This window comes from Saccharothrix sp. 6-C (assembly GCF_016695385.1).
Taxonomy (GTDB): Bacteria; Actinomycetota; Actinomycetes; order Mycobacteriales; family Pseudonocardiaceae; genus Actinosynnema; species Actinosynnema texasense.
Genome location: NZ_CP064192.1, coordinates 2,344,205 through 2,459,547 on the forward strand (window position 1 = coordinate 2,344,205; position 115,343 = coordinate 2,459,547).

Consider the following 115,343-nt stretch of genomic DNA (forward strand, 5'->3'; position numbering starts at 1 on the left):
ACGCCCAGCAGTGGCAGCCACCCGTGACGGACCTGGCGCGCGAGCACGGCTGGGTGCTCAAGCACGCCTACCTGGGCGGGTGCCCGCCGGCCGACGTCGACTTCGTCGGCTACGGCGGCGCCGCCACCGAAGAAGGCAGGCGCGACTGCGCCGACTGGTCCGCGCGGGTGACCGACGTGATCGCGGCCGACTCGCCGTCGCTGGTGCTGACCTCCTTCCACGCGCGCCGGGAGTTCGTGGACGACGGCAGCGGCCGCACGCAGACCGAGCAGTACCGCGACGGGCTCGAACCGCGGTGGCGGCGCTGGACCGACGCGGGCGCACGCGTGGTCGTGCTGGGCGACCCGCCGCTGAACGGCGACGTGCGCGACCCCCAGTGCGTGGCGCTCAACCCCCGCACCCCCGCGGTGTGCGCGGTGGACCGCGCCACCGCGCAACCCCCGGACCCGCTGGCGGAAGTCGCCCGCACCAGCGGCAACACCGACGTGTCCCTGATCGACTTCACCGACTACCTGTGCGACGAGCGCCAGTGCCACGGCGTCGTCGGCGGCCTCGCCGTGTACTACGACGCCGACCACCTCAACGCCGCGTTCAGCCGCAGCCTCGCACCGGTGCTGGCGGAGGAGCTGAACCGGGGGTAGTCACCGGCCGAGCCCCCGGCGGGCACGCGCCGGAGGCGGCGGGCTGTCCTCGACGTGGAGACCGGTGTACGCGGCGAGCCAGCCCGTGGCGCGGTAGTCGCCGCGCCGGGTGAACACGGCCACCCCCGTCTCGGTCGGGTCGTCGTCCTCCGCCGGCGGATACGCGACCGACGCGGTCGTCGCGGGCGCGGTCCAGACCCGGCCACGCCAGGCGACCGCGACCACGCCCGCGCCACCCGTGACGGTGGCGTGGTCGGCGTGCGCGACGAGGGCGTGGTTGGTGGCGCGCTCGCGCAGCAGCGCGGTGTAGCCGGCGTGGTCGAGCACGCACCCCGCCGGCGAACGCCCCGGCGGCCAGTCCGGCGCGCGCAGACCCCGGGCGACCGCCGAGCGCCACAAACCCGGCACCACGTCCCGCAGGTGGGCGCGGGTGGCCATCTCCTCGCACATCCACAGCAGCCTGCCCGCCCCGCGGCCCGGCGCGAGGCCCCGCCAGCGGACCCGGTGGTCGAGATCGGCGGCCACCACCGCGATCCACGGGTGCACGGTGCCCAGCACCCCCTGCGCGGCCAGCCACGCCAGGAACCTCGGCGCCTGCTCGTACACCGGGTGCAGCGTGGCCAGCGGGATGCCGCCCGCCACGCGCCGCCTCGGCGAGTCGAACAGGTGCGGCGACCGCGCCGCCAGCAGCAGCGCCGCCCACGCCAGGTCACCCGGCGCGGTCGTCGTCTGCGAACCCAACCCCTTCACCGACGTGGTGTTGGTGATCTGCGACGTCTTGCCACCCGCCTTGATCACCGTCGCCACGGCCGGCCGCACCGGCTCCGGCACCGGGATGCCCGCCAGGTCGCGGACCGCGACCGACAGCACCAGGCTGAGCGCGTTCTCCGCCTCGTCCGCGTCGTGCGGCACCGGCAGCAGGCCGAGCGTGCGGCGCAACCGGTGGCCGGTCTGGGTCGACACCATCATCCGCGCGGTGAGCCGGCCCAGCTCGGTGATGTCGAGCCGGTCACCGGCCATCGTCAGGTGACCCTCGTCCACCAGGAACGCCACGGCCTCCTGCACGGGTTCCAGGTCGTCGTCACCCTGCGCGTGCGCCAGCGTCTCCACCCACCACGCCTGCGCGTCGTCCATCGTGCCGATCCGGCCCTGGAGCACCTCGGCCAGCACGTGGTCGGGCAGCGAGTCGCGGATCCGCGAGTACACCGAGTAGCCCGCCACCAGCCTCGTCTGCCAGTCGGCGCGCTGCGTCTCGTCGACGACGAGGTACGACCAGCCCTCCGTCTCGCCCGCGCCGATCCGCCCGGCCCGGCCGAACATCTGCAGCACCGTGGACGTGTCGATCGGTTCACCGCCGATCGACACGTCACGCACGACCACCGCCCGCGCGGGCAGGTTCACCCCGGCCGCGACGGTGGACGTGGCGACCAGGACGTCCGCCTCACGGGCGCGGAACGCCCGCTCGGCGGCGTGCTTGTGCTCGTAGTCGGCGTAGTGCAGGCGGACACCGACCTCCGCGCACACCTTGGTCAGGCCGTCCACGTCATCGGCGGCGACGGCGTGCACGGGCGCGCCCCGGTCGGCGGCGACCGCCATCGCGGTCGAGCGGACGTTGCGCTTGGAACCGCAGAACACCAGCACGCTGCCGCCCTCCGCGGTGTGCCGCCGGGTCAGGTCGAGCACCACCTGTTCGCGCAGCCGGTTGTTCGCCGTGAAGCCGGAGGCGGCCGGGATCGTCGGCAGCTGCCAGGTCACCCTGGACGGCCGCCAGGTCGTGGCCACGAGGTCCGCTTCCAGCCACTCGGCGACCTCGGCGGCGTTGGACACCGTCGCCGAGAGCCCGACGATGCGGACCGGCGAGTCGATGCCGCGGACCCGCGCCAGCAGCGCCTCCAGCAACGCGCCGCGGTTCGGGCTGCCCAGCAGGTGGATCTCGTCCACGACGAGGCAGCCGACCTCGCCGAGAGCCGCTTGCAGGGACGACGCGCGGCAGATCGCCTCGAACTTCTCGGTCGTGGCGACCCAGAGGTCCGCCGCCTTGACCGCCTCGACGTCGACCGCGTACTCGCCGGAGAGGCGTTCGACGCGGAGGCCCTCGTCGCGCCACGCCTCGAGCTCGCGGTCCAGCTCGTCGGTGAGCGAGCGCTGGGGCACGAGCCAGGCGGCCTTGCGGCCCTCGTGCAGGATCGCCTTCAGCACGGCCAGCATCCCCATCGCGGTCTTGCCGGCGCCCGTCGGCGCGGTGATCAGCAGGTGGGAGTCGCCGTCCACCAGGTGCGGCGCGGCTTGGGCCTGGGCGGGGTTGAGCACCGGGAACGGCAGGAACCTCGCCCAGTCGGCGGGGACGTGCCGGGCGACCGGGACCGGGTCGGGCACGGCGGCGGGGGTCGGTTCGTGCAGGTCCCACACCATCTCGAAGGCCAACCGGGCGGCTCGGGCGCCCTCGCCCGCCACCGCCTCGCACCGCTCCGGCACCACGCCGCCCACGTCGGACAGCCAGGCGGTGGCGGCGGTCGCGGACACCTCTTCCTGCTCCAGCCAGTGGCGGACGGCCCTGAACGGCACGCCGGCTGCTCCGAGCCGTGCCTTCAACGGCTGGAATTCGGACGAATCAGGCAAAAGGACCCGAGCGTCCACGTCGGTCGGTACCGCGGGCACGTCGAAGTCGGGGTCGACCACCTTGCGCCACCACACGGGCCGCGACTCCAACGCCGCCAACGCCGGCGGCAGCACGGGCACCGCCGCCGACCGCACCGCCGGCGCCACCTCGGAACCACTGAGGATGGACCGGATCCGAGCCGCCATCGCCACGGTGGACACCCGCCGCCCGACCCGGACCCGCCCCGCCACCCCACCATCCGCCGCGCCCCCGCCACCCTCGATCCCGCCACCCTCGATCCCGCCACCCTCGATCCCGCCGCCCTCGGCCGCACCACCACCCTCGGCCGCACCGCCACCCGCCGCGTCCTGCTCCGCACCCTCAACCGCCGGCCCGTCACCCCCGCGCCCACCCCCACCGTCACCCTGCACCCCCACCCGCCGCCGCCCGGAACCCGCCGCTCCGGACCGCCGCGCCTCCACCTCCCGCGCCCCACCCCCAACTCCTGCCTGCCCCGCCCCCTCAGACCCCGCCCCCTCAGACCCCGCCCCCTCAGACCCCGCCCCCTCAGACCCCGCCCCCACCCGCCGCGAGCGAACCTCCCGCACCCCCGCACCCGATCCCGCCCGCCGCGCACCCGTCTCCGGCGTCCCAGACCCCCGCGACTCCGATTCCTGCGACTCGGACCCCCGCGCACCCGCCTCCGGCGCTTCAGCGCCCGCCCCGTGCCGCCGCGACCCAGCCCGCCCCGACCCTGACCCCGACCTCGCCTGTCCCGACCCAGCCCGCCCCGACCCGGCCGCCGGTCGCCCCGAATCCGTCTCCCACGGCAGGTCCGGCCCGGTGCCGAACTCGTCGTTCCCCTCACCCGGCGCGGTCGCCTGATCGGGTCGCGTCGCCGGTTTCCGCGACGGTTCCCGGGGTTCGGGCGGCGCGTTCCGGGGCCGGTCGACGGCCGGTGGGCGGACGGCGCGCGAGCTGCGTGCCAGGGCTTCCAGCTGGGCGTCCTCCGCGAGGCGGCGGGACACGGCGTCCGGGCGCAGGTCGCCGAGCACCGAGCGCTGCGCGAGCTTCAACTCCCGCAGCGTGAACGACGCGGGGCACGCGGGGCACGCGACGGCGGCTTGCAGCTGCTGCCGGCCGCGATCCGGGTGGGCGCGGTACAGGCCGTGCAGCTCACCTTCGCACTTCGGGCACCGGCGGTCGACGGGCAGCGGGGACAGCTGCCAGCCCGGCTCGGCGTACCGGGCGATGGCGGGCTCCGGGCGGACGCCCCACCTGGCTTCCACGACCCCGGCGACCGACGTGTCCACCACCGGCGACCCGTGCTCCACTCGTCGCCTCCCGTCCCGGCCGCGGTCGTGTCGGCGGCTCGGCGGCGGCCGACACGTGATGCTATGCCGAGCCGTGTCCGGGCGGCGGTGGTGGGGAGGGTTCGGGGTGGTCGGCGCTCGGTCTGATCAACCGACGTACGGGAACAGTGTTTCCGGACCCTTTTCGGCCATGATCACCCGATCGTGTGCAGGACCGGGATGTGCTGTTCTTCCTCCGTCAGTGAGCCGTGGTGACCGACGAAGGTACCGAGTCCCGGCTCCGCCGTCGAGCGCACCACCGCCAGCGACCCCTTGGCCGCCACCACCAGGTCGCCGATCCGCGGCAGCACGTGGTCGTCCACCCTGGGCCCGAACCAGCCCGCCGCCACGGCCTCCGCGCGTGACGCGATCCACGCCCGCCCACCCAACCGCGACTCCCACCGGTCCCGCACGGGCTCCGCCTCCGACGTGTAGACGTGCCGCACCCGCGCCTCGCCGCCGAGCGCCCGAACACCCTCCCGCAGCACGTCGTCGGTGTCGAAGTCGACCCGGTCGTCGGCCACCACCATCCCGTGGTCGGCCGTCACGACCAGCGACCCGCCCGCCGGCAACCCGTCCGCCACCGCCGCCGCCAACCGGTCGACGAACCGCAACTGCCACCGCCACGCCTCGCTGCCCGGCCCGTACACGTGCCCGAGCGCGTCCAGGTCGGCGTGGTAGGCGTAGCAGAGCACCCGGTCGGCGGACCGCATCGCCTCCGCCACCCGCGCCACGAGGTCGCCGAACCCGAGCACGCCCTGGATCCGCCCACCCCGCAGCACGGCCCGCGTCAGTCCGCTGCCCTTCTGGTCGCGCGGCAGCACGAGCCGCACCGCCACCCCGGCGTCGGTCGCCGCCTCGAACACCGTCCGCCTCGGCTGCACCTCCTCCGGCACGAGCACGTCCCGCAGGTCGACGTGCGCGGCCGCCCCGTGCCGCGACCACCGCAACGCGTTCACCATCTCGCCGCCCTCGGCGAACGAGTACCCGACCAGCCCGTGCTCACCGGTCGGCACGCCGGTGCCCAACGCGGCCAGGCTGGTCGCCGTGGTCGACGGGAACCCGGCCGTGATCGGCGGACCCGCCAACGACGCCAGGAACGGCGCGTCCTCCTCGTGCTCCCGCAACAACCGCCACCCGAGACCGTCCACGAGCAGCACGCACACCCGCGACGGGCCGGCGAGGCCGAGCACGTCCACCATCCCCGGCACACCGAGCCCGGCGAGCAGCGACGGCACGACGTCGGCGAGCGATCCGGCCCCGTACCGGGGCACCAGCGGGTCCATGGCGCCCGACCCTAGCCCTGCTTGGACGATGGACCCATGACCACCGAACGCATCGGTCCACCCCTGCGCGCCGACGAACGCGAAACGCTGCGCGCGTTCCTCGACTACCACCGCGCCACCCTGGCGATGAAGTGCGACGGCCTGTCCACCGAGGACCTGCGCCGCCGCTCCATGCCGCCGTCCACGCTCACCCTGCTCGGCCTGGTCCGGCACATGGCCGAGGTCGAGCGGACCTGGTTCCGGCGCGTGATCGACCAGGAGGACGTCCCGCTGGTCTGGTCGGCCGACGGCGACTTCCAGGTCGCCTACGACGCGTCCACCGCGACCAGGTCCGAGGCGTTCGAGGCGTGGCAGGCGGAGGTCGGGCACTCCCGCCGCATCGAGCGCGAAGCCGAGTCGCTCGACGTCACGGGCTACCACGAGCGCTGGGGCGAGGAGGTGTCGCTGCGCCTGGTCATGCTCCACCTGATCCACGAGTACGCCCGGCACAACGGCCACGCCGACTTCCTCCGCGAAGGCATCGACGGCACGGTGGGCGCCTGAGGCGCCTGAGGCGCCTGAGGCGCCTGAGGCGCCTGATCGGTCAAGGCTCACGCGTCGGCCGCAGCACGAAGCGGCCGACGAGTTCCACCGTCGCCGCCGCCACCGCGCCCACCGCCAGGCCCATCAGCAGCCGCTGTGGCGTCACCTCCAGCAGGAACACGTCCGTCGCCAGCACCGGCACGGTCAGGATCACCGCCGCCACCGCCGCCAGACCGGCCAGCAGCGCCACCTTCCACCCCGTCAACGGCCGCGCGAGCAGCGACAACGTCCACAGCGACGCCACCAGCACCACCACCGTCGCCACCGTCTGCCCGGCCACCCGGCCGCCGTCCTGGTCGAGTGAGCGGATCGCCAGGTCGCCGCCGAACGCGGCCAGCCCGATCACCACGCCGGTCGGCACGGCCAGCCGCAGCACGCGCCCCAGGAACCCCGGCACGTAACGCCGCCGGTTCGGGCCGAGGGCGAGCACGAAACCCGGGACGCCGATGGTCAACGTCGAGATCATGGTGAGCTGGATGGGGGCCAACGGGTAGGCGATCCCGCTGACCAGCACGACCAGCGCCAACACCAGCGAGTACACGTTCTTCACCAGGAACAGGTTCGCCGCGCGCTCGATGTTGGCGATCACCCGCCGGCCCTCCGCGACGACGTCCGGCAGGTGCGCGAACCGGCTGTCCAGCAGCACCAGCTGCGCCACCGCCCTGGTCGCGGCGGCCCCGTTGCCCATCGCCACGCCGATGTCGGCGTCCTTCAACGCCATCGCGTCGTTGACGCCGTCACCGGTCATCGCGACCACGTGCCCGCGCCGCTGCAACGCGCCCACCACGGCCCGCTTCTGCTGCGGCGTGACCCTCCCGAACACGGCGGACCTCTCCAGCACGTCGGCGAGCGCGTCCGGGTCGTCGGGCAACTTGCGCGCGTCCACCGCCTCGCCCGCGTCCGCGATGCCGGGCACGCCGACGGACACCGCGACCGCGCCGACCGTGCGCGGGTTGTCGCCGGAGATCACCCGCAGCGTGACGCCCTGCTCGGCGAAGAACCGCACCGCGTCGGCGGCGTCGTCGCGGATGCGCTCGGCGAGCACGACCAGCGCGCGGGCGTGCAGGTCGGCGGGCAGCGACGTCTCCCGCGCGGGGGACCGGGCGGAGGCGAGCAGCAGCACGCGCTTGCCCCGCGCGGCGAAGTCGGCGGCGCGTTCGGCCAGCGGATCACCTTCGGGGAACACCATCTCCGGTGCGCCGAGCACCCACGTGCCGTGCCCCTCCGCGTCCACGGAGGACCACTTCCGGGTCGACGAGAACGGCACGCCGCCCGTGCGCCGCCAGGTGGTGGAGGTGAACGTGCCGGCCAACGCGGCGGAGGTCGCGTTCGCGTCGGGGGCCGTCGCCAGCAGCGCCAGCGCCTGCCGCGCGTCGTCCTCCGGGCCGTCCGCCACCAGCTGGTCGAAGACGATGTCGCCGTGCGTGAGGGTGCCCGTCTTGTCCAGGCAGACGACGTCGACCCGGGCCAGCACCTCCACCGCGGGCAGTTCCTGCACCAGCGTCTGCTTCCGGGCCAGGGTCACGGCCGCGACCATGAACGCCAGGCTGGTGAGCAGCACCAGGCCTTCGGGGACCATGCCGACCAGCGCCGCGACCGCGCCGGTCATCGCCTCCTGCCAGTCGTCGGTGTCCGGGCTGCGCAGCTGGCTCCACAGCAGCAGCGGGCCGACCACCAGCATCATCAGGGAGATCCACCGCAGCAGCTTGTTGGTGCCCGCGACCAGTTCCGACCGGACCGAGGTGAACCTCCGCGCGTCGGCGGTGAGCCGGGTCGCGTAGGCGTCGGCGCCGACCGCCGTGGCCCGGAACCGGCCCGACCCGGCCACGACGACCGACCCGGACCGCACGTCGTCGCCGACGGCCTTGTGCACCGGGTCGGACTCGCCGGTGAGCAGCGACTCGTCCACCTCCAGGCCGTCGGCGTCGGTGACCGCGCCGTCCGCCACGACCTGGTCACCGGTGCGCATGTCGACCAGGTCGTCGGCCACCACGTCGCCGACCTCGACCTCGGACGTCACACCGTCGCGCGTCACCTGGGCGTGTGGCGCGTTGAGCACGGCGAGGCGGTCGAGGGTGCGCTTGGCCCGCAGCTCCTGGATCACGCCGATCGCCGTGTTGGCCACCACGACCAGCCCGAACAGGCCGTTCTGCCACCGCCCGGTGGCCAGGATGACCAGGAACAACGCGGTCAGCAGCCCGTTGAACGGGGTGACGACGTTCGCGCGGGCGATCTGCCCGGCGCTGCGGCTGGTGCGGGAGCGGACGGCGTTGGTCCGCCCGTCCGCCACCCGCTCCGCGACCTCCGCCGAGGTCAACCCCGCCTGCCGCACGCCGGCGCCCCCGGCCATCCCGCCCTCCCCACCCCGACCACCCCCATCCTCACCCGCCGCCACCCGTCCCGCAGCCGCCCGCACCCGTCCGTGCACGCGCCGGACCTGCCGCTCGTCGCGTCGGCGTCGTCGCGGGCCACCGCCGGGCCGTCGGCGGCGACCGTCCGGGCGCCGGCCCCGGTCGGGGCCGTTCGAGTTTCGGGCCCCCGTGATCGGAGCTAGCGTCGGGACCATGCCGTCGACCGAGCGGACCGCGGACGACCTCGACCTGCTGGACGCCTACTGGCGTGCGGCCAACTACCTCTCCGTCGGGCAGATCTACCTGCTCGACAACCCGCTGCTGCGCGAACCGCTCCTCCCCGGGCACGTCAAGCCCCGCCTGCTGGGGCACTGGGGCACGACACCCGGCCTGAACCTGCTCTACGCGCACATGAACCGCGCCATCCGGCAGCGCGACCTGAACGCCCTGTACGTCACCGGTCCCGGCCACGGCGGGCCCGGCCTGGTCGCGAACGCCTACCTGGAAGGCACCTACAGCGAGGTCTACCCGGGCATCGGGGAGGACCTGGCCGGCCTGCGCGCGTTGTTCCGCCAGTTCTCCTTCCCCGGCGGCATCCCCAGCCACGTCGCGCCGGAGACCCCCGGCTCGATCCACGAAGGCGGCGAGCTCGGGTACGCCCTGCTGCACGCCTACGGCGCGGTGTTCGACAACCCCGACCTGCTGGCGCTGTGCGTGGTCGGTGACGGTGAGGCGGAGACCGGGCCCCTGGCCGCCAGCTGGCACTCGAACAAGTTCCTCGACCCCACCCGGGACGGCGTGGTGCTGCCCGTGCTGCACCTCAACGGCTACAAGATCGCCAATCCCACGGTGCTGGCGCGCATCCCGGACGACGAGCTGGCCTCCCTGCTGCGCGGCTACGGCCACACGCCGCACTTCGTCGTCGGCGACGAGCCCAAGGCGGTGCACGAGCAGCTCGCGGCCACACTGGACCGGGCACTGGACGAGATCGCCGAGATGAAGGGGTCGACCCGGCGCCCGCCGTGGCCGGTGATCGTCCTGCGCACGCCGAAGGGCTGGACCGGCCCGCGCGAAGTGGACGGCAAGCGGGTCGAGGGCACGTTCCACGCGCACCAGGTCCCGCTCGCCGCTACCCGCACCGACGCCGGGCACCGCGCGCAGCTGGAGGAGTGGTTGCGCGGCTACCGGCCCGAGGAGCTGTTCGACGACGACGGCAGGCTCGTGCCCGAGCTGCGCGCCCTCGCGCCCACCGGCGACCGGCGGATGAGCGCCAACCCGCACACCAACGGCGGCCGGGTGCTGCGCGAGCTGACGATGCCCGACTTCCGCGAGCACGCGGTCACCGTGGCGCGGCCCGCCGTCGAGAGCAGCGAGGCCACCAAGGTGCTCGGCGCGTTCCTGCGGGACGTGGTGCGCGGCAACCCGGACAACTTCCTCGTCATGGGCCCCGACGAGGTGGCGTCCAACCGGCTGTCCGCCTTGTTCGAGGTGACGGGCCGCAAGTGGCAGGCGGACACCGTGCCCGGCGACGAGCACCTCGCGCCGGACGGCCGGGTGCTGGAGGTGCTGTCGGAGCACCTGTGCCAGGGCTGGCTGGAGGGCTACCTGCTCACCGGCAGGCACGGCCTGTTCACCAGCTACGAGGCGTTCATCCACATCGTCGACTCGATGCTCAACCAGCACGCCAAGTGGCTCAAGACGACGCGGGCGATCCCGTGGCGCGCGCCGCTGGCGTCGTTGAACTACCTGCTGTCCTCGCACGTCTGGCGGCAGGACCACAACGGGTTCAGCCACCAGGACCCCGGTTTCCTCGACCACGTGGTGAACAAGAAAGCCGAGATCGTCCGCGTCTACCTGCCGCCGGACACCAACACGCTGCTGTCGGTGGCCGACCACTGCCTGCGCAGCAAGCACTACGTGAACGTGATCGTGGCGGGCAAGCAACCGGCGCTGACGTACCTGGACATGCCGGACGCGATCGCGCACTGCACGCGCGGGCTCGGCGTCTGGGACTGGGCGGGCACCGCCGAGGGCGAGCCGGACGTGGTGCTGGCGTGCGCGGGCGACATCCCGACGCTGGAGACCCTGGCCGCCGCCAAGCTGCTGCGCGAGCACCTGCCCGACCTGAAGGTGCGCGTGGTCAACGTCGTGGACCTCATGCGCCTGCAACCGGACACCGAGCACCCGCACGGCCTGCCCGACCGCGACTTCGACGCGCTGTTCACCGAGGACAAGCCGGTGATCTTCGCGTTCCACGGCTACCCGTGGCTCATCCACCGCCTCACCTACCGGCGCGCGAACCACGTCAACCTGCACGTGCGCGGGTACAAGGAGGAAGGCACCACGACCACGCCGTTCGACATGGTGATGCTCAACGACCTCGACCGGTTCCACCTGGTCATGGACGTGATCGACCGGGTGCCGTCGCTGGGAGGTGCGGCGGCGTCGTTGCGCCGGCGGATGGCGGACGCCCGGCTCGCCGCACGCCAGCACACCCGCGAGCACGGCGAGGACGACCCGGCGATCGCCGGGTGGACGTGGGCCTGACGTGCGCGTCCTGGTGGTCAACGCGGGCTCGTCCAGCCTGAAGCTGCGGCTGCTGGCGGCCGACGACGAGGTGGAGCGCAGCGCCGACGTCGAGCCGGACCCGCGGCGGCTCGGCGAGGTGCTGGAGGACTGGCCCGCGCCGGACGCCGTCGGGCACCGCGTGGTGCACGGCGGCACCCGGTTCACCGAACCCGTCGTGCTGGACGACCTGGTGCGGCAGGCGTTGGTCGACCTGACCTCGCTGGCGCCGCTGCACCAGCCGAAGTCGCTGGCGGGCCTGGACGCGGTGCACCGGCTGCTGCCGGACGTGCCCGCGGTCGCGTGCTTCGACACCGCGTTCCACACCACGATCCCCGCGGCGGCGGCCACGTACGCCGTGCCCCGGGAGTGGCGGGACCGGTACGCGATCCGCCGGTACGGCTTCCACGGCCTGTCCCACGCCTACTGCGCGCGCCGGGTGGCCGAACTCGCGTCGCCCGGCCTCCGGGTCGTCACCTGCCACCTGGGTGCGGGCGCGTCCCTGGCGGCGATCGCCGACGGCCGCAGCGTCGACACCACCATGGGTTTCACCCCGTTGGAGGGCCTGGTGATGGCGACCAGGTCCGGCACGGTCGACCCCGGCCTGGTGCTGTGGCTGGAGGAGCACGAGGAGATGACGCCGCACGAGGTCGCGACCACGCTGGAGCGGGAGTCGGGGCTCACCGCACTGGCCGGCACCGGCGACCTGCGCGAGATCGACGCGGCGGCGGCCGACGGCGACCCGGACGCCGTGCTGGCGCTGGACGTCTACACGCACCGGCTGGTCGGCGGCATCGCCTCGATGACCGCCGCGCTCGGCGGGCTGGACGTCCTCGCGTTCACCGGCGGTGTCGGCGAGAAGTCGGCCACCGTGCGCCGCCGTGCCGCCGAGCGGTTGGGGTTCCTCGGCGTCACGGTGGACCCGGAGCGCAACGAGCACGTCGACGGCGACACCGACATCACCGGGCCGGACGCGAAAGCCCGGACCTTCGTCGTCACCGCGCGCGAAGACCTGGAGATCGCGCACGGCACCCGGAGCGCGCTCGGTCGCTGACCGCACGGGGAACACAGCCGCCGACAGGTCCGAGGTGCTCGCTTCCTCGCCCGGTCGTCGAGGCCGCGCAGCACGGCGATGGCCTCCCGGAGGTGCTCGACCGCCCGCGCGTGGTCGCCGGTGCGGTGGGCGATGTGGCCCGGGTTGTTCGACGTGCACGCCTCGCCATCGGCGTGCTCGGAGCACGCGACGTGCGCCGGCTCCCGCTCCCGCCCGGCGAACCAGGTCGGGGGAGCGGGCAGCTGTCGCGCCACCGGCTCGCCGGGCACGCCCGCGTCGTCCGACGTCGCCGATGCCCACAGCCGGTGCGGTTCGACCAGCTCGGCCTCGCTCGCGCCACAGGCCGGACCTGCTCCCGCCCGCCGTCCGGGGTGTCGGACGGGTGGGGGGATCGGTGGCGTCGCCGACGGCCTGCCCGATCACGGCGGCGCCTGCCATGATGGGTGCCGAGTCCGGGAGGCCGCCGTGTCCGATCCGCGCGACGACATCGAAGTGAAGATCCCCGACGTGACGGCCGTGCCGCTGCGGGACCTCGCCGCCATCCCCGTCGAGGCGCTGTCCGAAGCGCTGCGGCCGTTGCTCAGGCGGTCCCTGGTGGGCGCGGAGGTCCAGGAGCAGGCCGACGACGACTGGCCGCCGGAGGAGTCGTCGCCCCGGCGGTGAGCTCGGCCAGGTGCTGGCGGGTGCGCTCCGCGACCGGCGCGGCGCTCGCCGCGGGCAGCGCCTCGAAGATGGCGAGCGCCTCGGTCCAGCACCGGGCCGCCTCGTCGTCGCGACCGAGCACGCGGTAGGTGATGCCCAGCTCCTTCAGCACGCTGCCCACCGCGTGGACCGCGCCGAAGTCCCGGAACGTGCGCAACGCCTCCAGGTGGCAGTCCACCGCCTCGGCCGGCCGGTCCGCCACCCGGTAGGTGACGGCGAGGTTCGCCATGGTCCGCGCGTGGCCGTGGCGGTCGGCCATCTCCTCGACGATCCGCAGGTTGCGCTGGTGGCACTCGATCGCCTCGGCCGTGCGGTTCATCTCCCGGTAGGCGATGCCGAGGTGGTCCAGCACCCGTCCTTCGATCAGCGGCCACCGGTGCTCGCGGGCCAGCGACAGGCACTCCAGGTGCAGGGCGACCGCCTGGTCGAGGTCGCGCCGCCGCCGGTGGACGACCGCCATGTCGTGCAGGGCCTTGAAGTACGAGTGCTGGTCGCCTGCCTCCACGAAGAGCGCGGCCGCCCACCGGTGGCAGGCCATCGCCCACGCCAGCCGGCCCGTGTTGCGGAAGCGCTGGCCGAGCCGGTTGAGCGAGCGGCCGAACAACTGCCGGTCACCCAGCCGCCGGGCCAGGGACATGGCCTCCCGCAGGTAGCGCGCCGAGAGGTCCGTGCGCAGCATCTGGCCGTGCCCGACGCCGAGCCCGTGCAGCAGGCGCGCCTCGCCTGCCCGGTCACCGGTCCGCCGGGCGACCTCCAACGCCAGCTCGTGGGTGGTGATCCACTCGCTCCAGAGCTTGTACAGGGAGAAGTACTCGATGAGGTCGGTCGACAGCGCGATCACGTGCGAGGCGTGGCCGGTGGCGCGGGCCAGGTCGACCAGCGGGACCAGCTTGGCGCGTTCCGCGTCGACCGCCCGGACCTCCGCGCTGCCCGCTCTCACCTCGCCGTGCTCGTCGGTGGTGGCCCGGACCGCGGCCAGGTAGTGGTCGAGCAGCCGGACGACGGCCCCGTCGCGTTCCGGGTCCCCGGCGGCCTCGTCCCGCGCGTACAGCCTGATCAGGTCGTGCATCCGCCACCGCCCGGCGGACCCGCCGGGCTGCACCAGGTGCGCCGCCCGCAACCCCCGGACGAGCCGGGCCGCGGTGGCGCGGTCGGTGTCGGCGATCGCGGCGACGGCGTCGAGGGCGACGTCCGGCCCGGGGTCGAGGGCGGTGAGGCGCAGCACCCTGGCCTGGTCGGGGTCGAGGAGCCGGTAGGACAGGTCGAACGCGGCGCGCACGGCGAGGTTGTCGTCGTAGTGCAGCTCGCGCAGCCGCCGGCGGCCGTCGGCCAGCGCTTCGGCCAGGTCGGCCATGCTCCGCTCGGGGTCGGCGACCAGCAGGGCCGCCGCCACGCGCACGGCCAACGGCAGCCCGCCGCACAGCCGGGCGACCTGGTCACCGGCCGCGAGGTCGTGGGCGCGGGTGTCGTCGGGGTCGCTCATCCGCAGCACCTCGACCAGCATCCGCACCGCGTCCGGCACGCCCAGGACGTCCAGGTCGACCAGGCGGGTGAGGTCGAGGCCCGCCAACCGGTGCCTGCTGGTGATCAGCACCCGGTGTCGCGGGTCGCCGGGCAGCAGCGGCACGACCTGGTCGGCGCCGGAGACGTTGTCCGCCACCACCAGCATCCGCTCCCGCCGGGTGAGCAGCGAGCGCCACAGCCTCACCCGGTCCGCCTCCTCCGGCGGGATGTGCTCGCTCGCCACGCCCAGCGCGCCCAGCAGCGAGGCCACCGCGGCCGACGCCGTGACCCGCTGGTCGTAGCCGCGCAGGTCGGCCATCACCACCCCGCCCGGGAACCAGCCGGCCGCGACCGCGCGCCGCGCCGCCGCGACGGCCAGCGCCGTCTTGCCCACGCCGGGCAGCCCGCCGACGGACCACACCAGCACCGGGTCCGGGGACTCCGGTTCCAGCGCGGCGGTCAGCCGGGACAGCTCGGCCTCCCGGCCGACGAACACCGCGAGCGGCGGCAACCCGGCGACCGCGGTCGGGCGGGCCTCCGGCAGGGTCGTGGTCAGCTGACCGATCTGCACGACGTCGCCGTCGAACTGCCCGGCGGCGGTGTTGCGGACCTCGGTCACGTCGTCAGGTGTACCAGCCGATCACGCGCGGTGCGACGTCTCCCGGACGCGGTGACGCCGTCACGGCCGCGGCCGAGCTCGCCGGCGGTGGCGTCGCGGATCGGCCACCGGGCCGCCACGACGTGCCACCACCGGCCTCCCCCGATGGGTGTCACTCCCCGCTGATCGCCCGTCACCCCCGGTATCGTCCGGCCCATGACCGGCGAGCCCTGGCTCTACCGGGTCCTGGTGGACCCCGGCGCCACCCGATCGGACGCGCCGTTGCTGGACCTGCCGCCCGGCACGGAACCGGCCGATGCCGCCTCGGCCGCCGTGACCGTCTTCGCCGTGGACGCCGAGGCGCCGGCGCTGGTGTTGCGCGTCGACGACGACGAGGTCGGGGTGACGACCCGGGCGCACCTGCACCGGTTGGGCGGCACGGTCCTGCGCGGGCCGGGCGACGGCGACGGCGCGACCCTGCCCGGCGAGTCGACGCGGTACGTGGTGCTGCGCTTCGCCTGTGAGACCTGCGAGACCACGGCCTACCGCGTGCACGTCGGCATGTCCGGCGCGCCGGAGTGCCCGAACGGCCACGGCCCGATGGAGGCGGAGCGGTGACGCTCGCCGGACTGGCCAAGCCGGCGACCGAGGGGTTCTCGCCGCGCTTCGTCGTGGTGAGCTACCTGCCGTCGTTCGCGGCGGCGGTGTTCCTGCTCCTGCTGGTCTGGGCGGGCGCGCCCGGTCCGCTGACGTGGTCGCACGCCTGGGAGACCGCCGCCGCGCTCGGCGTGGGCGAGGCCGTCGTCCTCGCGGTGGCGCTGACGTTGCTGGCCGTGGCGCTGATGCCGTTGCAGCTGACGGTGGTGCGACTCCTGGAGGGGTACTGGCCGTGGTGGCTCGCCCCGCTGGACCGGCTGCTGCGGGCGGTGCAGCGGTGGCGGCGGGGCAGGCTCGCGCGCCGGGCCGAGCTGCCCGGCGACGTCGAACCCACGCCCGCGCAGGTCCTCGCCGCCGGCCTCGCGGGCACGCGGCTCGAACGGCACTACCCCGCCGTGGCGCACGTGCGCGCGACGGCGCTGGGCAACGTGCTGGCCGCCGCCGAACAGCGGGCGGGCGCGAACTACGGCTGGGACGCGGTCGTCGCGTGGCCCCGCCTGTACCCCGTGCTCACCGACCAGGTGCGGGCCGTGGTGGACGCCCGGCGCGACAGCCTCGACGGCACCGCCCGGCTCGCGCTGACGGGCCTGCTCACCGCCGTCGCGTCCGCCGGCCTGCTGGCCCGCAGCGGCTGGTGGTGCCTGCTCGCCCTGGTTCCGCTCGGGGTCGGCGCGCTCTCCTACGCCGGCGCGGTGCGGGCCGCCATCGCCTACGGCGAGTCGATCACCGTGGCGTTCGACCTGGGCCGCTTCGCGCTGCTGACCGCCCTGCGCCTGCCGCTGCCGTCGACCAGGTCCGAGGAACACCGCTTGGCCGAGGGTCTGTGCCTGCAATGGCGACAGGGCGTCCCACTGCCCGACGACTACGTCCACGGCGACGAGGCGTAGCGCGGCCTTTTCGCCGATAGCTCACCCGGTCACAATTTCGGGCAACGCGAATTGCTCCGCGTACCGCCCGGTGGTTCGGGGCGGTACGCGGAGCCGGGGACGCCATTCGTTTGTGACTCAGGTGTCCGAGGGCGATGTCCTCGCCGTCAACAATTTGTGAGGAGAACTCAGAGCAGGTCGACCAGGACCTTGGAGACGTCGATGTCGTCGATGATGTCGGCGTCGTTCAGGGCGTTCACCAGCGCGCTCTTGAAGATCAGGTTGTCCTCGACGTTCACGTCGTCGATGACGTCCTTGATGGTGACCTCGACCGCGTCCAGCTCGGCGCCGTTGAGCACCTTGATGGTGTTGCCGCTGAGGACGTCACCGATGGTGATCACCGAGTCGGGCAGGTCGATCGGCACCTGCACGGTGGTGTTGATCGTGCACACGATCACGTTGACCAGGCCGGTCGGGTCGGAGTTGATGCACGACGCGTCGGGAACGGTGGTGGCCTGGGCGGCCGAGCCGCCGCCGAACACCATCGCGCCGGTCATGGCGGCCAGCGCGACACCCGAGGCAAGACGCTTCAACACGAGTTCTCCTTGGTGGGGAATCCTTCTCGATTTCGCCGGGATCGGCGACCACACAAATAAAGCAGACGACACCCACTCCGCGCATCCCTGTGAAAGGGGCATCGGACGATCAGGCGGCCGTGAATTGCTCCGATCGCCGACCGCCATCCTGCGGTACCATCGGGAACGAATGCGTATCGCTTCACCGATCGTGAGCGGCATTGCGCTGAGCGGGTGGCGGGGGCCGCCGGTGAAGCAGAGGGCTCCTAATGTTCGCGCCGGGTGACCCGGTCCGCCGGGGCGGCACCGTCCGGTTCGCCGGGTGCGCCGCGTGCCAGGTGCTCCGCCAGAGTGGTGAAACGCGCTTAAACATGCCGTTGCGGCGAAAACGCGCCGAGTCCGAGCCTTGGGATCACAGTGTTCTGCGTCACGCAGGCGGCCGGTGCGGCAATGGTCGACGGGTCGTTACCCCGATCGGCCGCGACGTCCCGGCGTCAGCGCGGCGTGGCGCCGTGCAGCACGGTGGCGACCAGGGCCTCGACCCGGTCCGCCGGCACGCCCACCGGCTCGGCCAGGCCGCGGAAGACGCAGGGGACTCGCTCGCGCGCGGGCGGGCGTCGGGCCGGACAGGTCGATGCCCGTGCCGTGCGCGACCCGCGGCGCCACCAGCCGACTGATCCGGCCGTTGCCGCAGCCGACGTCGAGCACCCGTCCACGGCGTCGTGGCGGTCGTGGTCGCGGGCTATCGTCGCGGCCATGACCGTGGTCCGCTCGCTGGTGTTGTTCCTGCTGGCCGCGTTCGCCGAGATCGGCGGCGCGTGGCTGGTGTGGCAGGGCGTGCGCGAGCACCGCGGCCTGCTCTGGATCGGCGCGGGCGTGGCGGCGCTCGGCCTGTACGGGTTCGTGGCCACGTGGCAGCCCGACGCGCACTTCGGCCGCATCCTCGCCGCGTACGGCGGGGTGTTCGTGGCCGGGTCGCTGGCCTGGGGCGTGGTGGTGGACAAGTTCCGGCCCGACCGGTGGGACTACGCCGGCGCGGCGATCTGCCTGGTCGGCGTGGCCGTGATCATGTACGAGCCGCGCCCGTGATCGTCCCGGAGGCGCTGACGGCGTCCTACCACCGCACCGACCGGGGCCGCGCGTGGCTCGCCGCGCTGCCGGTCGTGCGCGCGGACGGCACCCCCGCCGTGCTCAAGCTCCAACCCGTCACCGAGGACAACGCCGCCGCGCCGGTCGGGCTGCGCACGTGGGACGGCGACGGCGTGGTCCGGCTGCTCGCCGACGAGCCGGGCGCCATGCTGCTGGAACGGCTGGACGCGAGCCGCCCGCTGTCCTCGGTGGCCGACGACGCGGTCGTGCTGCGGATCCTCGCCGACCTGCTGGCACGCCTGGTCGCCGTCCCCGCGCCGCCGGGCGTGCGGCGGCTGGCCGACATCGCCCGCGCCCTGCTCGACCAGGCGCCGGCCGCGGCGCCCGCGCTGCGCTCGGCGGCCGACCGGGACCTGCTGCGCACGTGCGCGTCCGCCGTGGCCGAGGTGGTGGGCGAGGCGGGCGACCGGCTGCTGCACTGGGACCTGCACTACGACAACGTGCTGGCGGGCGACCGCGAGCCGTGGCCGGCGATCGACCCGGAGCCGCCGGCCGGCGACCCCGGCTTCGACCTGCTGCCCGCGCTGGACAACCGCTGGGACGCCGTGGTCGCCACCGGCGACGTGGCACGGGCCGTGACCCGCCGCTTCGACCTGCTCACCGACGTGCTGGGCCTCGACCGGGACCGCGCCACCGCGTGGACGCTGGGCCGCGTGCTGCAGAACGCGCTGTGGGACGTGGCAGACGGCGAGACCGCGCTGAACCCGGTCCAGGTCGCCATCGCCACCGCCCTGCTCGACCGGCCCTGATCAGGCCGGTGGCGGGTTGCCGCGCGGGCGCAGCCGGCCCGTCGGCAGCGGCGGGGCGGGCAGCCGGTCGCCCGGGTAGCCCTCGACCCGGCCGAAGCGCTCCGATCCCGCCTGCCACTGGTCGCGGAAGCGGGCGATCTCCTCGTGGCTGCGGCCGACGAAGTTCCACCACATCACCAGGTCCTCGCCCAGCGGCTCGCCGCCGAGCAGGACGACCCGGGCCGGGGTGTCGGCGACGTTGGCCAGGTGCAGCACCTCCGGCCCCGGACCGACGTAGCCGAGCGCGCCGCCCGCCAACGCCGTGCCGCCGAGCTCCACCGCGCCGACGTCGACCAGCACGCCGTGCTCGAACGCCGCGTCCACGTCGAGCGCCAGCCGCGCGCCGGGCTCCAGCACGAGTTCCGCGCCCAGCAACGGCGTGAACGTGCGCACCGGCGACGTCCGGCCCGCGACCGTGCCCAGGAACACCCTGGCGGACGCGCCGGTCAACGCCACCGCCTCGGGCGCGTAGTGCTGGAAGTCGCGGGGCGCGTCGCGGTGGGCGTCGGGCAGCGCGATCCACAGCTGCACGCCGTGCAGCACGGACGTCCCCGGCGTCGACACCTCGGAGTGGCAGATGCCGTGCCCGGCCGTCATCAGGTTCAGCTCGCCCGGCCGCACCACCGCGTGCACGCCGAGGCTGTCGCGGTGCTCGATCTCGCCGCTGAACAGCCAGCTCGCGGTCTGCAACCCGGTGTGCGGGTGCGGCGCGACGTCCATCCCGCCGCTGACCGACACGTCGTCCGGCCCGTAGTGGTCGGCGAAGCACCACGCGCCGATCATCGACCGCGACCGCTGCGGCAACGTGCGCCGCACGGTCATCGCCCGCGGCCCGCCCAGCGGCACGTCGCGGGGGCCGAGGACCTCGACCGCCGCGACGCCGGACGCGCTCTCGCAGATCAGCTCGGACGGGTCGGTCTCCACGTTGCTCATCGCGACCCCGTTCGGACGGCCATGCGGCCATCTTAGAGCCGCTGGTACTCCTCCCACGTCCGCTTCGGGCTCACCGCGGGCCCGTCGTCCGCGCCCCGGTCGGCCAGCCCGTTGAAGCCGAGGTAGTAGTCGCCTGCCTGGTTGCGCGCGCCGGTGGACAGGTCCGGGTCGGCCAGTGCGATCGCGTGGATGTGGTAGTCGAAGCCCTGCGCGGGCGTGCGGACCCACGCCGCGAACCCGACCTGGCGCAGCACTCGGGCCACGGTGGTGCGCGTCGTCGCGGTCATGCCCGACACCGAGATGTCCAGCGCGCCGCCGCCGTCGTGGGTGCCCGCCGAGCCCGGCACGCCGCCCGGGTTGTAGGAGCCCTGGGTGATGCCGAGCGACCGGCCGAGCAGCCGTTCCGCCTCGACCAGCATGGCCTTCGTGCGGGTGTTCATCAACGCGCTGCGGTAGGTCACCCGGCTGCCCGCCGACACCACGCGGGTCACCGTGTAGGTCGTCTCGCCGAGCAGCCGCAACGAGGTGGGTCCGGGCATCCCGGACGCGTCGAGGCCGGTGTAGCCGAGCGAGCGCTGGTAGGCCGCGTAGGCGTCGATCGTCCGGGTGCCGAAGTGCCCGTCCACGTACGTCGAGGCCAGGTGCCCCTCCGCGGCGAGCGCCCGTTCCACCAGCCGCACGCTGTCGCCGCTGCCCGGCGTGATCGCCGAGTCGGCCCGGCGCGGGTCGATCTGCGCGGCCTTGAGCACGGCCTCCATGTCGACCACGGGCAGCGCGACGGCCTGCGGCGCGGCGGCGGCGGGAGCCGCCAGGCCGACCAGCCCGATCAGCGCACCGACCACCGCGACTCTGACGTTGACCACGTCCACCTCCGGTCGACCTCCGACGAAGCGCAGCAAGTCAAGCGCGAGTCGGCGGTTCTTGGCAAGACACCTCCGTAGTTGGTTGGAACCTGACGAGACGTGGTCGTGCTCGTTCGACGGGTGACCGTGGAGTAGAGTCCCACTGGTTGGGGCACGAGCTGTCGGCACTCGGTCGGCGCGGTCCCCGACCCAGTCCGGCCGCATCCCAGGGCCGGGGACGGGAGCACCGGCTTGTCGCCGGACCATCCGTTCACATCATCTACCCCTACGGCCCGCAGGCACGCCGGTCCGATCCACCACGCTCCCTCGACGCGTGGCGCGGCCCTGCCGGCAGGGGAGGCGGGCTCGTCATGACGCAGACCAGACCTGGTCGATCACAGGGTGCCGCGGTCGGCTTCGCCGACGCGAGGGCCGCGGCCGACAGGGCCGAAACCGTCCAGCGCAACCAGGCCGCCCGGACCGTCGCCGACAACTCGGTCGACGCGAACGACTGCCGCGAGCTGCTGCTGATGCTCGGCCTGCCCGACCCGCCCGAGGACGGCGCCCCCGTGCGCACGCGCAACGAGCGGGCGCAGGACCAGCGTGCGGCCGAGCACCGCGTGCCCGACTACCCGTACCAGGACGCGGCCGTCGCGTCCTACCAGGCAGGAGCACGCGAATGACGCAGGGCCGGATCAAGTGGTTCAGCGGGGCCAAGGGCTTCGGTTTCATCACGCCCGAGGGCGGCGGCTCCGACCTGTTCCTGCACTACTCGGAGATCCAGGACTACGACCACCGCGGTCTCGCCGAGAACCAGGCGGTCCGGTACGAGGTCGGCGAGGGCGCCAAGGGCCCGCACGCCGTCTCCGTCCAGCTGGTCTGAGACCCGGCCTCGCCCACCTGACTCTTCCGGGTGAGTTGTCGGTCCTCGCGCATCAACGGCCGACCACGGCGGTAGCCCTTCTTGTGGAGTGTCCACGAGGGACACCCTGAGGAGGTTCGAGCGCAGATGGGCATTGGCGACAAGTTCGAAGACTTGAAGGGCAAGGCCAAGGACGCTCTCGGCCAGCACGGCGACAAGGCCGACGAGGGTCTCGACAAGGCCGGCCAGTTCGTCGACGAACGCACCGGAGGCGAGCACTCCGAGCACATCCGGAAGGGGACGGACAAGGCGAAGGAAGGCCTGGACCGTTTCCGCGAAGGCCAGTAGTGGCCCGAAGACGGACGAGGGCCGCCCTCTCGACGAGGGCGGCCCTTTCTCGTGCGCGGACGACCTCGCGACTCCCACCCCAGGGGCCTCCGGGCGTCGAATAAGTGCCGTACCCCTACGGACCACTGCCCTGGTTGTTCCCGCCCGGGCGTCGCCCCACAGTGGGACAGGGCCGCCTCACCCCTGCCGGGGCGGCTGGAGGGGGAACCACGGTGACACGACGCGTCACGGGCCGTGCTCCTGCGCAACCACCGCCGGCACGCTCGTCGTGACCCGCCGCGGCGTCAGCGCGCCACGAGCTGCCTGACCCCGCCGCAGCGCCCCGGCCGGTCCCTGCCCGGTCGGGGCGTGTCAGCCGTCCAGCTCGGCCCACACGACCTTGCCGTCGGCGGTCGGCTCGGTGCCCCACGACCGGCTCAGGGCGGCCACGATGATCAGCCCGCGCCCCCGTGCCGAGTCGACCTGCACGGGTCTCGGCTGGGGCGGGGCGGACGACTCGTCGGCCACCTCGATCCGCAGCCCGGAGTCGGTCCGCGACACGGTCAGCCCCACCGGGCCCGTCGCGTGGTCCACCGCGTTGGACACGAGTTCCGTGACCACCAGGGCGGCGTCGTCGGCGGCGTCGTCCGACAGTCCCCAGGCCACCGCCGCGTCACCCACCACCTGGCGGGCTTGCGCCGATGCGCCCGCTGAGGCGGGCAGCGTCACGGCCACCGGCGCCGCTGGCTCGTTGCGCACATCCGCTCCCCGTTGATCGGCCGTCACCGCATGGTCGCACATCCACCCGTCGCGGCACCGGGCGGTCGCGCCGACCGGCTCTTCGGCCGCGTTCGACGGCGCGCGGGTGATCGGCGCGTCGTGATGCGGTATCGGCACGGGACCTGTCCGGTGGCTAGGCTCGTGCACCATGGAGTTGCAGGTGCGCAGTGAGGTGCGGGGCGGCTGGACGGTCGTCGCGGTGTCGGGCGAACTGGACGCGGACACGGTCCCCGTGCTGTCCGACCGCCTCGAGGAGAGCACGGGCAACGTCGTGGTGGACCTGAGCGAGGTGCCGTTCATGGACACGACGGGCCTGTCCCTGATGCTCGACTGGCACCGCAGACTGGACGGCGCGGGCGGCGAGTTCCGGATGGCGTCGATGCAGCCCTCCGTGCACAAGCTGTTCCGCCTGACCGAGTTGACCGAGGTCATGCACATCCACGAGACCGTCGAGTCGGCCACGACGACCGCGTGATCCCGGAGACGTTCCGCGACTCGCCGATCCCGCGCGACCGGACCTGGCTGGCGAACCTCCCCGCCGCCATCGAGCACCACCTGGACACCTGGGACCTGCGCCCCGACGGCGACACCCGGCACGGCTCGCACGCCCTGGTCATCCCGGTGACCCGCGCGGGCGTCCCCCTCGTGCTGCGCGTGAACGCGCCGAGCGAGGACGTGACGGCGCACGTCGAGGCGCTGCGCTTCTGGCGGGGGAGGGGCACCGTGCAGCTGGTCGACGCCGACCCGACCGCCGGCGTCATGCTCCTGGAACGCCTGGACCTGCACCACAGCGCCGTGGACCTGCCGTCCGAGGAGGCCATGGCGGTGCTGGGCGCGATGGCCCGCCGCCTCGCCGTGCCGGCCCCGCCGACCGCCCGTTCGACGGCCGACCTGGCCCTCGCCCGAGCCGACAGCCTGGAACCGGACTGGCTGCGCCAATCCCGCCCCTTCGACCGCGCGTTCCTGCGCGCGGGGCAGGAGGCCGTGGCGACCCTGGTGACGACCGACTCGACGCTCGCCGTCAACGGCGACCTGCACTCGGCCCAGGTCCTGGCCGCGACGCGCGAGCCCTGGCTGACCGTGGACCCGATCCTGCTGCGCGGCGACATCGCCTACGACCTGGCGAGGGTCCTCTGGACCAGGCTGGACGACATGCCGGACGACGCCGCGATCGTCGAACACCTGCACATCGCCACCGCTGCCGCCGACCTCGCCCCCGACCACGCCCGCAACTGGACCATCTTCCGCGCCGTCGACTACTGGCTGTGGGGCTTGGCCGCCGGCCTGACCGAAGACCCCCTCCGCTGCCACCGCCTGATCACCGCCCTGACCTGACCCCACCCACCCTCACCCCACCTTCACCCTCACCCCGCCCCCACACCCACCCGCCCCGCCCCTCACTCCACCCCTGACCCCGCCCCTCACCCCGTCCCCAACGGACCCGCCACCACCCCACCGAGGCCCGATTTGACATGGGTTCGGGTGCTTTAGGCTGGTCGAAGCCGGACAGGCTTGGCGGGCGCTCTATCCGCCAGGCCTGCCCGGCTTTGGCCTGCCTGGAGCGCCCGTAAGGGCCCCATGTCAAATCGAGCCGCCCGCACCACCACACCGACCGCCGAACGTTCAACTCACCTATCCCGAACGTAGGACACGCGCGTTCTGAACGTAGGACACACCCATCCCGAACGTAGGACTCTCACGCCGCGAACGTTGGACACGCGCGGCGTGGAGGTTGGACTCTCGGGTCAGTCCTGTTCCAGGCCCAGGTAGAAGGCGATCAGGCGCAGCAGGTGCTCCGTGTCCACCGGCTTGGTCACGTAGTCCGTGGCCCCCGAGGCGAGCGACTTCTCCCGGTCGCCCTTCATCGCCTTGGCCGTCACCGCGATCACCGGCAGGTCCTCGTACCGCGACATCGCCCGGATCGCGGCCATGGTGGCGTTGCCGTCCAGCTCCGGCATCATGATGTCCATCAGCACCAGCGTCACGTCGTCGTACTGCTCCAGCGCCCGCACACCGGTGATCCCGTTGTCCGCGTAGATCACCTGCAGCCCGTGCAGCTCCAGCACGCTCGTCAACGCGAACACGTTGCGCAGGTCGTCGTCGACGATCAGCACCTTCTCGCCGTGGAACCGCATCGGCGCGGGCGGCAGCTCCGACGGCGCGACGAGCGACTGCGTGGCGTGGTCGGCGGGCGTCAGCAGCTCCGGCACGACCTCCGGCTCCACCTCGACCGCCGGCACCAGGCCCTGTTCCGCCAACGGCAGGTACAGGGTGAACGTCGACCCGATGCCCGGTTCGGACCGGACGTCCAGCCGACCGTCGAGCAGCGCCGCCAGCTCCCGGCTGATCGACAGGCCCAGCCCGGTGCCGCCGTACTTCCGCGACGTCGTGCCGTCCGCCTGCTGGAACGCCTCGAAGATCACCGACAGCTTGTCCGCCGGGATGCCGATGCCGGTGTCCTGCACGTCGAACGCGATCGAGCCCTCGACGACCCGGATCCGCAGCTTGATCTCACCGTCGTGGGTGAACTTCACCGCGTTCGACAGCAGGTTCCGCAGGATCTGCTGCAACCGGTGCTCGTCGGTGTGCAGGGTGGACGGCACGTCCGGCGCCACCACGACCTCGAACGCCAACCCCTTCTCCGCGGCCAGCGGCGAGGTGAGCGCCTCGACGTACCCGACGACGTCGGTCACGTGCACCGGGTCCGTCTGCACCTGCATGTGCCCGGCCTCGACCTTGGTGAGGTCCAGGATGTCGTCGATCAGCTGCAGCAGGTCCGTGCCGGAGGAGTGGATGGTCTTGGCGAACTCCACCTGCTTCGGGTTCAGGTTGCCGTCCAGGTTGTCCGCCAGCAGCTTCGCCAGGATCAGCAGGCTGTTCAGCGGGGTGCGCAGCTCGTGGGACATGTTCGCCATGAACTCGGACTTGTACTTCGACGCCGACGACAGCTGCCGCGCCCGCGCCTCCAGCTCGACCGATCCGGCCCGCAGCTCCTCGGTCAGCCGCTGCGACTCGACCAGCAGGCTGTCGGTCCGGGCGTTCGCGAGCATCGTGTTCAGGTTGACGCCGATGTTCTCCTTGAGCTGGTCCAACAGGTCCAGGTGCACTTCGGTGAACTCGCCGAACGACCCCAGCTCGATCACGCCGAGCGTCTCGCCCTGGAACACGATCGGCAGGATCACCAGGTTCGCCGGTGGCGCCGACCCGAGCCCGGAGCCGATCTCGATGTACCCGGGCGGCACGTCGGTGACCAGCACGGTCTTCTTCTCCACCGCGACCTGCCCGATCAACGACTCGCCGCGCGTGAACCGGGTGGGCCGGCCGCCGCGCGGCGAGTACCCGTAGGCCGCGGTGAGGTCCAGGGCGTTGGACTCGGGGTCGGCGAGGAAGAACGCGCCGTGCTGCGCCGACACCAGCGGCGTCAGCTCGCTGATCACCAGCGACGCCATGGCGTTGAGGTCCCGGTGGCCCTGCATCTGGCCGGACAGCCTGGCCAGGTTCGTCTTCAGCCAGTCCTGCTCCTGGTTGGCGCGGGTGGACGCCCTCAGGTTGCCGATCATCCGGTTGATGTTGTCCTTGAGGTCGGCGACCTCGCCGGAGGCGTCGACGGTGATCTGCCGGGTCAGGTCGCCCGCGGTCACCGCGGTCGCCACCACCGCGATCGCGCGGACCTGCCGGGTCAGGTTCCCGGCCAGCTCGTTGACGTTCTCGGTGAGCCGCTTCCAGGTGCCCGAGACGCCTTCCACCTCGGCCTGGCCGCCGAGCTTGCCCTCGGTGCCGACTTCCCGGGCCACGCGCGTGACCTCTTGGGCGAACGAGGAGAGCTGGTCGACCATCGTGTTGATGGTGGTCTTCAGCTCCAGGATCTCGCCGCGCGCGTCGACGTCGATCTTCTTCGACAGGTCGCCCAACGCCACCGCGGTCGTGACCTGGGCGATGTTGCGGACCTGCGAGGTCAGGTTGTTGGCCATGAAGTTGACGTTCTCGGTGAGGTCCTTCCAGGTGCCCGCCACGTTCGGCACGCGGGCCTGGCCGCCGAGGATGCCCTCGGTGCCGACCTCGCGCGACACGCGGGTGACCTCGTCGGCGAACGCGCGCAGCGTGTCCACCATGCCGTTGATGGTGTCCGCCAGCGCGGCGACCTCGCCCTTGGCCTCGACCGCGATCTTCTTGGACAGGTCGCCGCCCGCGACCGCCGTCGCCACCGCCGCGATGGACCTGACCTGCGTGGACAGGTTGTCGGCCATGACGTTGACGTTGTCCGTGAGGTCTTTCCACGTGCCGGCGACCCCGGGCACCCGGGCTTGGCCGCCGAGCCGGCCGTCGGTGCCGACCTCGCGTGCCACGCGTGTGACTTCGTCGGCGAAGGAGGACAGCTGGTCGACCATCGTGTTGATGGTCGACTTCAGCTCCAGGATCTCGCCGCGCGCGTCGACGGTGATCTTCTGGGACAGGTCGCCGCCGGCCACCGCCGTCGTGACCTGGGCGATCGACCGGACCTGCGCCGTCAGGTTGTTGGCCATGAAGTTGACCGAGTCGGTCAGGTCCCGCCAGGTGCCCGCGACCCCGGGCACCTGGGCCTGGCCGCCGAGCCGGCCGTCGGTGCCGACCTCGCGTGCCACGCGTGTGACTTCGTCGGCGAAGGAGGAGAGCTGGTCGACCATCGTGTTGATGGTGTCCTTCAGCTCCAGGATCTCGCCGCGCGCGTTCACCGTGATCTTCTGCGACAGGTCGCCGCGCGCCACCGCCGTCGCGACCTGGGCGATGTTGCGGACCTGGGAGGTCAGGTTGCCGGCCATGAAGTTGACCGAGTCGGTGAGGTCCCGCCAGGTCCCGGCGACCCCGGGCACCTGGGCCTGGCCGCCGAGCCGCCCGTCGCTGCCGACCTCCCGGGCCACGCGCGTGACCTCGGCGGCGAAGGAGGACAGCTGGTCGACCATCGTGTTGATCGTCGTCTTGAGCTGGAGGATCTCGCCGCGCGCGTCCACGTCGATCTTCTGGGACAGGTCGCCCTGCGCGACCGCCGTCGTCACCTGCGCGATGTTGCGGACCTGCGACGTCAGGTTGCCGGCCATGAAGTTCACCGAGTCGGTCAGGTCCCGCCAGGTCCCGGCGACGCCCGGCACCTGGGCCTGGCCGCCGAGCCGGCCGTCGGTGCCGACCTCGCGTGCCACGCGTGTGACTTCGTCGGCGAAGGAGGACAGCTGGTCCACCATCGTGTTGATGGTCGACTTCAGCTCCAGGATCTCGCCCCGCGCGTCGACGGTGATCTTCTGGGACAGGTCGCCCTGCGCCACCGCCGTGGCCACCTGGGCGATGTTGCGGACCTGCGACGTCAGGTTGTTCGCCATGAAGTTCACGTTGTCGGTGAGGTCGCGCCAGGTGCCCGCGACCCCGGGCACCTGGGCCTGGCCGCCGAGCCGGCCGTCGGTGCCGACCTCGCGCGCCACGCGCGTGACCTCGTCCGCGAACGAGGAGAGCTGGTCCACCATCGTGTTGACGGTGTCCTTCAGCTCCAGCATCTCGCCCGCCACCGTCACGGTGATCTTCTGCGACAGGTCGCCCTGCGCCACCGCCGTCGCCACCTGGGCGATGTCGCGGACCTGCTTGGTCAGGTTGTCGGACATGAAGTTGACGGAGTCGGTCAGGTCCTTCCACGTGCCGGCCACCCCCGGCACGACCGCCGTGCCGCCCAACCGGCCGTCGGTGCCGATCTCGCGCGCCACCCGCGTGACCTCCCCGGCGAACGTCCGCAGCGTGGCCGTCATCGAGTTGAAGCTCTCGACCAGCGCGGCGACCTCGCCGCGCGCGTCCACCACGATCTCCTGCGACAGGTCGCCCTCGGCGACCGCGGCGAGCACGCGGCTCAGCTCGGCGGTCGGCTTGGTCAGGTCGTCGACCAGGCCGTTCACCGAGTCGGCCGCCGTCGCCCAGCCGCCGGTCGAGGTGCTCGGGGCCAGCCGTTCGCCCAGCCTGCCCTCCTGGCCCACGGACTGGCGCACCCGCACCAGCTCGCCCACCAACCACTGGTTGCGCTCGGCGATCTCGTTGAAGACCATCGCCAGTTCCGCTGTCACCCCGTCGCGGTGCTCGACCCTCTTGGGGACCACGAGACGACGGCGGAAGTTGCCGTCCTTCATCTCACGCATCGCGGTCAGCAGTCGGGACAGGGTCACGTCCGTGTCGTCCTGGGCGGTCGTCACACGAGCCTCCGATGTCAGCGGAACTGCGCCAAGCCTGCCACTGTTGGTGGCAACTTGTCCGATAGGTTGGGTCGACCCGACACACAGGAGCCGTGATGGCCCAGGGCTACCGGCAAGGCGCCGACACGGGCCTCGACCTCGACGCGTGGCGTCGCGTGGTCGACGGCTTCCACGAGGCCGTCGTCGTGCTGGACCCGGAAGGTGTCGTCCGGCTGGCCAACCCTCCCGCATCCGTGCTGTTCCCGCAGGCCCGAACGGGTTCGACCTTGCCCGACGACGCCTTCGGGCCGCCCGGTGACGGCGTCGACGGCGCCCGTCGCGGCCGGCGGCAGGAGCTGGGCGACGGCTGGGTCGCCCTCTACCGCAGCGCCGACGACTTCCTGGACGACGCGACACGCCGGATGTCGTCGCTCACGGAACGCGCGGCCACCGTGCGCGCCGTGGTCGAGCTGGCGCCCGCCGAGCACACCGTCGTGGTGCTGCCCGGCCTGCGGGGCCGGCTCGAGTGGTGGCGGCGCACGCCCGCCGGTGACGTGGTCGTGGCCCGCACCACCCGCCAGGTCGCCGGCACCGCGCCCGGCCTCACCGCCGTGCTGGAACGGCTGGTCGACCACGCCGAGCTGACCGAGCTGGGCGAGGGCCCGTGGAACGCGTCCGGGGTCGGCGTGGCCGTGCCGCTGACCGAGGGCGGCGCGCTGATCTGCTTCGGCGGCACGTGGCACGTCGAGCTGCTCAAGCGGTTCGCGGCGCGGGCCGCCGCGGCGGTCGAGGCGAGCACCCTGTTCAGCGACCGGCAGCGCACCGTGGAGGTGCTGCGGGCGGACCTGCTGCCCACGCCCCTGCCCGACGTCCTGGGCGCACGCCTGGCCGGTGTGTTCGAGCCGGCGCACCGGCGGGCGCTGGTCGGCGGCGACTTCTACGACGTCCACCCGCGTGAGGACGGCAGCGCGGCCTTCGTGCTCGGCGACGTGGCGGGCAACGGGCTGGAGGCCGCCGTGCACAGCGGGCGGGTCCGGCAGAGCCTGCACACCCTGCTCGTGGTGGAGCAGCGGCCCGCGCAGCTGCTGTACCTGCTCAACGCCGCTCTGCGCGCGGCGGGCAGCCGGCTGTTCACCACCCTCGTCGTCGGCACGATGATGCCCGTCCAGGCCGGTGGCCTGCGGTTGACCCTGGCGGCCGGGGGCCACCCGGCGCCGCTCGTGCTGCGGGCCGACGGGCGGGTGGACGAGGTGCCCGTGCACGGCGGGATCGTCGGCGTGCTGCCGGAGGTGCGGTTCAACCAGACGACCGTCGCCCTCGCGCCGGGGGAGACGTTGCTGCTCTACAGCGACGGGTTGACCGAGGCGCGCAAGTACGACGACCGGCAGGAGCTGTTCGGCGACGCGCGGCTGAAGGCGGCGCTGGCGGACTGCGCCGGGCTGTCGGCCGACGCGGTGTCCGACCACCTGCGGCGCGTCGTGTTCGACTGGCTCGGGGAGGCGGAGCACGACGACCTGACCCTCCTGGTGCTGCAAGCGGCCCCCTGAACGCGACTCGTCGCTCACTAGGATCGGGTGTGTGGAGCCACCTCTGGACGCGGTCGCGCACGCCCACCGCCGGTTGGTCGAGGTGATCGCCGACCTGACCGACGCGCAGGTCGCGGAACCGTCGCTGCTGCCCGGCTGGACGCGCGGGCACGTGCTGGCCCACCTCGCCGACGCCGCCCGCGCCCGCGGCCGGGTGGTCGAGCACTGGTCGCGCGGCGAGCGGGTCGCGCTGTGGGAACCCGGCGAGCGGGACGCGATCATCGAGGCCACCGCGTCGCGCGACGCGGACGGGCACCGGGCCGCCACCGCCGGGATGTCCGGACGGCTGGAACGGGCGTGGGCGGGCGTCGCGGACTGGTCGGCGCCGGTCGACCCGGACGAGGACGACCCGGTCCCGCCGGTGTTCACCCGCTGGCGCGAGGTGTGGATCCACCTGCTGGACCTGGACCTCGGCGTCCGCCCGGCCGAGTGGAGCGCGGAGTTCGCCGTGCACACCGTCGGCGTGCTGCGGCCGAGGCTGCCCGCCGGCGTGTCGTTGCGGGCCACGGACGTGGCGAGGTCGTGGGGCGCGGGCACGGAGGTGGCCGGCGGGGTGCGCGACCTCGCCGCCTGGCTGGCCGGTCGGCGGCCCGACGAGCCGCCGACCTCCGCCGCGCCGCTGCCGGAGCTGGGCCCGTGGCCGTCGTACCCGGCGCGGCGCCAGGACCTGCCGGACTGACCCGGCGCTCACCGCCCCGGACGCCCGACCCACCGCGCCGAGCGGCACGACCGGCTCGGACGGACTCGGCACCGGAGCACCGGCGCATCCTCTCGTGGACACCGGGACGGCAAGGGGCCCGGCTTCCGGTGAGTGGAAGATCCCGTTGACCGGGTTCCGCGGCGCTCCCTAGCGTTCGGCCACGTTCGCCGCACGGCACCGCCGGTTCCGGCCACCCACAACCGGAGGTCCGATTGGCCACCATCGCGCCCCTCGCGGAGGCCGTCGCGCACGTCGTGCGCGACGGCGACACCGTGGCGTTCGAGGGGTTCACGCACCTGATCCCGTTCGCCGCCGGGCACGAGGTGATCCGGCAGGGCCGGCGTGAGCTGACCCTGGTCCGGATGACGCCCGACGTGCTGTACGACCAGCTCATCGGCGCGGGCTGCGCCCGCAAGCTGGTGTTCTCGTGGGGCGGCAACCCCGGTGTCGGCTCGCTGCACCGGTTCCGCGACGCCGTGCAGAACGGCTGGCCGCGCCCGCTGGAGCTGGAGGAGCACAGCCACGCGGGCATGGCCAACCGGTACGTGGCCGCCGCGTCCGGGCTGCCGTTCGCCGTGCTGCGCGGCTACACCGGCACCGACCTGCCCGGCCGGACCGCCAACATCGCCTCGGTGACCTGCCCGTTCACCGGCGAGGTGCTGACCGCCGTCGCCGCGCTGGAGCTGGACGCCGCCGTGGTGCACGCCCAACGCGCCGACCGGCACGGCAACGTGCAGCTGTGGGGCATCACGGGCGTGCAGAAGGAGGCGGTGCTCGCCGCGACCCGCTCGCTGGTCACCGTCGAGGAGGTCGTGGACGAGCTGGAGCCGCGGCCGGGCGCGGTGGTGCTGCCGTCGTGGGTGGTGGACTACGTCGCCGAGGCGCCGGGCGGTGCGCACCCGTCCTACGCGCACGACTACTCGGTGCGGGACAACGACTTCTACGTGGCGTGGGACGAGATCAGCCGGGACCGGGAGAGGTTCGCGCGGTGGTTGGGGAGCGTGGCGTGAACCACGGGGACTACAGCTCGGACGAGATGATGACGGTCGCGGCGGCACGGGCGCTGCGCGACGGCGCGGTGTGCTTCGTCGGCATCGGGTTGCCCAGCACCGCGGCGAACCTCGCCCGCCGCACGCACGCGCGGAACCTGGTCCTGGTCTACGAGTCCGGCACGATCGGCGCGAAACCGGACCGGCTGCCGCTGTCGATCGGTGACGGCGTGCTGGCCGACACGGCGGTCAGCGTGGTCGGCGTGCCGGAGATCTTCAACTACTGGCTGCAACCCGGCCGGATCGACGTCGGCTTCCTCGGCGCGGCCCAGCTCGACCGGTTCGGCAACATCAACACGACGGTGATCGGCGGCGACTACCGCAACCCCGGTGTGCGGCTGCCCGGCGCGGGCGGCGCGCCGGAGATCGCCGCGTCGTGCCGCGAGGTCGTGGTCGTGGTGCGGCAGACCGAGCGGGCGTTCGTGGAACGGGTCGACTTCGTCACCTCGTTCGGCTTCGGGTCCGGGGCGGGTGAGCGGGAGCGGCTGGGCCTGACCGGCGCCGGGCCGCAGCTGGTGATCACCGACCTCGGTGTGCTGCGGCCCGACCCGGTGACCCGCGAGCTGGTGCTGACCGAGCTGCACCCCGGCGTCGACGTGGCGACCGCGCACGAGCGCACCGGGTGGGACCTGCGGGTCGCCGCCGACCTGGGCCGGGGCGAGCCGCCGACGGACCACGAACTCGCCGTGCTCCGCGAACTCACCCGCCGACCTGCCGACCCCCGCTGACCTGCCGACCCTGCCGATCTGCCGACCCTGCCGATCTGCCGGTCCGCCGGCCGATCCCCCTCGGCGCGAAGAACAGGAGAACCCGGTGCCGACCCACCAGCCGCACACCTACCGGCCGGACGCGCCGTCACACCCGCCCGCGTCCTTCCCCGAGTACCGGTCCAACGTGCTGCGCGCGCCGCACCGGCCGTTCCAGCTGCTGCCGCAGCGGCTGGGCGAGATCACCGGGCCGCTGCTCGGCGAGGACCGCGTCGGACCGCACGACCACGACCTGACCCTCGGCCACGACGGCGAGCCGCAGGGCCAGCGCATCATCGTCGCCGGCCGGGTGCTCGACGGCGACGGCCGGCCGGTCGCGGGCACCCTGCTGGAGGTGTGGCAGGCCAACGCGGGCGGCCGGTACCGGCACGACGCCGACCGCCACCCCGCGCCGCTCGACCCGAACTTCACCGGCGTCGGCCGGGTCGTGACCGACGCCGAGGGCCGCTACTCGCTCACCACGATCCAGCCCGGCGCGTACCCGTGGCGCAACCACGACAACGCCTGGCGGCCCGCGCACATCCACTTCTCGCTGTTCGGCACCGCGTTCACCCAGCGGCTGATCACCCAGATGTACTTCCCGGGCGACCCGCTGCTCACCCGGGACCCGATCTTCAACTCGGTCCGCGACCCGAAGGCCCGCGCGGCGATGGTGGCCCGCTTCGACCTGGGCACCACAGTGCCCGAGTGGGCGCTCGGCTACCGGTGGGACATCGTGCTGCGCGGCAAGAACCCCACCCCGCTGGAAGAGGAGGACGACGATGGGTGAGCTGCAGACGACCCCGTCGCAGACGGTCGGCCCGTTCTTCTCGTTCGGCCTGGTGTGGGCCGACGGCCCGTTCGTGGTCCCCGAGGGCACGCCGGGCGCGTTCCGGATCGGCGGCACGGTGTACGACGGCGCGGGCGCGCCGGTGCCGGACGCGGTGGTCGAGACCTGGCAGGCCGACCCGGACGGCCGGTTCGACCACCCCGACGACCCGCGCGGCGCGGTGCGGTGGAAGGATTTCCGCGGCTTCGGCCGCAGTGCCACGGACCCCGCGGGGCGGTACTCGCTGCTGACCGTCAAACCGGGCCCGCTGCCCGTGACCGGCGGCGGTGCGGCGGCGGACGGCCGGCAGGCACCCCACCTCGACGTGTCGGTGTTCTGCCGGGGCATGCTGGTGCGACTGGTCACGCGGATCTACTTCCCCGACGAGGAGGCCAACGCCGACGACCCGGTGCTCACCTCGATCGACCCGGCCAGGCGGGCCACGCTCATCGCCGAGAGCGAGCCACCTGGCTACCGCTTCGACATCCACCTGCAAGGGGAGCATGAAACCGTCTTCTTCGACCTCTGAGCACGGCGGCCGGTCGTCCGGGCCGCGAGAACCGGGCACCCGCTCGCTGTGGGGCACGTTGTTCACCGACCCGGACGTGGACGACGAGACGTGCGACCGCGCGTGGCTGCGCGCGATGCTGGACTTCGAACGCGCGCTGGCGATCGTGCAGGCCAGGGCCGGCATCGTGACCGAGGAGGCCGCCCGGATGGTGGTCACGGCCATCGACGTCGGCCACTACGACCCGGTCGCCCTCGGCGAGGGCGCCCTCACGTCGGGCACGCCGGTCGTGCCGCTGGTCCGGGCGATCGGCGCGCACGTCACCGCGGAGGGCCGCGCGGCCGTGCACAACGGCGCCACCAGCCAGGACGTGCTCGACACGGCGTTGTCGCTGGTCGCCTTCCGCGCCCTCGGGCCGATCCTGGACGGGCTGCGCGGCGTGGCCGCCGAGTGCGAACGGCTCGCGCGGCGGCACCGGGACACGCTGATCGCCGGCCGCACGCTGACCCAGCACGCGCTGCCCACCACGTTCGGGCTCAAGTGCGCGGGCTGGCTGGTCGCGGTGGACGAGGCCGAGGCGGCGCTGACCCGGGTCCGCACGCGGCGGCTGGCCGTGCAGTTCGGCGGCGCCGCGGGCACGCAGGCCGCGGTGCGCTCGGGCGTCGACCTGACCGGGCAGCTGGCCGACCAGCTCGGCCTGGTCGCGCCGCTGATCCCCTGGCACACCAACCGGACCAGGGTGGCGGAGCTGGCGGGCGCGCTCGGCGAGGCGTCCGGGGTGCTGGCCAAGATCGCGCAGGACGTGGTGCTGCTCGCGCAGACCGAGGTCGCCGAGGTGGCCGAGGCCGACGGCGGCACGTCGTCGGCGATGCCGCACAAGCACAACCCGGTCCGCGCGGTGCTCGTCACCGCGTGCGCCCGCCGCGTGCCGGGCCTGGTGGCGACCGTGCTGTCGTCGATGGCGCAGGAGCACGAACGCGCGGCCGGCGCGTGGCACAGCGAGTGGCAGACCGTCACCGAGCTGCTGCGGCTGGTCGGCGGCGCGGTGCGCGGCACCCGTGAGCTGCTGTCGCGGCTGCGCGTCGACCCGGAGCGGATGCGCCGCAACCTCGACCTGACCGGCGGGCTGCTGATGGCCGAGAACGTGGCCGTGCGGCTGGCCGACCGGATCGGCCGGTCCGAGGCGCAGGAGCTGGTCGCCGAGGTGTGCCGCACCGCGGTGGCGGCCGGGCGGTCGTTGCGCGACGCGCTGCTCGCCGACCTGCGGATCGGCTTGTCGGAGAAGGAGATAGACGACGCGCTCGACCCGGCCGGGTACACCGGCAGCGCGGGCGAGTTCACCGACCGCGCCCTCGCGGCGCACCGGGGGAGGAACCGGCCGTGAAGCCGCACTACGAGCTGAGCGGGCCGCCGGACGCGCCGGTCCTCGTCCTGGGCAACTCGCTCGGCACCACGACCGCGTTGTGGGACCGGCAGCTGCCCTTGCTGCACCGGCGGTTCCGGGTGCTGCGCTACGACCACCGCGGTCACGGCGGTTCCGGGGCGGAACCCGGCCCGTACCGGATCGACGACCTCGCCGACGACGTGCTGGAGCTGCTGGACGCGCTGGGGCTGGCCCGCGTGTCGTACTGCGGCGTCTCGATGGGCGCCATGGTCGGCATGTGGCTGGCCGGGCACGCGCCGGAGCGGATCGAGCGGCTGGTGCTGTGCTGCACGGCGGCCGGGTTCCCGAGCGCGCGGATGTGGCTGGACCGGGCGGCGGCCGTGCGGTCGGCCGGCACCGGCGCCGTGGCGTCGGCCGCGGCGGCCCGCTGGTTCACCCCGGCGTTCCGCGCCCGGTCGCCCGAGGTGGCGGCCGCGTTCGAAGCCGGTCTGTCCGAAGTGGACGACGAGGGTTACGCGGGGTGCTGCGAGGCGTTGGCGGTGATGGATTTGCGGTCCGTGCTGCCGGTGATCGAGGCGCCGACGGCGGTCATCGCGGGCACCGCCGACGAGGCCACGCCGCCGGCGTGCGGGCGCTTCATCGCCGACTCGGTGCCGGGCGCGTCGTTCCACCTCGTGCCGGGGGCGCACCTGGCGAACGTGGAGGCCGCCGACGAGGTGTCGGCGATCCTGGAGGCGCACCTGTGAGCCACGACGAGGGCATGCGCGTGCGGCGGGAGGTGCTCGGCGACGAGCACGTGGACCGGGCGGTCGCGGACACCGACGCGTTCACCGCCGACTTCCAGGACTTCATCACCCGCTACGCGTGGGGCGAGGTGTGGACCCGGCCGGGTCTGGACCGCCGGGTGCGGTCGTGCGTCACGCTGGCGATGCTCGCCGTCCTGGGGCAGGAGCACGAGCTGGCGATGCACGTGCGCGCGGCGGTGCGCAACGGCGTGACGGCGGAGGAGATCAAGGAAGTCCTGCTGCAGGTGGGCGTCTACGCGGGCCTGCCCGCCGCGAACCGCGCCTTCGCCGTGGCCCGGCCGATCCTGGCGGACCTGCCGGCGGAGCCCTGACGCGTCAGCGCGCCACCGCGGCCACCGCGCCGACGACGGCGCTCAGCAGCAAGGTCGCGCCCATCACCGGGCCGACCAGCCGGCTGCTCGTCAGCCCGTCGCGGCGCAGGCGGGGGAGCAGGGAGCACAGCAGGGCCAGTTGGGCGAAGCCCACGACGGCCACCGCCCAGTCCTCCAGCAGCACGGCGAGCGGCAGGAAGTGCGCGGCCACGACGGCTGCCACCCACCACGCCGTCCAGCGGGACGCGCGGCGTCTCGCGAGGACCAGGCCGCCGACGCCGGCGGCGACGACCTCGACCGCGACGAGCAGGCCGAACCAGCCGTACCTGCCTTCCAGCGCGGTCGGCTCGCCCCAGTTCAGGCCGGTGAGCGCGCCGAAGCCCAAGGCGATCACGACACCGAGGCCGGACCCCAGGCCGAGCCACCCGCGCCACGCCTTCGGCGGGTCCTCCTGCGCCCAGCCGAACCACACGAAGGCCATGAGGCCGAACCACGCGGTGGTGAAGTGCTGGTCGCGCAGGAACTCGGTCGTCATCGCCGGGACGCTACCGTTCCATCGGCGACCGATGGAACGCTTTCGCCGAACCGCACGCCGACGGCGCCGGCCCCCGGTCGAGGGCGGCGCCGTCGGCGGCTCGGGGTCAGGTGCCGCGAGCCTCGGACTTGACCTGCTGCCCGGCCTCGCGGGCGTGCTGGCCGACCTCCTGGGCCGAGCCCTTGGCCTGCTCCACGGTCGTCTGCGTGGCGTCCTGCGCGACCTGCTTGACCTGGTCGGCGGCCTCGCCGACCACCGCGCTCGCGTCGTCCTTCAACTTCTGGGCGGACTCCGTGAGCGCCTCCTTCACCGGCTCCAGGGCGCTGCCCGCGCGTTCGCCGAGCTGCCGGACGGCGTCCTGCTCGGCCCGCGTCGCCGGGATCAGCGTGGCGACCAGCGCGCCCGCGCCGAACGCGATCAACCCCGCCGCGAGCGGGTTGCCGCGCGCCTGCTGCCGTGCCTGGTGGGGCGCCTGCTGCACGGCGTGCGCCGCCTCCTGCGCCTTCTCGCCGACGGCGGTCGCGGCTTGCTGCGCCTTGTCGCCGACGGTGGAGGCGGCGTCGTGCGCGCGCTCGCCGACCGCGTTCGCCATGCCCGCCGTGCGGTCCTGCACCGTCGTCGCGGTCTCCGGAACCGTGCCCATCACTCGCTCCTTCAACGTGCTCATCCGGTGCCGGACCCGGTCGGCCCGGCGATGCGCGATGTTGCGCGGCCTGGCGTGGTCGACGATCCGGTTCGCGTCCGCCACCAGCTCGGCGCGGGTCCGGTCGATGTCGTGCCTTATCTGGTCGGGTGACGGGCCCATTCCGCGTCCTCCTTCAGGGTTTCGATGGTGCGCTCCGGCTTGGGGTTCACCTTGCGCAGTCGGGCGCGGCCGGTGGAGTACAGGGCGAATCCGCCGATGCCCCACAGCACGGCGACGACGAGCGTCGCCCAGCCCAGGCCCATGAAGCTGCCCAGGCCGAACGCCAGCGCGAAGCTGAGCAGGACCGCGGTCATGTAGCCGGCGAACCCGGCCGCGCCGAGCATCCCGGCCGCCTTGCCCGCCTTGGTGGCCTCCTGCCGGATCTCGGCCTTGGCGAGTTCGAGCTCCTGGCGCATCAGCCGGGACAGGTCCTCGGCCAGGTCACCGACGAGCTGGCCCAGCGTGGGCTCCTCCTCGTCGGCCGGCGGCACGGCTCCTCGTGGCGGCACGGCTCCGAGCGGCGGTGTCGCCCCGGTCGGCGGGACGGCGCGGGGGTGCGGCGCGGCGCCGGTCGGTGGCATGGCCCCGGTCGCGGGCACCGTCCCGGCGAGCGGCACCGGCTCCGTGACGGGCACGCCCCCGCTCGGCGCGCGGCTCGGCGGCACGTGGCTCCCCGGCCCCTGGCCGTCGGGCACGCGATCGCCGGTCATCCGGGTCTCAGCGCTGGACATACGGCGATCCCTCCGGCTGGTAGGGGGCGCGCGGGGACGGCGCGTGGTGGTCGGCCGGCACCTGCGGCGCGGGCATCCCGTACTCGGGCGGCACCGGCGACGGCGAGGAAGGCGTCGAGGTCGGCAGCGGGGCCGCGGTCGGCGTGCTCACCTGCGTGCTCACCGGCGTGGTCGGCACGTGGTCGGTGTACCCGCGCTGGGGCTGCGCCTGCCGGTCGTCGTTGCCGGCGCTCATGCTCTTCGCGGCGCGGGCGACCAGGAAACCGGCCACCGCCGCGCCGATCAGGAACGTGCCCGGCTTGCGCCGCGCGAAGTCCTGCGCGGAGTCGAGCAGCCCGCGCGCACCCCGTTCGTCGAGGTAGCGCGCCGCCTGCCGGCCGGCGTCGGAGACCTGGCGCAACGCGCCCGCGGTCAGCGAGTCGGGGCCGGAGCCGTCGGCCATCGTGCCCAGCTCGTCGGCGATCCGGTCGATCTGCCGCGACACCCGGCGCGCCTGCTCCTCGGCCTCGGTCGCGACCCGTTCCCGCATGTCGTGCACCACGTGCTTGGCCTGGCCCGTCGCCTCGTGGGCCACCTGCCCGACCTGGTCGCGCGCAGTCGAACGCACCTCTCCGGCGGCCTGCCTGGCGTGCTGAGCCACGGCTGCGCCCTCCTGCCCGGCGGTCTCGCGGACCGCGCCCACCTGGTTCTCGTCCACGACTGACTCCTCAAGGTCGGCGTGCTCTCGCCTACCCACCTACCCCCGTGGCGGAGGGCTAACCACCTTCGCAACCACAATCGTCCCGGTGCGCGGCGCCGCTCACGCGCGGGCGCGAAATGATGGCAAAATATGCGACGACCCCGCGGCCGGGGTGCGGCCGCGGGGTCGTCACGGGTAGTGGGTGGTCAGTGGGTCACCTGGTCAGAACGAGAAAACGGCGCCGGTCTCCTGCTCCATCACGCACCGGTTCGCGAATTCCTCCACGTACTGCACGGGCGTGCCGCGCCACGAGCCGAACGCGACCACGGTCACCGGCCGGTAGTCGAAGGTGCACACCTGCGGTTCGGTGCCGGCCAACTGCGTGAAATCACCGTCGGCGGCCTCGATCTCACCGCACGCCGCCTGCGCGGCCCGATGCTCTCCGGCAGCCGGATCGCAGGTCAGCCGGGTGCTGTCGACTCCGGTCTCCTCCTGGTAGACCGCCAGCACGAGGTCCGTCTCCGAGGGCGCGGCGGATGCCGTGCCGGTGGCGATCAGCGGAGCGGCCAGCAGGCCGGACGCGAACAGGGAAGCCATGAGGGTTCGTGTTCGTCGCATGGCACCGGGGTGACCCGATCGAGTGGCGGGTATTCGCTCGAATTCCCATCTCACCGGGATGTCGTAATCTGTGAATTAACATTTCCAATTCGTCGGGAATAGCTCACCAAGTGGGTCGGGCGCTCATCCCGCCGTCCACTACCAGGTCATTTCCGGTGAGCCAGGACGCCATCGGCGAGGCGAGGAAAACGCAGGCGTCGCCAACGTCCTCGGGTCGACCGAGCCGACCGAGCGGCGCGGCCCCGGTCCACCGGGCGACCCCGTCGGGCCAGTCCTCGGCGAGCCCGGGGCGGTCGACGAGGCCGGGGGAGACGGTGTTGATGCGGATGCCGCGCGGCCCGTACTCCAGCGCCGCCGACCGCGCGTGCATGATCAGGGCGGCCTTGGACGCGCTGTAGTGCGCGTGCCCGACGGCGGGGTGCGTGCCCTCGATCGAGGCGATGTGGGTGACCGACCCGCCCGCCGGCAGCACTTCCGCGGCGGCCTGCGTGCAGGAGAAGGCACTGGTGAGGTTCACGTCCACCACCGCGCGCCACTGTGTGGCCGTCATGCCCGCGAGCTCCTGCACCGGCTGCACGCCCGCGTTGTTCACCACGGCGTCCAACCCGCCGCACCACTCGGCGGCCGCGCGCACCAGCCGCCGGCACTCGTCCTCGTGGGCCAGGTCGGCGCGCATCCCGACCGCCCGCCCACCGGCCGCCGCGATCTCCTCGACGAGCGCCGTCACGTCACTGCGCCTGCTGTGCGCCACCACCGCCGCCCCGGCCCGCGCGAACCGCAACGCGATCCCGCGCCCGACGAGCCCGCCGGCCCCGGTGACGAGCGCGACCTTGCCCGCGAGAAGTCCTGTCACGGCGCGGAGAGTAGTGCTCGACACCGCGACCGGCGATCCGGTCCGCCACCGGGTGCGTGGCGACGTCCTTCGCTCAGACCGGGATCAGCGGGGTGTGTGGTCCGTCGGGCAGCTCCACGCGGATCTCGTCGCCGGGGCGGATCTCGCCGCCCGTCAGGACGATCGACATGATGCCGGCCTTGCGCACCACGTCGCCGTGCTCGTCGCGGCCGACGACCTGCTTGAGCAGGCCGTCCTGGAAGGCTTCGATCTGCGGGCACGGGTTGCGCAGGCCGGTCACCTCGACGACGGCGTGCGGGCCCAGGCGCAGTCGGGTGCCGGTCGGCAGCGAGAGCAGGTCCACGCCCCGCGTGGTCACGTTCTCGCCCAGTTGGCCCGGTGCGACCCGGAACCCGGACGAGGCCAGCTCGTCGTGCAGCTCGGCGTGCATCAGGTGGACCTGGCGGAGGTTCGGCTGGGTGGGGTCGCGCTTCACGCGCGAGCGGTGCTTCACGGTGACGCCCTGGTGCGCGTCGCCCTCGACGCCGAGCCCGGCGAGCAGGGTGATCGACTCCCCGGTGGGCTTGGTGAAGGTGTGCTCCGCGCTCCGGCTGACGGCCGTGATCGTCCCCATGCGACCGACCCTACCGGGGTAAGAGTTCCGGGCGCTGCGGCGATATGCCTGGTGAAGGATCTTTTCTGGGGATGACGGTGACCATCATGGATGACGAGTTGAACTTCCGGGCACGGGCGTTGTTGCGGGCGGTCGCGGCGGGTCGCGCCGAGGTGACGCGCAGCTGCGAGCCCGACCTGAAGGTCGACGGGCTGCTGTGCAGCGACCAGGGCGCGGCGCGGGAGCTGGCGCACGCCGGGCTGCTGCGCCCGGCCCGACGTGACGGGTCCGGGCTTTGGGTCCCGGCCGAGCTGACGGCCGCGGGCCGCGCGGTGCTCGCCTGACCGCGGCGGTCCGGGCCGCGACGACCGCACCGGACCGGTGGACCCGAATGGGGCGCGCCTGACCGGTGTGTCCGGGTCGTCCCCCGGACGCCCACTCTTGACGCTGCGTGCACGTCGCGGTTGACTGCGTGTCCGTAACCGGTTTCGGTACCGGTTACGGGGTCACCGTTGACCGTAGTCCGAGGAGTGCACCGTGCGAGTCACGATCGCCGAAGTCGCCCAACGCGCCCAGGTCAGCAAGGCGACCGTGTCCCGCGTCCTCAACGGCAAACCGGACGTCGACGCGGCGACGGCGGCCCGGGTGCGCCAGGTGATCGCGGACGTCGGGTACGTGCCCAGCGCCCGCGCGGTCGGGTTGGCGCGCGGGCGGGCGCGGACGGTCGGCATGCTGGTGCCGTCGTTGACCTGGCCGTGGACCGGCGAAGTGGTGCAGGGCGCGGTGGACGAGCTGGAGGCCGAGGGGTACGGGCTGCTGCTCTACACGGTCAACCGCGGCGCGGAGTCGCTGGCGCAGTTCGCCAGCCACGTGTCCGCGAAGGCGTTCGACGGGCTGCTGGTGATCGAGCCGCCGGACACGCTGAGCTACATCGAGACCCTGCACGACCAGGGGCTGCCCGTGGTGATGATCGACGACCGGGGCAGCCGTCCCGGGTTCCCGTCGGTGTGCACGACGAACCGCGAGGGCGCGCAGGCGGCGGCGCAGCACCTGATGGCGGCCGGCCGCACGGGCTTCGCCGTGGTGACCGGGCCGTCGAACTTCGGCTGTGTGCGGGAACGGCTGGACGGGTTCCTGGACGCGCTCGGGGACGCGGGCGTGCACGTGGACCCGAGGCTGGTCGTCGAGGGCGACTTCGGCACCGACCGCGGCGCGGTGGCGACCGAGAAGCTGATGGCCACCGGGTTGCGCTTCGACGCCGTCTTCGCGCAGAACGACCTGTCCGCGCTGGGCGCGATGAGGGCGTTGGCCGCCGCCGGCCGGAAGGTGCCCGACGACGTCGCGGTGGTCGGCTTCGACGACATACCGATCGCCGCCCACGCCGAGCTGACGACCGTGCGCCAGCCGATGAGGGAGATGGGCGAGGCCGCCGCGCGGCTGCTGCTGTCGCGGCTCGAGGGCGCGGCGCCGACGCGGGAACCGGTCGTGCTGCCCACGACCTTCGTCGCCCGCCGTTCGGGCTGATCGCTCACCCGTTATCAGGAACGCTATCGCCGTGCGTTAGCCCGGATGTCGGTGCCGAGCGCTCCCTATTGGTCCGTCTGGACGGGTGCACGCTCATGTGGCGGTTGGTTGACTCGAAGCCGTGTACCAGGCTCGTCACCGACCGTGACGAGCTGTGCATCGTCGCAGAACCCTGGGGGAAGTGTTCATGGCACCGCAATCGGAGTTATCGCATCCTGCCCCGCTCATCCCGGCCCAACCCGACCACCGCGTCCACGTGCGCTTCGACGGCGACGTGCCGGTGGGCGGCGAGGGGCAGGAGCCGGCGGGGACCACCCACCTGGCGGCCGTCACCGTCGACTTCACCACGTGCGCGGACGGGCCGGACCGGCGCAGACAGGTCTGCGCCGACGTGCTGGACCGCTGCACGGGCCACCTGGTCACGCCGGGCTGCGTGACCGCGCTGGTCTCCGGCACGTCGACCCGCACCGTCCGCGCCGAGCAGGACCGGCTGGTGCGCCGGCTGGAGAAGCTGGTCGCGAACCTGCCGATCGGGGTCTCCCGGGTCGGCCGGGGGACCGAGCGGGACGAGCTGGTGGCCGAGGCCCGCCGGGCGGCGACCTACGCGAGCCTCGCCCTGGCCGCCAGCCCGACCAGCGTGGACGCGCACCCGCTGGAGGAGGCGATGCTCGCCAACGGCGAGCTGACCTCCACGATGACGGCGCTGCTCGACCCGCTGGCCGACCACCAGGACTTCATCCACACGCTGTACCTGTACCTGGCGTTCGACCGGGACCGGCAGCGGGTGGCGCGGCACCTGACCGTGCACCCGCGCACGGTGGACTACCGGCTGCGCCGCATCGCCGCGCTGACCGGCCTGCACCCGCAGACGGTCTCCGGCGCGGGCAAGCTCCTCGCCGCGCTCATCAGCCGCACGCACCGCCGGCTCGCGCCGCAGCGCTGAGGCGGCGCCGAAACCCGCTCTTTTGTCCTCGATGACAATTGTGCCAAGTGACAAACGTCGTCTCTGGAATCGCGCGAGGGGCCTTGATACGGTTGCCCCGCTAGCCGGCGCGAATCACGGATCATGTTCGGTGCAGCACACTGGGGGATCGGTGGGTAGTACTGCTCGTATTCGACTGTCGCCTTACCAACGAGACATCTGGGTGGCGGGGGCACAATTTCCGGAGCTGGACCAGTACACCGTCTTCATTTATGACCGGTACCGCGGTGACGTGGACGAGGACCGGCTGGTCCAGGCCATGACCGAGGCCGCGCGGCGGACGGACGCATTTCGGCTTCGCTTTTCCGAAGAGGACGGCGAACCGTACCAGTGGCTCGCCGGCGACGCAGAATTCACGGTTCGCCGGGTGCGGTTGAATCGGGAGTCCGAAGTCGGGCGATGGCTCGGTGGTGAATTTTCAACTACTTATGACCTGACCGGTGACCGGCTGGTCGATCTCGTCCTGCTGAACGCGGGCGGGAGCGTGTACGCATATGTCCGGACGCACCACATCATCTGCGACGCGTGGGGCCTGCAACTGTTCTTGGCGCGGGTCCGCGCGGAGTACCTGGGCGCCGCGACCGAGACGCCGTCGTTCACCGAGCTGACCGCCGCGGACACCTACGAGGGTTCCGCGCGGCACGAGGAGGACCGGGCGTTCTTCGAGCAGGCCACGGCGGGCGTCGAGCCCGTGCTGTTCACGCGGCGCAGCCCGCGCGGACGCAGGCGCACCCGGCGGTACTCGTTCCCGCTGGAGCGGGCGCTGGTCGACGCCGTCCGCGACCGGGGCGAGTCGCCGTTCGTGGTGTTCTCCACCGCCGTCGCGCTGTACCTGGCGAAGGTGCACCAGGTCGACGAGGTGGTGCTCGGCGTGCCGGTGCTCAACCGCTCGGGCGCCCTGGCCAAGCAGACCGTCGGCCAGTTCGCGAACACGCTGCCGCTGCGCGTGGACACCCGCGCCGAGCTGACCGGGACCGAGGTGCTGTCCCGCGTGCGGCAGGACACCCGGGCCCTGTTGAAGCACCAACGGCTGCCGCTGGGCGACCTGGCAGCCGGCGGGCCGCTGTTCGACACCACCGTGGCCTACCTGGGCAAGCCGCCGGCCACGCCGATGCCGGGCGTCTCCTACGAGACGGTGGCGCGGACGCACGCCCACGACCAGGACGCGCTGGCGATCTGGGTCTCGGAGTTCGACCGCGCCGAGGACCCCCGGGTCGACCTGGAGTGCGCGACCGACGTGTTCGACGCGGACTTCCCGATCGAGGCCGCCGCACGGCACATCCAGGCACTCTTCCGGGCGCTGGCCACGTCGAGCGGGCAGCCGGTCGGCGAGCTGGACCCGTTGTCGGAGCAGGAGCGGCACGACCTCGTCCACGCGCACAACGCCACCGACGCGCCGTTCCCGGACGACACGACCCTGCCCGAGCTGTTCGCCCGCCAGGTGGAGCTGACACCGGACCGCGTGGCGCTGGTCGGGCCGGACGGCGCCACGGTGACCTACGCCGGGCTGGCCGCGCGGGTGAACGCGGTCGCCGCCGCGCTGCGGGCCCGGGGCGTGACCCGGGACGACCCGGTGGCCGTGCTGGTCGAACGTGGACCGCACCTGCTGCCCGCCGTGCTGGGCGCTCAGCTCGCGGGCGGCGCGTACGTGCCGGTCGACCCCGCCTACCCCGCCGAGCGGGTCCGCCTGCTGCTGGAGGACAGCGGCGCGAAGGTCGCCCTCCTCGGCGACGTCGAGGTGGACCCCGCCGCGCTGGGCTCGGTCGGCGCTGCGCTGCGGGTGGCCGACCTGCCGCGGGCCGAACCGGTCGCGCCGCTCGCGTCCCCGACGGACCTGGCCTACGTCATCTACACGTCCGGCTCCACCGGCCGCCCCAAGGGCGTGATGGTCGAGCACCGCTCGGTGGTGAACCGGCTGTGGTGGATGCAGCGCCGGTACCCGATCGGCGAGCACGACGTGCTGCTGCAGAAGACGCCGGTGTCGTTCGACGTGTCCGTGTGGGAGCTGTTCTGGTGGGGCTTCACCGGCGCCCGCCTGTCGCTGCTGCCGCCCGGCGCCGAGAAGGACCCGCGGGAGGTGCTGCGCGCGGTCGAGCGCGACGGCGTCACCGTGGTCCACTTCGTGCCGTCGATGTTCGCGCCGCTGCTGGAGCTGCTGGAGGAGGACCCGGACGCCCGGCGCGCCGCGTCCTCGTTGCGGCTGGTGTTCTGCAGCGGCGAAGCGCTGCCGCCGGCGCAGGTCGCCCGGTTCAACCGGGTGTTCGGCGACGGCGCGCGGCTGGTCAACCTCTACGGGCCGACCGAGGCCACGGTCGACGTCTCGGCGTACGACTGCCCGCCCGGCACGCCGGCCCGCGTCCCGATCGGCTCGCCCATCGACAACATCCGGCTGCACGTGCTGGACCGCGCGGGCCGGCCGCAGCCGGCGGGCGCGCCCGGCGAGCTGCATATCGGCGGCGTCGGCGTGGCGCGCGGCTACCTGAACCAGCCCGCGCTCACCGCCGAGCGCTTCGTGCACGACCACCTCGCCGGCGAGGGCCGGCTCTACCGCACCGGCGACCGGGCGCGGCGGCTGGCCGACGGCACGCTGGAGTACCTGGGCCGGGTGGACGACCAGGTCAAGATCCGGGGCAACCGGGTCGAGCCGGGCGAGGTGCGCGACCACGTGGCCGCGCTGCCCGGCGTGCGCGACGCCGCGGTGGTCGTCCGGCACTCCGACGCCCTCGGCGCGCACCTGGTCGCCTACTGCGTGGCGGACGACGAGCTGGACCCCGCCGCGCTGCGGACCGGCATGGCGCGGGCGGTGCCCGAGCACCTGATCCCCGCCTTCTTCGTGCGGATCGACGCGATCCCGCTGTCGCCCAACGGGAAGCTGGACCGCAAGCGGCTGCCGGAGGTCGTCGGCGCGCCGCGTGGCGGCAAGCCGCGCACCGCGGTCGAGGCGGAGCTGGCCGAGGTGTGGGCCGACGTGCTCGGCGTGCCCGAGGTCGGCATCCACGACAACTACTTCGCGCTGGGCGGCGACTCGATCGTCATGCTGCGCCTGCGGGCCCGCGCCGGACGCCGCGGCCTGCGGTTCGAACCGGCCGACCTGCTGCGCCACCCGACCGTCGCCGGCCTGGCCGGCCGGCTGTCGGCCACCGTGGCGCCCGAGTCGCGGCTGGCGCCGTTCGAGCTGGTGTCCGAAGTGGACCGGCCGAGGCTGGCCGGGCTCGCCGACGCGTTCCCGGTCAACCGGCTCAGCCTGGGGCTGCTGTTCCACTCCGGCAGGCACCCGGACTCCTCGGTGTACCACGACGTGTTCCGCTACCGGTTCGACGTGGCGTGGGACGAGCGGGCGCTGCGCCGCGCGTTCGACGCCGTCCTCGCCCGGCACCCCGCGCTGCGGTCGTCGTTCGACCTGGCGGGCTCCTCCGAGCCGCTGCAACGGGTGCACGAGCACGTGACCGGCGGGCTGGAGGTCGTCGACCTGCGCGGGCGCGCCGACGCGGAGGCGGTGATCGGCAAGCACGTCGAGCAGCGCCGGTTCCACCGCTACGAACCGGACCGGGCGCCGCTGCACCTGTTCACCGCGTTCGTCCGGGACGACGCGCTGGACCTCGTCCTCAGCTTCCACCACGCGATCCTCGACGGCTGGAGCGTGGCCAACGTCATCGTCGAGCTGATGACGCTCTACCGGGGCGACCCCGCGCCGCCCGCCGCGCCGTCACCGGCCTGGCAGGCGAAGGAGGAGCGCCGCGCGCTGGCGTCGGCGGAGACGGCCCGCTACTGGGCGGACCTGCTCGACGGCGCGGCGATGACCTCGCTGGACGGGTTCCGCGCGCACGAGCCCGTCGAGGAGCCGCGGTTCGCGTCGCACCGCGTCGACCTGCCCGCGGACCTGCTCGCCCAGCTCCGGGCGCGAGCCGCCGAGCACTCGTTGCCGGTGAAGTCGCTGGTCCTGGCCGCGCACTGCCTGACCCTGCACCTGTTCTCCCGCGCCGGCACGGTGGTCACGGGCGTGGTCGCGCACGGCAGGCCCGACCTGCCCGAGGCCGACCGGATGGTGGGCCTGTTCCTCAACACCGTCCCGGTCCGCACCGACATCGCCGGCCGCACGCGGCTGGACGTGGCCCGCGAGCTGTTCCGCCAGGAGCGGGACGGGCACGAGCACGAGCACCGGCGCTACCCGCTCAGCGCGATCCAGCAGGCGCACGGCGGCGTGCTCCAGACCGCGTTCAACTACGTCGACCTGCACGTGCTGGAACCGCTGCGGGAGCTGACCGGCCTGCGGGTGTGGGAGGAGACGAACTTCCCGCTGTTCGTCAACGTCATCGCCGACCCGGTCGGCGACGGCACGTTCCTGCGGGTCGACACCGACGGCCGCGCGATCACCCGCGACCAGGCGGCCCTGATCGCCGACACCTACGTCGGCGTGCTGCGCGAGCTGGTGGCCGACCCGCACGGCGCGGTCGACTTCTCGTTCCTCGCCCCGCGCCAGGACGTCGTGCCGCACCCCGAGCCCCTGGTCGACGTGGTGACCCGGTTCGCGCGGCAGGCCGAGGCCACGCCGGACGCGCTCGCGGTCACGTTCGGGGACGACACCGCGTGGACCTACCGGGAGCTGGAGCGGGTGTCCCGGTCGGTCGCGACCCGGCTGCTCGGCGGCGGCGCGGAACCCGGCGCGACCATCGGGGTGGCCCTCGACCGGTCGCCGGAGATGATCGCGGTGATCTGGGGCGTGCTGCGGGCCGGCCTGGTCTGCGTGCCGCTGGACGTCAGCTACCCGGCGCACCGGCTCGCGCTCATCCTGGACACGGCCCGGCCGCACCGGGTCGTCGCGCACCCCGCGCACGCGCACGTGGCGCAGGACGACGGGATCGTCATCCCGGTCGCCGAGGTCGTCGCCGACACCGCGGAGCACGTCGAGCTGCCCACCCCGGACCTGGACGACCTGGCGCTGCTGCTGTTCACCTCCGGGTCGACCGGCCGGCCCAAGGGCGTCGAGCTGACCCACCGGATGTGGGCCGGGTACACCCAGTGGCAGCTGCGGGTGCCCAGCGGCGAACCGGGCCTGCGCACGCTGCAGTTCGCGCCGCTGAGCTTCGACATGTCGTTCCAGGAGATCTTCTCGACCCACTGCGGCGGCGGCGAGCTGCGGCTGGTGACCGACGAGACGCGGCTCGACCCGATCGCGCTGCTGCGGGTGCTGGACCGGCACGGGGTGCAGCGCGTGCTGCTGCCCGCGGTGGCGTTCCAGCGGCTCGCGGAGGCGTCCAACGCGGTGGGCGTGCGACCGGGGGCGTTGCGCGTGGTCGTGTCCTCCGGCGAGCAGATGCGGATCACCGAGGAGGTCCGCGCGTTCGCCGCCGCGGTGCCCGGCCTGATGCTGGAGAACCAGTACGGGCCGACCGAGACCCACCAGGTCACCTACCACACGCTCACCGGCGACCCGGCCCGCTTCCCCGACCTGCCGCCCATCGGCCGGCCCCTGGACGGCGTCGAGGCGCAGGTGCTCGACGCCGACCTGAAGCCGGTGCCGGTCGGCGTGACCGGCGAGCTGTTCCTGGGCGGCGACTGCCTGGCCCGCGGCTACCACCGCGCGCCGGACCTCACCCGGGAGCGGTTCCTGCCGCACCCGTGGCGCGCGGGCGCCCGGCTCTACCGCACCGGCGACCTCGCCCGGCTGCTGCCCGACGGCAGCGTGATCTGGCTGGGCCGGGCCGACACCCAGGTGAAGGTCCGCGGCTTCCGCATCGAGACCGCCGAGGTGGAGCTGGCGGTCATGCGCCAGGCCGAGCGGCACACCGGGCTGCGCGGCGCGGCGGTGGTGGCCCGCAGGCGGCCCGACGGCGACGCGTTCCTGGCCGCGTTCCTCATCGGCGACGCCGACGGCGTGGACCTGGCGGACCTGGCCGGCTCGTTGCGGGCCGAGCTGCCGGAGTACATGGTGCCGTCGTACTTCGGGTGGCTGGACGCCTTCCCGCTGACACCCAGCGGCAAGCGCGACGACTCGGCCCTGCGCGAGATCCCGCTGACCCGCGACGACTCCGCCGAGCGGGTGGCGCCGCGCGACGAGTACGAGCGCAACCTCGCCGAGGTCTTCACCGAGCTGCTCGACCTGTCCGAGGTCGGCGTGGACGACGACTTCTTCGCCAACGGCGGCACGTCGCTGACCGCGATGCGGCTCGTCGTCACGATCGAGAAGCGCTACGGCGTCGGCGTCCCGCTGGCCGCGCTGATCGAGACGCCGACCGTGGCGGGGCTGGCCGAGCGGCTGCGGGTGAAGTCGGCGGTGGCGGAGTTCGACCCGCTGGTGCCGATCCGCCGCGACGGCGACCGGCCGCCGCTGTTCCTCGTGCACCCGCTGGGCGGGCACGTGCTGTGCTACCTGCCCATCGCCCGCCACCTGCCGCCGGACCAGCCCGTCTACGCGTTGCAGGCGGCGGGCAGCGACCAGGGCAGCACGCCCGCCCGGTCCATCCAGGAGATGGCCGCCGCCTACCTCGCCGCGATCCGGCGCGTGCGCCCGGAAGGGCCGTACGTGCTCGGCGGCTGGTCGTTCGGCGGGTTCGTCGCCTACGAGATCGCGCGCGTGCTGCGGGAGGAAGACCCGGACGCGGTGTCGGAGCTGGTGCTGCTCGACTCGATCACCATGCGCCGCGACCACGACGTGACGGTCGGCGACGACGCGCTGATGGAGTTCTTCTACTGGGAGCTCGTGTGGTTCGAGCGCAGCCTGGACGCGGTCGAGCAGCTGCCCGCGGACTTCACCGAGGACGAGAAGCTCGACCGCGTCCTCGACCGCGCGATGAGCACCGGGGTGCTGCCCTGGGGCACGTCGCGGGCCACCGTGAAGCGGCTGTACGAGCTGTTCCGGGCCAACTGGCGGGCGTTGATCGACTACCGGCCGCCGGTGACCGACCTGGACGTGACGCTGCTGCGCGCGGACGGCCCGCTGCCCGACTCGCTCAAGCCGATGCACCGGGCCGCGGGCACCCTGCACGCCGAGCCGGACAACGGCTGGCGGCACTGGACCACCGGCCGGCTCGACGTCGTCGACGTCTCCGGCGACCACCTGGTGCTGATGGAGGAGCCGCACGTCGCGGGCGTCGCCGACGCCATCACCACGCTGCTGAGCCCGAACCGGGCCGAGGGGACCGCACCGTGAGCAAGCACAAGAAGATCGTCATCGTCGGCGCGGGCATGGGCGGTCTCACGGCCGCCGCCGCGCTCGGCCGGGCCGGCTTCGAGGTCGAGGTGTACGAGCGGGCGCGGGAGCTGCGCCCGGTCGGCTCGGCGCTGTCGCTGATGAGCAACGCGCTCACCGCGCTGGCCGCGGTCGGCGTCACGCCCGAGTTCACCGGCCGGTCGCTGGTGTTCGAGTCGCTGCGCTTCCTGACCAAGCGGGGCCGTCCCATCCGGGCGATCCGGTTCGGCGACCTGGCCCGCCGGATCGGGCAGCCGAACCTGGCCATCCACCGGGCGAGCCTCCAGCAGGCGCTGCTGGAGCAGGCCTCGGACGCCAAGATCGAGCTGGGCGCCGCCGCCACCGGCTACACCCGCGACGGCGACGGCGTGGTGGTCGCCTTCGAGGACGGCCGGGAGGTGCGCGCCGACGTGCTGATCGGCGCGGACGGCTTCAACTCCGCCATCCGCCGCAAGATCGCCGGCCCCGAGCGCCCGCTGGACTACGACTACGTCGTGTGGCGTGCCACGCCCGCGTTCCGCCACCCCAAGGTCACGCACGCCTACGCCGCCCACTACTGGGGCCGCGGCCAGCGGTTCGGCCTGGTCGACATCGGCGGCGGCGACGTCTACTGGTGGGGCACCAAGAACATGCCCGCCGAGCAGGCGGCGGACTGGCGGGGCGGCAAGGCGGGCGTGCAGCAGCTCTACGCCGGGTGGGCCGACGAGGTGCAGCAGGTCATCGCCGCCACCCCGGAGGAGGGCATCACCAGCCTGCCCGCGCAGGACCGGCCGTTCCTGGAGCGGTGGGGCGACGGGCCGGTGACCCTGCTCGGCGACGCGGCCCACCCGATGCTGACCAGCCTCGGCCAGGGCGCCGCCATCGCCATCGAGGACGGCGCGGTGCTCGCGCACTGCCTCAAGACCATCGACGACCCGCAGACCGCGTTGCGCGCCTACGAGGACCGGCGACGCGACCGCGCGCGGGGCATGGTGCTGGCCTCCCGCGGGCTCAGCCGCACCGAGCAGCTCCAGAACCCGTTGCAGACCTTCGCCCGCGGCCTGTACTTCCGGTTCGTCCCCGAGCGGACGCTCGACCGGCAGAACGAGCAGGCCCTGATCTTCCCCGGAGTGCAGTGATGGCCACGCCGATCCGCCCGCTGTCGCCGGTGGAGCGCTGGTACTGGATGTGCGACCAGCTCTCCACGCTCAACGTCGTCTCCCGCACCAGGGTGCGCGGCGAACTGCCCGCCGACGTCCTGCGCCGCGGCCTGGACGCCGTGCAGGCCAGGCACCCGTTCCTGCGGCTGGCGATCACCGACGACGACGGCCTCGACCCGCACTGGGTCCCGACCGACCGCTCCATCCCGCTGCGCCGGGTGCGGCGCGAGCACGACGACCAGTGGGTGCGCGAGATCAACGAGCGCGAGCTGCCCGACCGCGTCGACCCGGCGGTCGGCCCGCTCGCCCGCGCCGTGGTGATCAGCGGCGACGACGACGTGCACGACCTGCTGGTCGTCGTGCCGCACATCATCGCCGACGGCACCACGGTGATCACGCTGGCGCAGCAGTGGCTGGAACTGGCCGCCGCCGACCGGCCGGTGGAGTCGTCGCGCGAGCTGCCGCCGCCCGACGAGCTGCGCCCCGCCCGCCACACCGGCGAGGAGGGCGCGGCGCGGCTGGCCGAGCAGACCGCCCGGGACGAGGAGCTGATGGCCCGCACCCGGCCCGGCCGGGTCGAGCCGACCAGCCGCGTGCCGCTGGAGGGCCGGCGGTCCCGGCTGGTGCACCGGGAGCTGACCGGCGAGCAGCTCGACGCCGTGGCCCGCGCGGCCCGGGAGCACGGCACCACCGTCCACGGCGCCGTCACCGCTGCCCTGGTGCGCGCCGCCGCCGCCGACGCGGGGGACGCGCACGACCACTTCGCGGTCGGCTCGCCGATCGACTTCCGGGGCGAGCTGGAACCGCCGGTGCGCCCGGACGAGGTCGGCACCTACGTGGCCACCGTGCCGTCCGTGGTCGACCCGGCGCTGCCGTTCTGGGACCTCGCCCGCGCGATCACCGAGGACCTCGCCGCGCGCAAGGCGAAGGGCGACCACTTCAACCTGGTCACGATGGTGGTGGGCGCGTGCCCGCCGTCGGTGGCGCAGGCGCGGCCGTTCCTGGAGTTCATGGAGGCCGAGGGCCCGATCAACCTGTGCTCGTCCAACATCGGCCGGTACGCCTTCCCCGACCGGATCGGCCCGTGGCGGGTGTCCGACGCCCAGTTCCTCACCGGCATCTCGGTCAACGGCTACTTCGTGGCCACCGTCAACTCCAGCCACGGCCGGCTGTTCTGGAACTTCACCCACATCGCGGACGCCGTGCCGGACGAGCGCGCGCGCCGGCTGGCGGACGACTCGCTGAGCACCTTGCTGTCGGAGATCACCCAGAGTTCGCCCGCGGGCGCGTGAGGAGTAGATGGTGTTCACCGCCAAGGCACTGCCGCCGACCGGCAGGACCGTGCTGATCACCGGCGCGTCGACCGGCCTCGGCCGGGAAGCCGCGCTGCACCTGGCCGAGCGGGGCTTCCGGGTCCTGGCCGCGGTGCGCAAGACCGAGGACGGCGACCGGCTCGTGGCCGACTGCCCGTCCGGCCGGGCCGAGCACGTCGTGCTCGACGTGACCGACCAGGCGTCCATCACCGCCGCGGCCGACGAGGTGGCCGAGAAGGTCGGCGACCGCGGCCTGTGGGGCCTGGTGAACAACGCGGGCATCTGCATCTCCGCGCCGCTGGAGGTCGTGTCGACCGACCTGCTGCGCCGGCAGCTCGAGGTCAACGTGGTCGGCCAGCTCGCGGTGACGCAGGCGTTCCTGCCGCTGCTGCGCGCCGCCCGCGGCCGGCTGGTCAACGTGACCTCCGGGCTCGGCACCGTCGCGATCCCGTACCTGGGGCCGTACTCGGCGGCGCAGTTCGCCAAGGAGGGCATGAGCGACGCGCTGCGCCGCGAGCTGGCCCCGCTGGGCGTGGCGGTGTCCGTGGTCTGCCCCGGCTCCATCTGGACCCCGATCTGGGCCAAGATCGCCCAGGACGGCCACGACGCGCTGGCCGGCGCGCCCGCCGCGGTCGCCGACCTCTACCGGGCGACGTTCCTGCGGTTCCTGCGGTTCAACGAGCAGACCGCGAAGGACAGCAAGACCCGGCCCGCCGAGGTGGCCGTCGCCATCCGGGCCGCGCTCACCTCGGTGAAGCCGAAGACCCGTTATCGGGTCGGCGCCGACGTCCGGCGCGGCACGGTGCTGGCGCGGGTGCTGCCCGACCGCGCCGTCGACTCGATGTTCAGCAAGATCGTCACCCCGCTCCCGACCGACCAGGAGGCGCACCGTGTCGGGTCCTGAACTCCGGCTCGGCGAAGAGCTGATCTCGCCGCTGCACCCGCTCTACGACGGCCTCCAGGTCGACGGCGCGCCCCGGCCCGCCCACCTCGCGCCCGACCACCCGGTGTGGGTCGTCACCCGGTACGCCGACGCCAAGAAGGTGCTCTCGCACCCCGGCGTGCGGCGGGACGCGAAGCAGGCGGCCGAGCTGTACGCCGAGCGCACGGGGGAGCAGCGGGCGGCCATCGGCGCCTCCCTCACCGCCCACATGCTCAACGCCGACCCGCCCGACCACACCCGGCTGCGCGCCCTGGTCGGCCGCGCGTTCACCAGCCGCCGGGTCGAGCTGCTGCGCCCGCACATCGAGCGGCTGACCGACGAGCTGCTGGACGCGATGGCCGCGCGCGAGCAGGCCGACCTGATGGGCGACTTCGCCGTCCCGCTGACCATCGGCGTGATCTGCGAGCTGCTCGGCGTGCCGCCGGCCGAACGCGACCACGTGCGCTCGGCGTGGGAGCGGCAGGCCGAGCTGCTGTCGCCGGAGGCCGCCGAGGCGTTGGCCGAGGAGCAGGCGGACTACCTGCGCGGCCTGCTGGAGGCCAAGCGCCGCGACCCGGCCGACGACGTGTTCAGCGCGCTCGTGCAGGCGGCGGACGAGGACGGCGGGTTGTCGCCGACCGAGCTCGTGGCCATGTCGCACCTGCTGCTCATGGCCGGGTTCGAGACGACCATGAACATGATCGGCAACGCGGTCGTCACGCTCCTCGTGCACCCCGGGCAGGCCGCGGCGCTGCGCGCGAACCCCGACCTGCTGCCCAACGCGCTGGAGGAGCTGGTCCGCTACGACAGCGCGGTCCGCGCGTCGATGCTCCGGTTCACCGTCGAGGACGTCGACCTCGGCGACGTCACCATCCCGGCGGGGGAGTACGTGCTGGTCTCGAACCTCACCGCCAACCACGACCCCGAGCGGTTCGACGACCCGGACCGGCTCGACCTCACCCGCAAGGCCGACGGGCACCTCGGCTACGGCCACGGCGTGCACTACTGCGTCGGCGCGCCGCTGGCCCGGCTCGAAGCCAGGGTCGCGATCGGCAGGCTCCTCGACCGCTTCCCGGACCTGCGCCTGGCCGTGCCGCACGGCGAGCTGGTCTGGCTGCCGATCACGTTCCTGCGCGCGCTGATCAGCGTGCCCGTCACCCCCCAGCCCGTGCTCACCGGAAGGACGTCCGCATGAACGCCCAGGAGATCCTGACCCGCAGCCTGGAGTTGCTGGAGAACGGCGACGCCCGCGGCTGGTGCGACCTGTTCCACCCCGAAGGCGTGCTGGAGTTCCCCTACGCCCCGCCCGGCTGGCCCAACCGCTTCGAGGGCCGCGAGGCCATCTGGCAGCACATGCAGAAGTTCCCCGAGCACCTGACGGTGAAGTTCACCGAGGTGACCTTCTACCCGACCGCCGACGAGGACCTGGCCATCGGCGAGTTCCACGGCGACGGCACGGCCACCCAGTCCGGCGGCACGCTCTCCCAGGACTACATCTCCGTCCTGCGCACGGACGGCGAGCACATCACGCTGTACCGGGACTTCTGGAACCCGGTCAAGCACATGGAAGCGCTCGGCGGGGCCGAGGCCGCCGCCGCGATCGTGCAGGGCTGAGCCGTGGCACGGGCCGCGGTGCTCGCCGGGCTCGGCACCCACGTGCCGCCCGACGTGCTGACCAACGACATGCTCGCCGAGGTGCTCGACACCTCCGACACCTGGATCCGCACCCGCACCGGCATCCGGCAGCGGCACATCGCGGACGAGCGGACCACCACCGGCGACCTGGCGGTGGCGGCCGGTGAACGCGCGCTGGCCTCGGCGGGCGTGACGCGGGTCGACCTGGTGGTGGTCGCCACCACCACCCCGGACCGGCAGTGCCCGGCCACCGCGCCCACCGTGGCGTCGCGCCTGGGCATGTCCGGCACGCCCGCGTTCGACGTGTCGGCCGCCTGCACCGGGTTCGTCTACGGCCTGGCCACCAGCGCGTCCATGATCAACGCGGGGCTGTTCGACAGCGCGCTGTTCATCGGCGCGGACACGTTCAGCGAGACCCTGGACCCGGCGGACCGGGCCACCCGGGCGCTCATCGGCGACGGCGCGGGCGCGGTCGTGCTGCGCGCCGGCGAGTCGGACGAGGACGGCGCGCTGCTCGCGTTCGACCTCGGCAGCGACGGCGAGCACGTCGGGCTGCTCGAGGTGCCCGCCGTCGGCCGGGCCGAACGGGCGGCGGGCACGACGCGCGGCTACTTCCACATGGAGGGCAAGCCGGTGTTCACCAAGGCGGTCACCGCGATGACCGACTCGGTGCACCGGGTGCTGGACCAGGTCGGCTGGACGACCGCGGACGTGGACCGGCTGGTGCCGCACCAGGCCAACGCCCGCATCCTGGCCGCCGTCGCCGACCAGCTCGACCTGCCCGCCGAGCGCGTGGTCAGCAACATCGCCGACGTCGGCAACACCGTCGCCGCGTCGATCCCGCTGGCGCTCGGGCACGGGATGCGCCACCAAGGCTTGAGATCGGGGCACAACGTCGTGCTCACGGGGTTCGGCGCGGGACTGACCTGGGGGTCGGTCGCGGTGCGCTGGCCCAAGATCACCGACATCGGCAGCTAGGGGGAACCAGTCATGCGTTCTGCGGTCGAAGACCGGCTCGTCGTGCTGATCAGCGAGATCAGCGAGGTGCCCGCCGAGGACATCACGGCGGACACCCCGCTGGAGGACCTGGGGTTCGACTCGCTGGTCCTGGTGGAGCTCGCGATGAAGCTCCGCAAGGAGTTCGGGGTCGTCGCCTCGGACGAGGAGCTGGACGAGGTGGAGACCGTCGGCGGGCTGCTCCGGTTCGCCACCAGGGCCCGGTCCGCGTAGGTCATGGACCTGCGTCAGGAAGTGCGCGCGTTCGCCCGGACGCACCTGCTCGACGGGCCCGCCGACCTCGCGACCCGCACGGCGGCCTGGCACGCCGCCGGGCTGGCGAACTGGTGGCTGCCCGTCGAGCACGGCGGCCGCGGCCTGTCCCTGCGCGAAGGCGTCGACGTGGTCGACGAGCTGGCCTACGCCGACGCCGGGTTCGCCTTCTCGTCCCTGGTGGGCGTGATCGGCTCGACGCTGGTGTCGCTCTACGGCGACGACCGGCTGCGCGACGGCGTGCTCGGCGACCTCGGCCGGGAGGGCGGCTTCTTCGCCACCGCCGTCACCGAGCGGGACGCGGGCAGCGAGCTCGACCGGTTGCGGACCACGGCCGTGCCCAAGGGCGACACCGTGGTCGTCACCGGCGAGAAGCTGTTCTCCACCAACGCCGACAGCGCCCGCTACCTGCTCGTGGTGGCGCGGCACGAAGCCGGCGCCGACGACCACCCGCACGTGGCCGTCGTCGTGCCGCGCGACGCGGACGGGGTGGTGGTGTCCGAGCCGTGGCGCACCACCGGCCTGACCGGCTCGCCGGTGCACCGGGTCACGCTGGCCGACTGCGCCGTGCCCGCGGGCAACGTGCTCGACGGGCACGGCCTGCGGCTGCTGGAGGTGGGGCTCAACGCCAGCCGCGTGCTCATCGCGGCCACCGCCGTCGGCATGGCCAGGCGCGTCCGCGACCTGTGCCTCGACTTCGCCGCCGGCAGGCGGCTGCGCGACGGCGTGCTCGGCAAGCACCCGCTGTTCGCCGACAAGATGGCCCAGGTCGAGATCGAGATCGAGACGATGCGCAGCCAGTGCCGCACCGCGGCGGACGACTTCGACGCCGTGCGGGCCGACCCCGACGCGGCGCGGCGGTTCGCCCGGCGCGGCGCGCTGAAGTCCGCGCTGGTCGCCAAGGTGTTCTGCGGCCAGGCCGGCTGGCGGGTGGCGGGCACCGGCTCCGAGGTGTTCGGCGGCCTCGGCTACACCGACGAGGTCCCGATCGGCGCGCTGGTGCGCGACCTGCGCCACGTCTCGCTGGTCGAAGGCGGCGAGGACGTGCTCCGCGACGTCGTGTACCGGCGGTTCACCGCGCCACGCGTCAGGCGCGCGTGATCGTTCCGCCCACACCGGAGGAGTCTGCGCTTCAGATGTCGGACCTGTTCGAAGAACACATCGGCCAGCACCAGGCGCTGGCGGTCGAGCACCAGCCGGAGTCCGCCTTCTACGCGCACCCGGCGGGCCCGGCGACCATCATGACCCTGGCCAACTTCCCCGACGACGTCCTGCCGCTGCTGCAGATGGAGAGCCTGGCCACCGTCGAGGCCATGCCCTACCTGGGCTGCGACACGCTGGTCGAGCTCGGCTGCTACGACGGGCGCGCGCTGGAGGTCGCACGGCACCTCGGCGCGCGCTACCTGGGCGTCGACCTCGACGCGCGGGCGGTCGCCACGCTCGCCGCGCGCATCGAGCGAGAGGGACTGGGCGAACGGGCGCGCACGCTGGTGGACGACCTGTTCAACCACCACCGGTGGGACCGGGACCTGGTGGGCGAGCGGCCGCTGTACATGCTGCCGTTCAACCTGCTGGGCAACTTCCGCCACCCGCTGCGGCTGCTGCGGTCCCTGGCGGGCGCGTCCGGCGCGGCGGTCATCTCGGTGTTCGGCGAGAGCCTGGAGGCCACGAAGGTCCGGCACGCCTACTACACGAGGTGCGGCGTGCGCGGCCTGGAGTTCGAGCTGACCGGCGACGGCGGCGTGCTGTTCACCGGCGCCGACGGCTTCTACTCCAGGTCGTTCAGCGAGCCCCGGTTCCGGGCGCTGCTGCGCGAGTGCGGGCTGACCGTCGTGCGCGTGCGGGGCAACTCGCTCGGTTACGCGGCGACCGTGCTGCTCGGCGACGCGCCGTCCGAGACCCGCCGGCGGTAGGTTCGCCACTAGCGAACTGCGGGCCGTCGAGTTGATTGCGTTGCGACGATCAGGCTACGTTCCGTAGTCGAACGGCATTCTTCACAGAAGGAACATGGGGGAACGGTGGACCTCGCGGCAGCGATCCTGGCCCGCTCGAACACGCAAACTCCGATGGCGCACGACCCGCTGTACGAGCAGCTGCTGCGGTCGCGGATCGTGCTGCTCGGCTCCGAGGTGAACGACGAGGTCGCCAACCGGCTGACCATGCAGTTACTGGTGCTCGCGGCCGAGGACGACGAGGCCGACATCCAGATGTACATCAACTCGCCGGGCGGTTCGGTCACGGCGGGCATGGCCATCTACGACACGATGAACCACATCAAGCCCGACGTGTCCACGATCGGCCTCGGCTTCGTGGCCTCGATGGGCCAGTTCCTGCTGTCCTCGGGCGCGCGCGGCAAGCGCTTCGTGCTGCCCAGCACGCGGGTGCTGATGCACCAGCCGTCCGCGGGCATCGGCGGCACGGCGACCGACATCGAGATCCAGGCGACGATCTTCACCCAGATGAAGAAGCGGATGGCCCGGATCACCGCCGAGCAGACCGGTCAGACGGTCGAGACCATCGAGCGGGACGCGGACCGCGACAAGTGGTTCACCGCCGAGGAGGCCTTGGAGTACGGCTTCATCGACCGGATCATCACCAACATCTGACGCGTCGCCGGCCCGCGCCGGCGTCGCCGCACCGCTGAACCTCTTCGGGAGTCCGTACCGATGCCGTTAGCCGTCTACGTCCTCGGCCTGGGCATCTTCGCCCTGACCACCAGCGAGTACATGGTGTCGGGGCTGATGCCGGCGCTGTCCGCCGAGTTCGAGGTGTCGTTCGCGGCCGTCGGCTACCTCGTGACCGTCTACGCGGGCGCGATGGCGGTCGGCGGCCCGCTGCTGACCGTGGCGCTGCTGAAGATGTCGCGCAAGACCGCGCTGCTCGGCCTCGTCGCGGTCTTCGTGGTGGGCCAGGTGCTCGGCGCGGTGGCGCAGGGTTACGGGACGATGGTGGTGGCCCGTCTGGTCACCGCGGTCGCGGCGGCGGCGTTCTTCGGCGTGGCGCTGACCGCGTGCGCCGAACTGGTCGGCGGCGAGAAGTTCGCGCGGGCGTCGTCGCTGGTGCTCGGCGGGCTGATGTTCGGCACCGTCCTCGGCCTGCCGGCGGCGACGCTGATCGGCGAGCGGTTCGGCTGGCGGGTCAGCTTCCTGGTCGTGGCGGGCGTCGCGCTGGCGGTCGGCCTGCTGCTGGTCAAGGCGCTGCCCGCGATGCCGGCCCCGCCGCCGATGCCGATGGCGGGGCAGCTCGCGATCTTCCGCAGCGGCAAGCTGTGGGCGATCTACGCGACGAGCCTGCTGCTGATCGGCGCCACCTTCGCGGGCTTCACCTACTTCGTGCCGATCCTGACCGAGGTCAGCGGGTTCTCCGCGGGCGTCGTCCCGGTGCTGCTCGTGGTCTACGGCGTGGCGACGATCGTGGGCAACAACGTGGTCGGCAGGCTGGCCGACCGGTTCACCATCCAGGTGCTCGTGGTCGGCCTGGTCGTGGCCGTGGCGGCGATGGTGCTCTTCGCGCTGTTCGCCCAGTCGGCCGTGGTCGCGGTCCTCGCGCTGGTGGTGATCGGCCTGACCGGTGTGTCGATGAACCCGGCCCTGGTGACCCGCGGCGCGCGGGTGGGCCAGAACAACATGCTGGTCAACTCCGTGCACACGGCCTGCATCATGCTCGGCGTGATGGTCGGCTCGTGGATCGGCGGCCTCGGCCTGAACTGGGGCACGGGGCTGCGCGGTCCGCTGTGGATCGGCGCGGCCCTCGGCGTGCTCGGCCTGCTGACCCTGGTGCCGGACGCGCTGGCCCTGCGCCGGCGGCCCGCCCCGGTCGCCGACCAGGCCTGATCCCGCTCCTCGACCGCGCCGGTGGTCCGCGGACCGCCGGCGCTTCCCGTCGGCCAGAACACGTTTCGGCTTAGCGACCGGTCGTCTTGGGTACCACCACCGTGATCGTCGGGGGACGAAACCACGTTGGGAGCCGACATGCCCTGGGTCGAAAGACATCGCCGCCGCCTGCCGCACAGCTGGTTCCGCACCACGTCGGTGGACCGGCACTACCGCAGGTCACCCGCCACCATCCCGACCGTGATCGCGGTGGTCCTCGCGATCGTCCTGCTGATCGTGCTGTTCTGACCCGGTGTCCGACGACGACGCAGAACCGTTGCCACAGCGGCACTTCCGCGCGGCGAGTGGTGGGGACGTGCCCGCACGTCCCCACCGCGGGCGGTGTCGGACCGTCCTGGTCCACCCGCCGCGGCCCGTGGGCACGGCTCCGTCGCGGTAGCCGTAGGCGCCCTCGCCGGCGCCGGCGGGCCTGGTCGGTCGGGCGCCGACGGCCGGCCGGCGGAGAACGTGCCGTCCGGCGCGACTCAGGCCCGGGTGCCCGACCAGGCGGCCCACAGCTCCGCGTACCGCCCGCCGGCGGCCAGCAGCTCCTCGTGCGGGCCGTTCTCCACCACCCGTCCGGCTTCCATCACGACCACGCGGTCCGCCGTCACGGCCTGGGTGAGCCGGTGCGCCACCAGCAGGCCGGTCCGCCCGTCCAGTGCCCGCGCCGCCGCTTCCTCCAACTCCCGCGCACCCGCGCTGCCCGCGTCCGCGGTCGCCTCGTCCAGGATCGCCACCGGCGGATCGGCCAGCACGAGCCGGGCCAGCGCGAGCTGCTGCGCCTGCGTCACGGTCAACCGGTGCCCGCCCTCGCCGACCACGGTCTCCAGGCCCGACGGCAGCGCGGAGGCCCAGCCGAGCGCCCCGACCCGCGCCAACGCCGCCGAGAGCTCGTCGTCGGTGGCTTCCGGGCGGGCCAGCCTCAGGTCGTCGGCCAGCGGGCCGGCGAAGACGTGCACCTCCTGCGTGATCAGCGCGACCGACCGGACCGCCGACCCCAGCTCCACCCCGCCGATGGCGATGCACCCGGCGGTCGGCTCGTGCACGCCCGCGATGAGCTTCGCCAGCGTCGTCTTGCCCGCGCCGGAGGCGCCGACCAGCGCGACCCGCTCACCGGCGGCCAGCTCCAGGTCGACGTCCCGCAGCACCGGGTGGCCGTCCACGTAGGAGTAGGACACCCCGGCCAGCTTGATCGTGGTGTCCGCCGGCCGCACCCGGCCCTCCAGCACGGGCATCGGCTCGTCGGTCACGCCCACCAGCCGGGACAGCGACGCGGTGGCCGCCTGCGCGTCGTCGGCCAGCGCCAAGGCGGCGTTGACCGGGTTGAACAGGCTGTGGAAGTACAGGGCCGCCGCGGTCGCCGTGCCCACGGACACCGAACCCGCGCCCACCAACCAGAACCCGGTGACCAGCACGCCGGCCAGCCCGATGAACTCCGCCGCGTTCAGCCTGCCGTAGAACCGGGTCAGCAGCCGGATGCCGCGCAACGCCAGGTCGACCGCCGCCCGCGACCGCGACCGCACCCTCGCCACGTGCGACGAGGCCAACCCGAACGTCCGGACCGTCGCCGCGCCGCCGATGGAGTCCAGCAACTGCTGCTGCTGGACGCCCACGGCCACCCGCTGCGCCGCGTACAGCTCCACCGCCCGGCCGCCGTACCACCGCACGGTGTGCACGTGGATCGGCATCGCCAGCAGCACGGGGATCAGGAACCGCCAGTCCAGCACCGCGATGCCGACCACGGTCAGCGCGATGGTCAACGCCGACCGCGCCATCACCGGCAGCGCGTTGCGCACCGCGTCGGCGATCACCTGCACGTCCCGCGTCACCCGCGAGGTCAGGTCGCCCGAGCCGGCCGCCTCCACCCGCCCCAGCGGCAGGTGCAGCGCCCGTTGCACGAACTTCTCGCGCAGGTCGGCGAGCATCCCCTCGCCCAGCCGCGCCACCAACGACGTGCCGAACGCCGTCGACACGCCCTGGACGGCGGCGACCAGCACCAGCACCACCACGGGCCACGTGATCGCGGAGGAGCCCGCGCCGACCAGGTCCACGATCCGGCCCAGCACCGGCGCGGTGAGCAGGCCGACCGCCGTGCCAGCCAGCAGCACCAGCAGCGCCGCCCACGCCGACGCGCGGCGCGGTCGGACCAGCTCGCCGACCACCGCCCAGGTCCGGGCGCCGGAAGCGGTCGCCAGCAACTCGCGCATCAGCTCAACACCACCAGTCGGTAGTCCTCGTCCGCCACCAGGTCCGCGTGCGCGCCGGACGAGGCGACGACACCGGAAGCCAGGAACACCACGCGGTCCGCCGCGGCCAGCAGCGCCGGGCTCGTCGCCACCACGACCGTCGTCAGCCCCGCCCTCATCCGCTTGATCCCGGCGGCCAGCGACACCTCCGTCACCGCGTCCACGGCGGTCGTCGGGTCGTGCACCACCAGCACCGGGGGCGCGGCGGCCAGGGCGCGGGCCAGCGCCACCCGTTGCCGCTGCCCGCCCGACAGCGACCGGCCGCGCGCCGAGATCACCGTGTCCAGCCCGTCGGGCAGCGCCCGCGCCACGTCGTCGACCCGGGCCGCGTCCATCGCCTCGTCGACCCGGGGTCCGCCCGCGGCGACGTTGTCCCGCACCGAGCCCTCGAACAGGTCCGCGTCGTGCGCCGCGACCAGCACCGCCGCCCGCAGCGCCGAACCCTCCACAGTGGACAGCGGCAGCCCGTCCAGGGTCACCGTGCCGCCCGCCGGGTCCACCTCGCGCGCCAGCACGGCCAGCAGCGACACCGCGTCCGCCGGGTCGCGCGCCACCACGCCGAGCAGCTCGCCGGGCGACACCGTCAACGACGCGCCGCGCAACGACCCCGACACGACGTCGGCCAGCTCCACCCGCCCGGCGACGGTGGGCGGCAGCTGCGCCGAACCGGGCGGCACCTCCGGTGGGGCGGCCAGCACCTCGGCCACCCGCGCGGCCGACGCCCGGCCCTGCGCCAGCAGCCCGTTGACCCACGAGAAGATCGACAGCGGCCACAGCAGGAACTGCGCCAACCCGACCGCGGCCACCAGCTCGCCGACGGTGATGGTCCCGGACGCGGCCAGGTGCCCGCCGACCAGCGCGACGATCGCCAGGAACACGCCGGTCACCGCCAGCATGGAGCCGTCCAGCCAGGCCCGTGACCCGGCCGCGCGGATCGCGGCGGCCATGGACGACCGGCTGGTCGCCCGGTACCGCCGCGCCGCCGTCGCCTCCGCGCCGATGCCCTTCAGCGCCCGCAGCCCGGCGACCAGGTCGGCCGCCACGCCCGACGCCAGCGCGGCCCGGTCCTGCTCGGCGTCGCTGCGCCGTTCGAGTGGTTTGCCGAGCACGTGCGCCAGGCCGAGCAGGACCGGCGCGGCCACCAGCACCAGCAGCCCGAGCACCCACGACACCCGCAGCAACGCCACCGCGCCCACCAGGACGCCGACCACCGCGGAGAACGCGATCGGCAGCGCCAGGTTCACCTGCCCGACGCGCTGCGCGTCGCTGGTCGCGATGTTCGCCAGCTCGCCGGACAGCCTGCCGCGGGCCGCGCCGCCGTCCGCGGACAGCACCCGGGCGGCCAAGGTCGACCGCACCTCGTGCGCGGCCTGGTGCGACGCCTTCTCCCCGCTGCGCAAGGAGAAGCGGAAGCTCAGCGACAGCGCCACGAACACCGCCGCGAGCACGCCGATCCAGAGGACCAGGCGCCCGCTCGCGCCGGTGCGCACCGCCTCGTCGATCACCACGCCGATGAGCAGGGGCACGGCGGCCTCGCCGGCCTGGTGCGCCGCGCCGAGCGCCGAGGCGACGGTCACCGACTTCCACTGCCCGGTCACGGCCCCTTTGAGGACCTCGGTCCTGTGGACGGTTTTCACCCCGGTGCCCGCCTTCCGCTGAAGTGCGAGGTGAGGCTACCCTAATCACGAAAGAGGCCTGGATCACTCCCGCGAAGGATCAACTTAGGTTAGGGTAACCAAAGTTCGATCACCCCGTTTCGCACCGATGGGACAGCCATGCCACAGCCACCAGTCTTCGACGTCCTCGGCGTCGGCTTCGGGCCGTCCAACCTGGCCCTGGCGATCGCAGTCGCCGAGCACAACGCCGACGCGCGCGCCGAAGACGTGGTGACCGCCCACTTCCTGGAACGGCAGCCGCGGTTCGGCTGGCACCGCGGGATGCTGATCGACGACGCCACCATGCAGGTGTCGTTCCTCAAGGACCTGGTGACGCTGCGGAACCCGCACAGCACCTTCACCTTCCTGAGCTACCTGCACAGCAAGGGCCGGCTGGTCGACTTCATCAACCACAAGAACCTGTTCCCGCTGCGCGTCGAGTTCCACGACTACTTCGAGTGGGCCGCCGGCCGCGTCGACGACCTGGTGTCCTACGACCACGACGTGGTGGACGTGCGGCCGGTGACCGAGGACGGCGTGATCACGCACCTCGACGTCGTCTCGCGCACCTCGACCGGCGAGGTGGAGGTGCGCCGCGCCCGCAACCTGGTGCTGGCCACCGGTCTGCGCCCGGCGTTGCCCGAGGGCGTCCGGCCGTCCGCGCGGGTCTGGCACAACCGGGACTTCCTGCACCGCGTCGAGTCGCTGACCGACCCGCGCCGGCTCGTCGTCGTCGGCGCCGGGCAGAGCGGCGCCGAGGTCACCGCGTTCCTGCACGAGCGGTTCCCGACCGCCGAGGTGTGCGCGGTGTTCGCCCGCTACGGCTACAGCCCGGCCGACGACAGCTCGTTCGCGAACCGGATCTTCGACCCCGCCGCCGTGGACGACTACTTCGCCGCGCCCGAGCAGGTCAAGCGCAAGCTGATGGACTACCACGGCAACACCAACTACGCGGTGGTCGACAACGAGCTGATCGCCGAGCTGTACCGGCGGGTGTACCGGGAGAAGGTGCTGGGCGCGCAGCGGCTGCGGCTGCTCAACCTCTCCCGCGTGGCCGAGCTGGACGACCGCGAGGACGGCGTGGCGGTGACCGTCGAGTCGCTGGGCACCGGCGCGCGCGAGGTGCTCGACGCCGACGCGATCGTCTACGCCACCGGCTACCGCGAGGCCGACCCGACCGGGCTGCTGGGCGACCTGGCCGGGCGCTGCGCCCGGGACGCGCACGGCAGGCTCGGCGTCGGCCGCGACTACCGCCTCGACACCGACGACGACCTGCTGGCCGGCCTCTACCTCCAGGGCGGCACCGAGCACACGCACGGCATCTCGTCGTCGTTGCTGTCCAACACGTCCGTGAGGGTGGGGGAGATCCTCCGGTCCGTGCTCGGCCGCCGCGCCCCGGCCGCGCCCGCGCGGCCCGAGTACGCGATCAGCGTCTCACGGGTGAGCTGACACGCTCCGAAGTTCGTCAGGCCAAGCAAACCGAGCTGGTACAGCGGCGCGCCGCCGCGCCTCCGAAAGGGAAACCCTGTGATGTCCACGAAGTTCAAGCTGGTCGCGGCCGTGTCGGTCGCGGCGCTGGCGCTGGCCGCCTGCGGGGGCGGCGGCGACGCCGGCCCCGGCGCGACGAGCCAGGGCGACGCCGCCGCCACCGGCGCGTTCCCGGTCTCCGTCGAGCACAAGTACGGCACCACCGAGATCAAGACCGAGCCGAGGAAGGTCGTCACGCTCGGCCTGTCCGACCAGGAGCCGGTGCTGGCCCTGGGCGTCAAGCCGGTCGGCGTCGTGGACTGGTTCAAGGAGCGGCCCTACGGCAACTGGCCGTGGACCGAGGAACTCTGGGGCGACGCGCAGCCGGAGATCGTCGGCGAGCGCGACGAGTACAACCTGGAGAAGGTCGCCGCCCTCAAGCCCGACCTGATCCTCGCGGTCTACTCCGGCATGAAGCAGGAGCAGTACGACACGCTGTCCAAGATCGCGCCCGTGGTCGCGCAGCCCAAGGCGTTCCCGGACTACGCCGCGCCCTGGCAGGACCAGACCCTGCACATCGGCAAGGCGCTGGGCAAGGAGGAGGAAGCGCGGGCGCTGATCGACGGCGTGGCGAAGCGGTTCGCCGACGCCAAGGCCGCGCACCCCGAGTGGGCCGGCAAGACCATGGTGGTGGCCGACAGCTTCAAACCCGGCCAGTACTCCGCGTTCGCGCCGACCGACCCGAAGGCCATCTTCATGAAGGAGCTGGGCTTCACCCTCGTGGACGAGATCGGCGAACTGGCCGGCCGGCTCAACGTGGCCGAGTTCAGCGAGGAGCGGTTCGACCTGCTCGACGCCGACCGCCTGGTGTGGCTCATGTTCGACCAGAGCGCGTGGGAGCGGGTCAAGTCCGTGCCCGCCTACCAGCGGCTCGAGGTCGTCAGCGAGAAGCGCGACCTGTTCCTCACCTACATGGACCCGCCGATCGGCGCGGCCATGTCGTTCAACACGGTGCTGAGCGTGCCCTACGGCATCGAGCAGGTCGTGCCGCTGCTCGAAGCGATCAAGAACTAGTCGGCGGTCCACCGCGGGTGGGGGTGCCGACGGCAGCCCCACCCGCGGTGTGTGTGCGGGGAAGTCGGGAAGGAACGGGAAGGTTGACCATGGCGCTGCCCTTGACCGGTGCCCAGACCGGTGTCTGGTTGGCACAGCAGCTGGAGCCCGACAACCCCGTCTACAACGTGGCGTGGTACCTGGAGCTGCGCGGACCGGTCGACCACGACCGGCTGGAGGCGGCCGTCCGGCAGACCGTCGGCGAGACCGGCGCGCTGCACGTCCGGTTCACCGAGGACGGCCAGGTCCCGACGCCGCCGACCACCGACGTCACGCTCCGGTCGTTCGACGCGCTCGCCGACGCGCGGGCCTGGATGGACGACGACCTGGCGCGGCTGACCGACGTCTCGACCGGCCCGCTGTTCCACCACGCGCTGCTGCGCATCGCCGACGACCACGTGCTCTGGTACCAGCGCTACCACCACCTCGTGGTCGACGCCTACGGCTGCGTGCTGATCACGCGCCGGGCCGGTGAGCTGTACGAGGGCGCCACCGAGCCGCGGCCGAAACCCGTGCAGGCCCTCGTCGACGCCGACCTCGCCTACCGCGACTCGCCCGCCCGGGAGGCCGACCGGGCGTTCTGGCACGCGAAGATGGCCGACCACCCCGAACCGGTGCGGCTCGTGCCGCGGGCCGCCGGGCAGGTCCGCGAGGTCATCCGCCGCACCGTCGAGCTGCCGAACCCGTTGACCTCGCGGCAGGCCATCGCCGCCGTCGCCGCCTACACCCACCGGGTGACCGGCGCGTCGGACCTGGTGCTGGCCATGCCGGTGACCGGCCGGCGTGACCAGGTCAGCCGGGTCACGCCCGGCATGGCGTCCACCGTGCTGCCGCTGCGCGTCACCGTGCGGCCGGACAGCACCATCACCGGCTTGATCGCCGACGTCGACCGCGAGATCCGCGAGGTCGTCCCGCGCAGCGCCTACCGCGGCGAGGACCTGGCCCGCGAGCTCGGCCTGCGCGACGGCATCCCCGAGCTGGTCGGGCCGACGGTCAACTACCTGGGCTTCGGCCGGGAGATGGGCTTCGCCGACCTCGACCCCGCGTTCCACATGCTGTCGCTGGGCCCGGTCAACGACCTCACCACGTCCTTCCTGCGACGCGCCGACGGCCGGCTCGTCGTCACGTTCGAGGCGAACGCCGCCGTGTGCACGCCCGCGGAACTGGCCGACCACCAACGCCGCTTCCTGCGCGTCCTCGACGCCGACCCCGACCAGCCCGTGGCGCTGATCGACCTGGTCGACGACGCGGAACGCGCCCGCCTGCTGGACTTCGGCACGTCACCGCGCGAGGTGGACGAGGTGACGTGGCCGGGCGCCGTCGAACGCCAGGTCGCGCTGCGCCCCGACGCCGTCGCGGTCGTGTGCGAGGACGTGTCGCTGACCTACGCCGAGCTGAACGTCGCCGCGAACCGGCTGGCCCGCGCGCTCGTCGCCTCCGGGGTGCGGCCCGAGGACGTGGTGGGCGTGGCCCTGCCCCGGTCGGCCGACCTGGTCGTCACGCTGCTCGCGGTGATGAAGGCCGGCGCGGCCTACCTGCCGCTGGACCTCGACCACCCCCGTGACCGCGTCGACCACATGGTCGCCGACGCGGGCGCCAAGGTGGTCATCACGCCGGAGACCCGGTTCGAGCTGCCCGACGACGGCTCCGACCTGGGGCTGGACATCGCGCTGGACCAGGCCGCGTACGTGATCTACACGTCCGGCTCGACCGGCCGGCCCAAGGGCGTCGTCGTGACGCACGAGGGCATCGGCAGCCTCATCGCCACCGCGCTGGACCGGATCGGCATCACCCCGGACAGCCGGGTCGTGCAGTTCGCGTCCGTCGGCTTCGACGTGGCCGTGTGGGACCTGTGCATGTCGCTCGGCGTCGGCGGGCGCGCGGTCGTCGTGCCGTCGCACCGCCGGGTCGCGGGCGAGGCGCTGACCTCCTACATCGCCGAGCACCGCGCCACCCACATGATCCTGCCGCCGTCGCTGGTCGCCGCGCTGCCGCCGGAGTGCGAGCTGCCCGCCGGCGCGGTGCTGGTCGTGGGCACGGAGACCGTGCCGACCGAGCTGATCGCCCGCTGGTCGCGGCGGCTGCGGGTCGTCGCCGCGTACGGCCTCACCGAGGCCACGGTGAACTCCACGCTGTGGGCCGCCCGGCCGGACTGGACCGGTCCGGTGCCGATCGGCGTGCCGGACCCCAACACCCGCTGCTACGTGCTCGACTCGGCGTTGCGGCCGGTGCCGGTGGGCGTCGAGGGCGAGCTGTACGTCGGCGGGCGCGGGCTCGCGCGGGGCTACCGGGGACAGCCGGCGCTGACCGCGTTCCGGTTCGTGGCCGACCCGTTCGCCGGACCGGGCGCCCGCATGTACCGGACGGGCGACCGGGCCCGGTGGCGCGCCGACGGCGCCCTCGACTTCCTGGGCCGGTCCGACGGCCAGGTGAAGATCCGGGGGTTCCGGATCGAGCCGGGCGAGGTCGAGAGCGTGCTCATGGCCCACCCGCGGATCGCGCAGGCCGCCGTGCTGGTGCGGGAGGACCACCGGCGGGTGAAGCGGCTCGTCGCGTACGTGGTCGGCACGGCCGCGCCGGTGGACGCGCGGGAGCACGTCGCCTCGGCGCTGCCGGAGTACATGGTGCCGTCCGCGGTGGTGCCGCTGCCCGGTCCGCTGCCGCTGACCCCGAACGGCAAGCTGGACCGCGCGGCCCTGCCGGAGCCGGACTGGGCCGCGCTCGCCGGTGACGCGCCGGCCACGAACCCGGTCGAGCAGACGCTGGTGGACCTCGTCGAGGCGGTGCTCGGGCTGACGCCCGGCATCCACGACAACTTCTTCGAGCTGGGCGGCGACAGCATCGTCACGATGCAGCTGGTGTCGCGGGCGCGTGCCGCGGGCCTGGAGCTCACGCCGCGCGAGGTGTTCGAGCACCGGACCGTGGCCGGGTTGGCGCGGGTGGCGCGCGAGGTGAGCGGCGGCGACGCCTCCCTCGACGGGTTCCCGTCGGACGTGCTGCCGGCGTCGCCGTTGCAGGAAGGCTTCTTCTTCCACGCGCAGTACGACACCGAGGACTCGTACGTGGTGCAGGAGGTGCTGGACCTGGCCGTCGGCCGGGACGCCGTGCAGGGCCTGCTGGACCGGCACCCGTTGCTGCGCGCGGGTTTCCGCCAGACCGACCGCGGGCGCGTGGAGCAGGTGATCGCCGAGGCGTCGACGCTGCCGTGGCGCGAGTACCCGGCCACCGACGACGTCGAGGCCGTGCTGGCGGCGGAACGCGCCGACCCCTTCGACCTGTCCCGCCCGCCGTTGGTGCGCGCGGCCCGGCACGGCGACCGGCTGGTGCTGACCCTGCACCACATCCTGCTGGACGGGTGGTCGGTCGGCCTGCTGCGGCGCGAGCTGGTCGGTGGCCGGGTCGAGCCGGTCGACCACCGGCGCTACTTCGCGTGGCTGGCGAGCCGTGACCGTGCCGCGGCGCACGAGGCCTGGCGCGCCGCTCTGTCCGATGTGGACGAGCCGACCCGGATCGCCGGGCTGTCCACACCCTCCTCCACGCGGCCGGGAATCGTCGGCCCCGGGCGGCAAAATAACAGCAGGGGACCCCTGGGAGGGGACGCCCGCGAAGCGCTGCCGTTGGCCGAGGTGTCGCCGAGGCACGGGCAGCACCGGGTCCGGTTGCCCGCCGAGCTCAGCGCGGCGCTCGCCGGTGAGGCGAGGAGGCGGGGCCTGACGCTCAGCACGGTCCTGCACGGGGCCTGGGGCCTGCTCCTCGGCGGCCTCACCGGACGGGCGGACGTCGTCTACGGCACCACCGTGGCGGGCCGGCCGGCGGAGGTGCCGGGCATCGAGCACGCGGTCGGGCTGTTCATCAACACCGTCCCCGTCCGCCAGCGCTGGCGGGGGGACGACAGCCTCGCCACCACCTTCCAGCACCTGCAGAGCGAGCAGGCGCGGCTGCTGGAGCACCAGCACCTCGGCCTCGCCGAGATCCAGCGCGTCACCGGGCACGGCGAGCTGTTCGACACCCTCGTCGTGGTCGAGAACTTCCCGGACGTGGTCGACGACGTCGAGATCCGCGACCAGGTGCACTACCCGCTGGCCCTGATCGCGCTGCCCGGCGAACGCCTCGAACTGCGCCTCAAGCACCGCCTCCCGGACGCCGAGGTGGCCGCCCTCGCCCAACGGCTGGTCCGCCTGCTGACCGCGTTCGCCACCACGCCCGACCGGGCGGTGGCGAGCCTCGACCTCGTCTCCGACACCGAGACCGAGTGGCTGGCCCGGCTCAACGCGACCACCGCCGACGTGCCGGAGGGCACGCTGGTCAGCCGGATCGCCGCCCAGACCGCCCGCACCCCCGACGCCGTCGCGGTCGTCTGCGACGACGTCACCCTCACCTACGCCGAACTGGACCGGCGCGCCACCTCGCTGGCCCGCACGCTCCTCGGCCACCGCGTCGTCGGCGTCGCCGTGCCGAGGTCCGCCGAGCTGCTGGTGGCGCTGCTGGCCGTGCTCAAGTCCGGCGCCGCCTACCTGCCCCTCGACCTCGACTACCCGGCCGAGCGCGTCGAGTTCATGCTCGCCGACTCCGGCGCCACCGCCGTCGTCCGGCCCGAGGACTGCGCCGACACCGACACCGACACCGACACCCCGCCGGCCGACCTCCCCGCGCCCCACCCGGACCAGCCCGCCTACCTGATCTACACCTCCGGCTCGACCGGGCGGCCCAAGGGCGTCGTCGTCACGCACCGCGCGATCGTCAACCGGCTGGCGTGGATGCAGCACGAGTACGGCCTCACCGCCGACGACCGCGTGCTGCAGAAGACGCCGTCCAGCTTCGACGTCTCGGTGTGGGAGTTCTTCTGGGCGCTGTGCGAGGGCGCGGCCGTCGTGCTCGCCAAGCCGGACGGCCACCGCGACCCCGCCTACCTCGCCGACCTGATCCGCCGCGAGCGCGTCACCACGCTGCACTTCGTGCCGTCCATGCTGGCCGCGTTCCTCGGCGTCCCCGAGGTGCGCGAGGACAGGTCGTGGTCGGCGAGCCTGCGCCGCGCGTTCAGCAGCGGCGAGGCGTTGACCGGCGACGTGGCCGGCCGGTGGCTCGAGCTGACCGCCGTGCCGCTGCACAACCTGTACGGCCCCACCGAGGCCGCCGTCGACGTCACCTACTTCGAGTACGACGCCGCGCCGCACCCGTCCGTGCCGATCGGCCGCCCGGTCTGGAACACGCGGCTGCACGTGCTCGACCCGTTCCTGCGGCCCGTGCCGGTGAACGTGCCCGGCGAGCTGTACCTGGCGGGCGTCCAGCTCGCCCTCGGCTACCACGGCCGCTTCGCGCTCACCGCCGAGCGGTTCGTGGCCGACCCGTTCGGCGCGCCCGGCGAACGCATGTACCGCACGGGCGACCTGGTGGTGCGCCGCCCGGACGGCGTGCTCGTCTACCTCGGCCGCACCGACCGGCAGGTCAAGGTGCGCGGCAACCGGATCGAGCCGGGCGAGGTCGAGTCGGCGCTCGCCGGGCAGCCCGGTGTGCGTCGGGCCGCGGTCGTCGTCCGCGGCGACCAGCTCCTCGGCTACGTGACGCCGGCCGACGTCGACCTCGACGCGGTGCGCGCCGGTGTCGCCGCCGCCCTGCCCGCCGCGATGGTCCCGCACGCGGTCGTGGCGCTGCCCGACTTCCCGCTCACCCCCAGCGGCAAGCTCGACCAGGCCGCGCTGCCCTCGCCGACCCCCGTGAAGACCGGGCGACGCGCGCCCGGGACCGACCGGGAACGCCTGCTGTGCGAGGTGTTCGCCGACGTGCTCGGCCTGGCCGACCTCGGGGTCGACGACGACTTCTTCGTGCTCGGCGGCGACAGCATCACGTCCATCGCGGTGTCCAGCCGGGCGCGCGGACTCGGCATCGGGATCAGCCCCCGCGACGTGTTCGAGCACCGCACGGTCGCCGCGCTGGCCGCCGTCGAGACGACCGCGGACACCGCCGCCGACGCGCCGCTGCTCGTGCTGACCGACGAACAGCGCGCCGCCCTGCCCGAGGCGGAGGACGTGTGGCCGCTCTCGCCGTTGCAGGAAGGCCTGTACTTCCACTCCAGCTACGACACCGGCGCGCTCGACGTCTACCTCTCCCAGGAGACGATGGACTTCGCGGGCCGGCTCGACGTCGACCGGCTGCGCCGCGCGGGCGCCGCGCTGCTGGCCCGCAACCCGAGCCTGCGCGCCGGGTTCACCAGCGACGGCGTGCCCGTCCCGGTGCAGTTCATCGCGGCCGGCCCGGAGATCCCGCTGCGCGTGGTCGACGCCGACGACGCCGAGGTGCCGGAACTGCTGGCCGCCGACCGGCGCGAGCGGTTCGACCTGGCCGCGCCGCCCCTGTGCCGGTTCCTGGTGCTGCGGCTGCCCGACGGCCGCGACCGGCTCGTCATCACCCACCACCTGATCCTCTGGGACGGCTGGTCGGCGTGGCTGTTCCTGGAGCAGCTGCTGGAGCTGTACCGCGACCTCGACGCCCAGCTCCCGCCGCCCGGCACCTACCGCGACTACCTGGCGTGGCTGGCCCGGCAGGACCACGACGCGGCGCTGCGGGCGTGGCGCACCGCGTTGTCCGGCCTGCGCGAACCGACCCTCGTCGCGCCCGTCGACCGGTCGCGCGAGCCGGTCATCCCGGCCGAGTCCCACCAGGAGCTGGACGAGGAGCTGACCGACCGCGTCCGCGCGCAGGCCCGGCGGCACGGCCTGACCGCGAACGCCGTGTTCAACGCCGCGTGGGCGATGGTGCTGGCGAGCCAGGTCGGCCGGGACGACGTGGTGTTCGGCACCGCCGTCGCGGGCCGACCGGTCGAGGTCGACGGCGTCGAGCACGTCATCGGCATGTTCCTCAACACCATCCCCACCCGCATCGCGCTCGACCCCCGCGAGACCGTGCTGGAGCTGCTGCGGCGCGTGCAGGCCGAGCGGACCGCGCTCATGTCCTACGAGCACGTCGGCCTCGGCGAGATCCAGCAGGAGGCCGGGCACCGGCAGCTGTTCGACACGCTGTTCGTGCTGCGCACCGGCGACGGCGCCGACCGCCAGGACGAGTTCGCGTCCCGGCACGGCGTGCTCGACGTGTCCAACGTGGACGGCACGCACTTCCCGCTGACGCTCATCATCACGCCCGGCGCGCGCACCCGCGTCACGCTCGCGTCCCGACCGGACGTCTTCGCCGCCGACACCGCCGAAGCGCTGCTCACCCGGTACACCACCGTGCTGCGCCGCCTGGTGGACGCGCCGGACGCGCTGATCGGCGCCCTCGACGTGCTGCCCGACCACGAGCGGCGCGCGCTGGAGGCCGAGTGGGACGCCGGCGCCAACCCCGTGGTCCCCGAGACCGTCGCCGACCTGCTCGCCGCGCAGTCGCGCCGCACGCCGGACGCCACCGCGCTCGTGTTCGGCGACCAGCGGCTGACCTACGCGCAGTTGCAGGACCGGATCGACACCCTGGCCCGGCTGCTGATCAGCCTCGGCGCGGGGCCGGAACGCGTGGTCGCGCTCGCGCTGCCGCGCACCACCGAGATGGTGGTGGCGTTGTTCGCGGTGCTCCGCACCGGTGCCGCCTACCTGCCGCTGGACCTCGACCACCCGGCCGACCGGCTGCTGCTGATGATCGAGGACACCGAGCCGCTGTGCGTGCTCTCGACCACCGCGGTCGGGCTGGTGCCGGACGCGGTGTGCGTGGACGACCTGCCCGACGGGCCGGACCACGTCGAGTGGCCGGTGTTCTCGCCGGACCACCCGGCGTACGTGATCTACACGTCCGGCTCGACCGGCCGGCCGAAGGGCGTCGTCACGCCCTACCGGGGCCTGACGAACATGCAGCTCAACCACCAGCAGGCGATCTTCGCGCCCGCCGTCGCGGCCGCCGGCGGCCGTCGGCTGCGCATCGCGCACACCGTGTCGTTCGCGTTCGACATGTCGTGGGAAGAGCTGCTGTGGCTGGTCGAGGGCCACGAGGTGCACGTGTGCGACGAGGAGCTGCGCCGGGACGCGGCGGCCCTGGTCGCGTACTGCGACGAGCACCTCGTCGACGTGGTCAACGTGACCCCGACCTACGCCCAGCTGCTCATCGAGGAGGGCCTGCTGGAGGGCCACGTGCCCGCGCTGGTGCTGCTCGGCGGCGAGGCCGTGCCCGAGTCGGTGTGGCAGCGGCTGCGCGAGACGCCCGGCACGTACGGCTACAACCTGTACGGGCCGACCGAGTACACGATCAACACGCTGGGCGCGTCCACGGAGGACAGCTGGACGGCGACCGTCGGCAAGGCGATCTGGAACACCCGGGCGTACGTGCTGGACGCCCGCCTGCGGCCGGCGCCGCCCGGCTCGCCCGGCGAGCTCTACGTCGCGGGCGTCGGCCTGGCCCGCGGCTACCACGACCGGTTCGGGCTCACCGCCGAGCGGTTCGTCGCCGACCCGTACGGCCCGCCCGGCACCCGCATGTACCGCACCGGCGACCTGGTGCGGGCGCGTGCCGACGGCAACCTCGACTTCCTCGGCCGCACCGACGACCAGGTCAAGATCCGCGGCTACCGGGTCGAGCTGGGCGAGGTCGAGTCCGCCCTGGCCGGCCTGCCGGGGGTGACGCACGCGGCGGTCGTCGTGGACGCCGGGCCGGGCGGGGTGAAGCGGCTGGTCGGGTACGTGGTGTCGGCGGTCGACCCGGCGGTGCTGCGGGAGGGCCTGAAGAACAGCCTGCCCGACTACATGGTGCCCGCCGCGATCATGCCCGTGGACGCGCTGCCCCTCACCGTGAACGGCAAGCTCGACGTGCGGGCGCTGCCCAAGCCGGTGATCTCCGGCGCGGCGTCGTCCCGGGCCGCCGCGACCCGCGAGGAGGAAGTGCTGTGCGGGCTGTTCGCCGACGTGCTCGGCGTGCCCGCGGTGGGCGTGGACGACGACTTCTTCGACCTCGGCGGCCACTCGCTGCTCGCCACCCGGTTGATCAGCCGGGCCCGGTCGGCGCTGGGCGTGGACCTGGCGATCCGCGACCTGTTCGACGCGCCCACGGTCGCCGAGCTGGCCCTGCGCGCCTGCGGCGGGTCGGCGAGGCCGCCGCTGGTGCCCGTGCGGCGGCCGGCCGAGCTGCCGCTGTCGTCGGCGCAGCAGCGGTTGTGGCTGATCCAGCAGATGGAGGGCACGTCCGCCGCCTACAACTTCCCGCTGGTGTTCACCTTGCACGGCCCGCTGGACGTGGCCGCGTTCACCGCCGCCGTCGGCGACGTGGTCGACCGGCACGAGGCGTTGCGGACGGTGTTCGGCGAGCACGAGGGCACGCCGTTCCAGCGAGTGCTGCACGACGTCACGCCCGTGGTGGTCGTGCGTCCGGCCGACGAGCACGAGGTGCCGGACATCGTGCGGGCCGAGGTCGAGCGGCCGTTCGACCTGCGCGCCGAGCTGCCGTTGCGGGTGACGATCGCGGAGTTGGCCCCCGAGCGGCACCTGATCGTCGTCCTGCTGCACCACATCACCACCGACGAGTGGTCCGACCGGCCGTTCCTGCGCGACCTCGCGACCGCGTACCGGGCGCGGCGGGCCGGTGCGGCGCCGGGGTGGGAGCCGCTGCCCGTGCAGTACGCGGACTACACCGTGTGGCAGCGCGACGTGCTGGACGTCGTCGGCGACGAGCAGTCGGACTTCTGGGCGCGGGCGTTGGCCGGCGCGCCGGAAGAGCTGGAGCTGCCCGTCGACCGCCCCCGCCCGGGACGGCCGACGTTCCGCGGCTCCGACGTGGAAGTCGTGTTCGAACCCGCGTCGGTCGACGCGCTGCGGGCGTTCGCGCAGACGTCCGGTGCGTCGATGTTCATGGTGTTGCAGGCCGCCGTCGCCGCCCTGCTCGGCCGGTTGGGCGCGGGTGACGACATCCCGCTGGGCGCGCCGATCGCGGGCCGCACCGACGAGGCGCTGGACGACCTGGTCGGCTTCTTCGTCAACACGCTCGTGCTGCGGGCCGACCTGTCCGGCGACCCGGGCTTCGCCGAGCTGGTCGCGCGGGTGAAGGAGACGTCGCTGGCCGCGTTCTCGCACCAGGACGTGCCGTTCGAGGCCGTGGTCGACCGGCTCAACCCGACCCGGTCGGCGGCGCGCAACCCGCTGTTCCAGGTGATGGTCGGCTACCACAGCCGGGGCGGCGACGACGGGTCGTTCGACGGCCTGCCGGTGACGTGGGTGGGCCACGAGACCACGACCGCGAAGTTCGACCTGGTGTTCAGCTTCACCGAGGTCGTCGACGGTCCGGTGGTGTGCCGGCTGGAGTACGCGACGGACCTGTTCGACCGGGAGACCGTCGAACGGCTCGGCGCGCGGCTGACCACGCTGGTCGACGCCGTGCTGGCCGCGCCGTCCACGCCGGTGAGCGCGGTGGACCTGCTCGCGCCCGACGAGCGGCGGCGCGTGGTGGACGAGTTCAACCGCACCGCGCGGGCGGTGCCGGAGGAGACGTTCACGACCATGTTCGCCCGGTGCGTCGCCGCGCGACCGGACGCGGTGGCCGTGGTCGACCGCAACCGCTCGGTCGACTACGCCTGGCTGGACGACCGGTCCGACCGGATCGCCCGGCTGCTCGCGGCCCGCGGTGTCGGCCACGAGTCGGTGGTGGGCATCGCGGTGCCCAAGTCGGCGGACATGGTCGCCGCGGTCGTCGCCACGCTGAAGCTCGGCGCGGCCTACCTGCCGCTGGACCTCTCGCACCCGGCCGACCGGGTCGCGTACATGGTCCAGGACTCCGGCGCGACGCTCGTCGTCACCACGCGGGCCGCTCCCGTGCCGGACGTCGCCGAGACCCTGTTCCTCGACTCCGACGCGGTGCGCGCCGAGCTGTCCGCCGAGTCGGACGCCCCGCCCGCGACCGGGCCCCGGTCGTTGGACTCGGCGATGTACGTGATCTACACGTCCGGCTCGACCGGCCGGCCCAAGGGTGTCGTGGTGCCGCACGAGGGCATCGCCAGCCTCGCCGCGACCGCTGTCGACCGGATGGGGCTCACCGAGGAGAGCCGGGTGCTGCAGTTCGCGTCCGTCGGCTTCGACGTGGCCGTGTTCGAGCTGACCATGGCGCTGTGCGTGGGCGGGCGGCTGGTGTTCGCGCCGGACGAGGCGCGCGTCGCCGGCCCGGAGCTGACCGACTTCCTGCGCGACCGGCGGATCACCCACATGATCCTGCCGCCGTCGCTGGTGTCCGCGCTGCCCGCCGACTGCGAGCTGCCCGAGGGCTCCACCGTCCTGGTCGGCACCGAGACCGTGCCACCGGACGTGATCGGGCGCTGGGCCGGCCGGCTCACCCTGCTCGCCGCCTACGGCCTCACCGAGGCCACCGTCAACTCCACCCTGTGGAAGGCCGTGCCGGAGTGGGACTCGGCCGTGCCGATCGGCGTCCCCGACCCCAACACCACCGTGTACGTGCTGGACGACCGGCTGCGGCCGGTGCCGCCCGGCGTCGTCGGCGAGCTGTACGTGTCCGGCCGGGGCCTGGCCCGCGGGTACACCGGGCAGTCCGCGCTGACCGCGTCCCGGTTCGTCGCCTCGCCGTTCGGCCCGCCCGGGGCCCGCATGTACCGCACGGGCGACCGCGCGCGCTGGCGCGCGGACGGCAACCTCGACTTCCTCGGCCGCGTCGACACCCAGGTCAAGATCCGGGGCTTCCGGATCGAGCTCGGCGAGGTCGAAGCCGCCCTGACCCGGCACCCGGCCGTGACGCAGGCGGCCGTGGTCGCCGACCGCACGGGCGAGGTGACCAGGCTCGTCGGGTACGTGGTCGGCTCGACCGAGGACGACCTGCGCGCCCTCGTCGCCGAACGGCTGCCCGAGTACATGGTCCCGGCGACGGTGGTCTTCCTGGACGGGCCGCTGCCGCTGACCCCGAACGGCAAGCTCGACCGACGGGCCCTGCCGCGACCCGACTGGTCCGCGCTGACCGGCGACGACCGGCCGGTGACACCGGAGCAGAAGGCGATCGCGGAGCTGTTCGCCGAACTGCTCGGCGTGTCGCCCGGCATCCACGACAACTTCTTCGCCCTCGGCGGCCACTCGATGGCGTCCATGCGGCTGGTCGGCAAGATCCGGTCGGTGTTCGGGGTCGACCTCGCGTTGCGCGACGTGTTCGACTCGCCCACCGTCGCCGGGCTGGCCGGGCGGCTGACCGGCGCCACGTCGTCCCGGCCGCCGCTGCGCCGCTTCGACCGGCCGCTGGACCTGCCGATGGCGCCCGTGCAGCGGGGACCGGTCGTCTGGGACCACGCGCTGGCGTTGCGGGCCACGACGCCGTTCGACGTGCCCGCCCTGGTCGAGGCGTACGCCGACGTCGTCGGTCGGCACGAGCCGCTGCGCACCGTGCTGGACGGCGGCGTGCAACGCGCCGTGCCGGTGCCGCCGCTGGAGGTCGAGCCGGTGGTGGCGCTGGACGAGGCACTGCCCGCGTTCGCCGCCGAGCCCGCGGAGCCGGGCCACCCGCCCGTGCGCGCCCGGCTGGCCGTGGACGCGTCCGGCGCGCAGGCGCTGCTGCTGACCATGAGCTACCTCGCCGTGGACGAGTGGTCGGTCGTGCCGCTGTTCCGCGACCTCCAGCACGCCTACGCGGCCCGCCGGCGCGGTGAAGCTCCACAGTGGACCGAACTGCCGGTGACCTACGCCGACTACGCGTTGTGGTCGGTGGACGTGGTGGAGTCGGTGGGGGAGCGGCAGCACGCGTTCTGGCGGGACGCGCTGCGCGACCTGCCCGACCTGGCGCTGCCCTACGCCGGCGAGCGGCGGCCCGGCCGCCACCCCGCCGCCGTGGTCCCGTTCGAGCTGCCCGCGTCGCTGCACGCGGCGATCGACCGACTGGCCACCCGGACCGGCACCAGCGTGTTCATGGTCGTGCAAGCCGCGGTGGCGGCGGCGCTGACCCCGTACGGCACCGACCTGCCGATCGGCACGATGGTCGCCGGGCGGACCGAGGAGGCGCTGGCCGACCTGGTCGGCTGCTTCTTCAACCGGGTCGTGCTGCGCACCGACACCGCCGGGCAGCCCAGCTACACCGAGCTGCTGGCCCGCGTCCGCGCCACCGACCTGGCCGCGTTCGACCACGCGGACGTGCCGGTGCCGGCCGAGCCGCAGGTCATGATCGTGCACCACGAGAAGGCGGTCCTGTCGACCCTGGAAGGCGGCACGGGCACGCTCGAAGCCGTCCCGACCGGCACGACACCCGCCGAGCTGACCGTCAGCTTCTACGAACCGCGGGACGACGGCCCGGTGCCGTGCTACCTCCTCTACGCGACCGACCTGTTCACCGAGGCCACCGCCCACCACCTGGCCGACGCGGTGCTGCGCCACCTGCACCGCGCGACAACCGACCCCGACCGGAGGATCCAACCGTGACCAACCCGTTCGAAGACCCCGAAGGCCGCTTCCACGTCCTGGTCAACCACGAGGGCCAGCACTCCCTGTGGCCGTCGTTCGCCGACATCCCCGCCGGCTGGACCAGCCGCTTCGGCCCCGACACCCGTGACGCCTGCGTCGCCTACGTGGAGGAGCACTGGACCGACCTGCGCCCCCTGTCGCTGCGTTGAGTCAGCGCCCCAGCAGGGCGTGGAGCAGCTGTCGTGCGTCGTCGCGGAACACCTCGCTCCACCGGGCGAGGTTCCGCGCGGCACGCACTCGGACGTGCTTCGGCACTTGCTCGTCGAAGGCCACCTCGCGGGCCGCGATGACGGCCGGCTCGCGGTGCTCCCGGTGGTTGGCGACGAGCGCTTCGGCACAACACAGCCGCACCGCTGGAGGGAGGTCGCGATCCCGGGTCATCGCGCGCAACGGGCGCGTGGCCTCCAACGGCGCGATGTCCGCGATGGCATTCAACGCGTGCAGCCTGTGCAGCGGGTTCTCCACCGCGCACAGCTCGCGCAGGATCGCCTGCACCTCTGGTCGCCTGCTCCGCGCCGCCTCCGCCAGCACTTCGGCCGCGCGGACCCGGCTGGTCGTCGGCAACGTGGTGTCCACGGCCATCGCGTGCGCGATCTTCGCGGCCTGGGCTCGGCCGGGCGCACCGAACCGCGCGAGATCCGATACGGCCGCGCACCGCAACGCCGGCCGTTGCGCGGTGTCGACCGCGATCGACCGGAGGATTTCGGCTCCCCTGGCGCGGTCCTCGGACCGGTAGTCGATCAACTTCGTGGCGGCCTGCCATCGAACGGCGGGAGCCATTCGTTCGTCGTCGCGGATCGCTCGGATGCCGTCCAACCCGTCCGCGTGACGGAGCAGGAACAACGCGTCGAGCCGCCATCGCAGGGAGGCCCGCTCGTCCGAGACGACCCGGCGCAGGAACTCCACCACGTCAGTTGGTGGCGCCCCCATGAGGTCGATGATCAGCCCGACGGCCCGGAACTTCACGTGCAGGGGGTCAGCGCCGCTCCCGATCACACCGCGCGCGTGGGCCAGCACTGCCCGTCGGTGCGGCGTGCCGCAGCTCGCCAACGCCCGCCAAGCGCGGAACCGGGTGCCGTGGTGCGGGGTCAAGCGGGTCAGCGCGTCGACCACCTCCGGTACGGACTGCCGCGCGGCGACCAACGCGACCGCCGCCGCGACGCGGTCGGCGGGTTTCCACTCGATTGCGGTCAACACGTCACGCGCGGCCGTGATCACCACGTCGGTCACCGACGCATCGGTGTACCGAGGAAGGCGTGCCGCGACCGGTGCTGCGGCATCCGTGACGAGTTCCGGCAGAATGGTGTTCCTCACCTGATCGGTTACCCGGTTGAGGGCTTTTCGCCTGGTGAAGGTAGACGCGCACGGGTGGTGCGCGACCGCGAGGTCGAGCTTGTTGATCTCGCTCTGGCGAAGGGCGTTGAGCTCGCGGAGCCACCGCACCAGCTCGACCTGCTCTTCCAGGGTCACCAGCGGCTGGACGAGCATCCGCTTCAGCGTCGCCACGCAGTCCTGCCACCGGGCCCGGTCAAGCCGGATCACGCAGCGGGCCGCTCGACCGCGCTCGTCGACCGGCGCGTCCCTGTCGTTCAGGACGCCTTCGAGATAGCCGATGGCATCCGCCTTCGGCGGTTCGAACCGCGCCAAGGTCATGAAGGCATCGCTGCGGTAGGAGAAGGGGAGGTGGACGTCGGCTGCCAGCCTGCGAAGTTCGCGGAGTGCCTCCGGATCGGGCTTCCCGTGCAAATCGATCACCAGTTCGGCAGCTGCCTGCTTCCTGCCGCAGTCGGAATCCTGGTTCAATCGGGCGACGGCGTCGGCCGTCACGTCGGCGCCCGAGTCCGCCAGTCGGAGCAAGTCGTACTTCCAGGACACAGCCGATGTGTGCGGGGAGACATCGGTGACGACATCGATCGCTTCGGCTACGTGACGGTGGTCGAGGTGGGCCAGCAAGGTCGCGGCCGTGGTGCGGGTGTCCGGTTCAATCGCCTGGTCCAGCATGAGGCCACGCACCAACGAGGCGGTCGATTCGTCGTGGTGGCCGAGTTCGATCAGCGTCTCCACCCCCGCGATGACGGCAGCGGCATCGGTGCTCGTGCCGACCACGTCACGGATGTGGTTCGCCAACCGGGCCCGCACCTTCGGAGCTGTTCCCAGCAATGTGCTTGCCAGCGTTTTCGTGGTGTGGGCCGAGTCGATCTCGCTGAGATCGATGACGGTGGTCACCAGGGGCGGGTGGAACCTGCGGTGTAACCCCGCGAGTTGGGCGCACGCCCGGTATCGGGTCAACCACGAGACTTTCGCGTCAGCGAGGATGTGGAGCAGTGTGCCGGCGGCCTGGTCGAGGTTGTCGGTGTTGATCGTCAAGAGATCGACGATGATTCTTGTGTATGCGTCTTCGTTGGTCATGGGTGTCAGAAGTTCGAGTTGTGCGTCGGCGGCCCGCTCCTCGTACCGGGCGTCGAGGGAGGCGAGCAACCGCCAAGCTTTGGAAGCGTCGGAGGGCCGGAGGTCACCGGCGAGGATGTCCAGCAGGTTCTCCACCACTTCGCCGTGGAAGTCCGGTCCCAGACGGCTCAACTCGCCGGCGACGTCGCACCGCAAGCTCTGGTCCGCGTCCGGGTCGGTGAGATGACGGCGAAGGCGGCTGATGGCACCCGTCCGGTGCGGTTCCCCGAACTCGGCCAGCTGACCGAAGGCCGCTCCGCGCTCATAGCCGGTCACCAACGGGTCGTCGGCGATGCGCAGCAGCTGGCGCGCTGCTTCCTCGTGGAACTCCGGACCGAGATCGGCGAGCGTCCGAACCGCCCAGTACACAGCGTTCTCGTTCACTTCGTGGTCGTTGATCGTCTCGCGCAAGACGATCGCGGCAGCGTGGAGGTCGTAGGCGTCAAGGTTGATCAGTGCTTTGAGCACGGTGTGCCGGTCCGAGTACGACACGTGCAATTCCGCCATCATGGTCCGCAGGCGCTCCGCAGCGGTGGTGCGGTGCTCCGGCCCGAGTTCAGCCAGCACTTCCGCTGCGGCGACACGCTGGAAGCGGGCGAGCCGCCTTCGCCCGATCAGCTCGACGAGGGCGGTGGCGGCGTGTTCCACGTGCTGTGCGCCCAGTGACGCGAGGGCGATCGCGGCGTCACGGCGTCCCATCATCGAAGCGACCGGATCGCGCAACACCGACAGGAAGACCTCGGCGCACCGGTCGTGGAACTCGACGCCGATCTCCACCAAGCCGGTCGCGATCTCGACCAGGTCGCTGTTCGGCATGAGGGGATCGTCGAGGAAGTCCGACAGGGCGGTCGTGGCGTCGGCGCGTCCCTCGGCGCTCAAGCTCGCGAGCACGACGGCGGCGGTGCGGCAGTCGGACATCTCGGCGTAAGGGGCGGCCAGCACGGCCCGCAGGCCGCGTGCAGCGGCACCGCGCTCCGAACTCCCGCACTGCGACAACGCCTCGGCGGCGGCGAGGCGGTCGGACACCGCGACAGCGGCATCATCGGTGACAGTGGTCAGGAGTGTGACGGCCTCCGCCGCGTGGGCCGCGCGCAGACGGGTGGCCAGGGCGGTGGCTGCCTCGATCCGGGACTGCCAGGGCGCGCGCTCGTCACGCATCAGGTCGAGCAGCCACGGGATCAGGGCGGGGTGGTGGGCGGCACGGCTCGCGTGGCGCAGCACCTCGGCGCCCAGGTGCTCACGGGTCAGCGCCCACGCCCTGGTCGTGGCCAGGAAGGCGTCCACGACCTCGGGACCGGCCGGGAGGTGCTGGGCGAGCAGCTTCGCCGCCAGGACGTGGTGGCGCGCGCCGCCGACGTGCAGCCACCGCACCACCTGATCGGCCTGGTCGGGGTGCAGGCGCGTGTAGTGCAGCAGCACGGCCCGCGAATGGCGGCCCTGATCACCTTGCAGAGCGGTGTGCAGCAGGGCCTTGAAGTCGTGGTGTCCGTCGCTGAAGGTGGCGGGCAGCTCGCGGGCCCGGGCGGTGGCGGCCAGGTGCTCGGCGAAGCTGTGGTGCAGGAATCGCAGGTCGTCGCCGCGTTTCACCAGCGGGCCCACGGCGGTGAGGAAGGTCGTCAGCTCGTCGGTCCACCCGACCCGCACGGGCAGGCGTTCGGAGACCCACGTGCGGGCGGCGGTCATCAGCGAGGTGTCGGTCTGGAGGCGGACGCGGCCCAGGTGTTCCAGCAGGTCGTCCCGCAGGTGGTCGAAGGGGCCGGGCACCGTCGGGTGCGCGGTGAGCAGGTAGTCGAGGTACGCCTTGTAGAGCTCGTACTGGTTGTCCGGCAGCGGTCGGTCGCCGAACTGCTCGAAGATGATCGCCGCGATGGTGGCCAACAGCGGCACGCGGACCAGCTCGTCCAGGTGTGCGGCCCGGAGCTGGCGGACGAAGCGGTCGGCCTCGGAACTGCCGTCGAACCAGTTGCGCGCGAACCGGCGCAGTGCTTCCTCGTCGAACGGTTGCAGCTCGTACCGGGCGGCGGACGCGCGCTGGAGCGGTGCGAGGATCGAGCCCTCGATCGGCCTGGTCGTGACCACGACGCGGTAGGGCGACCCCGGCGCGGCGCAAGCCTCCAGCACGTGCAGCAGGCGGCTCTGGTCGCTCGGGTCGGCGACCTCGTCCAAGCCGTCGATCAGCAGGAGCCACCGGCAGCCGGCCACCCGTTCGGACACCTGCGCCGTGCCGACCTCGGACCACAGCAGCGAACCGTAGTCGGCGGCGATGCTGTCCACCAGCGCCTTCGGGAACGGCAGGTCGAGGCGGGTGGCCAGCTCGCGAGCGGTGAGCCGCAGGGGGACCACCGGCTCGGTCAACGGCGCGGCGGCGTCGTCGCCTGACCACCGCGCGGCGATCTCACCCGCGAGCCGGAGCGAGAGCGTCGACTTGCCCTGCCCCGGGCCGCCGGTGACCAGGACGTGCTCGTCGTCGTCCAACGCCTGCTGCACCGTGCGGGCCGGCGGTCGGACGGTCAGCCGCGGCTTCGGGGCGGCCCGTTCGCGCAGCAGGCCGCGCTCGTCCAGCTCCGGCTCCGTGCGGTGCTGGTCGTCGTGCGCTTCCTCGGTCCCGGTTCCCAGTTCCTGGCGGACGTACACCGTGTCCAGCGACGGCTTGCGCGCGCCGGGCAGCCGGTACGGCAGGTCGCGGGCCGCGACTTCCTGCGCCCGCAGCAGCGAGCGCACCTCGGCGGGCAGGACGGGTAACGACGACCAGTCGTCGGGGGCCTCCGGCCGGCTCGACCTCTCGGCCCGGCGCCGCTGCTCGCGGCCCTCCCACGCCGCCTTCCACAGCTGGACCGCCCGTTCCCGGTCCATGGCCAGCGCGGTGACGAGCGCGTCCAGGACCTGCCGGCTCGGCAGGTAGCGGCCCCCGCACACCTCGGACACCTTGGTGCGGGACAGTCCCACGCGCTGCGCGACCCACTCCTGGGTGACGCGGGCGGCGGCGCGGTGCCGCTCGACCTCGGCGGCGAAGGCTCGTTCCTGCCCGGACGGCTCCACTCGTCACCCCTCGGCGTGTCCCCTGCGGTGTCCCGGAAACGTCCCTTCGCTGTCGGGACGTCCGCCGGGTGACCCACGCTAGTGGCAACCGGGATGACCGGACGGGTGGAAAGGGACGACATGACGGACGAGTTGTCGATCACCGCGATCATGTGGTTCTTCGGGTGCGCGGTCTCGTCAGGGCAGACGGTCCTGCTCGTCCTGCTGTGGCGCACCCTCCGCGTCTCCGCCTCGCCGGTCACCGTGAACGTCGTGGCCGGGACCGCGGCGGGCGTCGTGCAGGCGGGCAGCGTCGGACCGGGCTAGGCGCGCCACGCCGTGGTCGAGGTCGACCGCGTGCGGTGGTGCGGCTTGGGTGTCTTCTTCACGCATCACGGCCACGGAGTCGCGGTGGTCGAGCTCCATCCGCTTGGAGCCGTAGAACATCGCGGTGATCTCGTTGACGGTCGTCGTGGCCAGCGGTGTGCCTTTGCGCTTGCGGTGGCGTTGGCGCAGCAGCTCGTAGACGGCCACCCCGACGACCGACAACGTCCCGCCGGGGATGCTCCACGCCAACACCGTCTCCACCGCGTCCACACCTCCCGAACGGGCCGGGGAGCGGTGCGGTTCCCGGACCCCGCGGGGTGGCGCGGAGCCACCCCGCGGGGCGCCGTCACGCGGGTCAGTACACGTAGCACTCCGTGCTGCTGCCCGTGAAGCCCGCCGCACGCACGTCGGCCGGGGCGAACGAGCCGGCGAACCGGCGCTCGACCTCGGCGCGCTCGGCGGCGTTCGGCAGGTCGTTGCGGCACGACACCGGCGCGCTGGAGCCGGACATCAGGTCGGCGCACAGGCCGGTCCGCCGGTCCGGCAGGCCGAGGATGTGCCCGATCTCGTGGGTCGAGATCCGCGGCCGGTAGTAGCCCTGCTGCACGGCCTGGCGTCCCATGTAGACGGTGCCGTTGCCGAGCGACGACACGTACGCGCGGGGCCAGCCGTCGTCCGCCAGGATGCGGATGTTGACGCCCGAGGTGCTGGTCCGGCGGGCCAGCTTGACGTTGGACACCGAGTTGTTCCAGTTCGTCGCGGCGCGATCCCAGTCCGCGACGAACTCCTGGGCCTGGCTCACGTCGTAGTACAGGGTGCGCGCCAGGACCTGGGGTTCCGCCGACGCGCTCGGCGCGGCCACCGCGACCAGCGGCAGCAGCAGGCCCAGCACGCCGGCGAGGACGCCAACGGCCTTTCGTACGAGCATTGTGGTCTCCTTGGGGTACAGGGAAAGGGAGCCGTGTGACAGGGGAGGCTCCCGACACCCAACGAACCAGCCGTAGCCGTTCGTCACCAGCCCCATACGTAGGGTTGTGCGGCTGTGATCGGGTCCTTCGGCCGTGTGAAGCTGCGGCCATGACAGCCGAGACGACCGTTTCCCGGTGGCGTGACCAGGCGCTCGCGCCCCTCCTGCTCGCCTACCACCTGCGGACCGAGGCCGAGAAGGGCGTCGCCGTGTCCGCGGTCGGTGACCTGCCGCCGCGCTACCGGGCCGAGGTGCTCGACCCGCGGGCCGCGTTCGCCGCCGACACCGTGTGGGTGGCCGAGACCGGCGGGACCGCGGTGGGCTGCGTGGTGGCGTCCGCGTCGGCCGGCGGCTCGCTGGAGGTCAAGCGGCTGTGGGTGGACCCGGCCGGTCGGGGCAGGGGCACGGCGAAAGCGCTGGTCGGGGCGGTGCTCGGGCACGCCGCCGACACCGGTGCGGCCTCGGTGCGGCTGTCCGTGTGGCAGTGGCGGCAGGACGCCATCGGCCTCTACGAACGCCTCGGCTTCGTCCGGGTGGACTCCTGGGACGACCGGCCGGGCCTGGTGTGCATGACCCGGCCGACAACGAATAGTTGACGCTGACTAGTCGGTCCTGGATAGTTAGAGTCGACTAGGAGGTGGCGGTGGCGTCCAAGCGGAAGGTCGGCAACCTGCTCGGGCTGGCGGTGCTCGGCTATCTCGTCCGCGAGCCCCTGCACCCCTATGAGCTGAGCCGGCTCATGAGGGCGCACGGCGGCGACCGCAGCATCAAGTTCACCCACGGCTCGCTCTACATGGTGTTCGGGCAGCTCCAGAAGGCCGGCTTCATCGTGGAGCACGAGACGTCCCGGGAGGGGCAGCGGCCGGAGCGCACGGTCTACGCGTTGACCGACGCCGGTCGCGCCGAGCTGAAGGACTGGATGCGCGAGCTGGTCGCCGAGCCGGTGCACGAGCACCCGCGGTTCGTCGCGGCCCTGTCCATGATCGCGGCCCTGCACCCGGACGAGGTCGTCGCGCTCCTGCGCGACCGGCTCGACGGGCTGCGCCGGCAGGTGGACGAGGCCGAGGCGATCCTGGCCGGCGCCGACGCGCACCCGCTGTTCCTGGTCGAGGAGGAGTACCGCGTCGCGCTGCTGAACGCCGAGGTGGCGTTCGTCCGGCACTTCCTGGCGCGCATCGACGACTGGCGCCCGCTGTGGGCGGGCTTCCACGAGGGGGAACGATGAGGGCGACCGTGATCGGGGGCGGCATCGGCGGGCCCGTCGCCGCGATGGCCCTGCGCAAAGCGGGGATCGAGGCGACCGTGCACGAGCGGTACGACCGCACGGCCGACGGCTCGGGCGGCGCGCTGAGCATCGCGCCCAACGGGTTGCAGGCCTTGGCGGTGGTGGGGCTGGCCGACGCGGTGCGCGCGATCGGCACGCCGATGACCGCGATGGAGCTGCAGAGCTGGACGGGCCGGACGCTCGGCCGGTTCGGCAGCGAACCGCCGCAGCTGCTGGTGTGGCGCTACGACCTGTACCGCGTGCTGCGGGAGGAAGCGGCCCGGCGGGGGATCGCCGTCGAGCACGGCAAGGAGCTCGTCGCCGCCGAGGACCGCGGCACGCACGTCAAGGCGCGGTTCGCCGACGGTTCCGCGGTGGACTCCGACCTGCTGGTCGGCGCGGACGGCATCCGGTCGACCGTGCGGCGGATCATCGACCCGGGCGCGCCGGGCCCGCGCTACGCCGGTCTGCTCGGCTTCGGCGCGCGGCTGGCGCGCACCGGTGAGGCGTCCTCCGGCGGCGCGATGCGGCTCGTGTCGGGCAAGCGCGCGTTCTTCGGCTACCAGGTCGACGACGACGGCTCGGGCGGCTGGTTCGCCAACCTGCCCCGCAAGACCCCGCTGACCACGGCGCAAGCGCGGGCCACGAGCCCGCGGGAGTGGTTGGACGTGCTGGCCGAGGCCTTCGCCGCCGACCGCACGCCCGCCGCGGCCATGGTCGCCGCCACCGACCCGGCCGACCTCGTCGTGACGGGTGCGTTGGAGGACGTGCCCAGCGTGCCGAGGTGGAGCCGCGGTCGGCTGGTCCTGGTCGGCGACGCCGCGCACGCCACGTCGCCCAGCTCGGGCCAGGGCGCCTCGCTGGCGTTCGAGAGCGCCGTGCAGCTGGCCCGCTGCCTGCGGGACCTGCCGCACGACGAGGCGTTCCGGGCCTACGAGGCGCTGCGGCGGGGCCGGGTGGAGCGGATCATCGCCCAGGCCGCGCGGACGAACCGCGACAAGGCCGCCGGTCCCGTCGGCCGCCTGCTGCGGGACGCCCTGATGCCGCTGGCGTTCAAGTTCGTCGACCCGGCGAAGTTCACCTGGCAGTTCGACCACCGCATCGAGTGGGACGACACCCTCGGCCACGCCTGGGCGAGCACCGCGTAAGTCGAGGCGGTGGTCGTAGACGGACGAACGGGGCTCCCGGTGACCCGGGCGTCGGCGGACCCGAAGAGCGACGAGCGGCAGGTGCTCGGAGGGACCGGTTCCCGCACGGCGTCGGAGTCGGCGCCGCCCACGACTCCCGGCCCTCACCGCCGGGACCTGGCACAACCGCGCCACCGCCCGCTAGGGGAACAGGCTCAGCAGCAGGTCGAGGCGGGCCCGGCGGTGGGTCGGGCGCAGGCGGTGGCCGTGGTCGAGGGTGGCTTGGCCGTGCAGGGCGCTCCAGAACACCTCGATCCTGGTCTCCACGTCGTCGCCTGCCAGGGGTTCGACGACGGCCACGAACTCGCCGAACGCGGCCCGCAGCTCGGGCGGGGTGTCGCCGGAGCCGAACGACAGGTCGACCTCCCGCACGAACATGGCTTCGTACAACGCGGGCCGTTCGGCGGCGAAGTCCAGGTAGGCGCCCGCCAGCGCGCGCAGCGCCTGCCGGGGTGAGCGGTGGGCCGTGCGGGCGGCGCGCATGCGTTCGGTGATGTCGACGAAACCCTGCACGGCCACGGCGCGCACGATCGCGTCCTTGCCCTTGAAGTGGCTGTAGAGCACCGGCTGGCTGTACTCGACGCGCTCGGCCAGGCGGCGGGTGGTGACCGCGTCCCACCCCTCCGCCTCGGCCAGCTCCCTGGCCGCGTCGACGATCAGCCGGTGCCGCTCGGCGCGTTCGCGCTCACGGCGCTCCTGGATGGACACGCTCCCGATGCTAGCAACGCTAGACATTCGAGCGCACCTGGAGCTAGTGTCGCTCTTGTCCCTAGCACTGCTAGCACCTGGAGTCGGGTCATGACCCACCAGCGGATCAACACGGTCCTCGCCGCGCTCGTCGTCCTCGCCGGGTTCTCCTTCGGCCTCAACTTCCTGCTCGACGGGCCGGGCGCGGCGTCGGGGTTCGGCATCGACCCGTGGCCGGAGGGCAACGGGTACTTCGTGGTCAAGGGCGTGCGCGACCTCGCCTACGGGCTGACCGCGCTCATCCTGTTGCTGCTGCGGCACCGCCGCGCCCTCGGCTGGGTGGTGCTCGCCGACGCGATCATCCCGATCGGCGACTGCGTCGCCGTGATGACCAACGGCGGCACGGTGGGCTACGCGCTGGCCGTGCACGGCTCCGCGGCCGTGCTGGTGCTCGTCACGGCGGCGTCGTTGCTGTGGGAGACCCGGAAGACCTCGGGGTCGGCCACCCTCAAGCCGCGGACCCCGGCGACCCTGACGCGGTGAGCAGGAACGCGGGGGACCACCAGTAGTCGTGCAGCCGGGTGACCCGGACCTCGGTGAACCCGGCCCGCCCGACCTGCTCCGCCCACCGCGCCGCGGGCTGCTCCCAGGTGGCCCGGGTCGCCCCCGGCACCAGCTGACCGGTCAGCACCGGCATCAGGAACCCCTGCGCCACCAGGTCCCGGTCGGCCTCGTACTCGGTCAGCCCGCGCTCGTAGGCCTCGGCCAGGAACCGGCGGTGCTCCGGGCTCGCGTGCGGCAGGTCCGGCACGTCGAACTCGACCACGGCGAGCACGCCGACGTGCCCCACCAGGTCGGCCAGCACGCGGTCGCGCACCTCGTGCGGCAGGGTGTGCAGGGCGAACGTCGACTGGGCCACGTCGAACACGGCGTCCGCCGGCAGCTCCGCCGCGAACGGCTCCACCCTGGTGTTCCGGGCGTCGACGTCGTGGCCCGCCAACGCCCGCACCGCCTCGTCCAGCAGCGCGGTGGAGGGCTCGACGAGCGTCACCGCGGCCGGCGCGTGGGTCGAGGCCATGACGGGTCGCAGCGCACGCCCGTCACCGCAGCCGATGTCCAGCAGGCTCGACGGCCGCGCCTCGGCGCACACCCGCCCCAACGCCTCGGTGACGGCCCCGTACAGCCCCACGTTGCCGCCGCCGTCGATGAACGCCTCGAACGCCGCGGGCCGGTCGTACAGCGAGCCGTCCCGCGCCGCCGCCAGGTGCTCGGCCAGCGCCGCCGCCAACGGGGTGCCCCCGCCCCGGAGCGCCTCCCTCGCGCCGCCGATGTCGCCGTCCGCCAACGCCCGCAGCGCCTCGTCGATGTGGTTCGTCACGCCACGAGCATGCCAAACGACGACGGCGGAACCGGGCGTTGGCCGGACGTTGGCCTGTCGTTGGCGTGCCGGTGTCCACTGCACCTGAACGAATCCGAGCAGGGGGAGCGATTTCCGTGGTAACGCGAGGGCACGGCGGCGACGCGGCCGGGGAGGGCCGGCGATGACCGACCAGTGGACCGGAGCCGGGATCTTCGAGAGCTATTCGAGCTTCGTCAAGACGATCGAGGGCGACGCGCAGAGCGAGACCGAACGCGTCCTGGACATCACGTTCGGCGCGATCGACGTGGTCGCCTCCACGGTGGCGCTGGTCATCGACCCGATCGGCACGCTGCTGGCGGCCGGCATCGGGTGGCTGATCGAGCACGTCAGCTTCCTGCGCGAGCCGCTGGACATGCTGATGGGCGACCGCGACGCCATCCAGGCGCACATCGAGCTGGTCAAGGCCGACGCCAAGCAGATCCGCGACCAGGCCGAGCTGCACAAGACCGCGATGGCCCAGTTCACCGGCTGGGAGGGCAAGGCGGCCGAGGCGTTCAAGCAGAGCATGGACCGGCTCGGCGGCGAGCTGGACTCGCTGGCCGAGGTCGTGGACGGCACGGCGCGCGTCACCGCGGTGACCGGCACGCTGATCATCATCCTGCGCGACATCGTGCGCGACCTGATCGCCGGCCTGCTCGCGCAGCTCGTCAAGGGCGCGCTGATCGCGGCGGCCGCCGCGGTGTTCACCCTGGGCGCGTCCATCGTCGGGTTCATCGGCTACGCGGTCGGCGCGGCCACCGCGCTGGCGGTGCAGATCGGCGCCCGGATCGCCAAGCTGATCGCCGCGCTGGGCAGGCAGGCCGCGCGGCTGGGCAAGCTCGGCGGTTCGATGGGCTCGATCGGGCAGGGCTTCTCGCGGTTCGGCGACGCGGGCGGCATCGTGCACGAGGGCGTGAAGGCAGGCGGCGGGTACGGCGACTTCTACGGCGACGGCAAGAACGGCGCGCCGCCGCGGACCGACCAGCCCAAGGCGGCCGTCTGATGGCGCGCCACGGAGGCGGCGGCTCCTCCTCGGGCGACTCCTCGCCGCCGCCCGGCAGCCCCGACAGCACCACCAGCACGACCAGCAACCCGTTCAGCGACCGGCACGAGATCAGCCCGCCGCCCTCGCCGAACCCGTTCTCCGACTTCTACGCGGTCAGCGACAACGGCAGCGCGATGAGCCTGGACAACCTGGACTGGCAGGCGCAGAACCTGGACAACCTGGGCGACGGCCTCGCCACGACGAGCACGAACCTCGGCTCGCACCAGGCGACGGCGGAGGCGTACGGCGCGTTCGGCAGCATGATCGCGTCACCGCTGAACACGACGATCAGCCAGGGCGCGGACACCACCAAGGCCGCCGCCGACGCCGCCGCGAACGCCGCGCAGAAGGTCCGCGACTCGGCCGAGACGATGCGCACGACCGACAGCGCCATCACCGACGACCTGAACAGCATCGGTCAGGACAACGACGTCTACCAGGGACCGCCCGGCTCGTCGGGCGGTCGCCCCGAAGGCGGCGACCACCGCCCCGGCGACACCGACGGCCGGCCCACCGACGGCCAGGGCGACACCGTGCCGCCGCCGCCCGACGTGCCCGGTGACGGCCCGATGTCGCCGCCGCCGAACGCCACGCCGATGCCGAACCCCGACCCCAGGCCGATCGGCGACCGCATCGGCGACATCCGGCAGCAGCTCGGCGTGAACAACGACGTCGGCGCGGTCGTCGTGCCCACGGGCAACCGGCCGGACGGCCGCCCCTACACCCTGGACACGCCGGTCATGGACCTGCCGCCGGAGAACCGCCACGGCCTCACCCCCGAGCAGCAGGGGATGACGCTCGGCGAGATGATGGGCTACCCGCCGGACCTCATGGCCGACCCGGACTTCGCGGGCACCCCGGCCAAGGACGCCCTCGACATGCAGGGCGGCGGCGCCTACAACGGCGACAGCAACCTCCTCATGCTCGACGACCAGCACAACGACAACGCGACGTTGATGCACGAGGTCGGGCACGCCCGGCAGAACGAGCACGGCTTCAACAACCACAACGCGCAGAACACGTTGCTGGAGTACCAGAACGTGCTGATCAACGAGAACGCCCACCACGGCGCGAACGGCAACCCGCCGCGGCTGTCCTACCAGCCGCCGTCGGGCCAGCCGCAGACCGACTGGAACGGCCTGCGCGACTACATCCAGGGCAACACGGTCACCGTGGGCGGGCAGCAGCTCACCATGAACCCGGCCCAGCGGGACCAGAGCCTGGTCCTGTTCAACCAGATCGAGCAGCTCACCGGGCCCGGCGGCCCGTACGCGGGCAACGGCGCCCAGGTGCGCGACAACCTGATCAAGGAGTTCTTCGCCAAGGAGAAGCAGCTCCAGGGGTAGCGCGCCCCCCGCCCCCGGCTACCCGCGCCCGGGGGCGGGGCTGCGCATCACGATCAGGTCGCCGTGCCCGCCGTAGCCCAGCACGGGCTCGGCGTACTGCGTGCCGTCGAACGTGATCAGCCACCACTCGCGGCCGACCGGCAGCAGCACCGGGTGCGGGATGTTCGTGCCGTACGGCGCGTCGAGCGTGCCCAGCTTGCGCATCGCCAGGTCGTACACCGGGTACTCGCGGGCGTCGCCGTCGCTGGCGAACAGGTACCACTCGCGGCCGACCCGCTGGATGATCGTCCCCTCGGTCTGGTCCACGGTGCGGTCCGCGCCGACGAGCCGCGTGGCGGTGTAGTCCGCGCCGGGTGCCGCGACGGCCAGCGCCGGGTGGAACACGAACGCCGGCTGCTGCGCCTCGCTCTCCACGAACGCCAGGTGCCAGCGGTCGCCCACGCGGGTCAGGGCCGGGTCCCACGAGCTGACGGAGGTCGGCAGCGGCAGCCGCTCGGTGCGCAGGACGTGCACGCCGCGCAGCACGTTCGCGGTGGTCGTGGTGTGCCGCACGTGCACGCCCTGGAACGCGAAGTCGCCCCACGAGCTCATCAGCAGGATGAACCGGCCGGTGCGGTCGTCGTGCACGATCTGCCCGGCGTGGTCGCCCAGCACCACGCCGTCGCGCTCGAAGAACAGGATCGCGACCTGCTCCAGCTTCGACGGGTCGGCCAGGTCGATCGTCCACACCGCCCAGTGCGCCTGCTGGAAGAAGCCGAGCCCGGCGTTGGTCATGGTCAGGTACAGCTTGCCGTCGCGGATGAACGGCCTGCCGTCGGCGTGCTGCACCACGTGCGGGTCGCGGACGCCGGCCTGGCCGAAGTAGCCCGCGCGCACCCGGCCCAACCGCACGTCGCCGCCGCGCCCGCCGTAGACGTAGTCGAGGCCGCCCAGCACTGCGGGCACCCGCAGGTCGACCAGCGCGCGCACGCCGTCCCGCTCGGTCAGCACCGGCTGCCAGCCGGTGCCCGTGCCGGTGGTGTCGACCAGGACGGTGACCGCGTTCTCGTTGACCACGACGGCGAACCGGAACGCGCCGAGCACGCGCACGTCGGCGGTCTTCACCACGGTCGTGGCGCCACCGGCGGTCACCTCGATCGAGGCCTTGCCGGTGGTCGTGTCGAGCGTGCCGAGCACGGAGGTGGCGCCGCCGGCCAGGCCCGCGACCACCACGCCCTGCGCGCGCTGCACCTCCACCAGCACCGAACCGAACGGGGCGCGGGGCCGCACACCGGTGCTGACCAGCGTGTCCGGGGTGGCGGGCGGTCGGGCGATGGCGCTGTCGTACTGCACGAACCGCGGTGCGACCAGGTCGAACGGGCGGTGCTTGTGCGTCACCGCGAAGTGCAGGTCGAACGGAGTCGTGGCGGGCTGACCCATCGCCGGCACGTTACCGAACAGGGTCGAGAGCGCCCCGACCGCACCCGCCGCCCCGGCGTGGCGCAGCAGCGTGCGCCGATCCATGTCCCGTGCCGCCATCGGACCTCCTCGGACTCCTGCCGGTACTTGTCAACCATGTGTTACAGGCAGACGTGACCAAGTGTCCAGAGGTGGTTCGGGCGCCCGGCGCCGCGCGGGCCGGTGCGTCAGGACGCGGCCGGGCCATCCTCGGGCCGGAGCTTGGCGACCAGCTCGCCCCGGCTGCGCACGTCGACCTTGCCGAACACCGACTTCAGGTGGTCCCGCACGGTGTGCGCGGAGAGGGCGAGCCGGGCCGCCATGTCCGAAGTGGACCGTCCGGCGATCACTTCGCGGCACACCTCCCGCTCGCGGGCGGTGAGGCCGTAGGCGGCGAGCAGCAGGCCGAGCAGCTCGCCGCCGGACGCCCGTTCGACGGCCACCACCGTCGCGGCGGCCGGCGCGGGCGCGACGGAGGCGATGAACGCGGCCTCCCGGTCGGTGAACTCGCCGCGCCGCACCAGACCGGCCGCGCCCCAGCACGTGCCGTCCACCCGGAACGCCGCGCACACCGGCGGCGCCTACGAGCTGTTCGAGGTGGACGCGCCGCGCGGGCCGACCGTGCCGCCGCACGCCACGCCGTGGGCCACGTTCACCGTCCACTCGCCGTCCGTGCAGTCCCTGGCGTTCTTCCTGACCGGCGCGATGGGCCGGTTCTTCCGCGACGTCGACCGGGCGGTGCCCGCCGACGCGCCGCCGGCCGACGCCGCGCCGGCGCTGCGGGAGGTCGTCGGGCGGCACGGGATCACGATGGGGGAGTGGTCGTCGTGAACGCCGTCGCCCAGGTCGCCGCGGGGATGGCGGCGGGGATCCACCTGCGGGTGTTCGTGTGGGAGACGCTGCTGTTCCGGCGGCCCGGTGTCGGCCGTGCGCTCGTGCTCTACACGTGCGGCTTCATGGTGCCGGCCGGCATCGGTCTCGCCGTGTCGGACCGGCTCGCGTTGAGCCGGCCGAAGGGCGCGGGCGTCGTCGGGGCGATCGCCCAGCTCACGCCGCCGGCCCGCGCCACGCGGCTGCCCTCGTCCTCGTCCACGTCGCGAGGCCAACCGGGCGATCGACTCGGTCCCCGTGTCGGTTAGCCTTACCTAAACTTCGGGGAGGTGCGGGTGTCGCGCGACGCGGTGCGAGGGGTCGGCCTGCTGGTGTCGACCGGTGTGCTCGGCCTGATCGTGCTGCTCAGCCTGTGGATCGGCACCAAGAGCATCCCCTTCGCCGACACCTTCGCCCTGCTCCTCGCCGACGACGGCACCGGCGACGCGGCCATCGTGCGCGACGTTCGCGTGCCCCGGGCGGTGCTCGGCCTGCTGGTCGGCGCGGCGCTCGGCCTGTCCGGCGCGGTGATGCAGGCGCTGACCCGCAACCCGCTCGCCGATCCCGGCCTGCTCGGTGTGAACATGGGCGCGGCGGCGGCGATCGTGTCCGCCATCGCGTTCTTCGGCATCACCAGCCCCACCGGGTACGTGTGGTTCGCGCTGCTCGGCGCGGCGGGCACGGCGACCGTCGTCTACGTCCTCGGCGCGGCGGGCCGGGGCGCGGCCACCCCGGACCGGCTGGTGCTCAGCGGCGCGGCGCTCACCGCGGTGCTCTACGCCTACGTCGCGGCGATCCTGCTGTTGTTCACGCACACGTTCGACTCGTTCCGGTTCTGGAACGTCGGCTCGCTCGCCGGCCGGGACTTCGAGCTGGTCGGCCAGGTCTCGCCGTTCGTGCTGCCCGGCATCCTCATCGCGTTCCTGCTCGCCCGGAACCTCAACGTGCTGGCGCTCGGCGACCACACCGGCAAGGCGCTCGGCGCGAACGTCAACCGCACCCGCGCGTTCGGCGTCCTGTCCGTCACGCTCATGGCGGGCGCCGCGACCGCCGCCGCCGGGCCGATCGCGTTCGTCGGCCTGACCGTGCCGCACGTGGCCCGCATGATCGGCGGCAGCGACCAGCGCTGGGTGCTGGCGTACTCGGCGGTGCTCTCGCCGATCCTGCTGCTCGGCTCGGACGTCGTCGGCCGGGTGGTCATCGCCCCGCAGGAGATGGAGGTCGGCATCATCACCGCGTTCATCGGCGCGCCGGTGTTCATCGCGCTGTGCCGCCGCCGGAAGTTGGCGACGCTGTGAGGACCGTCCGCACCCCCGCCGTCTCGCTGCGGATCAGCGAACGGGCCCTGCTCGTCAGCTCGGCCATCGCCGTGCTGACCGCGGTCGCCGCCGTCGCGACCATGGTCACCGGCGACTTCCCGCTGACCGTGGGCGAGGTGCTGGCCACGGTCGCCGGGCAGGGCGACGGCTACGCCGACTTCGTCGTCTTCACGCTGCGCCTGCCACGGCTGATCACCGGCCTGCTGGTCGGCGCCGCGCTCGCGCTCAGCGGCGCGATCCTCCAGTCCCTGTCCCGCAACCCGCTGGCCAGCCCCGACATCATCGGCTTCACCCAGGGCGCGGCCACCGGCGCGATCGCGGTGCTCGTGCTGGCGCAGGGCAGCATGGCGGCCACCGCGCTCGGCGCGACCGCCGCGGGCCTGCTCACCTCCACCGCCGTGTACCTGCTGGCCCTCAAGCAGGGCGTGCAGGGCTTCCGGCTGGTGCTCATCGGCATCGGCGTGAGCGCCATGATGCTCGCGGTCAACTCCTACCTGATCACGCGGGCCACGCTGGAGAGCGCGCTGGCCGCGCAGACGTGGCTGGTCGGCGGCCTGAACAACCGAGGCTGGGACCAGGCCCAGGTGATCGCGGTCGTGCTGGCCGTGCTGCTGCCGTGCGCGCTGGCGCTGGGACGGCGGCTGGCGCTGCTGGAGATGGGCGACAGCGCCGCCACCGGCCTCGGCGTGAACGCCGAGCGCACCCGGCTGGCGCTGCTCGCGGTGAGCGTCGGCCTGGCCGCCGTCGCCACCGCCGCCGCCGGGCCGATCAGCTTCGTGGCCCTGGCCGCGCCGCAGGTCGCCCGCCGGCTCACCGGCGCGTCCGGGCCCGGCCTGGCCGCGTCGGCGCTCACCGGCGGCCTGCTGCTGGTCGTCGGCGACTTCGCGGTGCAACGGCTGTTCCCGACGACCCAGCTGCCGGTCGGCATCGCCACCGGCGCCATCGGCGGGCTCTACCTGGTGTGGCTGCTGGCCCACGAGTGGCGGAAGGGGAGCACGACGTGACCGTGCCGAAGACGGGGCCGACCACCGGGCGACTGCGCGGTGCGGAGCTGACGCTGTCCTACGACGAGCGCGTCGTGGTGTCCGGGTTGGACGTCGAGATCCCGGACGGCTCGTTCACCGTCATCGTGGGCCCCAACGCGTGCGGCAAGTCCACCGTGCTCAAGGCGTTGGCGCGGATGCTCAAACCCCGCGCCGGGGCCGTGTACCTCGACGGCCGGGCCATCTCCGCCTACCGCTCCAAGGAGGTCGCCCGCCGGCTGGGCCTGCTGCCGCAGACCTCCATCGCGCCCGGCGGCATCACCGTCGGCGAGCTCGTGGCCCGGGGCCGGTACCCGCACCAGCGGCTGCTGCGGCAGTGGTCCGCCGAGGACGAGGAGGTGACCGCGGGCGCGATGCGGATGACCGGCGTGCACGACCTGGCCGACCGCCTGGTGGACGAGCTGTCCGGCGGGCAGCGGCAACGCGTGTGGCTGGCCATGGTGCTCGCGCAGCAGACGTCGATCCTGCTGCTGGACGAGCCGACCACGTTCCTCGACATCGCGCACCAGGTCGAGGTGCTCGACCTGTGCGCGGACCTGCACGAGGACGGCAACCACACGCTCGTCGCCGTGCTGCACGACCTGAACCAGGCGTGCCGCTACGCCACCCACCTGATCGCGATGAAGCCCGGTGTCGGCGTGGTGGCGCAGGGCGAGCCCGCCGCCGTCGTGACCGCCGAGCTGGTGGAGGACGTGTTCGGCCTGCCGTGCCGGGTGATCGAGGACCCGGAGACCGGCACGCCCCTGGTCGTGCCGCTGCGGCGGCAGCGCGTCACCGCGTAACGCGTCACGTCACGGCGGTCACGTCACCGCGCGGTGGTCACTCCGGCAGGCGGTAGGCGCCGGCGGCGATGTCGGCGAGCAGCGTCGGGCCGGTCGGCGTCCAGCCCAGCAGGTCCCGGGTGCGGGCGCTGGACGCGGTGATGTCCATGCCGGCGAAGTGCCCGATCCAGCCGAAGTGCGCCTCGGCGTCCTCCCGCGGGACGGACACCGTGTCCAGGCCCAGGTAGTCGCCGATGGCGGCGGCGATGTCACGGGTCGGCAGGCCCTCCTCGGCCACGGCGTGCACCCGCGACCCCGCCGGCGCCCGGTCCAGCGCGAGCCGGACCAGCCGTGCCGCGTCGGAGCGGTGCACGGCGGGCCAGCGGTTCGAGCCGTCGCCGAGGTACCCGACCGCGCCCCGGTGCTTCGCGACCTTCGCCAGGACCGAGACGAAGCCGGGGTCGCCCGCGCCGTGCACGGACGCGGCGAAGCGCAGCGCCACCGGCCGGACACCGCGGTCGGCGTAGGACAGGGCCAGGTTCTCGCTGCCGCCGCGCGGCGAGTCGGCGCCGTGGTGCGGCGACGGGTCGTCCTCCGTCAGCGGCCGGTCCGCGATGTCCGAGGCCACGCCGGAGGCGAGCAGGAACGGTTTGCCGCTGCCCTCGACGGCGTCGAGCATCCGGCGCACGGCGGTGTGCTCGCTGCGGCCGGCGCCGGCGTAGTCGGTGAAGTCGTGCTTGAAGGCGAGGTGGACGACGGCGTCGGCGGCCACCGCTCCGGCGGCCAGGCTGTCGACGTCGTCCAGGCTGCCGCGGTGCGCGGTCGCGCCCTTGGCCTGCAGGGCGGCAGCCGCCTCGGCGCTGCGGGCGAGGCCGACCACCTCGTGGTCGTGGGCGAGCAGTTCGTCGGTGAAGGCCGAGCCGATCCAGCCGGAGGCACCGGTGACGAAGACGCGCATGGCGTTCCTTCCGCTATGTCAGTGACTGACATCGACCGTAGCACGGCATGTCAGCGACTGTCATCACTACACTCGCGGTCATGAGCCGCTGGGAGCCGGACGCCCGCGGGCGGATGATCCGCGCCGCGATGGACCTCTTCGCCGAGCGCGGCTTCGAGCAGACCACCGCCGGGGACATCGCCGAACGCGCCGGCGTGACCGAGCGGACGTTCTTCCGCCACTTCGCCGACAAGCGCGAGGTGCTCTTCGACGGGGCCCAGGTGATGGAGCAGGTGGCGTCGACCGCGATCCTCGGCGCGCCGCCCACCGCCGAACCCCTCGACGCCGCGTTGGCCGGCGTGGTCGCGGCGGGCGCGCTGCTGGAGGACCGGCGCGAGCACGCCGTGCGGCGCAACCGCTTGATCGAGGCCAACCCGGGCCTGCGGGAACGCGAGCTGCTCAAGCTCGCGGCGCTGGCCGGCGCGACCGCCGGGACGTTGCGCGAGCGGGGCGTCGCCGACCAGGTCGCCGACCTCGCCGCGCACAGCGCCGTGACGGTGTTCCAGGTCGCCGTCACCCGCTGGGTGGCCGAGGAAGAGCCGCCTCCCCTCGCCGACTGCATCGCGGACAGCGCGGCGGTGCTGCGCGCCCTTTGAGGGGCCGGCAGCCGCACCGAAGGCATCACGCGCAGCCCGATCGCCGGGGTCCGCGAGTGGCGGACCCCGGCGATCGGCGGGTCGTGCGGGTCAGGCCCGCGGGAGGGTGAAGATCAGGCCCTTGCTCATCTTCGACCGGATGCCCTGCACGTCCACCGTGACGACCTTCGCCCGGTGCTGCGTGTCCGGGGTCAGCCCGGTCAGCGTGACCTGGTTCTCGGTGACGAAGCCGGTGTGCCCGCCGTCACCGTCCAGGTACACGTCGTAGCCCCCGATCTTGTTCCACCAGGGGTAGCCCTGCCAGGTCAGCGTCACCGACGTCGGGGTCGACGAGACCACCGTCAGCCCGTCCGGGCGCGGTGGCCGCTCCGCGATCAGGCCCTGCACCAGCACGGTGCCCAGCAGGTCGTTCTGCGCCGGGTCGTGCGTGCAGGAGGCGGTGATCGTGCCGAGGGGCGTGCCGTCCGCGCGCTTGGGGCGCAGGGTCAGCGCCAGGTCGTCCACGCGCACGTCGTAGCCGCCGGGAACGCTCAGCACCTGGGCCGGGAAGGCGCCCGCGGCCCGCACCGCGGTCCCCTGGGTGGTCTGCAACCACTTGGGCGCGAAGGTGAACGCGGCCTCGGTGGTCCGCGTCCCGTCCGGGCCGACGATCCTCGCGCCGAGCCTCGCGGTGCTGTCACCGTCCAGGCGCACCCCCTCGGCGAGGGTCAGGACCGGGCGCAGCTCGCGCATGTCCAGGTCCACGTCGATGTAGAAGTACTGGTTGCCGGGTGCGCTGTTCGAGCCGGCGCCATCGTTCGGCAGGCCGCCGACGACCCACACGGTCATCTGGGCGCCCGGACCGGCGGAGGTCGTGCAGGTGTACTCCACGCGCACCGCGCTCGTGTCCGCCGACGCCGGGCTCGCGGCCCCCGTCAGCGCCCCGGCCGCAGCCAGGGCCGAGACCAGCGACAAGGCGGTGATGCGAAAGGGGGTCCATTTTTTGCGCAACTTCCACGTCCTCTCCGTGTTCACCCGCCCACGGACAGCGTCCCGCAGATCAACCCCTATGCGGGGTCGACCATCCAGACGAAGTTGGGCATGCCCGAGCCGCGACCCACCCCGGTCACGACCACGGCCTCGCCGGCCGGGACCGGCGGCTACCCCCGGTATCCGGCTCGCCGGTCGTCCGCGCGCAGCCGGTCGAGCTCGGCGCGCTCCAGCCGGGCCGTGACGACCCGCGGCCCCGCGCCCGCCGCGACCACCCGCCGCCCGTCCGGGTGCCACACCCCGCTGCCGCCGCACGAACGCCACCCCGGACCCGCCCCGGCCAGGTTCGCCACCAGCGCGTACATCCGGTGGTCCATCGCGCGGGCCGCCGGGTGCACGTCGAGCCGCCCTTCCTGGCCCTCGGTGTACAGCGCCGACACCGCGTACACGTCCGCGCCGCGCCGGGCGGCTCGCAGCGCGTGCTCGGGGGCCGCCGCGTCGTAGCAGACGGCCAGCGCCACCCGCCAACCCCGGACGTCCAGCGGCGGCGCGGGCTCGTCCGGCTCGAACAGCTCCCGCTCGGCCCGGCTCGGGTACTGCTTGCCGACCACGTCGACCGAACCGTCCGGGGACAACGCCACCGACGCCAGCAACCGGCGACCGTCCGGCCCCAGCCACGCCGCGCCGACCACCGCCGTGACCCCGTGCGCCCGGCTCGCCTCGCGGACCACGTCCAGCCGCGGGTCGTCGGCCGTCACCCAGCACGCCTGCTCGGCGAGCCGGTCCAGGTCGTAGCCGGTCAGCGACAGCAGCGGGAACAGCACCAGGTCCGCGTCGCCGGCCTCGGAGACCACGTCGGCCGCGCGGCGCGCGTTCTCCGCGACGTCACCGGGCACGGGCGCGTGCTGCGCGACGGCGACCACCAACTCGTCGTATTCCACGTCGCCGATCATTTCACGCGATCGGGGGGTGCGAGGCAGGTGCCGTGAAATGCGTCGGGGAATGTGCTAGACATAAAGGTTGATATCGCCGGAAATGGCGAAGGAAAGACAATGCCAGTATATCACAGGGGGCAAGCGTGACCACCGGGGAATTGGCCGCCGAACAACAGCGGATCACCTTCCTGCACGATCGGCTGGCGCGGGAGCAGGCCGCCGCGCGAGCGGAGCTGGACGCCGCGCTCCGGGACGGCGACGAGCAGCGCTGGCACCGCGAAGTGGCCGTTCGCACTCTGTCCGCGCAGGTCAGCCGCCTGAGCGTGGCGGCGGAGAACCTGTGCTTCGGCCGCATCGACACCACCGACGACCGCGTCTACGTCGGCCGGGTCGGCTTGTTCGACACCGAGCGCGACTACGAGCCGCTGCTGACCGACTGGCGCGCGCCGGCCGCCCGCCCGTTCTACACCGCGACCGCGGCGAACCCGGAAGGGGTGACCCGCCGCCGCCATTTCCGGACCAGGGGCAGCCGCTTGGAGGGCTTCCACGACGACGAGCTCCAGCTCACCTCGAAAGCGCTGCTCGACGCGTTGAACGCGCCCCGCTCCGCCACCATGCGCGACATCGTGGCCACCATCCAGGCCGAGCAGGACGAGGTGATCCGCCTGCCGCACCGGGGCGTGCTGGTGATCGAGGGCGGTCCGGGCACCGGCAAGACGGCCGTGGCGCTGCACCGCGTGGCCTACCTGCTCTACGTGCAACGCGAACGGCTCTCCCGCCAAGGCGTGCTGGTCGTCGGCCCCAACGCGGGCTTCCTGCGGTACATCGGCGAGGTCCTGCCGTCCCTGGGCGAGACCGACGTCGTGTTCGCCACGCCGGGCGAGCTGTTCCCCGGCGTCCGGACCGACCTCGAGGACACCCCGGAGCTCCAGGCACTCAAGGGCGGTCTCTCGGCCGTCGACCTGCTGGTCGAGGCTGTCGCCGACCGGCAGGAGCTGCCTGTCGAGCCCGTCCCGGTCGAACTGGAGGACGTCACCGTCCCGCTGACCGCCGCGATCGCCGGACAGGCCCGGGAACGGGCGCGCGCCGCCGGGCTCAGGCACAACGAGGCCCAACCCGTGTTCCACCGGGCCCTGGTGGACGCCCTGGTCGCGCCCGCGCTCGACCTCATCGGCGAGGACTGGCCGGAACTCGCGGCCGACGTGCGGCGCGAGCTCGCCGGCCACCCCGACGTGCGGCGGGCCGTCACCGAGCTGTGGCCGGTCCTCACGCCCCGGCAACTGCTCGCCGACCTCTACGCGGGCCGCTGCGCCGCCCTGGGCCACCCCGAGCTGCGCCGCGCCGACCCGCACGCGTGGACGATCTCCGACGTGCCGCTGCTGGACGAGGCCGCCGAACTGCTCGGCTCCGACGGCGAGGCCGAGCGCCGCGCCGCGGCGGAACGCAGGCGCGCCGTCGAGTACGCGCAGGGCGTGCTGCACGTCATCGACACCGACCAGGCGATGCACGAGGACGAGCTGCGGGCCGTGGACCTGGTCGACGCCGAGTGGCTGGCCGACCGCCACACGGCCGCGGACCACCGGGTCCTGGCCGAGCGCGCCGCCGCCGACCGCGAGTGGACCTACGGCCACATCGTGGTCGACGAGGCGCAGGAACTGTCCGAAATGGACTGGCGGGTGCTGGCCAGGCGCGGGCCGAACCGGTCCATGACCATCGTCGGCGACCTGGCCCAGCGGCAGGCCGAAGCGGGCGCCCGCGACTGGCGGAAGGTGCTGGACCCGCTCGCCCGCGGCCGCTGGCAGCACCGCAGGCTCACGGTCAACTACCGCACACCCGCCGAGATCATGGCCTACGCCGCCGGCGCGCTGGCCGAGGTCGACCCCGACGCCGTCGCGCCGACGTCCGTGCGGCACGGCGAACCACCCCTGGAGGTCACCGGCGCCGACCCGCGGTCGTTCCGCCCGGCCACCGGCACGTTCGCGGTGATCAGCCCGACCGGCCCGCTCACCCCGCGCGCGGCCAAGGGCCTGGAGTTCGACACGGTCGTCGTGGTCGACCCGGAGCGCATGACACCGGCCGAGCGGTACGTCGCCCTGACCCGCGCCACCCGCCGCCTGGTCGTGGTGCGCACCTGACGGCCCGCCGGGGACGTGCCCGCGTCCCCGGCAGACCTCCGGGAGTCAGGCGTCCGCGGTCGCCGGCTCGGCCGTCGGCGCGGCGGTCGTGGGCACGTCGCGCAGCACGGTCACCGCGAGCACGGCGGCGCCCGCGACCAAAACCGCCGCCACCACCGCCGCCACGTTGAGCCCGCTGGTGAACGCCGCCCGCGCCGACTCCACCAGAGCCCGCGCCGCCGCCTCCGGCAACCCGGCGGCGGCGGACAGCGCGCCCGACAACGAGTCCGCGGCCTCGGCGGGCACACCGGACGGCATCGCGGCGTGGTAAACGGCGGTGCCGACGCTGCCCATCAACGCGATCCCGAGCGACACGCCGAGGTCGCTCGCCGTGCTGTTGACCGCCGACGCGGCCCCCGCCTTCTCCGGCGGCGCGGCGGTGATCACCAGCGTGGTCGTCAACGCCATCGTCGGCGCGATGCCGGGGTAGAGCAGGTAGAAGCCGGTGATCAGCAGCGGCAGCCCGCCGACGCTGCCGACCTGCGTCAGCACCACGTACCCGGCCACCGAGAACACCGCGCCGCCCGCCACCACGTACGCGGGCCGCACCCGTCGCGCGATGATCGGCGACAACGCCGACACGGCCACCAGCGCGAGCGCGGCGGGCAGGATCCACAGCCCCGCCGCCAACGGCGACAGCCCGGCGACCAGCTGCAGGTACTGCGTGAACAGCAGGTAGATGCCGCCGAGCGCGATCGCGGACAGCAGGAACACGCCCAACGCGCCGCTGAACGTCCGGTTCGCGAACAGCCGCACGTCCAGCAGCGGGTTGTCCAGCCGGAGCTGCCGGCGGGCGAACAGCACCCCGAACGCGACACCCGCGGCCACCGCCACCGCGGACGTCGCCGTCAACCCGGACTTGGCGAAGTCCTTGACGCCGTAGACGAACGGCAGCAGCGCCGCCATCGACAGCAGCACGCTGGGCACGTCCGGCAGCCCGACCCCCGGCGCCCGGTACTCCGGCACCGACAGCGGCGCCACGACCACCACCAGCGCCATCACCGGCACCCCGATCAGCAGCGCCGCGCCCCACCCGAACGACTCCAGCAGCAGCCCGCCGACCAGCGGCCCGACCGCGACGCCGACCGACACCGACGCGGCCCACAGCCCGATCGCCGTCGCCCGCTGCCGCGCGTCCCGGAACATGGTGCTGACCAACGACAACGTGGACGGCATGACGGCCGCCGCGCCGACGCCCATCAGCGCGCGTGCCGCGATCAGCAGCTCGGCGTTCGGCGCGACCGCCGACCCGATGGAGGCCAGCGCGAACACCACCGCGCCGAACACCAGCACCCGCCGCCGCCCGATCCGGTCGCCGACGGTGCCCATGGCCACCAGCAGCCCGGCCATCACGAACCCGTACACGTCGTTGACCCACAGCAGCTGGTCGCTGGTCGGCCGCAGGTCCGCGGCGATGTGCGGGGTGGCCAGGAACAGCACGGTCATGGCCAGGAACAGCAGCGCGGTCGGCAGCAGCAGCACCGCGAGCCCGAGCCACTCCCTGGCACCGGCCCGATCACCGACATCGACAGACATGGTGTTCTTTCCCCTTGTTCGAACCGCACGGGCGGGTGGTCCCGCCCTGTGCGACCCACGGTGGCCGGCGCCGCTCCAGGAACCCTCCAGATCGACTTCGGGTACCGTCGGACCGTGCGTTTCGGGGTGCTGGGCCCGCTCTCGGCGTGGACGTCGGACGCCCGTCCCGTGCGCGTCCCCGAGGTGAAGGTCCGGGCGCTGCTGGCCCAGTTGGCGCTCGACGCGGGCCGCGTGGTGCCCGCCGACCGGCTGATCGACCGCCTGTGGGGCGACCGGTTGCCCGCGAACCCCGCCGGCGCGTTGCAGACCAGGGCGTCCCAGCTGAGGGCCGCGCTGGACGACGCCGAACCCGGCGCGCGGCGGCTCGTCGTCTCCCGCCCGCCCGGCTACCTGCTCGACGTCGCGCCGGACGCGGTGGACGCCGGCCGGTTCGAAGCGCTCCTGGCCCGGGCGGCCACCGGCGACGCGCGCGCCCGGGTCGAGCTGCTGGACGAGGCCTTGGCGCTGTGGCGGGGACCGGTGCTGGCCGACTTCGCCGACGAGGCGTTCACCCGCGAGGCCGCCGCCCGGCTGGAGGAGCTGCGGCTCACCGCGTGGGAGCAGCGCGCCGAGGCCCGGCTGGAGTTCGGCGAACCGGGCGTGCTCGCCGACGAGCTGGGCGACCTGGTGGCCAGGCACCCGCTGCGCGAACGCCTCCGCGCCGCCCACCTGCGCGCCCTCTTCCGGGCAGGCCGGCAGGGCGAGGCCCTGATGGGCTACCGCGACCTGCGGGCCAGGCTGGTCGCGGAGCTCGGCGTCGAACCCGGACCGGGGCTGGTCGCGCTGCACCGGGCGATCCTGGAGCAGGACCCGTCGCTCGGCGGCGCGGTGGAGCCGCCGACGAACCTGCCGCACCCGCTCGGCGACCTGGTCGGCCGGGACGCCGACGTCGACGAGGTGCGGGCGCTGCTCGCGGCGGACCGGCTCGTCACCCTCACCGGCCCCGGCGGTGTGGGCAAGACCCGGCTGGCCCTGGCCGTGGCGCGCGAGCTGGCGCCCGGCTTCCCGGACGGGACCTGGCTGGTCGAGCTGGCCGCCCTGCCCGCTTCAGCGACACCGGACGAGGTGGCGGCCCTGGTGGCGGCGAGCGTGGGCATCCGCGACGGCGTGGCGACCGACCTGGCGGGCACGCTGGCCGAGGCGGTGCGCGCCAAGCGGATGCTGCTCCTGCTCGACAACTGCGAGCACGTCGCGCCGGCCGCGGGGGAGCTGGCCGCCCGGCTGCTGCGCGCCGCGCCGGGGCTGCGGGTGCTGGCCACCGGCCAACGTCCGCTCGACGTGGCCGGCGAGCTGCTGCGGCCCGTGCCGACGCCGGCCGGGCCGAGCGCCGTCGAGCTGTTCGCGGCCCGCGCGGGGCGGGCGCGCCGGGCTCCGCGTTGGACCCCGCCGACGTCGACGCCGTCGCGGCGAGCTCCAAGGCCGGCGGCTCGACGGCATCCCGCCGGCCTTGGAGCTCGCCGCGACCAGGGTGCGCGCGTGGGGCGGGCGCGAGGTGCCGGCGCGGCTGGACGACCGGTTCCGCGTGCTGACCGCCGGGCACCGCGGCGTGCCCGCCCGGCAGCGGACCCTGCGGGCGGTGCTCGACTGGAGCTGGGAGCTGCTGTCCGACGCCGAGCGGACCGTGCTGCGCCGGCTGTCCGCGCACGTGGACGGCTGGACGTCGAGCGCCGCGGAGGCCGTGGCCGGCGACGACGACCTCGACGTGCCCGACCTGCCGGCCCGCCTGGTGGACCGGTCGCTGGTCACCGCCACCCTCGGCGACGCCCCGCCACGCCACCGGCTGCTCGAGTCGGTCGCCGAGTACTCGGCCGCCAGGCTGCGCGAGGCCGGTGAGACCGCGCTGGTCGAACGGCGGCACCGCGACCACTACGCGCGCCTGGCCGCGACCGCCGACCCGTTCCCGCGCGGCCCGGAGCAGCGGCGGTGGCTGCGCCGGCTCGACGACGAAGCGGCCGACCTGCGCGCCGCGATCGACCGCGCGGCCCGGGACGGCGAGGCGTTGCCGCTGGTCGACTCGCTGGCCTGGTGCTGGGTGCTGCGCGGCAGGCTCGGCGAGGGCCGGCGGGCGTTCACCGCGGCGCTCGCCGGTGGCGGCCCGGAGGACCCTGACGGGCACGGTCCAGGCCTGGCACACCGCGTCCAACCTGCTCACGGGCGTGACGTCGGGCCTCGTGCCGCCGCCCGGGACCCGCCCCGCCGACCGGGGTGCCGCGGCACGCCGGGCCAGGGTCGAGTGGTTCCTCGGGTTCGTCGGTGCGGGGATCGGCGAGCGGGGCGTGGGCGAGGACCTGGTCCGGTCGGCGCCGGCGGTGTTCCAGGCCCAGGACGACCGGTGGGGCACGGCCGCCGCGCTCGGCACCCTCGCGCGCTACGAGCGGATGCGCAGCGACCTGGAAGCCCTGGCGCGGCACGGCGAGCGCAGCATGGCCCTGTTCACCGGGGTGGGTGACCGGTGGGGGCTGCTGGACGCGACGTCAGGGCTCGGCGCGCACGCGGAGATCGTCGGCGACCACGAGCGTGCCGCGGCCCTGCACCGCGAGGGCCTGCGGATCGCCGAGGAGCTGGGCCTGAGCACCGACGTGGTGGACGAGCTGTCCGCGCTGGGCCGCCTCGCGCTGCTGACCGGCGACCACGAGCAAGCCGACGAGCTGCACGACTGCGCCCGCTCGCGGGCCGCGGCGCAGGGCTACACGATCGGCGAGGAGTTCGCCGAGCTGGGCCTGGCGCTGAGCCTGCGCCGCCAGGACCGGCTCGACGAGGCCGAGGCGCTGTTGCGCATGTGGCTGGTTCTTCGACCGGCAGCTCGAGTCGGACATCGCGATCGCCCTCGTCGTCGCCGAGCTGGGCTTCATCGCCGAACGGCGCGGCGACGCCGAGACCGCCCGCGCCCTGCACCTGGAGGGCCTGGCCGCGGCACGCGAGTCGACCGACCCGCGTGCCGTGGCCCTGGCGCTGGAAGGACTGGCCGGCGCGGAGGCCCTGGCCGGCGACCACCGCCGAGCGGCCCGCCTGCTGGGCGCCGCCGCGGCCCTGCGGGAAGGAGCGGGCGCCCCTCTCCCGCCCGGCGAGCGCGGCGACGTGGCCCGGATCACCACGGCCACCCGCGCCGCCCTAGGTCCCGCGCCCTTCACCTCGGCGTTCACCGAAGGCCGTGCTCACGGCGCGGCACCGGACCTGCCGGTCCCCTGACTCCCCGGTCGCGCCCTCACCCCGCGGGCGGGGTCTCGTTGGGCGCGGGCCGGTTGGGCGGTGGCGGCTCCGGGGTGGGCGGGATCGGCGGCTCCGTGCCGGGTGACGGCTCCCGAGGCGGCTGCGGCATCGGGGGCGGCACGGGGACGGGGCGCGGGTCGGGCGGTTGTGGCTGGACCATGGCAACCTCCTTCGCACCCGGACTACCCACTCCGCGAGAGTCCTACATCCGAAACGCGAGAGTCCTACCGTCAAACCTCGCGTGTCCTACGTTCAGAACACGCGTGTCCTGCGTTCGGAACACCCGAATTCAACGCTCAGCACACCCGACGGGCCCGTTCCACCCGAAACGACGACGATTCCGGGCACGGGATCACGGGTTCGGTGATCCGCCGTTCACGCGGCCTCGCGGACGAGTCCGGTCGAGGAGTCGACCGACTCGCGCGCGAATGTCGACGCTCAGGACGCGCGGCCCGCCGCCCGGGCCGACGACGGGTCCAGGTTCGGCAGCACCTCCCGGCCGAACAGGCGGATCGCGTCGAGCACGGCCTGGTGGGGGAGACCCCCTATGTCCACCATCACCAGCTGCGCGTCCAGCCCCAGCAGCCCGGTCAGCCGGTTCAGCCGCTCGGTCACCTCCGCCGGGTCGCCGCACACCGCCGCGCCCTCCATCAGCAGGTCGACGTCCACGTCGCCGTCACCGCGCCACGGGTCGGCGAACTCCGCGTAAGCCGCCAGGTGGGGCCGCCACGTGGCCCGCGCCTCCGCCGCCGTCGGCGCGACGAACACGTGGCTCGGCAACGCCACCCGCCCGCCCCCGCCCATCGCCGCCCGGTAGCGCTCCACCACCGGCCGGTGCGTGCCCGGGTCCCGCAACGTGCTCGGCAGCATCAGCGGCAGCCCCAGCTCCACCGCCAGGTCCGCCGACACCGCCGACCCGCTGCCGATCCACACCAGCGGCCGGGGCTGCTGCACCGGGCGCGGCGTCGTCGTGACGTCCACCAGCGGACTGCGGTACTTGCCCTCCCACGTGACGTGCTTCTCCTCCAGCAGCCGCAGCAGCAGCCGCAGGTTCTCGTCGAACCGCGCCCGCAGGTCGTCCTGCACCCCGAACGCCGCGTCGGTGCGCTGCGACACGCCCCGCGCCACGATCAGCTCCGCCCGGCCCCGCGACAGCACGTCCAGCGTGGCCAGGTTCTCCGCCACCCGCACCGGGTCGTGGTGCGCCAGCAGCGTCACCCCGGTGGACAGCCGCAACGTCGACGTGCGGTCGGCGATCGTGGCCAGCAGCAGCTCCGGCGCCGACACGATGTACCGGGTGAAGTGGTGCTCGCCGATGGCCACCCCGGTGAAGCCGGCTTCCTCCGCCACGACGGCCTGCTCGACCATCGCCCGCAGCCGGTCGCACTCGGTCACGGCCCGGCCGGTGTACGGGTTGGGCAGGTGGTCGCCCAGGATCAGCAGGTACACGTCCATCAGACAATCTTGCACGCCGCGACTACCGTGGCACCGGCCGAACCAGAGCGTGGAGGAGCACCCGTGACCGCAGTGTCCGTGTCCGACAACCCCGAGCAGTCCCGCTACGAGGTCCGCCTGGACGGCGAGCTGGGCGGCTTCGCCGAGTACACCTCGGCGGACGGCGTCGTCACGTTCACCCACACCGAGGTCGCCGTCGAGGGCAAGGGCCTGGGCAGCCGGCTGGTCCGCCACGCGTTGGAGGACGTGCGCGCGAAGGGCCTGGCCGTCGTGCCCGAGTGCCCGTTCGTGCGCGGCTACCTGGAGAAGCACCCCGAGCTCGGGACCGGATGACGGCCGACCGCGCCCGCGCGCCGGTCAGTCGAATAGGCGCACCTGCTCACCGGCTCATACCCGGTCGAGGTTGCTCCTCCGTGTGAATCATCACAAATGGGGGTAACAACACGGCTAAGTAGGCGGCTTTTGGTCAACAGTGGTAGCTGATCGTGTCAACATTACCGATCGTGGCCTCACTCGTGCTCGATCCCCGCCATGATGGTGATGTCGTCGACGGCAGACGCGGTCGACGGGGACGAGGACCGATCACGAGACCGATGAGGTGGGCCTGGCTGTGACCGCTGAGGTGAGCGGAAGTGGCGCGCGCACGGACGGACCCACCCGCAGGGTGGGCACGTGGTCGGAGGTCATCCGGCAGGTTCCCCCGAGGTTGTTGCGGCTCGGCGCGCTCGGCGGGCTGCTGATCGCGCTCGGCGGCGTCGGCGCGGGCGCGGTGCTCCGCCGGGACCCGCTGCTGACCGGCACGATCCTCAACGCGGTGCGGTACGGCCACGGCCGCGACCTGGCCACCGCCGTGGTGTTCGTCGGCGTGGGCCTGCTGGTCTACTCGTGGGTCCGGTTGGGGCGGATGGTGCGCGCCGCCCAGGTCGACGGCCGCGGCGTGGTGCTGGCCGCCGCCGCGTGGACCGCACCGCTGCTCATCGGCCCGTCGCTGTACAGCCGGGACGTCTACAGCTACCTCGCGCAGGGCGCGGTCGCGCTGCACGGGTTCGACCCCTACACCTCCGGCGCGTCCGTGCTGCCCCTGTCGCTGGGCGGCAACGTGGCGTCGCTGTGGCAGAACACGCCGTCGCCGTACGGGCCGCTGTTCCTCCTGGTCGCCAAGTGCGTGGTGGCGATCACCGGGGACAACGTCATCGTCGGCGCGGTCCTCATGCGGCTCGCCGTGTTCAGCGGCCTGGCGATGCTGGCCTGGGCGATGCCCGGACTGGTCCGGCACCTCGGCGGGCGCACGTCGGTGGCGCTGTGGCTGACCGTGGCGAACCCGTTCGTGATCGCCGTCGGCATCGGCGGCGCGCACAACGACATCCTGATGGTCGGCCTGATGGCGGTCGGCGTGCTGATGGTGCTGGACGGCAAGCACGTGCGCGGCATCGCGGTGATCGCCCTGGCGACCGCGGTCAAGGCCACCGCCGTGCTGGTGATCCCGTTCCTCGTCTGGGTGTGGGTGGCGCGGATGTCCGGCCCGGCCCGCCAGCGGTTCTTCCAGGCGTGCGCGGTGGGCGGCATCACGTTCGCCGGCGTCTTCGCGCTGTCCACGATCATCGCCGGGGTCGACCTCGGCTGGGTCAACGTGCTGCAGAGCCAGACGCCGCTGCTGACCTGGATGTCGCTGCCCTGCGCCGTCGCCGAGCTGCTCTACTACTCGGTCGGCCGGCACGTCCCGGGCGCGACCTACGAGGGTTTCCTCGGGTTCTTCCGGTCCGTCGGCGTGTACGTGCTCGCCGCCGTGCTGGTCCGCCAGTGGTGGCTGGCCAGGGCGGGCGGTGTGGACGCCGTGCGGCGGGCCGCGATCGCCCTGCTCGCCGCTTCCGTGCTGGCCCCGTCCGTCCTCCCGTGGTACTTCACCTGGGTCTTGGCGCTCGCCGCCGCGTTCGCCTGGAAGGACCGGTGGCTCGCGGGCGCCGCGGGCTTCTCGGTCTGGATGGTCCTCGTCACGCTCCCCGACGGCACCATCGTCGCCCGCTGGCACTACGGTTCGGCCAACCCCGTCGTGTGGTGGTCCTACCTGGCCGTCACCGTCCTGATCGGCGTGTGGGTCGGCCGGTCGCTGCTGGGCCGCCGGTCCGTGTGGTCGCTGCTGGGCGAGCTGCGGGCGCGGTCGGGCGAGGCGGACCAGCCGAAGCGGCTCGTCGAGCCTGCGCCCCGGGTCGTCGAGCAGGCGCCGCCCGTCGTGCGGCAGGTGCCGACCGACGTCGAGGACGACGACGTGACGGGCGAGCCGGACGCGGCCGGGACGCAGCGCGGGAGCACGGGTGGTTGATCGGGTTGAACAGCGGGTGCTGAGGTTCGCCCCGCTGGTGTTGTGCTTGTCGCTGGGCTGGTACTTCTGGCGCCTCGGCGTGCCGAGCGGCTGGGGCATGATCGACCTCAAGGTCTACTGGAGCCTCGCGCCGAACCTGCTCACCGACCAGCTCTACACGATCGACATGCCGTTCACGGCGGACTTCCCGCTGCCGTTCACCTACCCGCCGTTCGCGGCCGCGGTGTTCCTCCCGCTGTCCTGGCTGCCGTGGGTGGCCGCGCGGATCGTGTGGCAGGTGCTGTCCCTGGTCTGCCTCTGGTGGCTGGTCCGCACCGCGTTGTCGCTGGTCGCCGCCAGGTCGGGGCAGCGGTTCGACGCCACCTGGTCGCGCCGCGCGCTGCTGTGGACGGCGCTCGCGCTGTGGTGCGAGCCGGTGCGCAAGACGCTCGACTTCGGGCAGATCAACCTGGTGCT

Annotated in this window: 96 protein-coding genes and 1 pseudogene (2 of these 97 running past the window's edge); 62 read left to right on the forward strand and 35 right to left on the reverse strand. The window is 73.5% G+C overall.

Features of this window, described 5'->3' with window-relative positions:
* Nucleotides 1-641, forward strand: the final stretch of a protein-coding gene (locus IOD16_RS10700; protein ID WP_201439904.1) for an acyltransferase family protein. 1,426 nt of this gene lie to the left of the window's left edge; 641 of the gene's 2,067 nt are visible here — the last part of the coding sequence; its start codon lies off the left edge, out of view; the stop codon is at nucleotides 639-641.
* Here IOD16_RS10700 and IOD16_RS10705 read toward each other — a convergent pair whose 3' ends face one another.
* Together IOD16_RS10705 and IOD16_RS10710 are read right to left on the reverse strand one after the other, a co-directional pair.
* Nucleotides 642-3,407, reverse strand: coding sequence for a DEAD/DEAH box helicase (locus IOD16_RS10705; protein WP_236594884.1), 2,766 nt, complete (start codon nucleotides 3,405-3,407; stop codon nucleotides 642-644).
* 1,340 nt (nucleotides 3,408-4,747) lie between these two features.
* Nucleotides 4,748-5,878 (reverse strand): alkaline phosphatase family protein, encoded by a 1,131-nt coding sequence (locus IOD16_RS10710; protein WP_201439905.1) that lies wholly within the window; start codon nucleotides 5,876-5,878, stop codon nucleotides 4,748-4,750.
* A gap of 36 nt (nucleotides 5,879-5,914) precedes the next feature.
* Between IOD16_RS10710 and IOD16_RS10715 the strand changes: the two genes are divergently transcribed.
* On the forward strand, nucleotides 5,915-6,421 hold the full coding sequence (locus tag IOD16_RS10715) for a DinB family protein (RefSeq protein ID WP_201439906.1): 507 nt from the start codon (nucleotides 5,915-5,917) through the stop codon (nucleotides 6,419-6,421).
* 40 nt (nucleotides 6,422-6,461) lie between these two features.
* Here the strand turns inward: IOD16_RS10715 and IOD16_RS10720 are convergent, their stop codons facing one another.
* On the reverse strand, nucleotides 6,462-8,810 hold the full coding sequence (locus IOD16_RS10720; protein WP_201439907.1) for an HAD-IC family P-type ATPase: 2,349 nt from the start codon (nucleotides 8,808-8,810) through the stop codon (nucleotides 6,462-6,464).
* Between the two features lie 214 nt (nucleotides 8,811-9,024).
* Here IOD16_RS10720 and IOD16_RS10725 point away from each other — a divergent pair, with 214 nt between their 5' ends.
* The 3 genes from IOD16_RS10725 (at nucleotide 9,025) to IOD16_RS10735 (ending at nucleotide 13,093) form a co-directional block, all read left to right on the forward strand.
* Nucleotides 9,025-11,358: a phosphoketolase family protein gene (locus tag IOD16_RS10725; protein WP_201439908.1), complete on the forward strand. Its 2,334-nt coding sequence runs from the start codon at nucleotides 9,025-9,027 to the stop codon at nucleotides 11,356-11,358.
* A gap of 1 nt (nucleotide 11,359) precedes the next feature.
* The gene (locus tag IOD16_RS10730; RefSeq protein WP_201439909.1) at nucleotides 11,360-12,430 is read left to right on the forward strand and encodes an acetate/propionate family kinase; all 1,071 of its coding nucleotides are present in this window, start codon (nucleotides 11,360-11,362) and stop codon (nucleotides 12,428-12,430) included.
* A gap of 465 nt (nucleotides 12,431-12,895) precedes the next feature.
* Nucleotides 12,896-13,093: a hypothetical protein gene (locus IOD16_RS10735; RefSeq protein ID WP_123742428.1), complete on the forward strand. Its 198-nt coding sequence runs from the start codon at nucleotides 12,896-12,898 to the stop codon at nucleotides 13,091-13,093.
* On the opposite strand, the gene IOD16_RS10740 is transcribed toward IOD16_RS10735, so the two are convergent.
* The gene (locus IOD16_RS10740; protein ID WP_201439910.1) at nucleotides 13,011-15,254 is read right to left on the reverse strand and encodes an ATP-binding protein; all 2,244 of its coding nucleotides are present in this window, start codon (nucleotides 15,252-15,254) and stop codon (nucleotides 13,011-13,013) included. The two genes, IOD16_RS10735 and IOD16_RS10740, sit on opposite strands and share 83 nt — an antisense overlap.
* 195 nt (nucleotides 15,255-15,449) lie before the next feature.
* On the opposite strand from IOD16_RS10740, the gene IOD16_RS10745 reads away from it, so the two are divergent.
* Complete coding sequence (locus tag IOD16_RS10745; RefSeq protein WP_201439911.1) at nucleotides 15,450-15,851, forward strand: hypothetical protein; 402 nt, start codon at nucleotides 15,450-15,452, stop codon at nucleotides 15,849-15,851.
* A complete protein-coding gene (locus IOD16_RS10750) occupies nucleotides 15,848-16,777 on the forward strand; it encodes a hypothetical protein (protein WP_201439912.1) in 930 nt (309 codons plus the stop codon). The genes IOD16_RS10745 and IOD16_RS10750 overlap by 4 nt, the downstream gene beginning before the upstream one ends.
* 167 nt (nucleotides 16,778-16,944) lie before the next feature.
* Here IOD16_RS10750 and IOD16_RS10755 read toward each other — a convergent pair whose 3' ends face one another.
* Nucleotides 16,945-17,352, reverse strand: coding sequence for a hypothetical protein (locus tag IOD16_RS10755; RefSeq protein ID WP_201439913.1), 408 nt, complete (start codon nucleotides 17,350-17,352; stop codon nucleotides 16,945-16,947).
* 444 nt (nucleotides 17,353-17,796) lie between these two features.
* Nucleotides 17,797-18,180, reverse strand: a complete 384-nt coding sequence (locus tag IOD16_RS40065; protein ID WP_201439914.1) for a class I SAM-dependent methyltransferase — start codon at nucleotides 18,178-18,180, stop codon at nucleotides 17,797-17,799.
* Here IOD16_RS40065 and IOD16_RS10765 point away from each other — a divergent pair.
* Nucleotides 18,088-18,420 carry a YnfA family protein gene (locus IOD16_RS10765; RefSeq protein ID WP_201439915.1) on the forward strand — a complete coding sequence of 111 codons (333 nt, stop codon included), beginning with the start codon at nucleotides 18,088-18,090 and terminating at the stop codon, nucleotides 18,418-18,420. The two genes, IOD16_RS40065 and IOD16_RS10765, sit on opposite strands and share 93 nt — an antisense overlap.
* Nucleotides 18,375-19,229 (forward strand): aminoglycoside phosphotransferase family protein, encoded by an 855-nt coding sequence (locus IOD16_RS10770; protein WP_442978118.1) that lies wholly within the window; start codon nucleotides 18,375-18,377, stop codon nucleotides 19,227-19,229. Before IOD16_RS10765 ends, IOD16_RS10770 begins: the two co-directional genes overlap by 46 nt.
* Here the strand turns inward: IOD16_RS10770 and IOD16_RS10775 are convergent, their stop codons facing one another.
* On the reverse strand, nucleotides 19,230-20,201 hold the full coding sequence (locus tag IOD16_RS10775; protein WP_201439917.1) for a pirin family protein: 972 nt from the start codon (nucleotides 20,199-20,201) through the stop codon (nucleotides 19,230-19,232).
* Between the two features lie 32 nt (nucleotides 20,202-20,233).
* Nucleotides 20,234-21,070, reverse strand: coding sequence for a peptidoglycan-binding domain-containing protein (locus tag IOD16_RS10780; protein WP_442978098.1), 837 nt, complete (start codon nucleotides 21,068-21,070; stop codon nucleotides 20,234-20,236).
* 344 nt (nucleotides 21,071-21,414) lie between these two features.
* On the opposite strand from IOD16_RS10780, the gene IOD16_RS10785 reads away from it, so the two are divergent.
* The 3 genes from IOD16_RS10785 (at nucleotide 21,415) to IOD16_RS10795 (ending at nucleotide 22,253) form a co-directional block, all read left to right on the forward strand.
* Entirely contained in the window at nucleotides 21,415-21,726 is a 312-nt protein-coding gene (locus IOD16_RS10785) for a hypothetical protein (protein ID WP_123742422.1), read from the forward strand.
* Nucleotides 21,723-21,926, forward strand: a complete 204-nt coding sequence (locus IOD16_RS10790) for a cold-shock protein (RefSeq protein WP_123742421.1) — start codon at nucleotides 21,723-21,725, stop codon at nucleotides 21,924-21,926. The genes IOD16_RS10785 and IOD16_RS10790 overlap by 4 nt, the downstream gene beginning before the upstream one ends.
* Nucleotides 21,927-22,052: 126 nt before the next feature.
* Nucleotides 22,053-22,253, forward strand: a complete 201-nt coding sequence (locus IOD16_RS10795; protein ID WP_123742420.1) for an antitoxin — start codon at nucleotides 22,053-22,055, stop codon at nucleotides 22,251-22,253.
* Between the two features lie 351 nt (nucleotides 22,254-22,604).
* Here IOD16_RS10795 and IOD16_RS10800 read toward each other — a convergent pair whose 3' ends face one another.
* A complete protein-coding gene (locus IOD16_RS10800) occupies nucleotides 22,605-22,991 on the reverse strand; it encodes an ATP-binding protein (protein ID WP_123747856.1) in 387 nt (128 codons plus the stop codon).
* A 169-nt stretch (nucleotides 22,992-23,160) separates the two neighbouring features.
* On the opposite strand from IOD16_RS10800, the gene IOD16_RS10805 reads away from it, so the two are divergent.
* Nucleotides 23,161-23,487 carry an STAS domain-containing protein gene (locus tag IOD16_RS10805; RefSeq protein ID WP_201439919.1) on the forward strand — a complete coding sequence of 109 codons (327 nt, stop codon included), beginning with the start codon at nucleotides 23,161-23,163 and terminating at the stop codon, nucleotides 23,485-23,487.
* A complete protein-coding gene (locus IOD16_RS10810) occupies nucleotides 23,484-24,347 on the forward strand; it encodes an aminoglycoside phosphotransferase family protein (protein WP_201439920.1) in 864 nt (287 codons plus the stop codon). The genes IOD16_RS10805 and IOD16_RS10810 overlap by 4 nt, the downstream gene beginning before the upstream one ends.
* Nucleotides 24,348-24,757: 410 nt before the next feature.
* Here the strand turns inward: IOD16_RS10810 and IOD16_RS10815 are convergent, their stop codons facing one another.
* Nucleotides 24,758-29,215 (reverse strand): HAMP domain-containing protein, encoded by a 4,458-nt coding sequence (locus IOD16_RS10815; RefSeq protein WP_442978099.1) that lies wholly within the window; start codon nucleotides 29,213-29,215, stop codon nucleotides 24,758-24,760.
* A gap of 95 nt (nucleotides 29,216-29,310) precedes the next feature.
* Between IOD16_RS10815 and IOD16_RS10820 the strand changes: the two genes are divergently transcribed.
* From IOD16_RS10820 to pcaC, 9 genes are all read left to right on the forward strand, one after another.
* Complete coding sequence (locus IOD16_RS10820; RefSeq protein WP_201439921.1) at nucleotides 29,311-30,741, forward strand: PP2C family protein-serine/threonine phosphatase; 1,431 nt, start codon at nucleotides 29,311-29,313, stop codon at nucleotides 30,739-30,741.
* Between the two features lie 31 nt (nucleotides 30,742-30,772).
* Nucleotides 30,773-31,459, forward strand: a complete 687-nt coding sequence (locus IOD16_RS10825) for a maleylpyruvate isomerase family mycothiol-dependent enzyme (protein ID WP_236594886.1) — start codon at nucleotides 30,773-30,775, stop codon at nucleotides 31,457-31,459.
* A gap of 233 nt (nucleotides 31,460-31,692) precedes the next feature.
* Complete coding sequence (locus IOD16_RS10830) at nucleotides 31,693-32,490, forward strand: CoA transferase subunit A (RefSeq protein ID WP_201439922.1); 798 nt, start codon at nucleotides 31,693-31,695, stop codon at nucleotides 32,488-32,490.
* A gap of 26 nt (nucleotides 32,491-32,516) precedes the next feature.
* Nucleotides 32,517-33,257, forward strand: coding sequence for a CoA-transferase subunit beta (locus IOD16_RS10835; protein ID WP_201441305.1), 741 nt, complete (start codon nucleotides 32,517-32,519; stop codon nucleotides 33,255-33,257).
* An 85-nt stretch (nucleotides 33,258-33,342) separates the two neighbouring features.
* Nucleotides 33,343-34,065 (forward strand): protocatechuate 3,4-dioxygenase subunit beta, encoded by a 723-nt coding sequence (gene pcaH, locus IOD16_RS10840; RefSeq protein WP_201439923.1) that lies wholly within the window; start codon nucleotides 33,343-33,345, stop codon nucleotides 34,063-34,065.
* The gene (gene pcaG, locus IOD16_RS10845; RefSeq protein WP_201439924.1) at nucleotides 34,058-34,633 is read left to right on the forward strand and encodes a protocatechuate 3,4-dioxygenase subunit alpha; all 576 of its coding nucleotides are present in this window, start codon (nucleotides 34,058-34,060) and stop codon (nucleotides 34,631-34,633) included. Before pcaH ends, pcaG begins: the two co-directional genes overlap by 8 nt.
* Nucleotides 34,608-35,996 carry a 3-carboxy-cis,cis-muconate cycloisomerase gene (gene pcaB, locus IOD16_RS10850; RefSeq protein ID WP_201439925.1) on the forward strand — a complete coding sequence of 463 codons (1,389 nt, stop codon included), beginning with the start codon at nucleotides 34,608-34,610 and terminating at the stop codon, nucleotides 35,994-35,996. The genes pcaG and pcaB overlap by 26 nt, the downstream gene beginning before the upstream one ends.
* Nucleotides 35,993-36,742 (forward strand): 3-oxoadipate enol-lactonase, encoded by a 750-nt coding sequence (gene pcaD / locus IOD16_RS10855; protein WP_201439926.1) that lies wholly within the window; start codon nucleotides 35,993-35,995, stop codon nucleotides 36,740-36,742. Before pcaB ends, pcaD begins: the two co-directional genes overlap by 4 nt.
* Nucleotides 36,743-36,756: 14 nt before the next feature.
* A complete protein-coding gene (pcaC, locus tag IOD16_RS10860; protein ID WP_123747852.1) occupies nucleotides 36,757-37,113 on the forward strand; it encodes a 4-carboxymuconolactone decarboxylase in 357 nt (118 codons plus the stop codon).
* Between the two features lie 4 nt (nucleotides 37,114-37,117).
* Here the strand turns inward: pcaC and IOD16_RS10865 are convergent, their stop codons facing one another.
* The 7 genes from IOD16_RS10865 to IOD16_RS10895 form a co-directional block, all read right to left on the reverse strand.
* The gene (locus IOD16_RS10865) at nucleotides 37,118-37,648 is read right to left on the reverse strand and encodes a hypothetical protein (protein WP_201439927.1); all 531 of its coding nucleotides are present in this window, start codon (nucleotides 37,646-37,648) and stop codon (nucleotides 37,118-37,120) included.
* Between the two features lie 106 nt (nucleotides 37,649-37,754).
* Complete coding sequence (locus IOD16_RS10870; protein ID WP_201439928.1) at nucleotides 37,755-38,453, reverse strand: DUF3618 domain-containing protein; 699 nt, start codon at nucleotides 38,451-38,453, stop codon at nucleotides 37,755-37,757.
* A complete protein-coding gene (locus IOD16_RS10875) occupies nucleotides 38,429-39,064 on the reverse strand; it encodes a phage holin family protein (RefSeq protein WP_236594887.1) in 636 nt (211 codons plus the stop codon). The genes IOD16_RS10870 and IOD16_RS10875 overlap by 25 nt, the downstream gene beginning before the upstream one ends.
* Nucleotides 39,051-39,761: a hypothetical protein gene (locus IOD16_RS10880; RefSeq protein WP_201439929.1), complete on the reverse strand. Its 711-nt coding sequence runs from the start codon at nucleotides 39,759-39,761 to the stop codon at nucleotides 39,051-39,053. The genes IOD16_RS10875 and IOD16_RS10880 overlap by 14 nt, the downstream gene beginning before the upstream one ends.
* Nucleotides 39,762-39,965: 204 nt before the next feature.
* A complete protein-coding gene (locus tag IOD16_RS10885) occupies nucleotides 39,966-40,340 on the reverse strand; it encodes an SSI family serine proteinase inhibitor (protein ID WP_170185003.1) in 375 nt (124 codons plus the stop codon).
* 124 nt (nucleotides 40,341-40,464) lie between these two features.
* Entirely contained in the window at nucleotides 40,465-41,214 is a 750-nt protein-coding gene (locus IOD16_RS10890) for an SDR family NAD(P)-dependent oxidoreductase (RefSeq protein ID WP_201439930.1), read from the reverse strand.
* A gap of 73 nt (nucleotides 41,215-41,287) precedes the next feature.
* Nucleotides 41,288-41,827 (reverse strand): MOSC domain-containing protein, encoded by a 540-nt coding sequence (locus tag IOD16_RS10895; RefSeq protein WP_201439931.1) that lies wholly within the window; start codon nucleotides 41,825-41,827, stop codon nucleotides 41,288-41,290.
* A gap of 86 nt (nucleotides 41,828-41,913) precedes the next feature.
* On the opposite strand from IOD16_RS10895, the gene IOD16_RS10900 reads away from it, so the two are divergent.
* From IOD16_RS10900 to IOD16_RS10975, 16 genes are all read left to right on the forward strand, one after another.
* The gene (locus tag IOD16_RS10900; protein ID WP_201439932.1) at nucleotides 41,914-42,150 is read left to right on the forward strand and encodes a hypothetical protein; all 237 of its coding nucleotides are present in this window, start codon (nucleotides 41,914-41,916) and stop codon (nucleotides 42,148-42,150) included.
* Nucleotides 42,151-42,343: 193 nt separating this feature from the next.
* Nucleotides 42,344-43,330: a LacI family DNA-binding transcriptional regulator gene (locus IOD16_RS10905; protein ID WP_123742405.1), complete on the forward strand. Its 987-nt coding sequence runs from the start codon at nucleotides 42,344-42,346 to the stop codon at nucleotides 43,328-43,330.
* Nucleotides 43,331-43,517: 187 nt separating this feature from the next.
* Nucleotides 43,518-44,273: a helix-turn-helix domain-containing protein gene (locus IOD16_RS10910; protein WP_201439933.1), complete on the forward strand. Its 756-nt coding sequence runs from the start codon at nucleotides 43,518-43,520 to the stop codon at nucleotides 44,271-44,273.
* Between the two features lie 31 nt (nucleotides 44,274-44,304).
* Complete coding sequence (locus IOD16_RS10915; RefSeq protein WP_236594888.1) at nucleotides 44,305-51,462, forward strand: amino acid adenylation domain-containing protein; 7,158 nt, start codon at nucleotides 44,305-44,307, stop codon at nucleotides 51,460-51,462.
* On the forward strand, nucleotides 51,459-52,619 hold the full coding sequence (locus IOD16_RS10920; protein ID WP_236594889.1) for an FAD-dependent monooxygenase: 1,161 nt from the start codon (nucleotides 51,459-51,461) through the stop codon (nucleotides 52,617-52,619). Before IOD16_RS10915 ends, IOD16_RS10920 begins: the two co-directional genes overlap by 4 nt.
* A complete protein-coding gene (locus tag IOD16_RS10925) occupies nucleotides 52,619-53,932 on the forward strand; it encodes a phthiocerol/phthiodiolone dimycocerosyl transferase family protein (protein ID WP_201439935.1) in 1,314 nt (437 codons plus the stop codon). Before IOD16_RS10920 ends, IOD16_RS10925 begins: the two co-directional genes overlap by 1 nt.
* 7 nt (nucleotides 53,933-53,939) lie before the next feature.
* Entirely contained in the window at nucleotides 53,940-54,857 is a 918-nt protein-coding gene (locus IOD16_RS10930; RefSeq protein WP_201439936.1) for an SDR family oxidoreductase, read from the forward strand.
* On the forward strand, nucleotides 54,844-56,070 hold the full coding sequence (locus tag IOD16_RS10935; protein ID WP_201439937.1) for a cytochrome P450 family protein: 1,227 nt from the start codon (nucleotides 54,844-54,846) through the stop codon (nucleotides 56,068-56,070). Before IOD16_RS10930 ends, IOD16_RS10935 begins: the two co-directional genes overlap by 14 nt.
* Nucleotides 56,067-56,489: a nuclear transport factor 2 family protein gene (locus tag IOD16_RS10940; RefSeq protein WP_123742399.1), complete on the forward strand. Its 423-nt coding sequence runs from the start codon at nucleotides 56,067-56,069 to the stop codon at nucleotides 56,487-56,489. Before IOD16_RS10935 ends, IOD16_RS10940 begins: the two co-directional genes overlap by 4 nt.
* 3 nt (nucleotides 56,490-56,492) lie before the next feature.
* Nucleotides 56,493-57,488: a beta-ketoacyl-ACP synthase III gene (locus IOD16_RS10945; RefSeq protein ID WP_123742398.1), complete on the forward strand. Its 996-nt coding sequence runs from the start codon at nucleotides 56,493-56,495 to the stop codon at nucleotides 57,486-57,488.
* Between the two features lie 12 nt (nucleotides 57,489-57,500).
* On the forward strand, nucleotides 57,501-57,740 hold the full coding sequence (locus IOD16_RS10950; RefSeq protein WP_123742397.1) for an acyl carrier protein: 240 nt from the start codon (nucleotides 57,501-57,503) through the stop codon (nucleotides 57,738-57,740).
* Nucleotides 57,741-57,743: 3 nt separating this feature from the next.
* Nucleotides 57,744-58,880, forward strand: coding sequence for an acyl-CoA dehydrogenase family protein (locus IOD16_RS10955; protein WP_201439938.1), 1,137 nt, complete (start codon nucleotides 57,744-57,746; stop codon nucleotides 58,878-58,880).
* 35 nt (nucleotides 58,881-58,915) lie between these two features.
* Nucleotides 58,916-59,692 carry a class I SAM-dependent methyltransferase gene (locus IOD16_RS10960; protein ID WP_201439939.1) on the forward strand — a complete coding sequence of 259 codons (777 nt, stop codon included), beginning with the start codon at nucleotides 58,916-58,918 and terminating at the stop codon, nucleotides 59,690-59,692.
* Nucleotides 59,693-59,845: 153 nt separating this feature from the next.
* Complete coding sequence (locus IOD16_RS10965; RefSeq protein WP_123747848.1) at nucleotides 59,846-60,385, forward strand: ClpP family protease; 540 nt, start codon at nucleotides 59,846-59,848, stop codon at nucleotides 60,383-60,385.
* A gap of 60 nt (nucleotides 60,386-60,445) precedes the next feature.
* Nucleotides 60,446-61,612 carry an MFS transporter gene (locus tag IOD16_RS10970; protein WP_201439940.1) on the forward strand — a complete coding sequence of 389 codons (1,167 nt, stop codon included), beginning with the start codon at nucleotides 60,446-60,448 and terminating at the stop codon, nucleotides 61,610-61,612.
* A 138-nt stretch (nucleotides 61,613-61,750) separates the two neighbouring features.
* Nucleotides 61,751-61,900: a hypothetical protein gene (locus tag IOD16_RS10975; protein ID WP_170185001.1), complete on the forward strand. Its 150-nt coding sequence runs from the start codon at nucleotides 61,751-61,753 to the stop codon at nucleotides 61,898-61,900.
* Between the two features lie 236 nt (nucleotides 61,901-62,136).
* Here IOD16_RS10975 and IOD16_RS10980 read toward each other — a convergent pair whose 3' ends face one another.
* Together IOD16_RS10980 and IOD16_RS10985 are read right to left on the reverse strand one after the other, a co-directional pair.
* On the reverse strand, nucleotides 62,137-63,864 hold the full coding sequence (locus tag IOD16_RS10980; RefSeq protein WP_201441308.1) for an ABC transporter ATP-binding protein: 1,728 nt from the start codon (nucleotides 63,862-63,864) through the stop codon (nucleotides 62,137-62,139).
* Nucleotides 63,861-65,498, reverse strand: coding sequence for an ABC transporter ATP-binding protein (locus tag IOD16_RS10985; protein ID WP_236594891.1), 1,638 nt, complete (start codon nucleotides 65,496-65,498; stop codon nucleotides 63,861-63,863). The genes IOD16_RS10980 and IOD16_RS10985 overlap by 4 nt, the downstream gene beginning before the upstream one ends.
* A 177-nt stretch (nucleotides 65,499-65,675) precedes the next feature.
* Between IOD16_RS10985 and IOD16_RS10990 the strand changes: the two genes are divergently transcribed.
* The 4 genes from IOD16_RS10990 to IOD16_RS11005 all read left to right on the forward strand — a co-directional run bounded on the left by IOD16_RS10990 (nucleotide 65,676) and on the right by IOD16_RS11005 (nucleotide 81,687).
* Nucleotides 65,676-67,004 (forward strand): lysine N(6)-hydroxylase/L-ornithine N(5)-oxygenase family protein, encoded by a 1,329-nt coding sequence (locus tag IOD16_RS10990; RefSeq protein ID WP_123742392.1) that lies wholly within the window; start codon nucleotides 65,676-65,678, stop codon nucleotides 67,002-67,004.
* Nucleotides 67,005-67,085: 81 nt separating this feature from the next.
* On the forward strand, nucleotides 67,086-68,096 hold the full coding sequence (locus tag IOD16_RS10995) for an iron-siderophore ABC transporter substrate-binding protein (protein ID WP_201439942.1): 1,011 nt from the start codon (nucleotides 67,086-67,088) through the stop codon (nucleotides 68,094-68,096).
* Nucleotides 68,097-68,185: 89 nt separating this feature from the next.
* The gene (locus IOD16_RS11000) at nucleotides 68,186-81,496 is read left to right on the forward strand and encodes a non-ribosomal peptide synthetase (RefSeq protein WP_201439943.1); all 13,311 of its coding nucleotides are present in this window, start codon (nucleotides 68,186-68,188) and stop codon (nucleotides 81,494-81,496) included.
* Nucleotides 81,493-81,687 (forward strand): MbtH family protein, encoded by a 195-nt coding sequence (locus IOD16_RS11005; RefSeq protein WP_201439944.1) that lies wholly within the window; start codon nucleotides 81,493-81,495, stop codon nucleotides 81,685-81,687. The genes IOD16_RS11000 and IOD16_RS11005 overlap by 4 nt, the downstream gene beginning before the upstream one ends.
* A 1-nt stretch (nucleotide 81,688) precedes the next feature.
* On the opposite strand, the gene IOD16_RS11010 is transcribed toward IOD16_RS11005, so the two are convergent.
* Nucleotides 81,689-86,473 (reverse strand): NACHT domain-containing protein, encoded by a 4,785-nt coding sequence (locus IOD16_RS11010; RefSeq protein ID WP_236595148.1) that lies wholly within the window; start codon nucleotides 86,471-86,473, stop codon nucleotides 81,689-81,691.
* On the opposite strand from IOD16_RS11010, the gene IOD16_RS40070 reads away from it, so the two are divergent.
* Entirely contained in the window at nucleotides 86,444-86,728 is a 285-nt protein-coding gene (locus IOD16_RS40070; protein ID WP_236595288.1) for a hypothetical protein, read from the forward strand. The two genes, IOD16_RS11010 and IOD16_RS40070, sit on opposite strands and share 30 nt — an antisense overlap.
* A gap of 108 nt (nucleotides 86,729-86,836) precedes the next feature.
* Here the strand turns inward: IOD16_RS40070 and IOD16_RS41420 are convergent.
* The 3 genes and pseudogenes from IOD16_RS41420 to IOD16_RS11020 all read right to left on the reverse strand — a co-directional run.
* Nucleotides 86,837-87,025: pseudogene (locus IOD16_RS41420) on the reverse strand (helix-turn-helix domain-containing protein); the annotation flags it as partial.
* 177 nt (nucleotides 87,026-87,202) lie between these two features.
* Complete coding sequence (locus tag IOD16_RS11015) at nucleotides 87,203-87,592, reverse strand: DUF6191 domain-containing protein (RefSeq protein WP_236594892.1); 390 nt, start codon at nucleotides 87,590-87,592, stop codon at nucleotides 87,203-87,205.
* 94 nt (nucleotides 87,593-87,686) lie between these two features.
* The gene (locus IOD16_RS11020; protein WP_201439946.1) at nucleotides 87,687-88,259 is read right to left on the reverse strand and encodes a snapalysin family zinc-dependent metalloprotease; all 573 of its coding nucleotides are present in this window, start codon (nucleotides 88,257-88,259) and stop codon (nucleotides 87,687-87,689) included.
* A 149-nt stretch (nucleotides 88,260-88,408) separates the two neighbouring features.
* Here IOD16_RS11020 and IOD16_RS11025 point away from each other — a divergent pair, with 149 nt between their 5' ends.
* From IOD16_RS11025 to IOD16_RS11035, 3 genes are read left to right on the forward strand one after another with little or no spacing between them, the layout of a single operon-like run.
* The gene (locus tag IOD16_RS11025) at nucleotides 88,409-88,894 is read left to right on the forward strand and encodes a GNAT family N-acetyltransferase (protein WP_201439947.1); all 486 of its coding nucleotides are present in this window, start codon (nucleotides 88,409-88,411) and stop codon (nucleotides 88,892-88,894) included.
* Nucleotides 88,895-88,941: 47 nt separating this feature from the next.
* Nucleotides 88,942-89,523, forward strand: a complete 582-nt coding sequence (locus IOD16_RS11030; protein ID WP_201439948.1) for a PadR family transcriptional regulator — start codon at nucleotides 88,942-88,944, stop codon at nucleotides 89,521-89,523.
* Nucleotides 89,520-90,710, forward strand: a complete 1,191-nt coding sequence (locus tag IOD16_RS11035) for an FAD-dependent oxidoreductase (protein WP_201439949.1) — start codon at nucleotides 89,520-89,522, stop codon at nucleotides 90,708-90,710. The genes IOD16_RS11030 and IOD16_RS11035 overlap by 4 nt, the downstream gene beginning before the upstream one ends.
* Nucleotides 90,711-90,890: 180 nt before the next feature.
* Here the strand turns inward: IOD16_RS11035 and IOD16_RS11040 are convergent, their stop codons facing one another.
* Nucleotides 90,891-91,457, reverse strand: coding sequence for a TetR/AcrR family transcriptional regulator (locus tag IOD16_RS11040; protein ID WP_236594893.1), 567 nt, complete (start codon nucleotides 91,455-91,457; stop codon nucleotides 90,891-90,893).
* A gap of 90 nt (nucleotides 91,458-91,547) precedes the next feature.
* On the opposite strand from IOD16_RS11040, the gene IOD16_RS11045 reads away from it, so the two are divergent.
* A complete protein-coding gene (locus IOD16_RS11045; RefSeq protein ID WP_201439951.1) occupies nucleotides 91,548-91,979 on the forward strand; it encodes a DUF4267 domain-containing protein in 432 nt (143 codons plus the stop codon).
* Here the strand turns inward: IOD16_RS11045 and IOD16_RS11050 are convergent.
* Complete coding sequence (locus tag IOD16_RS11050) at nucleotides 91,945-92,814, reverse strand: class I SAM-dependent methyltransferase (RefSeq protein WP_201439952.1); 870 nt, start codon at nucleotides 92,812-92,814, stop codon at nucleotides 91,945-91,947. The two genes, IOD16_RS11045 and IOD16_RS11050, sit on opposite strands and share 35 nt — an antisense overlap.
* Before the next feature lie 163 nt (nucleotides 92,815-92,977).
* Between IOD16_RS11050 and IOD16_RS11055 the strand changes: the two genes are divergently transcribed.
* Together IOD16_RS11055 and IOD16_RS11060 are read left to right on the forward strand one after the other, a co-directional pair.
* Entirely contained in the window at nucleotides 92,978-93,838 is an 861-nt protein-coding gene (locus IOD16_RS11055; protein ID WP_201439953.1) for a WXG100 family type VII secretion target, read from the forward strand.
* Nucleotides 93,838-95,226 (forward strand): hypothetical protein, encoded by a 1,389-nt coding sequence (locus IOD16_RS11060; protein WP_201439954.1) that lies wholly within the window; start codon nucleotides 93,838-93,840, stop codon nucleotides 95,224-95,226. Before IOD16_RS11055 ends, IOD16_RS11060 begins: the two co-directional genes overlap by 1 nt.
* Nucleotides 95,227-95,244: 18 nt before the next feature.
* On the opposite strand, the gene IOD16_RS11065 is transcribed toward IOD16_RS11060, so the two are convergent.
* Both IOD16_RS11065 and IOD16_RS11070 read right to left on the reverse strand, forming a co-directional pair.
* Nucleotides 95,245-96,744, reverse strand: a complete 1,500-nt coding sequence (locus tag IOD16_RS11065; protein WP_201439955.1) for a hypothetical protein — start codon at nucleotides 96,742-96,744, stop codon at nucleotides 95,245-95,247.
* Between the two features lie 107 nt (nucleotides 96,745-96,851).
* On the reverse strand, nucleotides 96,852-97,217 hold the full coding sequence (locus IOD16_RS11070; protein ID WP_236594894.1) for a helix-turn-helix domain-containing protein: 366 nt from the start codon (nucleotides 97,215-97,217) through the stop codon (nucleotides 96,852-96,854).
* Here IOD16_RS11070 and IOD16_RS11075 point away from each other — a divergent pair.
* Genes IOD16_RS11075 through IOD16_RS11095 form a run of 5 tightly spaced genes read left to right on the forward strand, consistent with a single transcriptional unit; the run spans nucleotide 97,207 to nucleotide 100,677 of the window.
* Nucleotides 97,207-97,494: a hypothetical protein gene (locus tag IOD16_RS11075; RefSeq protein ID WP_236594895.1), complete on the forward strand. Its 288-nt coding sequence runs from the start codon at nucleotides 97,207-97,209 to the stop codon at nucleotides 97,492-97,494. The two genes, IOD16_RS11070 and IOD16_RS11075, sit on opposite strands and share 11 nt — an antisense overlap.
* Nucleotides 97,491-97,802 (forward strand): hypothetical protein, encoded by a 312-nt coding sequence (locus tag IOD16_RS11080; protein WP_236594896.1) that lies wholly within the window; start codon nucleotides 97,491-97,493, stop codon nucleotides 97,800-97,802. Before IOD16_RS11075 ends, IOD16_RS11080 begins: the two co-directional genes overlap by 4 nt.
* A gap of 27 nt (nucleotides 97,803-97,829) precedes the next feature.
* Complete coding sequence (locus IOD16_RS11085) at nucleotides 97,830-98,831, forward strand: FecCD family ABC transporter permease (protein ID WP_201441309.1); 1,002 nt, start codon at nucleotides 97,830-97,832, stop codon at nucleotides 98,829-98,831.
* On the forward strand, nucleotides 98,828-99,856 hold the full coding sequence (locus IOD16_RS11090) for a FecCD family ABC transporter permease (RefSeq protein ID WP_236594897.1): 1,029 nt from the start codon (nucleotides 98,828-98,830) through the stop codon (nucleotides 99,854-99,856). Before IOD16_RS11085 ends, IOD16_RS11090 begins: the two co-directional genes overlap by 4 nt.
* On the forward strand, nucleotides 99,853-100,677 hold the full coding sequence (locus IOD16_RS11095; RefSeq protein ID WP_123747844.1) for an ABC transporter ATP-binding protein: 825 nt from the start codon (nucleotides 99,853-99,855) through the stop codon (nucleotides 100,675-100,677). Before IOD16_RS11090 ends, IOD16_RS11095 begins: the two co-directional genes overlap by 4 nt.
* A 37-nt stretch (nucleotides 100,678-100,714) precedes the next feature.
* Here the strand turns inward: IOD16_RS11095 and IOD16_RS11100 are convergent, their stop codons facing one another.
* Nucleotides 100,715-101,614, reverse strand: coding sequence for an NAD-dependent epimerase/dehydratase family protein (locus tag IOD16_RS11100; protein ID WP_201439958.1), 900 nt, complete (start codon nucleotides 101,612-101,614; stop codon nucleotides 100,715-100,717).
* Between the two features lie 80 nt (nucleotides 101,615-101,694).
* On the opposite strand from IOD16_RS11100, the gene IOD16_RS11105 reads away from it, so the two are divergent.
* Nucleotides 101,695-102,249, forward strand: a complete 555-nt coding sequence (locus tag IOD16_RS11105) for a TetR/AcrR family transcriptional regulator (protein ID WP_201439959.1) — start codon at nucleotides 101,695-101,697, stop codon at nucleotides 102,247-102,249.
* A 90-nt stretch (nucleotides 102,250-102,339) separates the two neighbouring features.
* Here the strand turns inward: IOD16_RS11105 and IOD16_RS11110 are convergent, their stop codons facing one another.
* On the reverse strand, nucleotides 102,340-103,203 hold the full coding sequence (locus IOD16_RS11110; protein WP_201439960.1) for a fibronectin type III domain-containing protein: 864 nt from the start codon (nucleotides 103,201-103,203) through the stop codon (nucleotides 102,340-102,342).
* A gap of 185 nt (nucleotides 103,204-103,388) precedes the next feature.
* Nucleotides 103,389-104,159 carry a carbon-nitrogen hydrolase family protein gene (locus IOD16_RS11115; protein ID WP_201439961.1) on the reverse strand — a complete coding sequence of 257 codons (771 nt, stop codon included), beginning with the start codon at nucleotides 104,157-104,159 and terminating at the stop codon, nucleotides 103,389-103,391.
* A gap of 137 nt (nucleotides 104,160-104,296) precedes the next feature.
* On the opposite strand from IOD16_RS11115, the gene IOD16_RS11120 reads away from it, so the two are divergent.
* Nucleotides 104,297-106,288, forward strand: coding sequence for a UvrD-helicase domain-containing protein (locus tag IOD16_RS11120; protein WP_201439962.1), 1,992 nt, complete (start codon nucleotides 104,297-104,299; stop codon nucleotides 106,286-106,288).
* Between the two features lie 45 nt (nucleotides 106,289-106,333).
* Here the strand turns inward: IOD16_RS11120 and IOD16_RS11125 are convergent, their stop codons facing one another.
* Entirely contained in the window at nucleotides 106,334-107,863 is a 1,530-nt protein-coding gene (locus IOD16_RS11125; protein ID WP_201439963.1) for an MFS transporter, read from the reverse strand.
* A gap of 114 nt (nucleotides 107,864-107,977) precedes the next feature.
* Between IOD16_RS11125 and IOD16_RS40075 the strand changes: the two genes are divergently transcribed.
* Nucleotides 107,978-109,735 (forward strand): AfsR/SARP family transcriptional regulator, encoded by a 1,758-nt coding sequence (locus tag IOD16_RS40075; RefSeq protein ID WP_236594898.1) that lies wholly within the window; start codon nucleotides 107,978-107,980, stop codon nucleotides 109,733-109,735.
* Between the two features lie 33 nt (nucleotides 109,736-109,768).
* On the opposite strand, the gene IOD16_RS40080 is transcribed toward IOD16_RS40075, so the two are convergent.
* Together IOD16_RS40080 and IOD16_RS40085 are read right to left on the reverse strand one after the other, a co-directional pair.
* Nucleotides 109,769-109,975, reverse strand: coding sequence for a hypothetical protein (locus tag IOD16_RS40080; RefSeq protein ID WP_236594899.1), 207 nt, complete (start codon nucleotides 109,973-109,975; stop codon nucleotides 109,769-109,771).
* A 401-nt stretch (nucleotides 109,976-110,376) separates the two neighbouring features.
* The gene (locus IOD16_RS40085; RefSeq protein WP_236594900.1) at nucleotides 110,377-110,754 is read right to left on the reverse strand and encodes a hypothetical protein; all 378 of its coding nucleotides are present in this window, start codon (nucleotides 110,752-110,754) and stop codon (nucleotides 110,377-110,379) included.
* Nucleotides 110,755-110,842: 88 nt separating this feature from the next.
* On the opposite strand from IOD16_RS40085, the gene IOD16_RS40090 reads away from it, so the two are divergent.
* A complete protein-coding gene (locus tag IOD16_RS40090; RefSeq protein ID WP_236594901.1) occupies nucleotides 110,843-111,091 on the forward strand; it encodes a hypothetical protein in 249 nt (82 codons plus the stop codon).
* A gap of 16 nt (nucleotides 111,092-111,107) precedes the next feature.
* Here the strand turns inward: IOD16_RS40090 and IOD16_RS11135 are convergent, their stop codons facing one another.
* Nucleotides 111,108-111,272, reverse strand: a complete 165-nt coding sequence (locus IOD16_RS11135; RefSeq protein ID WP_201439964.1) for a hypothetical protein — start codon at nucleotides 111,270-111,272, stop codon at nucleotides 111,108-111,110.
* Between the two features lie 278 nt (nucleotides 111,273-111,550).
* Nucleotides 111,551-112,567, reverse strand: a complete 1,017-nt coding sequence (locus IOD16_RS11140; protein ID WP_201439965.1) for an LLM class flavin-dependent oxidoreductase — start codon at nucleotides 112,565-112,567, stop codon at nucleotides 111,551-111,553.
* Between the two features lie 63 nt (nucleotides 112,568-112,630).
* Between IOD16_RS11140 and IOD16_RS11145 the strand changes: the two genes are divergently transcribed.
* The 3 genes from IOD16_RS11145 to IOD16_RS11155 form a co-directional block, all read left to right on the forward strand.
* A complete protein-coding gene (locus IOD16_RS11145) occupies nucleotides 112,631-112,900 on the forward strand; it encodes a GNAT family N-acetyltransferase (protein ID WP_236594902.1) in 270 nt (89 codons plus the stop codon).
* A 277-nt stretch (nucleotides 112,901-113,177) separates the two neighbouring features.
* Nucleotides 113,178-114,887: a polyprenol phosphomannose-dependent alpha 1,6 mannosyltransferase MptB gene (gene mptB / locus IOD16_RS11150; protein ID WP_201439966.1), complete on the forward strand. Its 1,710-nt coding sequence runs from the start codon at nucleotides 113,178-113,180 to the stop codon at nucleotides 114,885-114,887.
* Nucleotides 114,880-115,343 carry the start of a mannosyltransferase gene (locus tag IOD16_RS11155; protein ID WP_201439967.1) on the forward strand. Its footprint extends 781 nt past the window's final position, so the window shows 464 of its 1,245 coding nt (coding positions 1-464); the start codon lies at nucleotides 114,880-114,882; the stop codon falls past the right edge of the window. The genes mptB and IOD16_RS11155 overlap by 8 nt, the downstream gene beginning before the upstream one ends.

Coding starts and splice junctions, on each gene's coding strand:
- IOD16_RS10910 (WP_201439933.1), top strand. CDS start 43,518: ATGGCACCGCAATCGGAGTTATCGCATCCTGCCCCGCTCATCCCGGCC.
- IOD16_RS10765 (WP_201439915.1), top strand. CDS start 18,088: ATGACCGTGGTCCGCTCGCTGGTGTTGTTCCTGCTGGCCGCGTTCGCC.
- IOD16_RS10790 (WP_123742421.1), top strand. CDS start 21,723: ATGACGCAGGGCCGGATCAAGTGGTTCAGCGGGGCCAAGGGCTTCGGT.
- IOD16_RS10875 (WP_236594887.1), bottom strand. CDS start 39,064: ATGTCCAGCGCTGAGACCCGGATGACCGGCGATCGCGTGCCCGACGGC.
- IOD16_RS10715 (WP_201439906.1), top strand. CDS start 5,915: ATGACCACCGAACGCATCGGTCCACCCCTGCGCGCCGACGAACGCGAA.
- pcaG (WP_201439924.1), top strand. CDS start 34,058: ATGGGTGAGCTGCAGACGACCCCGTCGCAGACGGTCGGCCCGTTCTTC.
- IOD16_RS10960 (WP_201439939.1), top strand. CDS start 58,916: ATGTCGGACCTGTTCGAAGAACACATCGGCCAGCACCAGGCGCTGGCG.
- IOD16_RS11055 (WP_201439953.1), top strand. CDS start 92,978: ATGACCGACCAGTGGACCGGAGCCGGGATCTTCGAGAGCTATTCGAGC.
- IOD16_RS10885 (WP_170185003.1), bottom strand. CDS start 40,340: ATGGCTTCCCTGTTCGCGTCCGGCCTGCTGGCCGCTCCGCTGATCGCC.
- IOD16_RS11000 (WP_201439943.1), top strand. CDS start 68,186: ATGGCGCTGCCCTTGACCGGTGCCCAGACCGGTGTCTGGTTGGCACAG.
- IOD16_RS10710 (WP_201439905.1), bottom strand. CDS start 5,878: ATGGACCCGCTGGTGCCCCGGTACGGGGCCGGATCGCTCGCCGACGTC.
- IOD16_RS11020 (WP_201439946.1), bottom strand. CDS start 88,259: ATGCTCGTACGAAAGGCCGTTGGCGTCCTCGCCGGCGTGCTGGGCCTG.
- IOD16_RS10990 (WP_123742392.1), top strand. CDS start 65,676: ATGCCACAGCCACCAGTCTTCGACGTCCTCGGCGTCGGCTTCGGGCCG.
- IOD16_RS11140 (WP_201439965.1), bottom strand. CDS start 112,567: ATGGACGTGTACCTGCTGATCCTGGGCGACCACCTGCCCAACCCGTAC.
- IOD16_RS11035 (WP_201439949.1), top strand. CDS start 89,520: ATGAGGGCGACCGTGATCGGGGGCGGCATCGGCGGGCCCGTCGCCGCG.
- IOD16_RS10870 (WP_201439928.1), bottom strand. CDS start 38,453: ATGGGCCCGTCACCCGACCAGATAAGGCACGACATCGACCGGACCCGC.
- IOD16_RS10940 (WP_123742399.1), top strand. CDS start 56,067: ATGAACGCCCAGGAGATCCTGACCCGCAGCCTGGAGTTGCTGGAGAAC.
- IOD16_RS10900 (WP_201439932.1), top strand. CDS start 41,914: ATGGATGACGAGTTGAACTTCCGGGCACGGGCGTTGTTGCGGGCGGTC.
- IOD16_RS10925 (WP_201439935.1), top strand. CDS start 52,619: ATGGCCACGCCGATCCGCCCGCTGTCGCCGGTGGAGCGCTGGTACTGG.
- IOD16_RS10775 (WP_201439917.1), bottom strand. CDS start 20,201: ATGAGCAACGTGGAGACCGACCCGTCCGAGCTGATCTGCGAGAGCGCG.
- IOD16_RS10950 (WP_123742397.1), top strand. CDS start 57,501: ATGCGTTCTGCGGTCGAAGACCGGCTCGTCGTGCTGATCAGCGAGATC.
- IOD16_RS11105 (WP_201439959.1), top strand. CDS start 101,695: ATGAGCCGCTGGGAGCCGGACGCCCGCGGGCGGATGATCCGCGCCGCG.
- IOD16_RS11065 (WP_201439955.1), bottom strand. CDS start 96,744: ATGGCGGCACGGGACATGGATCGGCGCACGCTGCTGCGCCACGCCGGG.
- IOD16_RS10745 (WP_201439911.1), top strand. CDS start 15,450: ATGACCGGCGAGCCCTGGCTCTACCGGGTCCTGGTGGACCCCGGCGCC.
- IOD16_RS10720 (WP_201439907.1), bottom strand. CDS start 8,810: ATGGCCGGGGGCGCCGGCGTGCGGCAGGCGGGGTTGACCTCGGCGGAG.
- IOD16_RS10785 (WP_123742422.1), top strand. CDS start 21,415: ATGACGCAGACCAGACCTGGTCGATCACAGGGTGCCGCGGTCGGCTTC.
- IOD16_RS10930 (WP_201439936.1), top strand. CDS start 53,940: ATGGTGTTCACCGCCAAGGCACTGCCGCCGACCGGCAGGACCGTGCTG.
- IOD16_RS11100 (WP_201439958.1), bottom strand. CDS start 101,614: ATGCGCGTCTTCGTCACCGGTGCCTCCGGCTGGATCGGCTCGGCCTTC.
- pcaC (WP_123747852.1), top strand. CDS start 36,757: ATGCGCGTGCGGCGGGAGGTGCTCGGCGACGAGCACGTGGACCGGGCG.
- IOD16_RS10820 (WP_201439921.1), top strand. CDS start 29,311: ATGGCCCAGGGCTACCGGCAAGGCGCCGACACGGGCCTCGACCTCGAC.
- IOD16_RS10965 (WP_123747848.1), top strand. CDS start 59,846: ATGGCGCACGACCCGCTGTACGAGCAGCTGCTGCGGTCGCGGATCGTG.
- IOD16_RS11045 (WP_201439951.1), top strand. CDS start 91,548: ATGACCCACCAGCGGATCAACACGGTCCTCGCCGCGCTCGTCGTCCTC.
- IOD16_RS10975 (WP_170185001.1), top strand. CDS start 61,751: ATGCCCTGGGTCGAAAGACATCGCCGCCGCCTGCCGCACAGCTGGTTC.
- IOD16_RS40085 (WP_236594900.1), bottom strand. CDS start 110,754: ATGAAGCCCAGCTCGGCGACGACGAGGGCGATCGCGATGTCCGACTCG.
- IOD16_RS10955 (WP_201439938.1), top strand. CDS start 57,744: ATGGACCTGCGTCAGGAAGTGCGCGCGTTCGCCCGGACGCACCTGCTC.
- IOD16_RS10915 (WP_236594888.1), top strand. CDS start 44,305: ATGACAATTGTGCCAAGTGACAAACGTCGTCTCTGGAATCGCGCGAGG.
- IOD16_RS11060 (WP_201439954.1), top strand. CDS start 93,838: ATGGCGCGCCACGGAGGCGGCGGCTCCTCCTCGGGCGACTCCTCGCCG.
- IOD16_RS11135 (WP_201439964.1), bottom strand. CDS start 111,272: ATGGTCCAGCCACAACCGCCCGACCCGCGCCCCGTCCCCGTGCCGCCC.
- IOD16_RS11025 (WP_201439947.1), top strand. CDS start 88,409: ATGACAGCCGAGACGACCGTTTCCCGGTGGCGTGACCAGGCGCTCGCG.
- IOD16_RS10995 (WP_201439942.1), top strand. CDS start 67,086: ATGTCCACGAAGTTCAAGCTGGTCGCGGCCGTGTCGGTCGCGGCGCTG.
- IOD16_RS10835 (WP_201441305.1), top strand. CDS start 32,517: ATGATGACGGTCGCGGCGGCACGGGCGCTGCGCGACGGCGCGGTGTGC.
- IOD16_RS10725 (WP_201439908.1), top strand. CDS start 9,025: ATGCCGTCGACCGAGCGGACCGCGGACGACCTCGACCTGCTGGACGCC.
- pcaB (WP_201439925.1), top strand. CDS start 34,608: ATGAAACCGTCTTCTTCGACCTCTGAGCACGGCGGCCGGTCGTCCGGG.
- IOD16_RS10805 (WP_201439919.1), top strand. CDS start 23,161: ATGGAGTTGCAGGTGCGCAGTGAGGTGCGGGGCGGCTGGACGGTCGTC.
- IOD16_RS10795 (WP_123742420.1), top strand. CDS start 22,053: ATGGGCATTGGCGACAAGTTCGAAGACTTGAAGGGCAAGGCCAAGGAC.
- IOD16_RS10895 (WP_201439931.1), bottom strand. CDS start 41,827: ATGGGGACGATCACGGCCGTCAGCCGGAGCGCGGAGCACACCTTCACC.
- IOD16_RS11125 (WP_201439963.1), bottom strand. CDS start 107,863: ATGTCTGTCGATGTCGGTGATCGGGCCGGTGCCAGGGAGTGGCTCGGG.
- IOD16_RS10865 (WP_201439927.1), bottom strand. CDS start 37,648: ATGACGACCGAGTTCCTGCGCGACCAGCACTTCACCACCGCGTGGTTC.
- IOD16_RS10970 (WP_201439940.1), top strand. CDS start 60,446: ATGCCGTTAGCCGTCTACGTCCTCGGCCTGGGCATCTTCGCCCTGACC.